Below are 111,923 nucleotides of genomic sequence, written 5' to 3' on the forward strand. Positions count from 1 at the left end.
GCGCAGCCATGTCGGTGGCGGAGGGCGCCTCGGTCTCGAAGGTGCCCGTGCCGTGCAGCACATGGTGGGCGTAGATGGCAGTGATGGCAGCGACGTCGTCGTCGCGGCTGGGGCGGATGGAGAGGGTCATGGGTGAAAAAGAGACGGCGCGGGGCCGAAAATTCGGAGAAAACGCGTAGCGGGCTATAATCGCAGGCTTTTCAGCGTGTCGCTGGCCGGGTGGCCATGTCGCGTGTCTCGACGCTGGAAGAACATTGTGAGCGGGCCTCTTTCTCATCCAACTGGCTCGCTGACCACCCAAGGATAAATCATGGTCGTCATTCGACTCTCCCGCGGCGGCTCCAAAGGCCGTCCGTTCTTCAACATCGTCGTGTCGGACAAGCGCGTTCGCCGCGATGGCCGTTTCATCGAGCGCCTGGGTTTCTACAACCCGACCGCCAAGGAAAACGAAGAAAGCATCCGCATTGCCCAGGATCGCCTGACCTACTGGAAGAGCGTTGGCGCCCAAGCCTCGCCCACGGTCCTGCGCCTGATCAAGCAAGCTGCAGCCGCAGCCCCCAAGGCGGCAGCCTAAGCCGTCACGCACGGCGATGTTGCCCGCACTCGAAGCCGCCGAATTGCCGGCGGACGCGATCGAGGTAGGACGCATCGCCGATGCCTGGGGCATCAAGGGCTGGTTCAAGGTCCTGCCCCACAGCGCCCAGCCCGAGGCGCTTTTTTCTTCCAAGCGCTGGTTCCTGCAGGCTCCCGGAGCCTCGGCGAACGCCGCTTTCCGGCTCGCGATCCGCGAAGCCAAAGAACATTCCGACTGCATCGTCGCCTCGTCCGAAGAGGTGCCTGACCGCAATGCGGCCGAGGCCCTGCGCGGCGCGCGCGTGTTCGTGCCGCGCTCGAGTTTCCCGACGGCCGGCGACGACGAGTACTACTGGGTCGATCTGATCGGCTTGTCGGTCGTCAACCGCGAAGGCGTGACGCTCGGCACTGTGCGCGAGCTGCTCGCCACCGGCCCGCAGACCACGCTGGTGCTCACCGCCGAAGAAGACGGCAAGAACGTCGAGCGCATGGTGCCCTTCGTTTCTGTTTTCGTCGACAAGGTCGATCTGGCCGGCCGTCTCATCACGGTCGACTGGCAACCCGAGTTCTGATCCCGGGGCTTGCGCGCATGCGCTTCGACGTCCTCACGCTCTTTCCCGAACTGTTCGCGCCTTTCATGGCCAGCGGCGTGACGCGTCGCGCCTACGAATCGAAGCAGGTCGAGGTCGTGCTCTGGAATCCGCGCGATTTCGCTCAGGGCAACTACAAGCGCGTGGACGACCGCCCCTTCGGCGGCGGTCCCGGCATGGTGATGATGGCCGAGCCGCTGGCGGCCTGCCTCGATGCGGCGCTGGCTGCGCGCGGAGCGGAAGCGCCGGTCGTGCTGTTCTCGCCCATCGGTGAGGCGCTGCGCCACGGGGCGGTCGAAAAATGGTCGGCCAGCGAGGGCGCAGTGCTGGTCTGCGGCCGCTACGAAGGCATCGACCAGCGTTTCATCGATACGCGCGTCACCCACCAGATCAGCCTCGGCGACTTCGTCCTCTCCGGCGGCGAGATCGCGGCCATGGCGCTGCTCGATGCTGTGGCGCGGCTGCAGCCGGGGGTGTTGGGCGACGAGGCCAGCCATGTGCAGGACAGCTTCAACCCCGCGCTCGATGGCTTGCTCGACTGCCCGCACTACACGCGGCCGGAGCAGTGGAACGGGCAGGGTGTTCCCGCGCCGTTGCTCTCGGGCCACCACGCGCAGATCGAGCGCTGGCGCCGCGACCAGCGACTGGCCATGACGGCTGCCAAGCGCCCTGATCTGATCGACGCCGCCCGCGCCGCCGACCGCCTGGACAAAGCCGATGAGACGGCTCTGAAAAAAAAGCTATAATCTCAGGCTCCCCGATCCTCTGCCCGGCCGCGCCTGGCCTTCTGCCCACCCCCGGGTGACAGATACCAACGGCGCCTTTTGTGTAGCCCGACACGATCGAATATCAGGAAATCATGAACCTCATCGAAACCCTCGAGCAGGAAGAAATCGCCCGCCTCGGCAAGAAGATCCCCGATTTCATGCCCGGTGACACGGTCATCGTCAGTGTGAGCGTCGTCGAAGGCACCCGCAAGCGCGTGCAGGCCTACGAAGGCGTCGTGATCGCCAAGCGCAATCGCGGCCTCAACAGCGGCTTCACCGTGCGCAAGATCTCCAGCGGCGAAGGCGTGGAACGTACTTTCCAGACCTACAGCCCGCTGATCGCCGGCATCGAAGTCAAGCGTCGTGGCGATGTGCGCCGCGCCAAGCTGTACTACCTGCGCGAGCGCAGCGGCCGTTCGGCACGTATCAAGGAAAAGCTGCCGGGCAAGTCGCAAGCAGCAGCGGCCGCCAAGTAAGCCGTTTTCCTGCAGTGCAAAAAGCCGCCGTTCTGGCGGCTTTTTGCGTTGTTGCTCCGCTCGAAGACAACTTTCCGTTTTTCCGCTCTACTTCTTCCTTCCGGCTCCGGCACTTTTCATCTCTTGACCACCTCATCCACATCCCCGCAGGACGCCTCCCTCGAACCGGTCAACGCCGTGGCTCCGTCCACGCTGCCGCCGTTCGATCCGCGCAAGGCGCCCTTCACGGTGAGGAACGATGGATTGCCGGCGGTGCCGCCCGCGCAGTTGACGGCGCAGGCCCTGCGGGCGCGTTTCGAAACGCCGCCGGTCTGGACGCCGGAACTGCGCCGCGAGCCGCGAATGACCGAGCGCGTACCCGCCCAGGCTGCCGTGCTCGTGCCGATCGTGCAGCGCCCGCAAGGCGCGACCGTGCTGCTAACCGAGCGCACTGCGCACCTCTCCACCCATTCGGGTCAGGTCGCGTTTCCCGGCGGCCGCGTCGATCCCGAAGATGCGAACGTTGCAGCCGCCGCGTTGCGCGAGGCTTGGGAAGAGGTCGGCCTCTCCGCGCAATACATCGAGGTGCTCGGCAACCTGCCGACCTATACGACGGTCACGTCCTTCATCGTGACGCCAGTGGTCGCGCTGGTGCAGCCCGGCTTCGAACTCGCCATCAATCCCTACGAAGTCGCCGATGCCTTCGAGGTGCCGCTCGCGTGGCTGATGGACCCGGCCAACCATCGCCACCACACCGTGCCCGCACCCGACGGCACGAAGCGCCAGTGGTATTCGATGCCCTATCAGGACGGCGCCGACGAGCGCTTCGTCTGGGGCGCGACTGCCGGCATGCTGCGCAATCTTTACCGTTTCCTCGCCGCCTGAATCCCGGCTGAATCCGCGGGCTCTCTCGCTATCATCGACGGATGAGCTTCTTTGCCATCCTGTGCGCGTTGCTGATCGAGCAAGTGAGGCCGCTGGGCCCTCACAACCCTGTGTACGGCACCCTCCTTGCGTGGACCCGCTGGACCAGCCGCAACTTCGATGCGGGCAAGCCCCATCACGGATGGATCGCCTGGGGGCTCGCCGTCTTCGTGCCCACGCTCGTGGCTCTCGGTGTGCATTGGCTGCTGGTGCTCACGCTGGGCCTGCCGTTCGCTGTGCTCTGGAGCATCGCGGTGCTCTACGTCACGCTGGGCTTTCGGCAATTCAGCCACCACTTCACTGACATCCGCGATGCGCTCGACGAGGGCGACGAGCCGCTCGCTCGCTCGCTGCTCGCGCACTGGCAGGGCGTCGATGCGGCCGAGCTCAAGCGCAGCGAGATCGTGCGCCATGTGATCGAGCATTCGGTCATTGCGGCGCACCGCCATGTGTTCGGCGTGCTGGCGTGGTTCTCGGTGCTCGCCGCGATCGGCCTCGGACCAGCCGGCGCGGTGTTCTATCGGATGAGCGAATTCGTCGCGCGCTACTGGGCCCACAAGAACGGCGCGGCGGTGCAACCGTCGAGCGTCTCCGTGCAGCAGGCGGCCGAGAGCGCCTGGCACGGCATCGACTGGCTGCCCGCGCGCATCACGGCGCTGGGCTTCGCGGTGGTCGGCAGCTTCGAGGAAGCCATCGACTGCTGGCGCAACGACGCCCGGCGCTTTCCGAACGAGAACGACGGCGTGATCCTCGCGGCCACGTCGGGCGCGGTCAATGTGCGACTGGGCGGCGGTTCGCTGAGCCCCATTCCGGTCACCGACCCACTGCCGCGCGCTCAGGCCGGTGAATCGGTGATCGACGGTCGCAGGCCCGATAGCGGCAGCACGCCGGGGCGCGAGCCCGAGCCGGGGCACCTGCGCAGCGTGGTCGGTCTCGTCTGGCGCTCGGTCGTGATGTGGATGGTGCTGCTGGCGTTGTTGACGCTGGCCCGTCTGCTGGGCTGAGTGGCGTGACATGACCACCGCAGTGCCGGCCTTCTGGAGCCCGCGCATCGCCGCGCTCGAGCCCTACGTGCCGGGCGAGCAGCCGCGCATCGCGAACCTCGTCAAGCTCAACACCAACGAGAACCCGTATCCGCCGTCGCCGCTTGCTGTCGACGCGATTCAGCAAGCTGCTGCAGACGGGTTGGAGCGCTACCCCGATCCCACTTCGCTCGCGTTGCGCGAAGCGGTAGCGAGGCGGCACGGCCTGACGGTCGACCAGATGTTCGCAGGCAACGGTTCGGACGAAGTGCTCGCGCACGCCTTCTTCGCCTTCTTCCAACAGGCCGAGCCATTGCTCATGCCCGATGTGAGCTACAGCTTCTATAAGGTCTATGCCCAGCTCTACGGCATTGCCTGCGAGCTGCAGCCGGTCGATGAGGGCCTGCGCATCGACGTCGAAGCCATTGCGGCGCGTGCGCGCAATGGATGCGCAGGCATCGTGATCGCCAATCCGAACGCCCCCACGGGCATCGGCTTGCCGCTGTCGCAGATCGAACGGCTGCTCGCAGCATGCCCCGACCGCGTGGTGCTGGTGGACGAGGCGTATGTCGATTTCGGCGGAGAAAGCGCCTTGCCGCTTATCGACAAATATCCGAACCTGCTCGTGGTGCAGACCCTTTCCAAGTCGCGTTCGTTGGCGGGATTGCGCGTCGGCTTCGCGTGCGGTCAGCAGCACCTGATCGACGCCTTGGTGCGCGTCAAGGACAGCTTCAACTCCTATCCGCTTGATCGGCTCGCCACGGCGGGCGCCGTCGCGGCGCTGGAAGATGAGGCCTGGTTCAACAGCACCCGCGACAAGATCGTCGACACCCGCGAAGGGCTGCACCTGCAGCTCGAAGACCTGGGCTTCGAAGTGCTGCCTTCGCAGACCAACTTCGTGTTCGCGCGCCATCCACAACGCGATGCGGCCGAGCTGGCCGCGTTGCTGCGCGAGCGTGCGGTGCTGGTGCGGCATTTCAGGCAACCGCGCATCGCGCAGTACCTGCGCATCAGCATCGGCACGCGAGAGCAGTGCAGCGCGCTGGTGCAGGCGCTGCAGGCCATCCTGGACGCTCAGTAGCGCGTCTGGCTCAATTCGGCGAACAGCTCGCCGTAGATCCTGTAGCGCGATGCGCTGATCGGGCCAGCATGCGTCGGTGTCTCGACATTCGAGATCACGCCGCAGCCCGGTTCGTGCAGGTGGGTGCAGTTGTAGAACTTGCAGTCCCCGGTGTGCTCGGCAATGTCGGGCATCAACCCGGCGAGCTGCATCGGCTCGATGTGGTTCAGGCCGAATTCCTGGAAGCCCGGCGAATCGATCAGGCCGGTGGTGCGCGCTTCGTCGATCCAGTACCAGGTGGTGCTCGTGGTCGTGTGCTTGCCGGAATTCAGCGCTTGCGAGATCTCCTGGGTCAGCACGGTCGCGCCGGGCACCAGCAGGTTGGTCAGCGTGCTCTTGCCCGAACCGGAAGGGCCGAGCACGAGGGTGGACTTGCCGGACAGCAGCTTCATCAGCGATGCATAGTCCGCCTCGCCCGACGCCTTGAGCGACAGCGGCAGCACGCCGTGATGCATGCGGCGATAAGGGGCCAGCTTGGTCCAGGCGCGCTCGAAGGGCTCCACCAGGTCGCTCTTGTTGAGCGCGATGATCGGCGTGATGCGCTCGGCTTCCGCCGCGATCAGCGCGCGCGCCAGTTGGTGCTCGGAGAACTCCGGCTCGGCGGCGATCAGGATCAGCACATGGTCGAGATTCGCTGCAAAGGATTTCGTGCGGATCTCGTCCTGCCGATAGAAGAGATTGCGCCGCGGCAGCACTTCCTCGATGGTGCCCTCGTCCTCGGTGGCCTGCCAGCGCACGCGGTCGCCGACCACGGCCTGGCTCTTCTTGCCGCGCGGGCGGCAGATCAACCGCTCGCCCGTGGGCGTTTCGACGAGGCAGTGACGCCCATGGCTGGCGACGACGAGGCCGTCGTGTTGCGCCTTCCCCGTGTTGTGCGCAGCAGGGGTGAAGGCGGCGCGGCCCGGCTTAGCCACAGGCGTGTTTCCTCACGCGGAGGGACTCGCAACCAGCGCGTCGGCCTGCCGTGCGCAATCGAAATCGGTGACCGACAGGCCCTTCACGTCATGCGTGTTGAAACGCACCACGCAGCGGTTGTAGTGCACCGACAGGTCGGGGTGGTGATCCTGCGTGTGCGCAACCATCGCCAGCGCGTTCACGAAGGCGATGGTCTCGAAGTAATTGGCGAAGGTGAAGGTCTTCTCGATGGCGACATCGGCACCGTCGCCGGTGAGCTTCCAGCCGTCGAGCTTGGAGAGGCCGGAAACGATCTCCGTGGCACTCAGTGCCTTGCGGGCCGGAAGGTTCTTCCAGTCCTTGGGTTTGAACATGCTGCTCATGAGGGGCTCTGCTGAAATTTGGGGTGGTTGATCACGCCGCAGTCATGCGCACAAGACGCTCGGACGCGGGGGGATGGGAGTAGTAGAACTTGACGAACACCGGATCGGGCGTGAGCGTCGATGCGTTGTCCTGGTAGAGCTTGAGCAGAGCAGCGGAGAGGTCAGCGCCGCTGGTCTGCGCGACGGCGTAGGCATCGGCCTCGAACTCGTGCTTGCGCGAGAGACGCGCCGGCAACGGTGCCACGAAGAAGCCGAACACCGGCACCGCGAGCATGAACAGCAGGAGGGCCAGCGCGCTGTTGGGCGCGGCGGGCGACATGTTCGGCTGTACGCCCAGGCCGCTGTAGAACCAGACCTGGGTCGAGACCCAGCCCAGCAGCGCGAAGCCGGCGAGGCTCAGCGCGAACATCGCGACGAGCCGCTTCACGATGTGGCGGTGCTTGAAGTGGCCGAGTTCGTGGGCGAGCACGGCTTCCACTTCGCCGGCATTCAACTGGCGCAGCAGCGTGTCGTAGAAGACAACGCGCTTGCTTGCGCCGAAGCCGGTGAAGTACGCGTTTGCGTGGGCGCTGCGGGTGCTGCCGTCCATCACGAACAGGCCCTTGGCTGCGAAGCCGCAGCGCTTCATCAACGCCGTGACGCGCGCTTTCAGCGTGGGATCGTCCAGCGGCTTGAACTTGTTGAAAAGCGGGGCGATGAAGGTCGGGTAGATCAGCATCAGGAGCAGGTTGAACCCCATCCAAGCGGCCCACGCCCAGAGCCACCAGAGCGTGCCGGCCGCACCCATGAGCCACAGGATCAACGCGGCGATCGGCAAGCCGATCAACGCGCCGAGCAGCGTCGACTTGACGGTGTCGGCGAGCCAGAGCTTGAATGTCATCTTGTTGAAGCCGAAGCGCTCTTCGAGCCGGAAGGTCTGCCACAGCGTGAAAGGCAGCTCGAGCAGCCCGCCGATGGCTGCGAACGCGCCCAGCAGCACCAGTTGCTGAACCATCCCGCCACCCAGCCACATGAGCAAGAGCTTGTTGAGCACGTCGAGCCCGCCAAGCAGCGTCCAGCCGAGCAGCAACGCCGCGCTCCAGGCCATCTCGACCAAGCCGAAGCGGGCCTTTGCGATCGTGTAATCGGCGGCCTTTTGATGCGCGGCGAGCGTGATGGTTTGCGCGAAAGCTTCCGGCACGGCGCGGCGGTGCTGCGCCACATGGCGCACCTGCCGCGAAGCGAGCCAGAACTTCACGAGCAGGCCTGCAACGAGCGCAGCCGCGAAGGCGATGGTGAAGATGAGCGAATAGGACATGGAGCGGCGAGTTTAGTCCCCGGTAAATCGGGGTGCAGGCCTTGGGCGACAATCCTGCGATGCCTGAAACCCTTGACCCGACGCCCCCCGCAACCGTGCCCACCCTGAAGAAAAGCGACCAGAACCTGGTCTGGCTGGACTGCGAGATGAGCGGCCTCGATCCCGAGAAAGAGTTCCTGCTCGAGATCGCCGTGGTCGTCACCGGCCCCGACCTCACGCCCCGCATCGACGGCCCGGTGCTCGTCATCCATCAGAGCGACGCCGTGCTCGACGCCATGGACGCTTGGAACAAAGGCACCCACGGCCGTAGCGGCCTGATCGACAAGGTGAAGGCTTCCACGTTGGACGAGGCCGCGGCCGAACAGCAACTGCTCGAATTCATCGCCAAATACATTCCCCGCAGCGGCTCGCCGATGTGCGGCAACACCATCGGGCAGGACCGGCGATTCCTGGTGAAGTTCATGCCCAAGCTGGAGGCTTACTTCCACTATCGCAACCTCGACGTCAGCACCCTCAAGGAACTGGCCAAGCGCTGGAAGCCCTCGGCTTACAGCGCCTTCAAGAAACAGCAGGCGCACACGGCGCTGGCGGACGTGCACGAGTCCATCGAGGAGCTCGCCCATTACAGGGAAACCTTCATTCGCCTGACCGATTGAGGTTCATCGACAAGAGATTAGGTAAAAACCCGAAGCCGTGCCATAATCGCAGGCTTCGCTGATTTGCATTTGTCACAGGACACAGATCAGCGTCTCTTGCATCTCCCTATCTTGCACACCGCGCCCGATCGCATTCGCTGATCAAAAGGGCCACAGCCTCAGGCGTTAGCCGGAAGCTGAATGTCGTTGGATGGTTGATGTTTTTAACCACCAACGGGGCGCCGCCTACGGCAGCGCTCGCGTTTGAGATTGATATCTACATGACCGACGCTTTTGAAGCGCAGGGCGAGTTCGCGCCTGTGCAATCCTCTACCAACAACGAATTCACCGCCGCTGTGGACACTGTGTCCGAAGCGCCGATCCTCGAGGCGCTCGATGCAGCCGCCCCCGAGGTCGCTGCGGTCGAACAAGAGCCCAGCCTGCCCAACGGCTTCATCCGCCTGGGCCTCGCACCCGAACTGATCGCCGCCGTGGCCGACCTGGGCTTCACCCAGCCGACCACTGTGCAAGACAAGGTGATCCCGCTCGCCATGGGCGGCGAAGCCGGTCAGGACGGCAAGGCCCGTTTCGTCGACCTGATGGTCTCTAGCCAGACCGGTTCGGGCAAGACCGCAGCCTTCCTGCTGCCCGTGCTGCACACCCTCCTGAAGCGCCAGGCCGAAGCCGAAGCGGAAGCCAAGGCCGAATTCCAGCGCCTGGCCGCCGAAGCCGCTGCCCGCGGTGAAGCCGCGCCGAAGAAGCCCAAGCGCAAGGACCCGACCAACACCCGTCACTTCAAGGCTGCCACCCCCGGCGCCCTGATCCTGTGCCCGACGCGCGAACTCGCGCAGCAGGTCGCACACGACGCGATCGAACTGGTTCGCCATTGCCGCGGCCTGCGCATCGCCAACGTGGTGGGCGGCATGCCTTACCAACTGCAGATCGCCAAGCTGCAGAACGCCGACCTCGTGGTCGCCACGCCCGGCCGTCTGCTCGACCTGCAACGCTCGCAGCAACTCAAGCTCGACCAGGTCAAGTTCCTGGTGGTCGACGAAGCCGACCGCATGCTCGACCTGGGCTTCTCCGACGACCTGGCCGAAGTCAACCAGCTCACCATCGAGCGCCAGCAAACGATGATGTTCAGCGCCACCTTCGCGCCGCGCATCCAGCAACTGGCCCAGCGCGTGATGCGCGAGCCGCAGCGCGTGACCATCGACAGCCCGCAGGAAAAGCACGCCAACATCAAGCAATCGCTGTACTGGGCCGACAACAGCCAGCACAAGCGCAAGCTGCTCGATCACTGGCTGCGCGATACCAGCATCAACCAGGCAATCGTGTTCGCCAGCACGCAAGTCGAGTGCGACGGCCTCGCCAACGACCTGCAACAAGAAGGCTTCAGCGCCGTGGCGCTGCATGGTGCCCTGAGCCAGGGCCTGCGCAATCGTCGCCTGATGGCGCTGCGCCAGGGCCAGGTGCAGATCCTGGTTGCCACCGACGTAGCCGCCCGCGGCATCGACGTGCCGACCATCACCCACGTCTTCAACTTCGGCCTGCCGATGAAGGCCGAGGACTACACCCACCGCATCGGCCGCACCGGCCGTGCAGGCCGCGATGGCCTGGCCATCACGTTTGCCGAGTTCCGCGATCGCCGCAAGATCATGGACATCGAGCAATACAGCCGCCAACAGTTCAAGGCTGAAGTGGTTGCCGGCCTCGAGCCGCAACAGCGCATGCCGCAATCGCGTCCGCCGATGGGCGAATACCGCGGTGGCCGTGGCGACAACCAATCGCGCGATCGCAAGTTCGGCAACGGCGGTGCAGGCGGCGGCGGTGGCTATCGCGGCAACAACGGCGGTGGCTATGCCGGCGCCAGCGGCTTCAACGACCGCAACGCACGCGGTCCGGCCCCGAGCCAAGGTCACCAAGGCCCGCGCGGCTTCCAGGGCGGCAACAACGCCGGCTTCGGCGGCGGTCGTGATGATGGCGGCAACAACGGTGGTGGCGCGGGCTACGGCCGCAAGCCGGGCTGGGGCGACAGCGCCCCGCGCGGCGGCCAAGGCCACCACGGTGGTGGTCGCGGCGACGGCGGCTTCGCGCCCCGTGAAGGCTTCGCACCCCGCGAAGGTTTCGCGCCGCGCGGCAATGGCGCAGGCCATGGCGGCCCGGGCAAGGTGTTCGTGCCCCGCGACGCACAGAAGCGTGCGTTCAAGCCCTCGCGCTGACCCATTCCAGAGACGGCCCAGCAGCCGTCTCGCCCCAAAAGAAAGCCCGCGCTTCGCAAGAAGCGCGGGCTTTTTCATTGCGGGTTTTCGAGGGGGCCACCGTCTTGGTATTTGATTGACATCTGAATCGATGAAAAGTAATGTAATGGCGCATTGCTCCCCGGTCCGCGCCGCGGCTGCCGGTTCATCGACATCTGCTTTTCAAATTCCGAACATGAAAATTGCAATTCTTGGCGGTGGTCACGGCGCTTACGCAGCCGCAGCGGACCTGTCCGAAGCCGGTCACGAGGTGCGCCTGTGGCGTCGTGATGCCGCAGCACTCGAGCCGGTTGTGCAGGCCGGCGCGATCACGCTGAAGGATGCCGGCGGCGTACGCGAGGTGCCGCTGTCGCTCGCGACCGCCGACATCGCCGCGGCGCTCAAAGGCGCCGAGCTGATCGTCGTCCCCACGCCCGCCATCGCCCAGCACGACATCGCGCTCGCCATGGCCCCGCACCTCGTCGACGGCCAAGTCGTCTTCTTGCCGCCAGGCACCTTCGGCAGCTACGTGATGGCACGAACGGTGAAGGAGGCCGGCAACCACGCCGACGTGGCTTGGGCCGAGACCGGCACCTTGCCTTACCTCGCACGCAAGCACGGGGAGCGCGAGGTGAACGTCACCATCCGCGCGATCCGCCTGCCGACCGGCGTCTACCCGGCGCGAAAGGAGGCCGAGGCGATCGAGGTGATCCGCAAGGCCTACCCGGCAGTGCACGGCTGCGGCGATGCGCTCTCGGGCGCGCTCATGAACGCCGGCCCCGTCATCCACCCGCCGCTGATGGTGATGAACGCCGCGCCGCTGCAGCACTTCGAGCGCTGGGACATACACAACGAAGGCACCCAGCGCGCGGTGCGGGATGTGACCGACCGCCTCGACCGCGAGCGCATGGCCGTGCGCGAAGCCTTCGGGCAGGGCGCGCCGCACTATCCGCTGGCCGACCATTACAACAACGACCAGTGGATGTACGGCGACGCTCACAAGCAGCTCGTCAAGTCCGGCGACTGGCGAGAGAACATCGACCTGCACACGCATCGCTACATCACCGAAGACACAGAGCTTGGGCTGGCCTTCCTCGCCTCGGCCGCCCGCCATGCAGGCGTGGATGCGCCCATCGCTCACGGCCTGCTGGCCATCGTCGGCGGCTTTCTCGGCCGCGACCTGCGCCACGGCCCACGCACTTTCGAAAGCCTGGGCCTCGCCGAGCTGAGCGCGGCGCAGCTCAAGCAGAGGCTGCACGATGGCGAATGAGCCCGCGCGAGCCCGCTTCGCAGCCGTCGGCGCCGGCCGCATGGGGCGCGGCATCGCGATCGCGTTCGCGTATGCCGGTCACCGCGTCTCGCTAATAGACCTGCGCCCGCGCAGCGACGAGGCCTGGCAGCGCCTTCGCGAAGAAGCAAAGACGGAAATCGAAGCCAGCCTCGCTGGCCTCGCGCAACTCGGTGTGATCGATGCGGCGCAGATCGAGTGCATCGCCGCGCGCGTGGACTTCGTGAATGCCACTGCCGCCCCGCAAGCACTCGCCGCCGCCGAGTTGGTATTCGAGGGCGTCCCCGAAACCATGGAGGCCAAGCGAGAAGCCTTCGAACACCTCAACCGCCATTGCCGCGACGACGCGATCCTCACCTCGACCACCAGCAGCATCCTTGTGACGCAACTCGCGGCGCTGGTGCGGCTGCCCGAGCGCTTTCTCAACATGCACTGGCTTAACCCGGCGTATGTGATCCCCGTGGTGGAACTTAGTTGCCACCCGGGCACTGACGCCGGAGTGCTCGCACGCACGAAGGCGCTGATGGAAGGGATAGGCAAGCTGCCCGTGGTGTGCGGCGCGTCGCCCGGCTACATCGTGCCGCGCCTGCAGGCGCTGGTGATGAACGAGGCGGCCCGCATGATCGAGGAGGGCGCCGCCACCGCCGAGGAAATCGACAAGGCCACGCGCTACGGCCTCGGCCTGCGCTTCGCCGCGCTCGGCGTTGTCGAGTTCATCGACTTCGGCGGCTGCGACATCCTGCATCATGCGAGCCGCGAGATGTCCGCCTCGATCGACAAGGGCCGCTACACCGCACCGGCCATCGTCGACCGCATGGTCGCCGAGGGGCGCCTCGGTCTCAAGAGCGGCAGCGGTTTCTACGACTACGAAGGCCGCGACGTCGCCGCATACCGGCGCGACGTGCTCTCGCGCACGCTCGGCGAACTGAAGCACGCGGGCCTCTGGCGCGCGCCTGCCGACGAGACGCTGTCATGACGATCCGCCGCGCTTTTGCCGATCTGTCGGTGGGGCAGGTGCACCACGCCGCATGCGGCGACACGGATGCACCGGCCGTGCTTCTGCTGCACCAGTCGCCGCGCAGTTGGGCCGAGTACCGCGAGGTGCTTCCGCTGATCGGCGCACGCTACCGCGCTATCGCGATGGACACCGCAGGCTTCGGTGATTCTTCGGACGGCGGCGTGCCCGCGAGCATTGAGCAATGGGCTCGCGTGGCGTGCGAGTTGCTCGATGCGCTGGGTATCCAACAAGCTGATGTTGTGGGCCACCACACGGGCGGCGTCATCGCCATCGAACTGGCTGCCGCGTTTCCGAATCGCGTGCGCGGTCTGGTGCTGTCGTCCGCGCCATACACCGACGAGCCCTTTCGCATCGCGCGTGCCCAGCGGCCGCCCATCGACGAGGTCGCGCCGAGCGAAGACGGCAGCCATCTCGCCGCGCTGTGGCAAAAGCGTCAGGGCTTCTATCCGGCGGGGCGACCCGACTTGCTCGAAGCCTTTGTGCTCGATGCGCTGAAGGTCGGTCATCGCGTGGAGGAGGGCCATCGCGCCGTTGCGTCCTACCGCATGGAAGATCGCATCGGCCGAGTGACGCAACCGACACTCATCATCCGCGCCACCGATGATCCGTTTGCTGCATCGCATGCGGCCGAGCTGCAGCACCATCTGCCGCACGCGCGCATCGTCGCCATCGAAGGCGGCATGGTGCCCTTGCCGGACCAGATGCCCGAAGCCTTCGCGCAGACTGTGCTCGAGTTTCTTTCTACGTTGCCATGAAAGCGATCCGCATCCACGGTTTCGACGCAGTTCCGGTGATGGAAGAGGTGGCCGACCCCGTCGCGCGCCCTGGCCGCACCCTCGTTCGCATGCAAGCCGCCACGGTTGGCCATATCGACCGCACTGTGTGGCGTGGCAGTTTCCTGCGGCACCCGCCGCTGCCCTACACGCCGGGCGTGGAAGCCGCGGGCATCGTCATCGCGAGCGGGCGCTACGAGGTGGGGCAACGCGTGTGGCTGCGCGGCAGCGGCCTGGGTACCCTGTTCGACGGCACTTGGTGCGAGCAGATCGATGCACCCGATGAAACGCTCGGCCTCCTGCCCGATGCGGTGCCGATGGAACTCGGCGCCGCGTTCTTCTCGCCCACCACATCGGCATGGGTAGCGTTGCATGAGGTCGCGAAGCTGCAAGCTGGGGAGCAGGTCCTGGTGACGGGTGCGAGCGGCGCGGTGGGTTCTCTCGTGATGCAACTTGCGCGCGATGCAGGGTGCACGGTAACGCCGGTCGATCCGAACATTGCACCCGCCGCTGCCAGCGCCGACCTGCTCATCGATGCCGTCGGCGGCAATGTGCTCGCAGCGTCATTGCCTGCGGTGCGCCCCGGCGGACGCGCCGTGCTGATCGGCTACACCGCCGGGCCCACGCTGGAACTGGACATCGCGCACTTCCTGCAGCGCGACGTGGCGCTGCTGCCGCTCAACATGTTCAGGCGCGAGGCCGAGGGCCGTGCCGCAGCGCCCGAGTTGCTCGCCCGGTTGGCCGATGGGCGCCTGCGCCTCGACGTGCAGAGCTTCGCGCTCGCCGATGCCGCTATCGCACTCGAATGGATTGCGCAGCGCGGACATCGCGGCCGCGCGGTGCTCGTGCCCTAGGCGGCCTCACTCTTCTTCCGGTTCCTCGAGCGGCACGTGCACGTGCAGTTCGATCATTCGCCGCAGCGTCTGCTTGAGCTCTTCGGCCCGCCGCAGGCCGAAGGGTTCGAGCACGCGCCGCTCGTGCTCGCGCGCCAGTTCCATCAGGTGCTCGACGGCCTTCAGTCCCTTGCGCGTGATGCGCACCAGCGTGATGCGGCGATCACTTTCGTGGGGCAGGCGCTCCACTTGTCCGCGCGATTCCATGCGGTCCAGCAGGCGCGTCACCGTCGGCTGCTTGGTCACGGTCACCTGCGCGAGTTGGCCGATGCTGATCGGCTCGCTGCCCGCGAGCGATGCCATCACGCGCCACTCCGACACCGAGAAGCCTTGCTGTCGCGCCACCTCGTGGAACTCCGAAGAGATCAACTGGCTGGCCTGCGCCAGCAGTGCCGGCAGGTAGTCGTCGACGAAGCGATGCGATTCGCTGGGTTGGTCTTGTTCAGCCACGAAGGCACCTCGCTGCCATGCACGTCAAGCCAGCCGTGGGCACGCTGCTTGCATGTCTAGGGTAATTCATGATTGTGGATACATTCATTTGTCAACATTATAGAAAGCGTGATGTGGCAACTGAAGCGCATCCTCCCACGAGAAAGAAGAAGGACCCACATGGCTGAGCGTTCGTTCGTCGAAGAAGTCAAGAAGCTGCGGCTTTCCGGCGGAGATGTGTTTCGTGGCGAAGGCATTCTGGCGGTCACCAAGGCCTTGCTCGAATCGGGGGTTTCCTATGTAGCCGGCTACCAGGGCGCACCCATCTCGCACCTGATGGACGTGCTGGCCGACGCGCAGGACATCCTCGCCGAGCAGGGCATCCGCTTCGAGAACAGCGCGAGCGAAGCCACCGCCGCCGCCACGCTCGCCGCCTCGGTCAACTATCCGCTGCGCGGCGCCGTCACCTTCAAGGCCACCGTAGGCACCAACGTCGCCTCCGACGCGCTGGCCAACCTCGCCTCGGGCGGCGTGACCGGCGGCGCGCTCATCATCGTGGGCGAGGACTACGGCGAGGGCTCCTCGATCATGCAGGAGCGCAGCCACGCGTTCGCGATGAAGTCGCAGATCTGGCTGCTCGATCCGCGTCCCAACCTGCCGAGCATCGTCGATGCGGTGAAGACGGGTTTCGATCTCTCAGAAGCCAGCAACACACCCGTGATGCTGCAGTTGCGCATCCGCGCCTGCCACGTGCACGGCCACTTCATCGCCGGTGACAACAAGCGCGCCAAATTCACGCTGCAGGAGGCGCTGGAGAACCCGCAGCGCGACGTCAGCCGCATCGTGCTGCCGCCCGCGAGCTTCGTACACGAACAAGAGAAGGTGAAGGACCGCTGGCCCGCCGCGGTGCGCTTCATCGAGGAGCGCCGGCTCAACGAGTTCTTCTCCGAGGACGCAGACGACATCGGCATCATCGTGCAGGGCGGCAGCTACAACACGCTGCTTCGCGCCTTGGAGCGGCTCGACCTCGCCGACGTGTACGGCAACACCAAGGTGCCGCTCTACGTGATGAACGTGGCGTACCCCGTCATCGAAAGCGAAGTCATCCGCTTCTGCGAAGGCAAGCGCGCGGTGCTGATCGTGGAAGAAGGCCAGCCGAATTTCGTCGAGCAGAACCTTGCGACCATCCTGCGCCAGGCGGGCTCGACAACCGCGCTGCACGGCAAGGACATGTTGCCCGTCGCCGGCGAGTACACGTCCTCCGAACTGCTCAAGGGCGCGCGGGCTTTCTGCGAGCGTTACGAGCGACTCGCGCCGCTGCCGGTGCCCGTCCCGGTGCGCAAGGTCATCCCGCTGAAGGAAGTGGCTGCCATCGGCGTCGATGCCGCGCTCGAACCGGCCATTCCATCGTCGGCACTCGGCGATGTCGTGCACGCCCGCCCGCCGGGCTTCTGCACCGGCTGCCCCGAACGCCCGATCTTCAGCGCGATGAAGCTGGTCGAGCGCGAACTCGGCGCGCATCACGTGAGCGCCGACATCGGCTGTCATCTCTTCTCCATCCTGCCGCCTTTCAACATCGGAAACACCACGATGGGCTACGGCCTCGGCGGTGCCGGTGCGGCGGCATTGAACGCCCCTGCCGGCAAGCGCGCGATCTCGATGATGGGCGACGGCGGCTTCTGGCACAACGGCCTCACCAGCGGCGTGGCGAACGCGGTCTTCAACAAGAGCGACAACCTCACCATCGTCGTCGACAACAACTACACCTCGGCCACGGGCGGGCAGGACATCCTCTCGTCGAACGCCGTCAACAAGACACGCAGCACCGGCCACGAGATCGAGCGCGCCGTGCGCGGCGTGGGCGTCGAATGGGTGAAGACGCTGCGCCGTACCTACGACGTGGCCGGCATGCGCGACGCGCTGAAAGAAGCGCTCACCACCACGAAGAAGGGCCCCAAGGTCCTCATCGCGCAATCGGAGTGCATGCTCAACAAGCAGCGCCGCGAGAAGCCGCTGGTGCGCAAGGCCATCGCCGATGGCAAGCGCATGGTGCGCGAGAAGTTCGGCGTCGATTCCGACACCTGCACCGGCGACCACTCGTGCATCCGCCTGTCGGGCTGCCCGTCGCTCTCCATCAAGCCCAACCCCGATCCGCTGCGCACCGACCCGGTCGCGGCCGTGCTCGACAGCTGCGTGGGCTGCGGCGTGTGCGGCGAGGTCTCGCATGCCGCGGTGCTGTGCCCCTCGTTCTACAAGGCGCAGATCGTGAGCAACCCCACCGGCTGGGACAAGCTGTGCGAGCGCGTGCGTTCCGCCGTCATCGGCTGGCTGCAGCGCGGCGAAGCGCGCCGTCGCGAAACCTATGCGTTCTGAAGCGATGACGAACACCAAGGCGCAACCGATCAAGATCGCGATCCTCGCCATGGGCGGGGAGGGCGGTGGCGTGCTGGCCGACTGGATCGTGGACATGGGCGAGGCGAACGGCTATGTCGCCCAGACCACCTCGGTGCCCGGCGTGGCGCAGCGCACTGGCGCGACCATCTACTACGTCGAGCTCTATCCGGTCGCGCAAGCCGAAGCGGATGGCGGCCGGCCCGTGCTGGCGCTGATGCCATTGCCGGGCGACGTCGATGTGGTGCTCGCATCCGAACTCATGGAAGCTGGCCGCGCGGTGCAGCGCGGGCTGGTCACCAACGACCGCACCACGCTCATCGCCTCCACGCACCGCGTGTTCTCCATTGCGGAGAAGAGCGCGCTGGGCGATGGCCGCGTCGACAGCACGCAGTTGCTCGCGCACACGGCCAAGGCCGCCAAGCGCTTCATCCGCTTCGACATGGCACAAGCCGCCGAAGCCTCGGGCAGCGTGATCAGCGCCGTGCTCTTCGGCGCGCTCGCGGGCTCGGGCGTGCTGCCGTTCAGCCGCGCGCAGTTCGAAGCGACCATCGAACGCGGCGGCGTCGGCGTGAAGCCCAGTCTTAAAGCCTTCGGTGGCGCGTTCGCTCGCGCTCAAGGCGGTGACGATGGTGAGACGCCGCCTGAAGCCGCGTTGGCCACGCCCACGCCGCAACCCCGTCACCCGGCCGTGCGCGCGTTGGTCGAACGCGTGCAGCACGACTTCCCGCCCGCTGCGCAAGACTTCCTCCTCGAAGGCGTGCGCCGCCTCATCGACTACCAGGACGTGGCTTATGCCGGCCTGTACCTGGACCGGATGGCCACCATCGCCGCCTTGCCGGGAACTGGCGATCACCGTCTGCTCCGCGAAACGGCGCGGCATCTCGCCCTCTGGATGTCCTACGAAGACACCGCCCGCGTGGCGGCCCTCAAGACCCGCGCCACCCGCTTCGAGCGCGTGCGCGGCGAAGCCCGCGTGCAAGCAGGCCAAGTGCTCGCCATCAACGAATACATGCACCCGCGCCTGCAGGAAATCTGCGAAACGCTGCCGGGCGGCATCGGCCGCTGGCTCATGAATTCCTCGACGCCCAAGAAGTTTGTCGAGCGCTTCACGCAGAAAGGCCGCGTGATCCAGACCAGTTCGCTGCGCGGCTACCTGATGCTGCGCACCGTGGCCGCCATGAAGCGCTGGCGCCGTTCGACGATGCGCTACGCCGAAGAAAACCGCCGCATCGAGGAATGGCTGCAACGCATCGCCGCCACCGCCCAGCGCAATCCCGAGCTGGCGGTGGAACTCGCGCAGTGCCAGCGCCTCGTCAAGGGCTACAGCGACACGCACGAGCGCGGCATCCGCAACTACGACACGGTGATGCGCGCGGTCGAGCGCGCCGGCGCGCAGCTCGCGCCCGCCACCCTGCGCGAACTGCGCGACGCGGCGCTCGCCGACGAACACGGCCACAAGCTGCAGGCTGCGCTGGCGCAGCACGCCTTGGCTTGAAGAGACAACGGACACACCATGACCGCTCCCACCGCCACGCTCCAGCTTCGCATCGCCGAAGCGCGCGAACTCAATCCGCTGATCCGCATGCTGCGCCTGCGCGCGGAAGACGGTCGCCCGCTTCCGGGCTTCGCGGCAGGCGCGCACATCCGCGTGCAGGTGTCGCTGCCCGATGGCAAGACCGACTGGCGCCACTACTCGCTGATCAACTTCGCGACCGCGCGCAACGCGACGAACGCACCGACCGACTACGTGATCGCCGTGCGCAAGGAGGCTGAAGGCCGCGGCGGTTCGCGCTTCATGCACGAACGTTTGAAGGAAGGCGACACGCTCGCCATCGAAGCGCCGAAGAACGACTTTCCGCTGCACACCGGCCCCGGCGGCTCTGTGCTGGTCGCAGGCGGCATCGGCGTCACGCCGCTCGCCACCATGGCCGCACGCCGCCGCGCCGAAGAGGCGCCCGTGCGCATGCACTACTCCGGCCGCAGCCGCGAGTTGATGGCCTTCCTGCCTGAGCTCCAGGCGCTGCTGGGCGACGACCTGCGCGTGCATGCGGACGCCGAAGCCGGCGCCCCGCTCAACATCGATGCGCTGCTCGACAGCGTGCCCGCCGGCGATCGCCTCTACGTCTGCGGCCCCAAGGTCATGCTCGATGCCGTGCTTGCCCGCACCCAGGCACGCGGCTGGGACCACGACCGCGTGCACTTCGAGCTCTTCACCGAACCGGTCGCCGAAGAAGGTGACCAGCCCTTCGAGGTCGAGCTCGCCCAGTCGGGCCAGCGCTTCACCGTTGCGGCCGACCAGAGCATCCTCGACTGCCTCATCGACAACGGCTGCGATCCGATGTTCGACTGCAAGCGCGGCGAATGCGGCGTGTGCGCCGTGCCCGTGCTCGAAGGCGAAATCGATCATCGCGACTACGTGCTCACTGCCCGCGAGAAGGCGGAAGGCAACGTCATGCAGATCTGCATCTCGCGCGCCAAGGGTGCGCGCCTGGTGCTCGATATCTGAAGCAAGGACCACGAGAACCATGCCTTCCTACAGAGACAACCCTGACGCCGTCCGCGCGCTCGTGCAGAACGACCGCGTGCATCGCGACCTCTACACCAGCCAGGAGGTCTTCGAGCTGGAGCAGGAGCACTTCTTCGCCAACACCTGGAACTACGTCGGCCACGAAAGCCAGCTGCCCAAGCCCGGCGACTGGATCAGCAACGAGATTGCCGGCCGCCCGCTGATCGTGGTGCGCCACACCGACGGCAGCGTGCGCGCGATGATGAACCGCTGCGCCCACAAAGGCTCGCGCCTGGTGAGCGCGCCTTGCGGCAACACCGGCAAGTTCTTCCGCTGCCCGTACCACGCCTGGACCTTCAAGACCGATGGCTCGCTGCTCGCGATTCCGCTGAAGACCGGCTACGAGAACACCGCGCTGCACGAATGCGAGTCGGCCAAGGGCCTGACGACGCTCAAGCATGTGCGCAGCCACCGCGGCTTCATCTTCGTGAAGATCAACGATGCGGGCCCCGACTTCGACGAATACTTCGGCGACTCGCTGAGCTCCATCGACAACATGGCCGACCGCTCGCCTGAAGGCGAACTCGAGATCGCCGGTGGCTGCCTTCGCTTCATGCACCAGTGCAACTGGAAGATGTTCGTGGAGAACCTCAACGACACCATGCATCCGATGGTGGCGCACGAGTCCTCGGCCGGCACCGCCAAGCGCATGTGGGCCGACAAGCCGGCTGACGAACCCAAGCCCATGGCGGTCGAGCAGTTCGTGCCCTTCATGTCCGACTACAAGTTCTTCGAGGACATGGGCATCCGCACCTACGACCACGGCCACAGCTTCACGGGCGTGCACTTCAGCATCCACAGCAAGTACAAGGCGATCCCCGAATACGACGATGCCATGAAGGCGCGCTACGGCGAAGAGAAGACCGCGCAGATCCTGGGCATGGCGCGGCACAACACCGTGTACTACCCGAACCTCACGATCAAGGGCGCGATCCAGGCGATCCGCGTGGTGAAGCCGATCTCGGCCGACAAGACGCTGATCGAGAGTTGGACCTTCCGCCTGAAGGGCGCGCCGCCCGAGCTGCTGCAGCGCACCACCATGTACAACCGGCTCATCAACTCGCCGTTCTCGGTGGTGGGGCACGACGACCTGCAGGCGTATCGCGGCATGCAGGCCGGGCTGCACGCGAGCGGCAACGAATGGGTGAGCCTGCACCGCGACTACGACCCCGCCGAACTGAAGGGCGGTGAGATCACGACCGGTGGCACAAACGAGCTGCCGATGCGCAACCAGTACCGCAGCTGGGTCGAACGCATGACAGAGACGATGTGATGGCCGGCACCGACACCCGAGTCACCCGCCAGGACCTCATCGACTTCGTCGTGAACGAAGCGCACCTGCTCGACACGCGCCGCTATGAAGAGTGGAACGCGCTCTTCACCGACGACGCTTTCTACTGGGTGCCGCTCGTGCCCGATCAGGAAGACGGCCTCAATCACACCTCGCACCTCTACGAAGACAAGCTGCTGCGCGACCTGCGCATCGAGCGCCTGAAGAGCCCGCGCGCGTTTTCGCAGCAGCCGCCGAGCCGCTGCCATCATCTGCTGCAGGTGCCGGTCGTCGAGACCTTCGACGCCGAGGGCAACCGCTTCGTGGTGCGCACCAGCTTCCACTACACCGAATCGCAAGGCGACGAGCTGCAGTTCTACGTCGGCACCTTTTTTCATCACCTCACGCTTCAGGACGGCGCGCTGCGCATGACGCTCAAGCGCGTGAACCTGCTCAACTGCGACGCGGCGCTTCCTGCCGTGCAGCTTTTTATCTAAGGACGCGATGCGACACGCCACCGTCCATCAAGTTTTTTCGGCGACCGCGGCGCGCACGCCGGAGGCCGAGTTCCTGTTCACCGAATCGGTGACGGCCGCGGCCTATGGCATCGCAGCCGGCGCCATTCGCTGGGGCGAAGCCGCTGCCGAGGTCGAGCGCCTGCGCGCGGCCTATGCAGAGGCCGGCTACGGGCACGGCCATCGTGTCGGCTTGCTGCTGGAGAACCGGCCCGCGTTCCTCTTCCACTGGTTCGCGCTCAATGCCCTCGGCGTGAGCGTGGTGCCGATCAACGCCGAGATGCGATCGGCCGAGCTGGTCTACCTGATCGGCCACAGCGAAATCGGCCTCGCCGTGACGCTGCCCGAACGCGCGAACGACTTGCGCGCAGCCGCGGCACAAGCTGGCGTGACCTTCGAGACGATGGGGCCGGGCGACGCAGTGCCGAGCGCAAGGACTACCGCGCCGCGTGCTAGCGAGCCCATCGGTGTCGACACCGAATGCGGCCTGCTCTACACCTCGGGCACGACCGGGCGCCCCAAGGGTTGCATCCTGAGCAACGCCTACTTCCTGCGCGCGGGCGAGTGGTATGCCGCGCTCGACGGCGTGTGCAGCATCCGCCCTGATACCGAACGCGTCATCACGCCGCTGCCGCTCAATCACATGAACGCGATGGCGTTCTCCACCATGGTGGTGCTGGTGGCGGGCGGCTGCCTGGTGCAGCTCGACCGCTTCCATCCGAAGACGTGGCTCGCCAGCGCGCGCGAAAGCGGCGCGACCATCGTTCATTACCTCGGCGTGATGCCGGCGATGCTGCTCTCTGCCTCGCCCTCCGCCGCCGACCGCGACCACGCGATCCGCTGGGGCTTCGGTGCCGGCGTGGACCGCAAGAACCATGCGTCCTTCGAGGAGCGATTCGGCTTCCCGCTGGTCGAGGCCTGGGCCATGACCGAGACCGGTGCGGCCGCCTGCATCATGGCCAACCGCGAGCCGCGCCTGGTGGGCACAAGCTGCTTCGGCCGGCAGGAAGACTTCGTGCAGATCCGCCTCGTGGGCGAAGACGGCAGCGATGTTGGCACCGATGCGCCGGGCGAGTTGCTCGTGCGCTCGGCCGGTGACGACCCGAAGCGCTGGTTCTTCTCCGGCTACCTCAAGGACGAGGAAGCCACGCGCGAAGCCTGGGCCGATGGCTGGTTCCACACCGGCGACCTCGTGCGCCGCGACGCCGAGGGCAATTTCTTCTTCGTCGACCGCAAGAAGAACGTGATCCGCCGCAGCGGCGAAAACATCTCGGCCGTCGAGGTCGAGAGCGTGCTCAACCAGCATCCCGCCGTGAAGACCTCGGCCGTGGCCGCCACGCCGGACGCGGTGCGCGGCGACGAGGTGCTGGCCTGCATCGTGATGCGCGAGGATGCCGATGCATCGCAGCGCGAGCAGGTCGCAGCCAGCATCGTGCAGCACGCGCTCGCGCAGCTGGCCTATTACAAGGCGCCGGGCTACGTCGCCTTCGTCGATGCGCTGCCGCTCACGCCCTCCCAGAAGATCCAGCGCGGGCAACTGCGCGAGATGGCGCATTCGCTGCCGGGGCAGGGCCATTGCATCGACACCCGGTCGATGAAGAAGAGGCAAGCATGAGTCGCAACCGGCTTTCCTACGAAGGCGTCGCGGTGGCCGTGCCCATCACGGTGCCCTACGTGCGCTACTCCACGCACACCGCGCATTGGTTCATCGGGCAGGCCGTGCAGGCGCTGGTCGAAGCCAGCGGCGTCGCCAAGGAAGAGATCGACGGCCTGTGCCTCAGCAGCTTCTCGCTCGCGCCCGACACGGCTGTGGGCGTGACGCAGCATCTTGGAATGTCGCCGCGCTGGCTCGACCATGTACCTACCGGCGGCGCCTCGGGCGTGATGTGCCTGCGCCGCGCCGCGCGCGCCGTGCAGGCGGGCGATGCCGACATCGTCGCCTGCGTGGGCGCCGACACCAACCACGTCGATTCCTTCCGCCAGACGCTCGGCAGCTTCAGCAACTTCGCACGCGATGCGAGCTACCCCTACGGCTCGGGCGGGCCGAACTCGATCTTCGCGTTCATCACCGCCAACTACATGCGTACCTACGGCGCGAAGCGCGAGGACTTCGGCCGCATCTGCGTGGACCAGCGCACCAACGCGCTCGGCAACCCCAATGCGATGTTCAAGAAGGGCCTCACGCTCGACGAGTACATGGCGGCGCGGCCCATCTCCGATCCGATCCATCTCTTCGATTGCGTGATGCCCTGCGCAGGCGCCGACGCCTTCCTCGTGATGAGCGAGGAGCGCGCCCGCGACCTGGGCCTGCCGCATGCGGTGATCCGCGGCGCCATCGAGCGCCACAACGCCTACGCCGAAGACCCGGTGATGGTGCAGGGCGGCTGGCGCAAGGACCGCGACGACCTCTATGCGCAGGCCGGCATGCAGCCCGCCGCGCTCGACTTCGTGCAGACCTACGACGACTACCCCGTCATTGTGATGATGCAGTTCGAGGACCTGGGCTTCTGCGAGAAGGGCGAGGGCTCGGCTTTCGTGCAGTCGCACACCATGACCTTCGACGGCAGCTTTCCCAACAACACGAGCGGCGGGCAACTCTCGGCGGGGCAGGCGGGGGCGGCGGGTGGTTTCCTCGGCATGGTCGAGGCGATCCGCCAGTTGACCGATCAAGCCGGACCGCGCGCGGTGCCCGACGCACAACTCGGCCTTGTTGCCGGCTTCGGGATGGTGACCTACGACCGCTGCCTGTGTACCGGCGCGGTCATCCTGGGGAGACCCGCATGACGATGCCCCTGATGCGCCCCCCGCGCAAGAACCCGGTGCTGCGCACCCGGCAGATGAACCTGCCGCCCGGCGCGCGCGGCCGCGTCGCGCTCGGCCTCACGGCCGCCGCCGCCGAAGGCCGCTTCGAACTGCAGACCTGCGAAGACTGCGGCACCGTGCAGTATCCGCCGCGCGAGGTCTGCCACAAGTGCCTGTCTGCTGCACTGCGCTGGCGCGCGCAGAGCGGCGAGGGCGAGCTGCTGGGCAGCACCACGCTGCACCACAGCAACGACCTGTTCTTCCGCGAGCGGCTGCCCTGGCGGCTGGGCCTGGTGCACCTGGATGCCGGCCCCACGCTCATGGTCCACCTGCACGGCGAGGTCGGTGATGCGCCCACGCGCGTGCGCGTAGGCGCCCGGCTCGACCGCGCGGGCCAGGCCGTTCTCATTGGTTTTCCGAATGAAGGGAGTGCCCATATGGCCGACGACAAGATGCTGCGTGAAATGACCAGCGACCCCAAGTTCCGCAAGGCGCTGGTGACCGACGGCAAGACCGAGACCGGCCAGGCCATCGTGTGCGCGCTGGTGAAGGCGGGCGCCGACATCGTCTGGGTCGGCCACGCCGAACCCTGGAAGAAGATGGGCGACGGGCTGGACGACATCTCGGCGCTGCCGCAGGTCACGCTGGTTCCTCTCGATCTCACCAACGGCCGGCAGGTGACCGAGCTTGCGGGCTCCATCGGCGGCAAGGTCGACATCGTCATCAACAACGCCGAGGTGCACCGCACCTTCGGCATCGGCGCGCGGCGCGGCACCGACGTGGCCAAGGCTGAGATGGACATCAACTACTTCGGCCTGCTGCGCCTCGCGCAGGAGTTCGGGCCTGCGCTCAAGGGCCGCTCGGCCGATGGCGCGACCGGCGCGACCGCATGGGTCAACCTGCTGTCGATCTACGCGCTCAGCAACTTTCCGCCGCACGGCACATTCAGTGCCTCGAAGGCGGCGGCGCATTCGCTCGCGCAATGCCTTCGCGCCGAGATGCGGCCGGCCGGCATCCGCGTGATCAACGTGTTCCCCGGCCCCATCGACGACGAATGGAACCAGCACACGCCGCCGCCCAAGCTGGCGCCCACCGCTCTGGCGAACGCCATCGTGAAGGCGCTGCGCGACGGCGTCGAAGACGTCTATCCCGGCGACGTCGCGCAGGAGTGGCTGGAGCGCTGGCGCGACAACCCGAAGGTGCTCGAACGCGAGCTGGCCGCAGGCGGCTGAAGAAGGAACCCACGATGACGACAACCACCGAACTGATGTCCGCCGCCGAAATCCTCGGCGGCCTCGTGACCGCCATGGCGAGCGGCCGCATCCGCGTGATCGACCTCACGCAGACGCTCACGCCCGAATTCCCGCAGATCGCACTGCCGCCCGAGATGGGCCAGTGCTGGCCCTTCCGCATCGAGGAAGTGTCGAAGTACGACGAGCGCGGTCCGGCCTGGTACTGGAACAACTTCTCCTGCGGCGAGCACACCGGCACGCACTTCGATGCACCGATCCACTGGATATCCGGACGCGACCTGCCGAACAATTCGGTCGACACCATCCCCGTGCAGAACTTCGTCGCGCCGGCCTGCGTGATCGACTGCTCGGCCGATGTGCAATCGAATGACGACTACCTGCTGAGCGTCGCCGACATCGAGCGCTACGAAGCCGCGCACGGCCGCATCCCGAAGGGTGCGTGGGTGCTGATGCGCACCGACTGGTCCAAGCGCAGCGACCCCGAGGCGTATCAGAACTTCGACGAGACGGGCCAGCACACCCCCGGCCCGAGCACCGAGGCCGTTCGCTTCCTGGTGGAGCAGCGCGACGTGCTGGGTTTCGGCTCGGAGGCCATCGGCACCGACGCGGGACAGGGCTATCACCTGCGGCCGCCGTACCCGTGCCACTACTACATGCACGGCGCGGGACGCTATGGCCTGCAGTGCCTGAGCAACCTCGACCTGCTGCCGCCCGCGGGTGCGGTGCTGATTTGCCCGCCGCTGAAGATCGAGAAGGGCAGCGGCAGTCCGCTGCGCGTGCTGGCACTCGTGGGAGCGCAGGCATGACCACGCAGCCCAAGGTCGCGGCCGTCACCGGCGGCAGCGCCGGCATCGGGAAGGCGATATGCGAAGACCTGCTCGCACAGGGCTACGAGGTGGTGTCGCTCGCGCGCCGCAAGGCAGAGATCGACCATCCGAAACTGCACAGCCTGGAGGTCGACCTGAGCGACCGCGCCGCCACGGGCGAGGCGGTGCGCGAACTGGTCGAGCGCTTTGCGCCGACCACCATCGTGCACAACGCCGGCGTCATCCGCGCAGCGTTGCTGCCGGAGGTGAAGCTCGACGACCTCGATGCGCTGGTCGACCTGCACCTGGGCTGCGCAATCCAGCTCGTGCAGGGCGCACTGCCCGCGATGCGCGCGCAGCGCTTCGGCCGCGTCGTGCTGCTGTCGTCGCGCGCGGCGCTGGGCCTCGCGACCCGCACCAGTTACTCCGCGACCAAGGCCGGCATGCTGGGCATGGCCCGCACCTGGGCACTCGAACTCGCGGCGGACGGCATCACGGTGAACGTCGTGGCGCCGGGCCCGATTCGCACCGACATGTTCTACGACGTCGTCGAAGCCGGCAGCGAGAAGGAACGCGCGCTCGCGGCCTCCGTGCCCGTCAAGCGCCTGGGCGAATCGGCCGATGTGGCACGCGCCGTGCGTTTCTTTGCCGACCCTGACAACAGCTTCGTCACCGGCCAGGTGCTCTACGTCTGCGGCGGCACCAGCGTCGGCAGCCTGGCCCTCTAGTTTTCAGTGTCAGTCCGTCCGTTTCATTCAAAAACATCACCTCCTGGAGCATCGCCATGAAAGTCCTGAACCGATTCCGTGCCCTCGCAAGCATTGCCGTGGGCCTCGGCGCCCTGAGTGCCGTGGCGGGCGCCTGGGCGGCCGATCTCAAGGTCGGGTTCATCACCTCGCTCTCGGGGCCGGTCTCGTCGCTCGGCATTCCCTATGAAAAGGGCATGAAGGCCGCGCTCGCCTACAAGGCGGACCTGGGCGGCCGCAAGATCCAGATGGTGCAGCTCGACGACGCGTCGGACCCGTCCACGGCCGCACGCAACGCCCGCAAGATGATCGACGAGGACAAGGTCGACGTCATCATCGGCACCGCGGGATCGCCCGGTGCGCTGGCCATCGCCGGCGTGGCGCGCGAGACGAAGACGCCGCTGATCTCCATCGCCAATGCCAACCTGCCGGGCGAAGAGGGCGCGTGGATGGTCACGCTGCCGCAGCCTGCGCCGCTGATGGTGAGCGCGGTGGTCGAGCGCATGAAGAAATCGGGCGTGAAGACGGTCGGCTACATCGGCTTTTCCGACGCCTGGGGCGACCTGGTGTACGACGCGCTGCAGAAGAGCGCGGAGCCGGCTGGCATCAAGATCGTGTCGAACGAGCGCTATGCGCGCGCCGATTCGTCGGTGACCGGGCAGGTGCTCAAGATCGTGGCGCTGCGCCCCGATGCAGTAATCACCGGCACCTCGGGCACGCCCGGCGCGCTGCCTTACCTGGCGCTCGCGGAGCGCGGCTACAAGGGCCAGATCTACGGCATGCATGCGCTCATCAACCCCGACTTCGTGCGCGTGGGCGGTGCTGCCGTCGAAGGCCTGCTCGCACCCACCGGCCCGGTGATCGTGGCCGAGCAGTTGCCCAACGACAACCCGATCCGCAAGGTGTCGATGGACTTCCGCGCCGCCTACCAGAAGGCCAACGGCGCACCGCCGACCGATGCCTTCTCGGCCTACACCTTCGACGCCTGGCTGCTGTACCTCGATGCGGCCCAGCGTGCGCTTGCCACCAAGGCCGAGCCGGGCACGCCGCAGTTCCGCCTTGCCCTGCGCGATGCCATCGTGAGTACCAAGGAGCTGGTGGGCACGCACAGCGTCTACAACTTCAAGCCGACCGATCGCTATGGGTCGGACGAACGCTCGCGTGTCGTCGTGAAGCTGGAAAAGGGTCAATGGAAGCTGGTTCCCTGATTCAACGCGCACCACACACCAACTCGCTGGAGCAACCTCGATGAAAAAGAAACTGGCCCGCATCGTCGGCCTCACTGCCGTCGCACTGGCCGCCGCACAAGCCATGGCGGCCGACCTGAAGATCGGCTTCATCAGCTCGTTGTCGGGCCCTGTCGCCGCACTCGGCGTGCCCTATGAAAAGGGCATTCGCGCAGCCATTGCCGAGCATCCGGAAATCGGCGGGCGCAAGGTGCAGCTCATCGTGCTCGACGACGCCTCCGACCCGACCACCGCAGGCCGCAACGCGCGCAAGCTGGTGACCGAAGACAAGGTCGACGTGCTCATCGGCACCTCGGGCGTGCCGGGCGCGATGGCCATCGCCTCGGTGGCGCGCGAACTCAACACGCCGCTGATCTCGCCCACGCCGGTGACCATCGCCGGCCCCGAAGGCGCATGGACGGTGACGGTGTCGCAACCGTTCCCGCTCATGGTCGCGGGCGTGGTCGAGCGCATGCAGAAGTCCGGCGTGAAGACGGTGGCCTTCATCGGTTTCTCCGATGCGCTGGGGGATCTCGCCTACGACTCGCTGGTCAAGAGCGCGGCCACGGCCGGCATCAAGGTGGTGGCGAACGAGCGCTATGCGCGCAGCGATTCGTCGGTGGCGGGGCAGATCCTGAAGATCGTCGCGGCGCGGCCCGATGCCGTATTCGCCGGCAACTCCGGCACGCCGGGCGCGCTGCCCTACATCGCACTCGCCGAGCGCGGCTACAAGGGCAAGATCTACGGCACGCACGGGCTCATCAACGCCGACTTCGTGCGCGTGGGCGGCGCCTCCATCGAAGGGCTGCAGGTGCCCAGCGGCCCGGTGCTCGTGGCCGACCAGCTGCCCGACAGCAACCCCATCAAGAAGGTGTCGATGGGCTTCCGCGCGGCCTACCAGAAGGTGAACGGCGCGGTGCCGACCGATGCCTTCTCCTCGTACACCTACGACGCCTACCTGCTGCTGGCCGACGCCGCCTCGCGCACCAAGGGCGAGCCGGGCACGCCGCAATACCGGACCGCGTTGCGCGATGCCATCGTGAGCACCAAGGAGCTGGTGGGCACGCACGGCATCTACACCTTCAAGCCCGACGACCGCTATGGCTCCGACCAGCGCGGCGTGGTGATCGTGCAGATGAGCAAGGGCCAGTGGAAGCTGGTCCCCTGACATAAAACCGAGCGCCCGCCGATGACCAGCTACCGCCATCATCCCGACCGCATCGCCGCCCTGGTGCAGGACGACCGCGTGCACCGCGACCTGTACCTGAGCGAGGAAATCTTCGCGCTCGAGCAGGAGCGCCTGTTTGCGGACACCTGGGTCTTCCTCGGCCACGCGAGCCAGGTGCCGGAGGCGGGCGACTTCGTGACGCAGGACGTCGCAGGCCGGCCGCTCCTGATGGTGCGGCAGCCCGATGGCGCGGTGCACGTCATATACAACCGCTGCGCCCACAAGGGCACGCAACTGGTGACGGACGAGAGCGGCAATACCGGTCGCTTCTTTCGCTGCCCGTACCACGCCTGGACCTACAAGCTCGACGGCGCGCCGCTCGGCCTGCCGCTCAAGAACGGCTACGAAGGCACGCAGCTCAAGGCCTGCGAATCGGGGCAGGGGCTGTCGGTGGTGAAGCATGTGAAGGTGTACCGCGACTTCGTTTTCGTGCGCCTGTCCGACACGGGCCCGTCGTTCGAGGACTACTTCGGCGAGGTGCTCGGCGCCATCGACAACATGGTCGACCGCTCGCCCGAGGGCAGGCTCACCGTGGGCGGCGGCGTGCTGCGCAACATCGTCCACTGCAACTGGAAGATGTACCTGGAGAACATCAACGACACGGTGCATCCGATGTCGACGCACGAATCGGCCACCAAGGCGGCCGAGGCGCTGTGGGAGGGGCACGCGCCTACCGATCCCAAGCCGATGGCGATGGAGCAGATCCTGCCCTTCGGCTCGGGCTACGAGTTCTTCGACAAGATGGGTGGGCGGGTGTTCGCCAACGGGCACAGCGTGCTCGGGGTGAACTTCAGCATCCACTCCAACTACGCGCAGTTGCCCGAGTACGAGGCCGCCATGCAGGCCGCGCACGGCGCCGAGCGCGCGGCCGACATCCTGCAGCGCTCGCCGCAGAACTCGGTGCTGTATCCGAGCCTGTCGGTGAAGGGGTCGCCCCAGGCGATCCGCGTGATCCGCCCGCTGGCTGCCGACCGCACCCTGATCGAGGCCTGGAGCTTCCGCGCAGCCGGTGCGCCCGCGCTGCTCTTCGAGCGCGCGATGAGCTACAACCGCCTCGTGTTCTCGCCGATGTCGGTGGTGGCGCACGACGACGTGCACCTCTTCGAGAGCATCCAGCAGGGCCTGCGCGCCGGCGGCAACGAATGGGTGAGCCTGCACCGCAACTTCGACGCGGCCGAGCTCGCGCAATCGACCATCACCACCAACGGCACGAACGAGCTGCTCATGCGCAACCAGTTCCGCGCCTGGGCGAAGGCGATGGCACCGGAGGCCGCGGCATGAACGATCCCCGTGATTTCATCGCCCACGAGGCCGCGCTGCTCGACGAGCGGCGCTTCGATGACTGGCTCGCGCTCTTCGCCGACGACGGCCATTACTGGGTGCCTCTGCTCGGTGCGGCGCAGGCCGATCCCCTCTCGCACAACTCGCTGGCCTATGAAGACCGGTTGCTGCTGCAACTGCGCGTGGACCGCCTGAAGAACCCGCGCGCGCATTCGCAGCACCCCGCGAGCCACAGCCAGCATGTGCTGCAGCCTTCGCGCATCGAGGAGGAGACGGACGGCGAAGTGCGCCTTCGCACGCCGTTCCTCTACGTCGAAGCACGCGGCGAATCGCAGATCCTGCTGAGTGGCACTGCCCGCCACCACCTCGTGCACACATCTTCGGGATGGTCGATTCGCCAGAAGCGCATCGACCTGCTCAATGCCGCACGCGCGTTGCCGGCCATCCAGTTGTTCATCTGAGTTACCTGTTCATTCCAACCATCCTCACCGGAGCTACGACATGAAGAGCCTGATGCTGACCCTCACGCGCGGTGCCCTCGCCGCGGCGCTCGCCGCCTGCGGCGTTGCGAGCGTTTTCGCGGCCGACCTCAAGGTCGGCCTGAGCGTGTCGCTCTCGGGGCCGAACTCCTCGCTGGGCGTGCCCTATGCGAAGGGCATGCAGGCCGCGCTGGCCTACAAGCCCGAGATCAACGGCCGCAAGGTGCAGCTCATCGTGCTGGACGACGGCTCCGATCCGACGACCGCCGGGCGCAATGCGCGCAAGCTCGTCGAAGAGGAAAAGGTCGATGTGCTGATGGGCACTTCGGGGGTGCCAGCAGCCATTGCAATGGCGCAAGTCGGCCGCGATGCGAAGACGCCGATGATCGGCCTCACGCCCATCCTGCTCGACCCCAATGAGAACCCGTGGGTCATGACGGTCGCCCAGCCTACGCAGTTGATGATCGACGCGGTGGTCGAGCGCATGAAGCGCAACAACGTCAAGACCGTGGGCTACATCGGCTTCACCGACGCTTGGGGCGACCTGGTGTACGACGCGCTCATGAAGGCCGCGCCCGGCGCTGGCATCAAGGTGGTGAGCAACGAACGCTATGCGCGCGCCGATGCTTCGGTGACCGGCCAGGTGCTCAAGATCGTGGCGTTGCGCCCCGACGCGGTGATGACCGGTGGCGCCGGCACGCCGGGCGCGCTGCCGTTCCTCGCGCTGCAGGAGCGCGGCTACAAGGGCGGTGTGTACGGGCAGCACGGGCTCATCAACCCCGACTTCGTGCGCGTGGTCGGCGCCGCGGGCCAGAACGCGCTGATGCCTACCGGCCCCGTGATCGTCGCCGAGCAACTGCCGGACGGATACCCGACCAAGAAGATCGCGACCGAGTTCCGTGCCGTGTTCCAGAAGGTCAACAACGCGCCGACCAGCGATGCGTTCTCGGCCTATTCCTTCGACGGCTGGCTGGTGTTCGCCGACGCCGCCTCGCGCGCGATGAAGAAGGCCGAGCCGGGAACCGCCGAGTTCCGCGTCGCGCTGCGCGATGCCATCTTCAGCACCAAGGAAGTGGTGGGCACGCACGGCGTCTACAGCTTCAAGCTAGGCAGCCTCTACGGCGTGGACGAGCGCGCCCGCGTGATCGTCAAGCTCGACAACGGCCAATGGAAGCTCGCTCCCTGAGCGGCCCGCTCTTTTTCGCAAACGCCAAGAACGACGAACAAGAAGATGAAAGCAATGCCTGAGGTTTTCCTATGACGTGGGACGTCGCGCTGATTCTCATCACCGACGGCCTCGCCAACGGTGCCGTCTATCTGCTGGCCGGCCTCGGGCTGGTGCTGATCTTTTCCGTGACGCGGGTGGTGTTCGTGCCGTTCGGCGACATCGCGGCCTTCGCGGCCCTGTCGCTCGCGGCATTCGAGACCGGCCGCGTGCCGGCGACCATCGGCATGGTGGCGGTGCTCGCGGTGCTCGCGCTGGCGACGGAAGTCGGCAGCCTGCTGCGGCGCGGCGAGAGCTCGCGCATACCGAAGGCGGTGCTCATGTGGGGCGTGCTGCCCGCGATTCCATGCGTGCTCGCGTGGCTTGCCGCGCGGCCCGGCGTGCCGGTGGCGGTGCACATCGCGGTGGCTGTGTTGCTGGTCGTGCCGATCGCGCCGCTGCTCGCACGGGTGGTGTTCCAGCCGATTGCCGATGCATCGGTGCTGGTGCTGCTGATCGTGTCGCTGGCGCTGCACTTCCTGCTGTCGGGCCTGGGCTTGTTGTTCTTCGGTCCTGAAGGTTCGCGCACCACGCCGCTCACGAGTGCGGTGTTCACGCTGGGAGATGGCTTCACGGTCAGCGGCCAGGTGGTGCTGATGGTGGGGGCGGCGATCGTGTTGAGCGGCCTCTTCTTCCTTGTGTTCGAGCGCACGGTGGCCGGTAAGGCGCTGCGCGCAACGGCCGTCAATCGAGTGGGCGCGCGGCTGGTCGGCATCCGGCCGGTGCGCACCGCGCTTCTGGCGTACGGCTGCGCGTCGCTGCTCGCCGGCCTCATCGGCGTGCTCATCGCACCGGTTACGACCATGTACTACGACTCCGGTTTCATCATCGGCCTGAAGGCCTTCGTGGCCGCCATCATCGGCGGGCTCGTGAGCTACCCGATGACGGCGGTGGGCGCGCTCGCGGTCGGCGTGGTGGAGAGCTTCGCCTCGTTCTGGAGCGGCGCGCTGAAAGACGTGATCGTGTTCAGCCTGCTCATCCCGGTGCTGATGCTGCGGTCGTTCATGGTGACCCATTCGGAAGAGGAAGAAGACGAGGTGGACCAATGAACGGCAACCGCAAACGCATGCTGTGGATCGCCGCGGTGATCGTCGTGCTGACGCTGGTGCCGGCGGTGGCGGGCAGCTTCACGGTATCGCTCCTCAACGACATCGGCATCGGTGCGCTGGTGGCGCTTGGGCTGGTGCTGCTCACCGGCGTGGGCGGTGCGACCTCGTTCGGCCAGGCGGCCTTCGTCGGCATCGCGGCCTATGCGACGGCATGGCTTACCACCACGCAAGGCATGTCGCCGTGGATCGGCCTCTTGTTCGCGTTGCTGCTCACGGGTATCTCGGCACTTGCCATCGGCATGCTCACGCTGCGGCTCGGCGGGCACTTTTTGCCGCTCAGCACCATCGCGTGGGGCCTGTCGATCGCGATGCTGTTCGGCAACGTCGATGCGCTCGGGCGGCACACGGGGCTGTCGAACATTCCGGCGCTGCAGGTCGGTGGCTGGTCGCTGGCCGATCCACGGTCGATGTACTACCTGATCTGGGTGGTGGTCGGGCTTGCCTGCCTGTTCAGCCACAACCTGCTGCAGTCGCGGCCCGGCCGTGCGATTCGCGGGCTGCGCGGCGGTGCGACGCTGCTGGCGAGCGTCGGCGCGGATGCGTACCGCGTGCGGCTCACGCTGTTCGTGACGGCAGCGCTCTTCGCGGGGCTGGCGGGCTGGCTCTATGCGCACATGAACCGCTTCGTGAGCCCGTCGCCCTTCGACGTGCGCGCGAGCATCGAGTACCTGCTGATGGCCGTGGCCGGCGGGCTCGGGCAACTGGCGGGCGCGCTGGTGGGCGCCGCCCTGGTGCTGGTGCTGAAGAACGGGCTGCAGGACGTGCTGCCGATGCTCACGCAGCGCGCGGGGCAACTGGAGGCCGTGGCTTTTGCCGCGCTCTTCATCCTGCTGCTGCACTTTGCGCGCGGCGGGTTGATGGGGCTGCTGCGGCGCTGGACGCGGCGGCGCGGCGGCACGCAAGGCGCCTCGCGCTATGCAGCGCCGCCGGTCGATCCGCTCGCGCATCGGCAACTGCCGGCGCGCGGTGCGCAGGTGCTGTCGGTGAACGGCGCGGTCAAGCGCTTCGGTGGTCTGGTGGCTGTGAACGACGTGAGCTTCGATGTGAAGGCCGGCGAGATCGTCGGGCTGATCGGCCCGAACGGCGCGGGCAAGTCGACCATGTTCAACCTGCTGACCTGCACGCTGCCGATGACATCGGGCCAGGTGCGCTTTCTCGACCATGACATTGCCGGCATGCCGCAGCGGCAGGTGGCGCGGCTGGGCCTGGCGCGCACCTTCCAGCACGTGAAGCTGCGGCCGCACATGAGCCTCCTGGACAACGTGGCGCTGGGCGCGCATTCGCGCACGCGCTCGGGCATCCTGAAAGCGGGCCTCCGGCTCGACCGCAAGGAGGAAACGCAGATCCTGCAGGAGGCGCAGCGACAGCTCGACCGCATCGGCCTGGGCGACCGCGCGCACGAGCTCGCGGGCAGCCTGCCGCTGGGCACGCAGCGCATCCTGGAAATCGCGCGCGCGCTGGCCGCCGACCCTGTGCTGCTGGTGCTCGACGAGCCCGCGGCCGGTTTGCGCCGCAAGGAAAAGATGGCGCTCGGCGATCTGCTGCGCAAGTTGCGCGAAGAGGGCGTGACCATCCTCATCGTCGAACACGACATGGACTTTGTGATGAAACTGGTGGACCGTTTGGTGGTGATGAACTTCGGCTCCAAGCTCGTGGAGGGCGTGCCATCGGCGGTGCGTGCCGACGAGCGCGTGCAGGCTGCGTACCTGGGGAGCGTTGTATGACCGCGATGCTGGAGATTGGCGACCTGCATGTGTCGTATGGGCAGGTGGAGGCGGTGCGCGGCGTGTCGCTCGACCTGCAGCCGGGGCAGATCATTTCGGTGATCGGGCCGAACGGTGCGGGCAAGACGACGCTGCTGGCTGCCGCGATGGGCCTCCTGCCTTGCAAGGGCACGCTGCGCTTCGAAGGCGAAGACCTGCAGGGACTCGACGTGGAGGCGCGCGTGGAGCGGGGCCTCTGCCTCGTGCCCGAGAAGCGCGAGTTGTTCGGCGAACTCACCGTGCTCGACAACCTGCAACTGGGCGCCTATGCCAAGCGGCTGCGCGGCGATGCGATGAAGAAGCGGCTGCAGTCGGTGTACGACCGCTTTCCGCGCTTGGCGGAGCGCCGTGCGCAGCGCGCCGACACGCTCTCGGGCGGCGAGCGCCAGATGCTGGCGGTGGGGCGCGCGCTGATGTCGGCGCCGCGCCTCTTGATGCTCGACGAGCCGAGCCTGGGCCTTGCGCCGCTGATCGTGCGGGACATCCTGACCATCGTGCGCAAGCTGCGCGAAGACGGCGTCTCGATCTTGCTTGTGGAGCAGAACGCGCGTGCCGCGCTGGAAAGTTCGGACCAGGGCTACGTGCTGGAGACGGGCGAGATCGCGCTCTCGGGCGCGTCGGCCGAGCTGGCGAACGACCCGCGCGTGCAAGCGACGTACCTCGGCGGAGGCACGCACGATGACGAGTGAGGTGCGCGCCGTGCCGCCCGCGCAGCGCACGCTGCCGGCGATGCTGCGGCGGCAAGCGGCGCTGTTCGGCGCGCGCCCGCTGTTGCGGATCGCAGGGCGGCAGTGGACGCACGGCGACGCGGCAGAGGCGGCAGCGGTGCGCGCCGGCGCGCTGGCGCAGGCCGGCGTGGCGCGCGGCGACCGCATCGCGGTGATGTGTGGCAACCGCATAGAGTTTCTCGAAATCTTTCTCGGTGCGGGATGGCTCGGTGCTTCGGTCGTGCCAGTGAACACGGCATCGATGGGACCGCAGATCGAGTACTTCCTGGCCAACAGCGCGGCGAAGCTGCTGGTGATCGAGGCCGGCTTTCTCGAGCGGTTGAAGACGGCCGATCTCGGGCGCACGGCATTGCGCGACGTGTGGGTGGTGGGCGAGGGTGCTGCATCGTGGGAGCCACCCGCTGGTGTGCGCGTCTCGAACTACCCGGAAGGCTCGGAGGCCATTGCGCCTGCGGCCGTCCAGCCGGGCGATCCGCTCGCCATCCTCTACACCTCTGGCACGACCGGCCCGGCCAAGGGCGTGATCTGCCCGCATGCGCAGTATTTCTGGTGGGGCGTGAACAGTGCCGAGGTGCTGGGCGTCGGCCGCGACGACGTGCTGTGCACCACGCTGCCGCTCTTTCACATCAACGCGCTCAACACCTTCGCGCAGGCCGCGTTGACCGGGGCCGAAGTGGTTTTCGAATCGCGCTTCTCGGCATCGGGTTTCTGGCCGTCGATGCGGGCGAATGGCGCGACCGTGGTCTACCTGCTTGGCGCGATGGTGCCGATCCTGCTTGCGCAACCCGAGGGCGAAGGCGAGCGCGATCACCGCGTGCGCATCGGGCTTGGGCCTGGCGTGCCATCGGCGGCGGGGCAGGCGTTCAAGGCGCGCACCGGCGTGTCGCTGCTGGAAGGCTACGGCTCGACGGAAACCAACTTCGCGATCGCCACGGCGCCCGATTCGCCGCGCGGCGGCGTAATGGGTTGGCTGCGTCCGGGCTTCCAGGCCTGCGTGGCCGATGAGGACGATGTGGCGCTGCCGCCCGGAGAGGCCGGCGAACTGCTGCTGCGCGCGGACGAGCCGTATGCCTTCGCGAGTGGCTACTTCAACATGCCGGAGAAGACGGTCGAGGCCTGGCGCAACCTGTGGTTCCACACGGGCGACCGCGTGGTGCGCGATGCGGACGGCGCGTTTCGATTTGTCGACCGCATCAAGGATGCGATCCGCCGGCGCGGCGAGAACATCTCCTCGTTCGAGGTCGAGCAGGTGCTTCTGAGCCATCCCGGCGTGGCGTCGTGCGCGGTGTATCCCGTGCGCTCCGAGCTGGCCGAGGACGAGGTGATGGCCGCGCTGGTCACACGCGAGGGCGAACGCATCGACCCCGTGGAGCTGTCGCGCTTCTGCGAGGGCCGCCTGCCGTACTTCGCCGTGCCGCGCTACATCGACGTGCTGCTCGACCTGCCGCGCACTGAGAACGGCAAGGTGCAGAAGTTCAAGCTGCGCGAGCGCGGCGTGGGGCCGCAGACCTGGGACGGCCGGCCCGCGAGGTCGTAGGCCCGTGCGCACCTTGCCGCTGGACCTGGATGAATAGCGGGCGTTTCACGCGGTGACAGCTTCAACAGCGCGTCGCCCTTAAAATGATTCAGGACTAAACAATTCAGGTATGCAATCAAATCTACTCATTGGCCGTCATGCGCTCGTGACCGGCGCTGCACGCGGCATCGGTGCGGAGATCGCGCGAACCCTCGCGGCCGAGGGTGCGGTGCTCACGCTGCTCGGGCGCGACCGTGAAGCATTGCAGCGCGCGGCCGACACGCTCGCCGGCAGCGGGCATGGCGTGGCCACCGCCGACGTGGCAGATCCGGAGGGCGTGCAAACCGCCTTCGCGCAGGCGCGCGAGGCGCGAGGTCCGATCGCAATCCTCGTCAACAACGCGGGTGCCGCCGAGAGCGCGCCGTTCCTGAAGACCTCTGTCGAGCTCTGGCAGCGGATGCTGTCGGTAAACCTCACGGGCAGCTTCCTGTGCGCGCAGGCCGCGCTGCCCGACATGCTGGAAGCCGGCTGGGGCCGCATCGTCAACATCGCGAGCACGGCGGGGCAGAAGGGCTACGCCTACGTCTCGGCCTACACCGCAGCCAAGCACGGCGTGATCGGCCTCACGCGCTCGCTCGCGCTCGAAGTGGCGCGCAAGGGCATCACGGTGAATGCCGTGTGCCCGGGCTACACCGACACCGACATCCTGCGCAACAGCGTCGCCAACGTCGTCGGCAAGACAGGCCGCAGCGAGGCCGATGCACTCGCTGAGTTCTCCAGCGTGAATCCGCAGAAGCGCATCGTGCAGCCGTCCGAGGTGGCCGATACGGTGCGCTGGCTGTGTGGCGAAGGCGCGGCGTCGGTCACAGGCCAGTCGATTTCGGTTTCGGGAGGAGAAGTGACATGACACGCAACGATGCCTCGCACGCCGCGCTCAGCGACGCCGAAGAACTCGGTCACGAAGCACGCGCCGGTCACGAAGACCACGCGATGCTCAAGCTGTGGCTGCGCATGCTCGCGAGCACCACGCAAATCGAGGCCGAGATCCGCCGCCGTCTGCGCGAGCGCTTCGGCATCTCGCTCGCGCGCTTCGACTACATGGCGCAGCTGTACCGCTACAAGGATGGGCTCAAGATGCGCGTGCTGTCGCGCTACCTCATGGTGACCGGCGGCAATGTGACGGGCCTGACCGACGAGCTCGAGCGCGAAGGCATGGTGGCGCGCGCGCCCAGCCCCGACGACCGCCGCGCATGGATCGTGAGCCTCACGCCCACGGGGCGGCGCACCTTCGAGACGATGGCGAGCGAGCACGAGCAGTGGATCCTCGAGATGTTCTCGGGTCTCGACATGAAGACGGTCAAGCAGATGCACAGCCAGCTCGGGCTGCTGCGCGTGCATGTGATGCGCGGCGAGGCAGCCGGCGAGGAGGCGTGAGCGTGAGTGATGCCACGCATGTCGACCTGGCGGCGCCGAGCGCGGAGTTCCGGCGGCCGCGGCTGATCCGGTTTTCGGACTGCGATCCGGCGGGCATCGTGTTCTATCCGCAGTACTTCGTGATGCTCAACGGGCTGGTCGAAGACTGGGTGAACGAAGGGCTGGGCCTGAGTTACCACGGGCTCGTGGCGGAGCGCCGCATCGGGCTGCCGACCGTGAAGCTCGATGTGGACTTTCGTGCAGTGAGCCGCATGGGCGATCAGGTGATGCTGGGTCTTGCCGTGGAGCGACTGGGCTCACGCTCGATGACGCTGGCGGTGCGCTGCTTCGGCGCCGAGAGCGGCGAAGTACGGATGCAGATGACGCAGGTGATCGTGACGACGTCGCTTGAGACGCATCGCGCAGTTGCCATTCCCGACGACATGCGCGTGGCGATTCTGCGCGGCGCAACGGCGTTGGCGAGTTGAACTTCAGGGCGCCGGGTCGGCGTCCTGCGCGTGCTTCTTCAGCCAGCCGCTGAGTTCTCTCTTGCCCTTGGCATTGGCGGTGCGCCACGCCTCGCGCGCCGCCGCAATGAAGCGCTCTTCCGCCGCATCGGGCACCTCGGAGGGACGGTCTTCCTTGTCGAGCCAACCTGGCTCCACCTCGCAGTGCCGCTCGATCTGCCGCGCGAGGTTGTCGCCGATGGGGCGGGCGCTCTTGATCTGGCTCCACATGCTCGGGGAGATTTCGATCTTCTTCGCGAAGGACTGGTCCAGCCCCTTGGCTGGCAGGCCGGCGGCAATGGCGCCCTCGAGAAAGCGGCGATGCAGCGCAAGGACATTGCGACGGCGCGCGACGGTGGTATTGGGCACTGTTCAAAAACAACAACAAGACAAGAAAAGATTGTCCCGGTTGTTGACGTCGCCGTAAACACTATTTACAGTTGCCCTCACTCGCGGCTCAAGCCGTCCCCTTTTTCCAACCCTTAACAGCCGACAGCGGCAATTTTTGATCCAGGAACCATCGTGAACACCGCATTGACCCTCACCAACATTCGACCCGCATCGGGCCGGGCGTTCGTGCGCGTGTGGTCGTGTGGCGGTGGGTTCGGCATGCCGTCGTCGAAATCGAATCTGCGCCAGAGCTACGTGCATGCCACGCAAACCGCAGCCCGCCTGCGCGTTGGCAAGTTCGAGGATCAGGTGCTACCGGGTGGAGGTTGCGCATAAGCGCATACCTTCCAAGCTCTCTCCAGCAGAGGCCCGGACACCGAAAGGTTTCCGGGCCTTTTTGTTTGTTTTTTGCTTTCGTTTTTCGTGCTTTGCCATTTCGGGTGTGCCTTCACCACACCGCCAGAACCCACCGCGTAGACGGTCTGGCGGGATGTGCAGGAACTGATCCCTCCTGTGCAGCGACGTCGTACGGGACAGCGCCCAGCGCGCTGTCCGTCGCGTGAGGACACAACCGAAATGGAAAAGCGGTCATTCGCTTTTTCGCATCGAACCCGAGCGGAACCGGGCCATTGCAGATGGTCCTTCCGCGGAAACCGGCCGCAAAGATTGGGCGGCGCCGGAACTCGTAACCGGACACTTTTTGGTTTTCGCTTTTTCATCCCGCGTTAGCTCAATGGATCAGAGCACTTGCCTACGAAGCAAGGGGTTGCACGTTCGAGTCGTGCACGTGGGGCCATTTTTGTTTGCTGTCATCACTACAACCAAGGAGCCACCATGCGCAAGCGCAACACCCCGATCCGGATGATCACCGTGCGCCCGGCCCAGCCGCGCAGGCACATGGTGCTGGCACTGGCACAACGCTTCGGCATCGGCAGGCGCGCGACCGATGGCCTGTCCGCCTCGACTGGCCGCGAGCGTTTGCTCGAAGTGCTCGACCTCGACCAGCGCGTGCGTGAAGTAGGCGAGTGGTAGCCGGCCGATCGGTTTTCTTTTCACGGTGCGCGTAGCTCAACGGCAGAGCCGCGGGTTGTGATCCCGCTGACGACGGTTCGATTCCGTTCGTGCACCCCATCCATCTTTTTCTTTCAACCGCTTCGACCATCGCCGCAAAGGAGGCGAGCCAACATGCACCCTCACGTCCTGCAACTTGATATTCAGGGCACGCCGCAAGCCTGGATTTCGCTGGAGCAGGCGGTGCTGCACTACGCCACCGGATCGGTCGCGTGGGAAGACGGCGACCTGCCGCTGGCCACGCTGCGCGGCGGTTTCAACGTCGCGCGTGGCGTGCAGTCGCGCATCGAAGTGGCGCCCATCATCGCGCTGCGTGGCGCATCGAAGATCAACCTGTTCGACGTGGTGCCCGGTGTCACCAAGGGCAAGCTGGTGCGTCGCGACCGCCACACCTGCGCGTACTGCGCGGGCGTGTTCCACGAGCGCGATCTGCAATGCGAGCACGTGATGCCCGAATCGCGCGGCGGTCCGTGGGCTTGGACCAACCTGGTGAGCGCGTGCGCCGTCTGCAACAACAGGAAGGCCGCACGCACGCCGGAGGAAGCCGGCATGCCGCTGGTCTATCTTCCCTACGTGCCGAGCCGCTTCGAGAGCTTCCTGCTCGAAGGCCGCAACATCCGCGCAGACGTGCACGAGTGGCTGGCGAGGCGGCTGCCCAAGGGCTCGCGGCTTCAGTGAGAGGGGGTTTTGCTGTGCTTTGGCTCGTCCCTCAAGAAAAAAGCCCGCTGCCTTTGGACAGCGGGCTTTCTATTGTGCGGATGTGGTGTTCAGCGTCCGACGCCGAAGAATCGATAGGCGATCACCCCTGCAGCCGCGATGCCGCCAACGATGATGCAGAGCACTTTGGTGACCCGACCATTGCCGCGTCTGGAGCGGCCCCAGTGCTCCGGCCCGATCAGGTCGATGGGGACGGTGGGTTTGCCTATGTCGGAAGCCTTTTCCATGGAAGAAATATAGCGCAGGCCGGAAATCACTTTGCCCGGTCGGTGGATTGTGTTGTCGTCGGACATTGCCGATTGCACTGGATCGAGGAGGGCAAAAAATAACCCGCCGAAGCGGGTTCAACGAGCTTTTTTGCTTCGATGTGATGTCCCTGAAGTCCTGGTTGTTGTGCTGTGTGACAGCGGGTACAAGATGCCATGTCACGCACCGCACTTCATGGATACGGGGCGCCGTCGGCCGAAGCCGCCATTTGTAAATGTGAAATAGTGCATATATGAACCACGAAATCATCCTTGAGAGCCTGACCCGCGCACTTGAAAGCTGGATTCGCCATGCCTCGGCGGACCAGCTCTGGCAGGTGCATCAGGCCGGCGGGCTTGGTGCCTCCATTCACATGGACGGCGACATCGTCCGGGCGCGCGTCGCGCTCGGCGAGCCGCGCAATGCGCTGTCGGACATCGGCAAGACGGATGGGCGACTGCCTGTCACCGAGGCATTTCTCGGCAAGAGCATCGCGGCCTGGGGCACGCCACCGCCGCAAGGCAGCCCTGAGCGGGAGCAATGGTTCCTGTCGAACGAACTGGCACAGACGCATGCACGGCAGTACCTGATGGCGGAAGTCGGCGAGAAGCGCGATGTGCTCGCGCGCTTTGTCGAAGACTGGATTGAGCGCCAAGGCTGAGCGAGAGCGCCGTGATCGTGATGTCGGCGGGCAAATAAAAAAGCCTGCTACCGGTGAGGTAGCAGGCTTTTTCAGCGTTTCCGCCATGTTGGTGGTGGGCCCTGAGTGACTCGAACACTCGACCTACGGATTAAGAGTCCGCTGCTCTACCAACTGAGCTAAGAGCCCCTGCGCTGTAAGCGACTAGCGTTTTCAGGCAAGACCACGAGTATATCCCAGAATTTTCCGGTGTCCAAAAAAATTGTGAACCGCGGCGTTAGGATGCGCCACCGACGGGGCCATGCCCCTCCTCAATCAGGAGCATTTTCTTATGAGCGATGCAAACACCACGCCCCATGTTGTGATCACCGGCGCTGCGGGCGCGCTGGGTCGTGCCGTGGCGCAGCACTTCCTTGAGCAAGGCGCACGCCTTGCATTGGTCGATCACCATGTCGGTCGATTGGCCGAGGTCTTTCCGGGCCTCGACAACTCGCAGCATCTGCTGCTCGCGGGCGACGTGACCTCGGCGCCCGACATGGCCGAGTTGCTGACCGGCCAGGTGCTCAAGGCCTTCGGCCGTGTCGACGCGCTCGTGCACATCGCTGGCGGCTTCGAGATGGGCGAGGCGACGCATGCGCTGTCGCGCGCAAGCTGGGATCGCATGATGAATCTCAATGCGTGGTCGTTCGTCGCAGTGACGCAAGCCGTGCTGCCCTCGATGATCGAACGCAAGAGCGGCCGCATCGTCGCGGTGACGGCAAAAGTGGCGGCGCGCGGCGTGCCGGCAATGGCGGCGTACATCGCATCGAAGAGCGCATTGCAGCGCCTGGTGGAAGCGATGGCGGCCGAAGCCGCACCGCACGGCGTCAGCGTGAACAGCGTCGCGCCGAGCGTGCTGGACACACCAGCGAATCGCCAGGCGATGCCCGATGCCAATCCGGCCGAGTGGGTGTCGACGTCGGTCGCGGCGCAGACCATCGGCTTCCTCGCATCGCCCGCCGCCGCGGCGTTACATGGCCAACACCTGACGCTTGATACCTGAGCGCCAAAAAGAAAAGGCCTTGGCGATTGCCAAGGCCCTTTCAAATCGGTTGGTGGAGAGGATGAGGATCGAACTCACGACCTCCGCATTGCGAACGCGGCGCTCTCCCAGCTGAGCTACCCCCCCAACACGGCGTAAATTCTAACCAGACTCCCGTCTCGCCGCACGTGGTGTCGTGCCAAGATTCGCGCCCCGCAAACCAAGAACACAAGAGCAGCAACCGCATGGCCTCGTACGACCCCGCCTGGCTGGAAGGCATGTACAACAACCTCGCGCGGGTGAAAAACCACCCCGTGTATTTCGAGCGCTGGACGCGCGAATCGGCGGCGGTGCGCGACGCCTTGCCCGGCCGGATCGATCTTCGCTACGGCGACGGTTCGAACGAAACACTCGACATTTTTCCGGCGCCGATCCCCGACGCGCCGGTCCTGGTCTTCATCCACGGCGGTTACTGGCGTGCGATGGACAAGAGCCAGCACTCCTTCATCGCGCCGTCGTTCAACGACCGCGGCATCTGTGTCGTCGTGCCCAACTACGCGCTGTGTCCCGGACCGGTCGAGGCGCCCGTCACCGTGCCGGGCATCCTCATGCAGGTGGTGCGTGCGCTCGAGTGGACCTGGCGCCACGTAGCGGCCTATGGCGGCGATCCTTCGCGCATCACCGTCGCGGGTCATTCGGCCGGCGGCCACATGGCGGCGGCGCTGCTGGCGTGCGACTGGAAAGCGGTCGCGCCCGATCTGCCCATGCAGTTGGTGCGCAACGCGCTCTCGATCTCGGGCCTCTACGACCTGCGGCCACTGCAACACACACCGTTCCTGGAGCACACGCTGAAGCTGACCGATGCCGACGCCCGTCGTGCGAGCCCTGCGCTCTGGCCAGCACCGCCGCGCGGCCAACTCTATGCAGTCGCCGGGGGAGAAGAGAGCCCGGAATTCATCCGCCACAACACGATGATCCGCAACGCCTGGGGCCGCAACGCCGTGCCGGTGTGCGAGGTGCTCCCGGGCCTTGATCACTTCAGCGTGGTCGACGCATTCGCCGACCCGGCCCACGCGCTGCACCGCCACGCGGTGCAACTGCTCGAGGCCTGACCGAGACGGCCCGGGGCAGGGCGCTTACATCAGCAGGTGTTCGCCCTCGTTGGCGCCGCCCAGCGTGACGTAGTTGACCTTGCGGATGTCCATCAGCGTGCGGCCGCCCGCGTAGCTGATCGAGCTCTGCACGTCCTGCTCCATCTCGACCAGCGTGTCGGCCAGCTTGCCCTTGATGGGCTCGAGGATGCGCTTGCCCTCGACGTGCTTGTACTCGCCCTTGTTGAAGTCGCTGGCCGAGCCGTAGTACTCCTTGAAGAGCGTGCCGTCCACGTCCACCGTCTTGCCCGGCGACTCTTCGTGGCCCGCGAACAGCGAGCCGATCATCACCATCGAGGCGCCAAAACGCACGCTCTTCGCGATGTCGCCGTGGTCACGGATGCCGCCGTCCGCAATGATCGGCTTGGTCGCCACGCGCGCGCACCACTTGAGCGCCGACAGCTGCCAGCCACCCGTGCCGAAGCCGGTTTTGAGCTTGGTGATGCAGACCTTGCCCGGGCCGATGCCCACCTTGGTTGCGTCCGCCCCCCAGTTCTCCAGGTCGATCACTGCTTCGGGTGTGCCGACGTTGCCGGCGATCACGAAGGCCTTCGGCAGCTTCTCCTTGAGGTAGCCGATCATGTTCTTCACGCTGTCGGCATGGCCGTGCGCGATGTCGATCGTGATGTATTCGGGAACGAGGCCCTGTTCCACCAGTTGGTCGACGGTCTCGTAGTCGGGCTTCTTCACGCCGAGCGAGATCGAGGCGAACACGCCCTTGCCCTGCATCTCCTTGACGAACTTCACGTTGTCCAGGTCGAAGCGATGCATCACGTAGAAGTAGCCGTTCTGCGCGAGCCACAGGCAGATCGACTCGTCGACCACCGTCTTCATGTTGGCCGGCACCACCGGCAGGCGGAACGTGCGTTCGCCCAGCGTGACGCTGGCGTCGCATTCCGAGCGGCTCTCCACGCGGCACTTGCGGGGGAGCAAAAGGATGTTGTCGTAATCGAAAATCTGCATGACCAGGCTCCTGAAAGGAATCGTTGAAAGAAACGAATGAGCGCTTGGTCCGGCCGGTCTTCGCGGTGCGTCTCGAAAAGAAAACGCCCACAAAAAACCGGGCGCAAGAATCTTGGGCCCGGTGATTGATTTTACGCGGGGTCCCGAAGGCAGGTCTTCCAGTTCTTCGTATAACCCGCATACGCGGTGGTTTCTACAATCGGAGGATGTTGTTTAACGATCCTGCGGCTGATGCCAACCCCTCGGAACTGCCACTGCTGCAGAACCTGAACCCGGAGCAGCGCGCTGCGGTCACCCTGCCCCAGGGCAATGCGCTCATCCTCGCGGGCGCCGGTTCCGGCAAGACACGAGTGCTCACCACCCGCATCGCCTGGCTGCTCCAGACCGGCCAGGTCTCCGCCGGCGGCATCCTCGCCGTGACTTTCACCAACAAGGCCGCCAAGGAAATGATGACGCGGCTGACGGCGATCCTGCCGGTTAACGTGCGCGGCATGTGGATCGGCACCTTCCACGGCCTGTGCAACCGCCTCCTGCGCGCGCACTGGAAGCTCGCCAACCTGCCTTCGACCTTCCAGATCCTCGACACGCAAGACCAGCTCTCGGCCATCAAGCGACTGATGAAGCAGTTCAACGTCGACGACGAGCGCTTTCCCGCCAAGCAGACCCAGTGGTTCATCGCCGGCGCCAAGGAAGACGGCCTGCGTCCGAAGGACGTGGAGATCCGCAGCGACGACGACCGCAAGAAGGTCGAGCTCTACCAGCTCTACGAAGAGCAGTGCCAGCGCGAAGGCGTGGTCGATTTCGGCGAGCTCATGCTGCGCAGCTACGAACTGCTGCGCGACAACGACCCGGTGCGCGAGCACTACCAGCGGCGCTTTCGCCACATCCTGATCGACGAGTTCCAGGACACCAACCGCCTGCAGTACGCGTGGATCAAGATGCTCTCGGGCAACACGGTCGGCGGGCAGTTCACCCCGAACCCGAACAACAGCGTGATCGCGGTGGGCGACGACGACCAGAGCATCTACGCCTTTCGCGGCGCGCGCGTGGGCAACATGGCCGACTTCGTGCGCGAGTTCGACGTGCAGCACCAGATCAAGCTGGAGCAGAACTACCGCAGCTACAGCAACATCCTCGACTCGGCCAACGAGCTCATCAGCCACAACAAGAAGCGCCTGGGCAAGAACCTGCGCACCGACCAGGGCCCGGGCGAGCCGGTGCGCGTGTACGAGTCGCCCACCGACCTCGCCGAGGCGCAGTGGATGGTCGAGGAAATGCGCCAGCTCGTGCGCGACGGCTTCGACAGGAAAGAGATTGCGGTGCTCTACCGCAGCAACGCGCAGAGCCGGGTGATCGAAACCGCGCTCTTCAATGCCTCGGTGCCGTACCGCGTGTATGGCGGCCTGCGCTTCTTCGAGCGCGCCGAAATCAAGCACGCGCTGGCCTACCTGCGCCTCCTGGAGAACAAGGACGACGACACCAGTTTCCTGCGCGTCGTCAACTTCCCGCCCCGAGGCATCGGCGCGCGCACGCTCGAAACCCTGCAGGACGCGGCGCGCGCGGCGGGGCGTTCGCTGCACGATGCGGTCAGCGTCGTCGGCGGCAAGGCGGGCGCGAACCTCACCGGCTTCGTCGCCAAGATCGACGTGCTGCGGGAGCAGACCCAGGGCGTGAGCCTGCGCGAGATCATCGAGTTGGTGCTCGACCACAGCGGCCTCGTCGAGCACTACAAGGCCGATCGCGAAGGCGCCGACCGCCTCGAGAACTTGGACGAACTGGTGAACGCGGCCGAGAGCTTCGTCACGCAGGAAGGCTTCGGCCGCGATGCGGTGGCGCTGCCGGTCGACGAATTGCGCCAGTCGCCCGCGAGCCAGGGCATCGATCCGACCCGCCCGGTGCTCGACGAGCCGCTCGCACCCGACGCCGAGACCGGTGAAACGCTGAGCCCGCTGGCCGCGTTCCTCACGCACGCCGCGCTCGAATCGGGCGACAACCAGGCGCAGGCCGGCCAGGACGCGGTGCAGCTCATGACGGTGCACGCCGCCAAGGGCCTGGAGTTCGACTGCGTATTCATCACCGGCATGGAAGAGGGCCTGTTCCCGCACGAGAACTCGATGAGCGACTTCGAGAGCCTCGAGGAAGAGCGCCGCCTGATGTACGTGGCGATCACGCGCGCCCGCAAGCGTCTCTACCTGAGCCATTCGCAGACGCGCATGCTGCACGGGCAGACCCGCTACAACGTCAAGAGCCGCTTCTTCGATGAGCTGCCCGAAGGGGCGCTCAAGTGGCTCACGCCCAAGAACCAGGGCTTCACGCCATCGGCCTTCGGCTACGGCGGCGGCTACGGGAGCACGCGCGGCGGCAGCGGCGGCTACAGCGGTGGAAGCAGCGGATATGGAGGCGGTGGCTATGGCGGCAGCAAGGACACCTTCGCCAGCCCGCCGGTGCCACCGCAGAAGACTGCACCGTCGCATGGCCTGCGCTCGGGCATGCAGGTGTTCCACAACAAGTTCGGCGAGGGCACGGTGCTGGCCCTCGAAGGCACGGGCGACGACGCGCGCGCGCAGGTCAAGTTCACGCGGCACGGCGTGAAGTGGCTGGCGCTGTCGGTGGCCAAGCTCACGCCAGTCTGAGGCTGCTACTAAACCTATAGCTGACAGCATAGGCCGGGCGGGCGTCAGCCCGGTTTTTCCGGGATCAGCCGTACACTCCGGACTCGCCAAAACAAGGGGAGTCGGGGATGTGGTTCATAGGCATGATGGCCGGCCTGTTCATTGGGGCGCTGTTCGAATCGGTGCCTGTGGCGCTGGTTCTCGCGCTCGTTGGCGCGTTTGCGTTCGCCAAGCTGTTCGGCAAGAAGAAAAAGGGCGAACCGCAGCGCACCGAAGCTGAGGGCGGCTTGCCGAATGGCCGCGTCGCCGTTACGCCGGCCGCGACAGCACCCGCAGGCGGCGTGCTGAAGCTGCAGCAGCGAGTGACAGAACTCGAGGAGCGCGTCAGCCAACTCGAACGCCGGCTCGCGCAGGGCGCTAGCGATGTAGCCGTCGTCCCGACGGCAGCCGCGCCAATCGGCGACCTCGCCACCTCCATGGCCAGCACGCCGGTTGCGGAGTCGCCTTCGCTGCCGCTGGCTCAACCTGCGGCGGCACAAGCTGCCGAGATGACGCGGCCCCGCATCGCCACCATGCAGGTCCCGCGCCCCGTCGTCGTTGCCGAGAAGCCGGTTGCAGAAGCGCCGGTCCCGCCCGCAGCAACCGTCGCTCCCGCCGCAGAAAAACCCGTCGCGCCACGCGCACCTGAGCCCGTTGTCACACCCACGCCGCAGGTCGCGGTGCCGCCGCTGGTTCGCCGTCCACCCCCGCCGCCTCCGCCACCACCGGTCCCGCTGCGCGACCGCCTGCCCGCACCGATCGCCAACCTGATCTTCGGCGGCAACATGCTGGTGAAGCTCGGCGTGCTGATCCTGTTTCTCGGCCTCGCCTTCCTGCTGCGCTACACGGCTGAACGCGTCACCGTGCCGATCGAGCTGCGCTACGCCGCAGTCGCCCTGGTGGGTGCGGGCCTGCTGGTGCTGGGCTGGCTGCTGCGCCACAAGCGCGCGGGCTATGCGCTGATATTGCAGGGCGCCGGCATCGGCGTCTTCTATCTCACGACGCTCGCGGCGATGAAGCTCAGCGGCCTGCTGCCGGCCAGCGTGGGCTTCGCGTTTTTGTTCGGCGTGGCGGTGCTCAGCGCTGCGCTCGCGGTGCTGCAGAACGCGCCCTTGCTCGCCATCGTCGCCGCGCTCGAAGGCTTCGCGGCGCCGGTGCTGGCATCGACCGGCTCCAATCAGCCGGTCGGCCTCTTCACCTACCTGCTGGTGCTCGACGTGGGCATCGTGCTGATCGCGTGGTTCAAGGCCTGGCGCGTACTCAACCTGATCGGCTTCGTGGGCACCTTCACGCTGGCGGCCGGCTGGGCGCACAAGTACTACACCGACGACCAGTACGGCATCGTGCAGCCGTTCCTCATCGTGTTCTTCCTGCTGTTCACCGCCATCGGCTTGTTCTTCGCGCGCCGCACGCTGTTCGATGCGCCAGTGCAGCCTGCGCAGCCGCTGGCCACGCGCGCACTCGACACGCTGCGCCGCGCAGGCCGTGTCGACAGCTCTCTGGTGTTCGGCACGCCGATGGTCGCCTTCGGCATGCAGTACCTGTTGATGCATCCGTGGACATACGGCGCCGCCTTCTCGGCGATGGCGCTCTCGGCCTTCTACCTCGTGATGGGCCGGCTGGTGTTCGCCACGCAGCCCAAGGGACTGGCGCTGCTGGCGGAGGCCTACGCCATCGCCGGCGTGATCTTCGGCACGCTCGCGATTCCGCTCGGCCTCGAAGGGCAGTGGACCGGCGCGGCGTGGGCGGTCGAGGCGGCCGGCATGTACTGGCTGGGTGCGCGGCAGGGGCGTGTCTATGCGCGGGCCTTCTCGTTCCTGGTGTTCGCCGGCGCCGTGTGGAAGCTGCTCGAAGCCACGCAGGTCGATGGGGCCGCCGGGCATCCGCTGCTGCAGGGCTCGGTGATCGGCCCGCTGCTGGTGGCGGCGAGTGCCTTCGCGATGTGGGCCATGCACCGCCGCGCCAAGCTCGATGAAGGCGACAGCCTCGAAGCCATCGTCGGCAGCGCCTTGCCGTGGCTCGGCATGGCCGCGCTCACGCTGCTCTTGTGGCAGTGGTTCACACCGGCGTGGGCTGCGGCGGCGACGGCCGTGCTCGCATCGGTCACCTTCGCGGTTGCCGTGCGTTTCGCGCTGCTGCCGCTCACCTACGTGAGCTTCGGCATGCAGGCGCTGGCGGTGGCGGGCTTCGTCGCCACGCTGCACCGCACGGGCGATGGACTCGACGCCGGGCAGGCGCTCCAAAGCGGCTGGCAGGGCGCCGCGGCCGCCTGCCTCATCGCGCTCAGCGTGCTCGGCAGCGCGGCCTGGTCGATGCTGCAGGCGCACCGCGCGGCACTCGCGCGCGGCGTGCAGCCGGTGTGGTCTGTCGGCAATGTGGTGGGCGTGATCGCGGGCGTGGGCCTGCTGCACTTGGCGATGCTGTTCCAGATCAGCCTCGCCCAAGCCGCGCTGCTGTGGCCGCTGACTGCCACTGTCGTGCTGTGGGTGGCGCTGCGCATGGCGCACCTGCCGCTCGCGGCGTTCGCGGGCGTGCTGCATGCGGTCTCGGCGATTCTCTTCGTCATGCTGGCGGAGATGGGCGGCGACATGCGCATGCTGCGTCCCGCCTTCGGGCATCTTGGCTTCTGGACGCCGCTGGTGATGGGTCTCACGGCACTGCTGGCCGGCGACTGGCTGCGCGACGAAGCGCGGCCACGCGCGGGCGAGCCTGGCGGTGTGGCGCGCAAGCGCTGGGTCAACGCATGGTGTGCCCTTCCCGCGGTGCTGTGGACGCCGGTGGTCTGGGGCCTGTTCTGGTGGCTCTTCGGCGCGCTGGACGAAAGCGTCCGGGTGCTGAACCTCCACGCGCTGGCGAGCCGCGTGCCCGCGGTCGCGATGGCGGTGGTGCTCGTGACTTCCGTGCTGTCGGCGCTCGTGGCACACCGGCGCGACTGGTCGCAACTCGGCCGGGCGACGCTCGCCACGCTGCCCGGCTTCGGCCTGATCGCCGCCTACGGCATCGCGGGTGGGCTGACGCTGTTCTACGTGCCGTCGAGCGCGCTCGGCTGGATCGCCTGGCCGCTGGCGCTCGCGTGGCACCTGCGCTTGCTGCGCGCGCAGAAGCGCTGGCTCGATGCCGCAGCGCTGACGCCGTTCCACGTCGCGGGCTTCTGGCTCTTCCTGCTGCTCGCGGCGCGCGAATGCCAATGGCAGCTCGGCCGCGTCGGTGCCGAGTGGTCGAGCTGGCAACTGCTGGGCTGGGCCCTCGTGCCTGCGCTGATGCTGTGGGCGCTGCGCTCGCGCGTGTTGCTGCAGCGCTGGCCGCTCAGCGAATACCGCAGCGCGTACCTGGAACTCGCCGCAACGCCGGTGGCGGTGTACCTTTTCGCATGGGTCTGGGTCACCAACGCGGTGAGCCCCGGCGATGCAGTGCCGCTGCCGTATGTGCCGTTACTCAACCCGCTCGAACTCGCGCAATGGCTCGTGCTGTTCGCGATGGTGCTCTGGTGGCGCGCGCTGCCGCCCGGCTCGTTCGCGCGCGTGCAGCCGATGGTCGCCAAGGGCGCGGTCGGCTTCACCGGCCTCGCGCTGCTGACCGGCATGGTGCTGCGCACCTGCCATCACTACGCGGGCGTCGAATGGCGCTTCGACGCGCTCTACGCCTCGTGGCTCACGCAGGCGGCGCTGTCGATCACCTGGGCGATCTGCGGCGTGGTCGCGATGGTGCTCGGCCACGGGCGCCGGGTGCGCACGCTGTGGATCGCGGGTGCCGTGCTGCTCGGCGTGGTGGTGCTCAAGCTCTTCTTCGTCGAACTGGCGGACCGCGGCGGGCTGTTCCGCATCGTGTCGTTCATCGCCGTCGGGGCCTTGCTGTTGCTGGTGGGGTACTTCGCGCCGGTGCCGCCGAAGAAGGAAGAGCCAGAGCCGAAAACGGCACCGGCCGAAGGAGGTGCTGTATGAGCGATCGTTCGATTCGTCTCGTCTTCGTCGCGCTGATGGCCGCGGCCGCGGCAGGCGCTGCACAGGCGCAGCCGGTCACTTCCGCCCCCATCGCGTTGCACGGCACCGGGCCGTACCACCGGCTCACGCTGCCGCTCGCCATCTACGGCCGTGCCGCCTATGGCGACCTCGGCGACCTGCGGGTCCACAACGCCGCCGGGCACGCGGTGCCCTATGCCTGGTTGCGCAATGAAGCGTCAGCGCCGCGAACGGCCTCGCAGGCGGTGCCGATCTTCGCGTTGCCCGGCAATGCCGCACCGGGCGACACCGCACTTGCGTTCACCGTGCGACCCGACGGCTCGCTGGCGCTGGACAACAAAGCCACCCCCAAGCCGAACGACGCGACGCAGTGGCTCATCGACGTGAGTCAGGTCAAGGGCAGTCTGTTGCAGGCGCGCTTCGAAGTCGCGCCCGATGCGCGTGGCCTATTCGCCTTCCGGCTGGAGGCCAGCGACGACCTGCGGCAATGGCGTCCGGTGGGCGGCGAGGAGCAACTGGTGCGCTTGGCTCACGGCGGCCAGACCATCGAGCGGATGGCGGTCGAGCTGGGCAACCTGCGCACGCGCTTCCTGCGCCTGCGCTGGAGCGATCCGCAACAAGGCGCACCACTCGCCAAGGTGGAGATCGACAGCGTGCAAGAGGTCGAGCCGGCGGCGCCGATCGAATGGTCCGGCCCGCTGAAACCCGAGCGCTGCGCCGAGGACTACTGCGACTACCTGCTGCCGCGCGGCCTGCCGGTGCAGAGCCTGCGCATCGACCTGGCCGACATCAACACGCTGGCGCAGGTCGGCGTGTCGGGCCTGGTCGATGCCGCACCGGCTTCGGCGATGCCACAGCCGCAGTTCGTGCCGCGCAACCCGCTCTACGCATTGCGGCACCAGCAGCGTCGAACGACCCCGTTGCCCACCGGCCCGGGCGAGGCACCGCTGCTCGATACGGTCGTGTACCGGCTCGCGCAGGCCGGCGGTGAAGCGCGGTCGCCGGTGCTGGCGCTCGACGGCGCGGTGTATTCGCGCCTCAGGTTGCGCACTTCAGGTCCGGTGAGCGTGCTCGGTGCGACGCCGCCGACGATTGCGGTGGGTGCCACGCCGCGCACGCTGGTGTTTCTTGCACAGGGCGGCGCGCCGTTCTCGCTGGCCTGGAGCGCGGCGCCCGACAAGGGCGCGGTTCAAGGTGCGTTGCCGGGGGCGCCACTCGCGTTGTCGACGCTGATCCCTGGTTACGCCGCGGACAAACCGGTTGTGGCGGACGATGCGTCCGTCACGTTGCCCGTGGCGGCGGTGGAAGCGGCAGTCGCCGCTGCAGCGCTCGCGCCCGTTCCCGAGACGGCGCCGAACGATCCGTCGCGCAAGTGGTGGCTATGGGGTGCCCTGGGTGTCGGCCTGCTTTTGCTCGCAGGCATGGCGTGGTCGCTGTTCGCGAGCCTGCGCAAGGACAGGGCTGCGAACGACTGACCGGTGACGGTCAGTTCGGATCGAAGCTGTCGCGGAAGGTGAACCAGGTCGAGCTCAGCGACATGGCCGCCAGCACCAGCGCCGTGCCGATCATCAGGATGTTGCCGACCGCCACGGCCGCGCCGCCCGCGCCCAGTGCGCCGACGCCCACCAGCACGGTGGCCACCAAGCCCATCGCGATGCCGGCCAGGAGGAACACGCCGAACCATGAGAGCACGAAGAGCGCATAGGCGCCGAAGTTGCGGAACAGCGCAACGATGCTGAAGAAGATGCTCTTGACCGGCTCCACGCGGTGCCAGTGCACCAGCGCCGGCGCGTGCCACATGGCCAGCGACAGCGGCAGGTTCAGGCACATCAGGAGCACGCGGGCCAGCTGGAAATCGCTGCTGGCCATCACCTCGGTCGAGATCGCGTCGTCCAGCAGGTAGGCGCGCATGAGCTGTCCGCCGTCGACCAGCGCGGTGACCATCACCGCGAACACGAAGTACACCGCCGAGATCACGCCCAGCACCACCAGCGAGCGCCATTCGGCGCGCATGGCGCCGAACACCTCGACGAACATCGCGGAGCCCGTGGGGCGCTGCAGATCGCCGGGGCGGGTCGCACGGATGAGTGCGTCGGGGTTGCTGTTCTCGTGCGCCACCGAGGTCGCCACCATCAGGCCCAGCGTCATGAAGGGCAACAGTACCGGCGCGATCACGCTGCCGATGATGGGCAGCACCGACACCATCGAGATCGCCGCCATGAACAGGAAGAACAGCGAGATGAAGGCGAGCGGCTGCTGCCAGAAGGTCTTGAGTCCGGAGCGGACCCAGGCGGCGCCGGTTCGCGCCGGCACGAGGTTGAGTTTCATGGGGTCCGGATCATGCGGCCATGAGCGGCTCGAGGGCCTGTGCCATGGCATGCGGGTGGTTGGCGCGCCAGCGCAGCACGCGCTCGAAGTGCGTGGGGTCGTGGGGCTTGAGCATGCTGGCCTCGCGCGGCAGATGAAAGTCCCACAGGCGCGAGATCCAGAAGCGCAGCGCCGCGGCGCGCAGCATCGCGGGCAGCAGGGCGCGCTCGGAGGCGTTCAGCGGGCGCACGGTTTCATATGCGGAGAGCAGGGCGTCGGCACGTGCGGCGTCGTGCACGCCGGTGGCGAGGTCGATGGCCCAGTCGTTCAGGCACACCGAGAGGTCGAAGAGCCAGGTGTCGGTGCCTGCGAAGTAGAAGTCGAACACGCCGGTCAGGCGAGGGGCCGAACCGGGCTCGCCGTCGGTCGCGAACATCACGTTGTCACGGAACATGTCGGCATGCACCGGCCCGCGTGGCAGCGCCGCGTAGGCCGACGATTCGGCGATGTGGTTCTGGTAGGCGAGCTCGGCGCGGAGGAGCGCGGCCTGCGATTCGTCGATATAGGGCAGCACCACCGGAACGGTCTCGTTCCACCACGCGAGGCCGCGCAGGTTCGGCTGGATGCGCGGAAAGTCGCGCGCGGCGATGTGCATGCGCGCCAGCATTTCGCCCAACTCGGCGCAGTGCGCGGCCGTCGGTGCGAGCTCGCTGTGGCCCGACAGGCGCTGCACCAGCGCCGCCGGCTTGCCCGCCACGGTGTGCATCAGCTCGCAGGGCGCATTGGCGGGAACCGTCAGCACATGGCCCTTGGGAGCTTCCACGGCCGGATCGGCCACGGGCTCCGGCACCGGCAGGCCGCCGGCCGCCAGGTGCTTCATGAGGCAAAGGTAATAGGGCAATTGCTCGGCGCTGAGGCGCTCGAACAGCGTGAGCACGAACTCGCCGGACTCGGTGGTCGCGAAGTAGTTGGTGTTCTCGATGCCGCCCTCGATGCCGCGCAGGTCGCGCAGCGCGCCCATGCCCAGGCGCTGGACGAGCGCGTCTGCCTCGCCGAACTCGACTTCGGTAAAAACTGCCATGGGGGTGCTCAGCGACGAGCCGGGAATGCGGGGGACTGGAACGACGAGGGCACGGTCAGAACTTCATCACGTTCCAGACGCGGGCGCCGCTGCTGCCGGAATTCGCGTCGCTCGAACCCCGGGCGGTGCCGCCGTCGTTGGGCAGCACTTCGTAGCCCGGCATGTTCGACTTCGGCTTGACGTTGATGCTCTGCGTGCGGCCGCCGTAGCGAACCTCGTCGACCGAGGCGCCGCTGTCTTCCGTGTGGATGTGCTCGATCTTCTGGTTGCGGCGGCCGTCGGCCTGCTCCTGATTTTGTAGCGGCTCCGCCGGGGCCGGGGTGGCAGCGGGCGCGGACTGCGCCTGCGCGGCGGCGAAGGGGGCTGCAAAGGCCAGCGCCAGCAGGATGCGGCGGGCAATCAGGAGTGTGGAGCTAGGCATGCCTTCATTGTAGGCGCGCACCTGCGCCAAGGGTGTCGGTGCCGTGTGCATGGCGCCGTGGTTCTGTACGCCGGTCCGGGCACGGCAAAATGGCCCGATGACCGACAAGAAAACGCTGCTGCTCGTCGATGGCTCGAGCTATCTCTACCGAGCCTTCCACGCCATGCCCGACCTGCGCGCCGTGCCCGGCGACCCGAAGAGCCCGGCCACCGGCGCCATCCGGGGAATGATCAACATGATGACCGCGCTGCGCCGCGAGGTGCGCGCCGACTACGCCGCCTGCATCTTCGATGCACCCGGCAAGACCTTCCGCGACGACTGGTATCCCGAATACAAGGCCAACCGCTCGCCGATGCCCGACGACCTGCGCAGCCAGATCGACCCCATCCATGAAGTGGTGAAGCTCCTGGGCTGGCCGGTGCTCACGGTGCCCGACGTGGAGGCCGACGACGTGATCGGCACGCTCGCCAAGATCGCCGCCGCGCAGGGCGTCGAGGTGATCGTCTCCAGCGGCGACAAGGACCTGAGCCAGCTGGTCGACGAGCACATCACCATCATCGACACGATGAACGGCAAGAAGCGCGACGTGGCGGGTGTGACGGCCGAGTTCGGCGTGCCGCCGAACCTCATGGTCGACTACCAGACGCTTGTGGGCGACTCGGTCGACAACGTGCCCGGTGTCGAGAAGGTCGGCCCGAAGACGGCAGCCAAATGGCTGCTCGAATACGGCTCGCTCGATGCGCTGGTCGAACGCGCTGCCGAAGTGAAAGGCGCCGCCGGTGAAAACCTGCGCAAGGCGCTGGACAAGCTGCCGCTGAGCCGCAAGCTCGTCACGATCCGCACCGACTGCGACCTCGAAGGCCACGTCACCGGCCTGCCGTCGCTCGAAGGCCTGCCGGTCGGCGCGCCTCAGACCAGCGAGCTCAAGCCCTTCTACGAGAAGTTCGGCTTCAAGAGCCTCGTGAAGACGCTCGAAGCGCAGGAAGTTCCGCCCGAGCTGATCGAGGAAAACATCAAGAAGAAGGCCGCCAAGGCCAACACCGACCAGGGTGGCCTGTTCGACGAGCCTTCGGACCTGAGCGCGCTCGACGCCGCCGCGCCAGCGAGCAACCTCAAGTACGACACCATCACCACCTGGGAGCAGTTCGACGGCTGGCTCGCGAAGCTCGAAGCTGCCGAGCTCGCAGCCATCGACACCGAGACCACATCGCTCGACGAAATGGTCGCGCAGATCGTCGGCGTGAGCTTCAGCGTCGAGCCGGGCGAGGCGGCCTACATTCCGCTCACGCACAACTATCCCGACGCGCCCGCGCAACTGCCCATCGACGAGGTGCTCGCGAAGCTCAAGCCCTGGCTCGAGAACCCCGAGAAGAAAAAACTCGGCCAGCACATCAAGTACGACCGCCATGTGTTCGCCAACCACGGCATCGAGGTCGAGGGCTATGCGCACGACACCATGCTGCAGAGCTACGTGCTCGAAGTGCACAAGCCGCACGGCCTCGCGTCCCTGGCCGAGCGCCACCTGGGTCGCAGCGGCATCTCCTACGAAGACCTGTGCGGCAAGGGCGCGCACCAGATTTCCTTCAGCCAGGTCGACATCGCCAAGGCGGCCGAATACTCGTGCGAAGACAGCGACCAGACCCTGGACGTGCACCGCACGCTGTGGCCGCAGCTCGAAGCCAACGAGAAGCTGCGCTTCGTCTACCAGCTCGAAATGGATTCGAGCGAGGCGCTCTACCGCGTCGAGCGCAACGGCGTGATGATCGACAGCGCCACGCTCGCCGCGCAGAGCCACGAACTCGGCACGCGCATCATGGCGCTGGAGCAGGAGGCCTACGAGATCGCGGGCCAGCCCTTCAACCTTGGTTCGCCCAAGCAGATCGGCGAAATCTTCTTCACCAAGCTGGGCCTGCCGGTGGTCAAGAAAACACCGAGCGGCGCACCCAGCACCGATGAAGAAGTGCTGGAGAAACTGGCCGAGGACTACCCGCTCCCCGCCAAGATCCTCGAGCACCGCGGCCTGTCGAAACTCAAGGGCACCTACACCGACAAGCTCGGCCAGCTCGCGAACCCGCGCACCGGGCGCGTGCACACGCACTACGCGCAAGCTGTGGCGGTCACGGGGCGCCTGAGCAGCAACGACCCGAACCTGCAGAACATCCCGATCCGCACGCCCGAAGGCCGTCGTGTGCGCGAGGCTTTCGTTGCGCCCGCAGGCAGCGTGATCGCCAGCGCCGACTACTCGCAGATCGAGCTGCGCATCATGGCCCACATCAGCGGCGACGAGTCGCTTCTGCGTGCCTTCACCGAAGGCATCGACGTTCACCGCGCAACCGCCGCCGAAGTGTTCGGCTCCACGCCCGACCAGGTGTCGAGCGAGCAGCGCCGCTATGCGAAGGTCATCAACTTCGGGCTCATCTACGGCATGAGCAGCTTCGGCCTCGCGAAGAACCTGGGCATCGAGACCAAGGCCGCAGCCTCCTACATCGAGCGCTACTTCGCGCGCTACCCGGGCGTGAAGGCGTACATGGACGAGACCAAGGCGCTCGCCAAGGAGCAGGGTTACGTCGAGACCGTGTTCGGCCGGCGCTTGTACTTGCCCGAGATCAATTCGCCCAACGGCCCGCGCCGCGGCGGTGCCGAGCGCGCGGCCATCAACGCGCCGATGCAGGGCACGGCGGCCGACCTCATCAAGCTGAGCATGGTCAAGGTACAGAACGTGCTTGACGAAGAAAAGCGCGCCACCAAGATGATCATGCAGGTGCACGACGAACTGGTATTCGAAGTGCCCGAGGCCGAAGTCGAATGGGTGCGCGCCGAAATCCCACGCCTGATGGCCGGCGTGGCGGCGCTCAAGGTGCCGCTGCTCGCCGAGATCGGCATCGGTCCCAACTGGGACAAGGCCCACTGACGCGACACAAGAGCGAAACAAGACACGAGACAAACCAAAGAAGAACCGCACCCATGAAAATCCAGCCCCGCAAATTCCTGCTCGCCGCCGTTTGCGCCGCCTTCCTCGGCACCGCCTTCGCCGCCCCCGATGCCCGCATCGCCTCGCTCGCCGCGAAAGAAAAGCCCGCGCTGCTCGACACGCTCAAGGAGCTGGTCTCCATCGAGTCGGGCAGCCGCGACCTCGACGGCCTGGAAAAAATCTCCGACCTCATCGCCGCGAAGTTCAAGGCGCTGGGCGGAGAGGTCGAGCTGATCGATCCGAGCGCCGAGGCCTACCGCATGGAAGACACGCCCGAGAAAATCGGCCGCGTCGTGCGCGCCACCTTCAAGGGCACGGGCACGAAGAAGATCATGCTCATCGCGCACATGGACACGGTCTACACCGTGGGCATGCTCAACAAGCAGCAGTTCCGCATCGACGGCGACAAGGCCTATGGCCTGGGCATTTCCGACGACAAGCAAGGCGTGGCCGTCATCACGCACACGGTGGCCATGCTGCAGGCGCTGAAGTTCAAGGAGTACGGCACGCTCACCGTGCTGATCAACGGCGACGAGGAAATCAGCTCGCCCGGCTCGCGCGCGCTTCTCACGCGGCTGGGCGGCGAGCACGATGCGGTGATGTCGTTCGAAGGCGCCTCCATCAAGGATGACAAGCTATCGCTGGCCACCGCGGGCATCGCCTCGGTCACGCTGAACGTTACCGGCAAGGCTTCGCATGCGGGCTCCGCGCCCGAGCTGGGCGTGAACGCGCTCTACGAGCTCTCGCACCAGATCCTGCAGATGCGCGACCTCTCCGACCCGGCCACGGGCCTGAAGATGAACTGGACCATCTCCAAGTCAGGCAGCAACCGCAACGTGATTCCGGCATCGGCAACCGCAGGCGCCGACGTGCGCGTGCTCAAGGTGGCCGACTACGACCGCATCGAGCAGCAGGTGAACGAGCGTGTGAAGAAGCAGCTGATTCCCGAGGCCAAGGTCGAGCTGAAGTTCGAGCGCCGCCGTCCGCCGCTCGAAGCCACCGCCGCCTCGATCGCGTTCGCCAAGCATGCGCAGGCGATCTACAAGGACGAGCTCGGCCGCCCGCTGGGTGCGGACGACAAGGCTGCTGGCGGCGGCACCGATGCCGCCTTCGCCTCGCTCAAGACCAAGGCGCCGGTTGTCGAGCGCTTCGGCCTGCAGGGCTTCGGCGCGCACTCGGCCGATGCCGAATACGTGCTGATCGATTCCATCGAGCCACGCCTGTATCTCGCCACGCGCATGGTGATGGACATCGCCCGCGGCAAGACCGGCAACTGATCCGTCTGGGCCCTTTATGCGGCTGCGTCACATCGAGGTCTTCAACGCGATCATGCTCACGGGCAGCGTGAGCGCGGCGGCGCGGCTCATCAACATCACGCAGCCGGCGGTGAGCCGCACCCTGCAGCACGCGGAGCTGCAGCTGGGTTTTCCGCTGTTCCAGCGCGCCAAGGGGCGGCTCTCGCCGACCACCGAGGCGCTCACGCTGTACCCGCACATCGAGCGCCTGTTCGCGCAGCTCGACGAAGTGCAGCGGCTGGCCTCCAACCTCAAGGCCGGCAGCGACACGGGCGAGCTGCGCATCCTGAGCGTGCTGGCGCTGAGCTACGAGATATTGCCGCGCGCGCTCAAGGCATTCCGCGAAAAGCATCCGGGCTACGCGATCACCGTCGAGTCATTGCATTCGCCGCAGATCATGTCCGCGCTGCTGCTGCAGGAGGCCGACGTGGGCTTCGCCTTCAGCCCCGTGGTGCACCCCTCGCTTACGCAAGAGACGCTGGCCGACAGCCGCATGGTCTGCATCGCGCCCAAGGGGACGCTCCCGCGCGCGCTGGTGCGCAACGGCTCGGTGGCGCTGCACGACCTGGTCGATCGCCCGGTGATCGGCCTCGACAGCCGAGACCCCGTCGGCACCAGCCTGAGTCAAGCTTGCCGGCAGGCCGGCGTCGGCTTCCAGCAGGCGGTGGTGACGGTGCAGACCTACCACGCGGCACTGGCCATGGCGCACCACGGCCTCGGCGTGGCGCTGGTCGACGGCTGCACCGCGCATTCGGCGGACCGCGAGAAGGTCGATGTGCTCACGCTCGAGCCGCACATCCCGGTGCCGGTGCGCGCGCTGCGTTTCACCGGCCGGCCCGATTCGGTGGCGGTGCGCGGCATCACGCGCTGCATGCAGCAGGCGATTCAGGAAACGCTCTAGACGCGCAGCGGGAAATACGCCTGCAGAGCGTCGTCGGCGCCCGTCCTCGATTTCTCAAGAATCTGTGGCCCCAGGCCCGTTCCCTGCACCGAGAAGAAGTGCAGGTCCTTCAAACCGATCTGGGCCAGGATGACCGTCAGGTACGGCGTCAAAAAATCCGGCTGCCGTGCGTACTCTCCGGAAAAACTGCCCCCTGAAGCGATGGCGATGAATACCGGCCGGTCGCGAAGCGTGCCGACCTTGCCGCCCGGTCCCGTGTCGAAGGTGCGGCGTGCCCGCACGACGTGATCGATCCACGCCTTCAGCGCCGAGGGAACGCCCAGGTTGTGCATCGGCGTTCCGATGACCACGGCATCCGAATCTTCCAGTTCCCGGATCAGTTCGTCGGACTGGGCCATGGAACCGCCGTGCGCGATCTCCGCCGTGGCCGAGTGCTGGCCAAGCGCGTAGTTCGCGTCGATGTGGGGCAGGGCGTTGCCACCGATCACCCGGTTCGTCACCGTGGCAGCCGGCTCGCGACCCATGAGGCGCGCGACGATCTTTCGGGAGAGCCGGTAGCTCTCGGAGGCTTCACCGCGGGGGCTGCAGACGATGTGCAGGATCTTCATAGTGACCACTTCAGATTCTTGTGAAAGGAGGCAGTCTAGGAAGCACATGGCCTATGTCATAGAGCCATGAATGAAGATTGGGGCTGATCCATAATTTGGCATGAAGACCGCCGGAAAGCCCACCTCCATCTCGCCCCTGGACCCCACGGCGGTCGAGCCTTACTACCGCCAGATCTACGAGCGATTGCGCAGCGCCATCGCCAGCGGCTTGCTCAAGCCGGGCGACCGCATTCCCTCGGCGCGCGCACTGACCAAGGAGCTGGGCCTGGCCCGGGGCACCATCGACACGGCCTATTCCCTGCTGACCGCCGAGGGCTACATCCAGGCCCGCGGCCAGGCGGGCACCATCGTCACGCCGGGCCTCAAGCCGCGCACGCCCGTGGCCATGCCGTCGCCCGTGATCGACACCGGGACTTCCTCGATCGGCTTTCGTCCTTATTCGATCCTTCCGTTCCAGATGGGCTTGCCCGCGCTGGACGAATTTCCCCGAAAGATATGGGCGCGCCTCGGTGCGCGGTGCGCGCGGGCCATGCAGCCGTCGGACATGACGCATCCCTCCGTCTACGGCCAGCCCGCATTGCGCGCGGAAATCGCCGCCTACCTCCAGGTATCGCGCGGCATCCATTGCGCGGCGTCGCAGGTGTTCGTGACTTCGGGATATCGCCACTCCATCGAGCTGATCGGCCTTGCGTTGCTGAAGGCGGGCGACCGCGTCTGGCTCGAAGACCCGGGCTATCCGCCCACGCGCGAACTGCTCGCGCAGATGCACATCGCGACCGTTCCGGTGCCGGTCGACGCGGACGGCATGGTCGTTGCCGAAGGCGTCCGGGCGGCGCCGCGTGCGCGCATGGCCGTGGTCACGCCGGCGCACCAGAGCCCGCTGGGCGTGTCCCTTTCCCTGCAGCGGCGCCTCGCACTGCTGGACTGGGCGGGGCGGAACAACGCGTGGATCGTCGAGGACGACTACGACGGCGAGTACCGCTATGTGAGCCGCCCGCTGCCTGCGCTCAAGAGCCTGGACCGCGACGGGCGCGTGCTCTATGCGGGCACCTTCAGCAAGGTGCTTTTTCCGAGCCTCCGGCTGGCGTATCTCGTGGTGCCGCAAGCGCAGGTCGAGCGCTTCGAGCAGATCATCCAGACCTTCGCCGGGGGCAGCCCCGAACTCACGCAGTCCATCGTCACGGCCTTCATCAAGGAAGGCCACTTCGCGCGCCACATCCAGCGCATGCGCAAGCTCTACGCCGAGCGCCGCGAAGCCACCAAGGCGGGACTGGAGAAGGTGCTGGGAAAGCACGTGAAGATCGACGCGCTGCCCGGCGGCATGCACCTGATCCTGCGGCTTGCGGGCCGCCAGTCGGATCGCAAGCTCATGCTTCGGATGCGGGCAGACGGCCTCTTCGCGGAGGCGCTGTCGGAATGGCAGCAGATCGGCAAGGGCCCGTCGGCATTGCTCGTCAACTTCACGAACATCGATTCCCGGGCCACGGCCGAGAAACTGGGCAAGCGCATCCTGGCCTTGATGTGATGCGGGGAATCATGGTCTAGAACCGAATGCCATTCTTGGCTCTTCTGAACTGGACCAAGATCTCCGACCATAGAGTCCTTCTCAATCAGCAAACACACAAGGACTCCTCATGAGCAATCGCATCGACTACGCCAAGGTTTCGCCCGACGTCTACAAGGCCTTCGGCGGGGTGTATGTCGCCGTCCAGAAAAGCGGCCTGCCCAAGCAACTGGTCGATCTCGTCTACCTGCGGGTGTCGCAGATCAATGGCTGCGCCTACTGCATCGACATGCATTCGCGCGACCTGCTCAAGTCCGGCCTCGCGGTCGACAAGCTGGTGCTGGTGCCGGTGTGGCACGACGCGGGCGCGGTGTTCAGTGCACGCGAACGCGCGGCACTCGCGTTGGCCGAAACCGTGACGCGCGTCGCCGAGACGGGCGTGCCCGATACCGACTACGAAGCCGCCACCGCCGAATTCGGCGACAAGGAGCTGGCCGATCTCACCTATGCGATCAGCCTGATGAACGCCTTCAACCGCTTCGGTGTCACCTTCCGCTCGACGCCCGCCGCCACGGTTGCCGCGGCGGCTGCGGCCTGAAGCGCCATGGCCTGGACACTGCTCGGCATCGCCGGGCTTCTGGAAATCGTCTTCGCCTTCGCGATGAAGTCGTCCGAAGGCTTCACGCGGCTGGTGCCCGCGCTGTTCACGGTGGGTGCCGGCCTGTCGAGCGTGGTGCTCCTGGCGCTCTCGATGCGCACGCTGCCGATGGGAACGGGCTATGCGGTATGGACCGGCATCGGCGCGGCCGGCACAGCAATCGTGGGCATGGCGGTGCTGGGCGATTCGGCCGCGCCGCTGCGGCTGCTGTGCATCGCGCTCATCCTGGCCGGCGTGATCGGGCTCAAGCTGGTCACCATCGACTGACGAAGGGAATGAAGGGGTCGGGCGGGCATCGGCCCGCGCCATAATCCGGCCCCATGCACGTCCTTCGAACCCTCTGCTTCCTGCGCCGCCTGGCGCTGGCATGGTTCACGGCCTCGCTGCTGGTCGCGGGGGCTTCGCCCCTCGTGAATCCGCAGGCGATGGAGCTGGTGTGCTCCGCCACCGGCAGCGTCAAGCTCATCGTGCAGGGCGACGACGGCCCCGCCGAGATGGGCATGGCGGCGATGGACTGCCCGCTGTGCATGGTCTCCGCGCCGCCGCCTGCCGCCACGCAGGTGAAGCTGCCCACGCCGCTGCCGCTGGGCCGCGCGCTGCAATCGATTCCCGCGGCCCGCATCGCGGCCGCCACGGCCTCGCCGCTGCCGGCGCGCGGGCCGCCCGCGCTCTCCTGAACTCCCGTATTTCTTCCACCTGACGCTGCCTCCGGGCGCGCGGTGGGTCTTCGGTCGTTCCGCGGCCGGCGCAACGTGGTCGCCCTTGTCGGGCTTGCGCGCGCCGCCGCCGCCAGAGAGATTCCATGTCCCGTATTCCTTCCGCCCCCACGCTGGGGCTCGCGGCCCTGTTCGGCGTCGCCTCCGCACCCGGCTTCGCGATCGCGCAAGAGGCTGGCACCGCCGGCGCTGCCGCACGGTCGCTGCCGCAGGTCGAAGTGACCGACGATGCGCCCAGTCCCAACGGCCGGCTCGACTTCGATACCCCCTCCGACACCGCGAGCCGCCTGGGCCTCACGCCGCGCGAGACGCCGGCTTCGGTCACCGTGGTGAACCGCTCGGTCATCGATGCGCGCGGCGCGCAGAACACGCAGGAGATCCTGCGCGCCATTCCCGGCGTGACCGCGCACGACGCGCCGGGCAACATCGGCGTGAGCTACCGGGGCTTCGGCGCCGGCTCGATCGGCCAGCTCTTCAACGGCATCAACGTGCAGTATTCGATCGCCGCGCGGCCGGTGGACAGCTGGATCTACGACCGCGTCGAAGCCATCGGCGGGCCGTCGAGCTTCCTGTTCGGCTCGGGCGCGCTGGGCGGCTCGATCAACTACATCACCAAGACGCCGGAGCGCAGCGACTTTGCCGAAGCGCGATTGCGCCTGGGCACGCAGCACCTGCAGGAAGCCTCCTTCGGGCTGAACCGCCGGGTGGCCGGCGATGGCGGCGCGGGCAGCCATTACGCGCGCATCGACGTGAACCACCGCGATGCCAACGGATGGACCGACGGCACGGGCAGCCGCTCCACGCAGCTCGCGGCCTCGCAGCTCTCGGACCTGGGCGGAGGCCTCAAGCACACGCTGGCCTACGAGTTTCAGGACGAGAACGTCGACCGGCCCTACTGGGGCACGCCCGTGCTCAACCCGGTGGCCGGCACGATGCGCATCGATCCCGGCATCCGCTTCAGGAACTTCAACAGCAGCGACGGCCTCTACGCGCAGCGCGTGCAGTGGCTGCGCTCGGTCACCGAATGGCAGGCCACCGACGCGTTTCAGCTGAAGAACACCTTCTATGCCTACGACGCACTGCGCGACTACCGCAATGTCGAGAGCTACCGCTACAACCCGGGCAACACCGCGGTGATCCGCTCGGGCGCGTTGCTCCAGCGGCACGACCAGGACGTGTGGGGCAACCGCGTCGAGGGTCTCTACAAGGGCCGGCTCGGCAGCCTGAAAAGCGACTGGTCCTTCGGGCTGGACTTCAGCGTGAACCGCCAGACGCGCTTTCCCAACAGCCTGACCGGCACCGTGAGCACCGTGAATCCGTATGCCTTCACTGTCGAGCGCTTCTTCGAGGTGAAGGGCATGGTGCCGGGCTTTCGCCCCGACCGCGACAACAAGGTGCGGACCACCGCGCTCTACCTGGAGAACCGCACCGCGCTGCTGCCTTCGCTGCACCTCATTGCCGCGCTGCGCCACGAGCGCATCGACCTCGACCTGGTGAACCGGCGCACCGTGGATGCGGCGAACCCCGCCACCTTCCAACGCGGCTACAAGCCCACGACCGGGCGCATCGGCCTGGTGTGGGATCTGGCGCCGGGCGCGAGCCTGTATGCGCAATACGCCACCGCGGCCGACCCGCCTTCGGGCGTGCTCTCCACCGCGTCTTTCGCCGACGTGCGCAACAACAGCGAGCTCACCACCGGCCGGCAGGTGGAGATCGGCACCAAGCTCGATTTCTGGCAAGGCAAGGGCACGGCCACGCTTGCGGCCTACGGCATTCGCCGCAAGAACATCGCGACGCAGGACCCGAACAACAGCACGCTCACCGTGCTGGTGGGCGAGCAGTCGTCCAAGGGCGTGGAGCTGGCGCTCGGCCTGCAGCCGACGCGGCAATGGTCGCTGCAGGGCAACCTCACCTACGTCGATGCGCGCTACGAGCGCTTCACGCAGGGCGGCGTGTCGCTCGCGGGCCGCACGCCGACCAACACGCCGGCCATGGTCGCGAACCTCTGGGTGTCGTATGCGTTCACGCCCCGCCTGGAAGCCAGCGTGGGCGTGCGGCATGTGAGCAAGGTGTACGCCGATGCGGCAAACACCGCGAACTGGCCGGGCTACACGCTGCTGGACCTCGGGCTGAGCTGGAAGGTCAGCAACACCGTCGCCGTGGTCGGTCGCATCCGCAACGCGACGGACCGCATCCACGCGCTGAACGTCGGCAGCACCTTCGCCTACCTCGGCGCACCGCGCACGGCGGACGTCTCGCTGCGCGTGGCGTTCTGACCCAGGGAGAGATGCCATGCATGCCAAACGCTGGTTGTTCCTCGTCCACCGCTGGCTGGGCGTGGTCGTCTGCGCCTTCTTCGCGATGTGGTTCGTCTCGGGCGTGGTGATGATGTATGTGGGCTATCCCAAGCTCACCGAGGCCGAGCGGCTGCAGCACCTGCCGCCGCTCGACGCATCGGTACCGCTGCTGGGGCCTCGGCGCGCGCTCGATGCAGCCGGCATCGCGGGGCCTCTGCGCGAGCTGCGGCTGACGGCGGCCAGCGGCGGACGCGCGGTGTATCTGGCGGTGCCTGCCCGCGAAGCCGACGCCGGCCGGCGCCGCGTGCCGCCCGGCAGCGGAACGGTGGTGATCGATGCAGAGACCGGCGCCGTGCCGAGTGACGTGGACCGCGCCCGCGTGCTCGCGAGCGCCCAGGCGTATGCGGGTGCCGGTGTGGCGCTCGACTACCGCGGCGCCATCGGCGAGGACGCCTTCACCCATTCGCGCGGGCTCGATGCCCATCGCCCGCTGCACCTCGTCGACCTCGGCGATGCAGAAGCCACGCGGCTCTACATCTCGGGCAAGACCGGCGAAGTGGTGCGCGATGCGCCGCGCGCCGAGCGGCTCTGGAACTACGCGGGCGCGTGGATCCACTGGCTGTACCCGCTGCGCGGCACCGCGCTGGACCTCTACTGGGCGGACATCGTCAACTGGCTCTCCATCGTCGGCATCGCGGTCACGCTGACCGGCACCGTGATGGGCGTGATGCGCTGGCGCTTCCGGCGGACCTACAAGAGCGGTTCGCACTCGCCGTACCAGGGTTTCATGATGCGCTGGCATCACATCACCGGGCTGCTGTTCGCGCTGGTGACGCTGACGTGGATCTTCAGCGGGCTGATGTCGATGAATCCGTGGCGCGTGTTCGACAGCGGCGCGCCAGCGCTGCGTACCGAGGCGATGAACGGCGGGCCGCTCGTTGTCGCCGCCGGGGACGCGACACCCGCCGCGCTGCTGGCCGCCACAGGCAATGGCGTGCGCGAATTGCGCTGGGTGCGCGTGGCAGGGCAGACGCTGGTGCTCGCGAGCACGGGCAACGGCCGGCCGATGGTGCGAGATGCGCAGAGCGCCCGGCCGCACACGCCCGGCCCCGAGGTGCTGCGCGCCGCGGTCGCCCGCCTGCTGCCCGATGCGATCGAGCGCATCGACGTGCTCACCGCCTACGACAGCCACTACTACACCCGCGAGCCGCACACCATGACGGGCGGCACGGACAAGCCCTTGCCCGTCTGGCGCGTGGTGTTCGCCGACGCGCACGCCACCTGGTTGCATGTCGATCCGCACACCGGCGCGGTGATCGGCCGCTCCGATGAGATGCGGCGCCTGAGCCGCTGGCTGTTCGCGATGCTGCACAGCTGGGACTGGCTGCCGCTGCTCGACCATCGCCCGGTGTGGGACGTGCTGCTCGTGGCGCTGAGCCTCGGCGGCGCGCTGCTGAGCCTGACCGGCGTGGTGATCGGCTGGCGGCGCCTGGGCCGCAAGCTCAGGGCGTCGGTGCGGAAGACGCCACCAGCGCCTCCGCGATCCGCAGCGCGGAGCCGAAGGCCAGCGTGAACCCGAGCGCGCCGTGTCCGGTGTTGAAGAGCATGTTCGACGGTGCGCTTTCCAGCCGCCCGATGATCGGCAGCCCCTTCGGCGTTGCGGGCCGCATGCCGGTCCAAGGGTGCAGTTCCTCGAGCCGGCTCGCATGCGGGAAGACGGCACGCGTGGCGGCTGCCAACGTCTCGATGCGCGTTGCCGGAATGCTCGCGTCGTGTCCCACCAGCTCGGCCATGCCTGCCACGCGCAGGCGCGAGCCGATGCGCGCGAACACCACCTTGCGGGCGCTGTCGGTCACGTTCACGGTCGGTGCCGCGCCGGGCGAAGGATCGACCTCCACCGTGATGCTGTAGCCCTTGAGCGGATACACCGGCAGGTAGGCGCCGAGTGCCCGGCCGAGCTTGTGAGAGGCCGACCCCAATGCCATGACGAAGGCGTCGGCCTCGATGTCGCCCTGGCTGGTGTTCACTGCCGCGATCCGATGGCCGTTGCGCGCGAAGCCATGCACATCGGTGCCGAGCAGGAAGCGCACGCCGCGCGCACTGAGCACGGGCATCAGTTCGGCGCACACCTTCAGGCAATCGGCCGCGCACTCGCTCGGCGTGTGGACCGCGCCGGCCATCTGGCTGCGGTAGCTCGCGAGCGCGGGCTCGATCGCGATGCACTCGTCGGGCGTGACGATGCGCTGCTCACTTCCCATGGTGCGCTGCAGCTCGAGCTGCGCACGCGCGCCTTCGAGCGAGTCCGAGCTCGCGTACAGCACCAGCTTGCCTGTGGCCGAGAAGTCGCAGTCGGGTGCGACGTCGGCCTGCATGGCCTCGAACTCGGTGCGGCTCGACGCGGCCAGCGCCAGCAGCTTCGCCGTGGTGTCGCGCGAGGTCGCTGCATTGCAGGCCGCGAGAAATTCCATGCCCCAGCGCCATTGCAGCGGGTCGAGCTGCGGCCGAAGCTTGAGCGGGGAGGTGGGCGAGAGCAGCAGCTTGGGCAGCTGCCTCCAGATCGACGGATCGGCCAGCGGCTGCACGTACGAGTAGCTCAGCTGTGCGCCGTTGCCGCCGCTTGCGCCCGCGCCGGGCGCCGCGCGGTCGATCACCGTGACTTGGTGGCCCCGGCGTTCGAGCTGCCAGGCGGTGGCCAGGCCCACGATGCCGGCACCGAGCACACACACATGCATGAAGGCAACTTTCGGGAGTGAAGACAAAGAAGAGATTGCCTGCGACTGTAGGGGTGCCCCGCGCCGCCCGGAAATGCCAAAAGAACCCCCGCCCATAACCTTTGGGCATGACCCCGGGGTTATTTGGAATTGTCCCGATGTGTCACTCCTTCTTACACTGCGCTTCTGTTCAATCCAACCGAATGAAGGCTCGAATGAAACTCTCCGTCTTGATGGCATCCATGGCTGCCGCGGTGCTCTTCACCGCCACCGGCGCGCAAGCCGCCGACACGCTCGCCAAGATCGCCGAGTCCGGCAAGATCACGCTCGCCTACCGCGAATCGTCGGTGCCCTTCAGCTACCTGGACGGCCCCAACAAGCCGATCGGGTTCTCGGTGGAGCTCTCCAACGCCGTGGTCGAAGCGGTGAAGAAAAAGCTGAACAAGCCCAACCTGCAGGTCTCGCTGATGGCGGTCACTTCGCAGAACCGCATTCCGCTCATCACCAACGGCACGGTCGACCTGGAGTGCGGCTCGACCACCAACAACACCGCGCGCGGCAAGGACGTGGCCTTCGCGGTCAATCACTTCTACACGGGCACGCGCCTCCTGACGAAGAAGTCCTCCAAGATCAAGGACTACGCCGACCTCGCCAAGAAGACCGTGGCCAGCACCACCGGCACCACCAACGCGCTGGTCATGCGCAAGTACAACACCGAGAAGAACCTCGGCATGGACATCGTGCTCGGCAAGGACCACGCCGATGCGTTCCTTCTGGTCGAGAGCGACCGCGCCGTCGCCTTCGCGATGGACGACATCCTGCTGTTCGGCCTGATCGCCAACTCCAAGAACCCGGCCGACTACGAAGTGGTGGGCGAGTCGCTGCAGGTCGAGCCCTACGCCTGCATGCTGCCCAAGGACGACCCGGCCTTCAAGAAGCTGGTGGACGACACCTTCATCGGCATGATGAAGAGCGGCGAATTCGAGAAGCTCTACACCAAGTGGTTCATGCAGCCGATTCCGCCGAAGAACGTGCCGCTGAACCTGCCGATGAGCGATCAGCTGAAGGAAAACCTGAAAGCCTTCAGCGACAAACCCGCGACCTGATTCGGGCCGCCTGAAGAGAAAAGACATGGTCGCAGCAACGCAGGTCGTCGGCATCCTCGGGGGCATGGGCCCCGCGGCGGGCGCTGACTTCGTCCGGCTCTTCGTGCAGGCCTGCGCGCAGCAGATGCGCGCACGCGGCGAGCCGGTGCGCGACCAGTCCTTTCCCGAACACTGGCTCGCGCAGGTGCCGGTGCCCGACCGCACCGGCGCGCTGGCCTCGGCAGACATCGGCGCGCACCAGCCGCTCGAGCCGATGCTGCAGGCGCTGGGCCGGCTGGCCGCGCTCGGCAGCCGGGCCGTGGCCATCGCCTGCAACACCGCGCATGCCTGGCATGCCAACCTGCAGGAGCGATTTCCGCAGGTCGAGCTGCTGCACATGGCGCGCGAGACCGCGCAGCAACTGGCCGCACAGGGCGCGACCGAGGTGGCGTTGATGGCCACCGAGGGCACCTACCGCGTGCGTCTTTACGAACAGGCACTGGCGGAAGCCGGCCTGGGCTGCCATGTGCCGCTGGCCGATGAGCGCCAGACCATCATGCGCGGCATCTTCGACGGCGTGAAAGCCGGCAACATGCCGCTGGCCGAGCAGTGCTTCTCCGAAGTCGCGCTGCGGCTGGCCGAGCGGCACGGGCCCGTCAGCATCATCATGGGCTGCACCGAGGTGCCGTTGGGCCTGCAGGGCTCGGCCGCCGTGGCCGGGCTGAGCCTGGTCGATCCGGCGGAGGTGCTGGCCGCCGCGCTGGCCCGTCGGGCCTACGGACTGCAGGGCCAACCCCACTGAATTCCCGGGCATAGAGGCGCCCGGTCGATTTCGCCTACATTGCGGCGTGCGTTTTTTCGCGCAACGCCCCTTGTCCGACGATCAACTGGAGCCCGTCCAATGTCCCAACTCGACGACAGCCGTTCCGACTTCGATTCGCTTCGCCCCGGCGACAGCACCGAGCAGGGCGCCACGCGCCGCACCGCACTGAAGGCCGCCATCGGTGTCGGCTATGCAGCCGCCGTGATGCCGGTGATTGCGCAGACCGCCATCAGCACCTCGACCGAAGGCCTCACGGCCGGCCCGATCAAGTACACCGTCAACGGCTTCGAGGTGCCGGCCTATGCCGCCGCACCGGCCGGCAAGACCGGCCTGCCGGTCGTCCTGGTGATCCAGGAAATCTTCGGCGTGCACGAATACATCGCCGACACCTGCCGCCGCTTCGCCAAGCTGGGTTATCTGGCCATCGCGCCCGAGCTCTATGCGCGCCAGGGCGATCCGCGCGGCTACACCGACATCCCGAAGCTGCAGGCCGACATCGTCAGCAAGGTGCCCGATGCGCAGGTCATCGCCGACCTGGACGGCGCGCTCGCCTATGCCAAGGCCAACGGCGGCGACACCAGCAAGGCCGGCATCACCGGCTTCTGCTGGGGCGGGCGCATCGTGTGGCTGTATGCGGCCACGGGCAAGGTCAAGGCGGGCGTGGCGTGGTACGGCCGGCTGGTCGGCCAGGCGAGCGATTTGACGCCCAAGCACCCCATCGACATCGCCGCCAACTTGCAGGCGCCGGTGCTCGGCCTCTACGGCGGAAAAGACCAGGGCATCCCCCTTGACACGGTTGATAAGATGAAAGCTGCTTTGGCCACTGGAACTGCGGCGGCCAAGGCATCCAGCTTCGTCGTGTATCCCGAAGCAGGCCACGCGTTCCATGCCGACTACCGCCCCAGCTATGTAAAGAGCGCAGCGGACGACGGCTGGCAACGCGCCACAGCCTGGTTCAAAGCCAATGGCGTCGCCTGAAGACGGCGCCTTGTAGCCACTCTCCGCCGAAGGCCGTCCTGTGTGACGGCCTTTTCCTTTTTATGAACGGTATGCGGTCCTTCCGACCGCTCCTCTTGCGCAAGCAGCTATGAATTTGATAGTCATCATCGCCGCGACCCTGGTCGCCGGCATCGGAAGCGTCTGGTTGGCGGCGTTGCTGTTGCGCGTGGGCGTACGCAACGGCTCGGGTGGCGTGAACCCGCAGCATCTCTTGAGCCTGGCGGCCGGCGCGCTGCTCGCCACCGCCTTCATGCACCTGTTGCCCGAAGCCTTCGAAAGCCGCATCGAACCGGCGCTGCTCTTCGCGGTGCTCCTGTTCGGCCTCGTGTTCTTCTTCCTGCTCGACAAGGCCGAGCTGTGGCACCACGGGCATGAGCATCACCATGGTGAAACGCCGGACGCGCACAAGGGCCATGACCACGGTCACGATCACGCACACGACCACCACGGTCACGCACATGCCCACGCGCCCAAGGGCAGCGGCAGCTGGGCCGTGCTCACCGGCGACAGCGTGCACTGCTTCGGCGACGGCATCCTGATCGCCTCGGCCTTCATCGCCGACATGCGCCTCGGTCTCGTGGCCGCCATCGCCGTGCTCGCGCACGAGGTGCCGCACCACATCGGCGACCTCGTCGTGCTGCGCCAGAGCTCGGCCAACCAGCGCGCGGCGCTCGTCAAGGTTTCGCTCGCCGGCACCATGACCATGCTCGGCGGCATCGCCGGCTGGTGGCTGGTCGACCAGTTGCACGGCTGGCTGCCGTACTTCCTGGTGCTGGCCGGCAGCAGCTTCGTTTATGTAGCGCTGGCCGACCTGATTCCGCAACTGCAAAAACGTTTGCCCGCCCGCCAGACCGCGGCGCAGGTGCTGTGGCTGGTCGCGGGCATCGTGCTGGTCACGCTGGTGAGCCGGCTCGCGCACGGCGAGCACGGACATGACCATGGCCACGACGACCCGGGACACGGGGAGCACGGGCACGTTCACAAGGACTGACGGCGCGGCTTGCAGGGGCAGTGGGAGCAGGGCGGGAAACTTTCCGACACCGACGCTGCCGCCCGAATGAACCGCAACGGCCCAAACAGGCGCACCATAGGGGGCCGTACAGCATTCATCTGCCGAGGAGCCGATCATGAATCACGTCGACGCCACCGCGCGTTCCGCCTCGCCATCCGAAGACGATGACGACAACACGCCAGCCGACGATTTCGAGGAAACCGACAGCGACATCACGGATGACCTCTCGGAAGAAACCGGCATCGATCTGACCGATGCCAGCGAACTCGATGCCGACAACGTGCCGGCGGACGAAGAGTTCGACCGGGTGATGAACGCGCCGGACTGATCCTCGTCAGGCCGCCTCGCGCCGCACGATCACCTGCCCGTTGCGCGCACCGCTGTGCACGCCGTGCTGCCAGGTCACAGCTCCATTCACGATCACCGCATCGATGCCTTCGGCCGGCTGCGTCGGTGTTTCGTAGTTCGCGGTGTCGCGCACCGTGGCCGCGTTGAAGATCACCACGTCGGCATGGTGACCCGGCTTGAGCGTTCCGCGCTCATGCAGGCCGAAGTTGCGCGCGGTGAGCCCGGTCATCTTCCACACCGCAGTCTCCAGCGGGAACAGCCCGACATCGCGGCTGTAGTGCCCGAGCACGCGCGGAAAGGTGCCCCACAGGCGCGGATGCGGCTTCTCGCCGAGCGGGATGCCGTCCGAGCCGATCATGGTGTCGTCGAAGGCGAGGATGCGCTGCACGTCGTCTTCGTCCATCATGAAATAGATCGCGCTGCCCGGCTGCAAGCGCTGGGCCGCCTCTTCGCCAGACACGCCCCATTCGGCAGCGATGTCCTTCAGGTCGCGCCCCGCGCACTCGGGGTGAGGCACGCTCGAGGCAATGAGCACGCGGCCGTCCATCATTCCGCGGTCGGTGCGGATCATGGTGGAGCCCGCGGTGTACGGGTAGCAATCGAGACCGATGCACTGGTGCTGCATTGCTTCCTTGATGAAGGGCAGCGTCACCTTCGTCTTGCCGAAGTTCTGCGCGTTCTGCACCTTGTGGTGCGACACCACCACCGGAATGTCGAGCGCGCGGCCGATGTGGAAGGTTTCTTCCAACGATTCCATCACGCGGTCGCTCTCGTCGCGCATGTGCGTCACGTAGAGCGCCTTGCGCGAGGTGAGCGGACGGCCGACTTCGATGATTTCCTCGGTGGTCGCCTTCACGGCTGGCGGGTAGAAGGTGCCGGTCGAGAGCCCGATGGCGCCGGCCTGCATCGCCTCTTCGACCAGCGCTTGCATCGCGGCGATTTCAGCTTCGTTCGCGGGGCGGTCGAGGTCAGACATGACCACCGCGCGCAGCGTCGAGTGGCCCACCATCGCGGCCACGTTCACCGATGACGGCGTGGCGCGCAGCGCATCGAGGTACGCGGCGAAGGTGGTGAAGCGCCCCTCGGCCGGCGTGTCGAGCAGGCTCAGCGGCATCGGCAGGTCCATGTCCACGCGCAGCGGCGCGGCGCTGATGCCGCAGTTGCCCGCCACCACCGTCGTCACGCCCTGCGACACCTTGAACGGCATCTGCGCCTGCGAGAGCACGGCCTGGTCGTCGTGCGTGTGCGAGTCGATGAAGCCCGGCGCGACGATGCGGCCCGTGGCGTCGAGCGTCCGGTCGGCCGTGTGGCCCGCAAGCTTGCCGATGGCGGCGATGCGGCCGCCGGAGATGCCGATGTCAGCGTCGAAGCGCGGCGCCTTGGTGCCGTCGATGACGGTGCCGCCGCGGATCAGCAAGTCGTAGTGGGGTGTCTTGTCGGTCATCGGTGAGGCTCTTTCTTCAGCGGAAGTGGCAGGCGACCAGGTGCGCGCTGGTGCCACCGTTGGAAGACGAAGGCCGCTCGCTCAGCTCGGGAACCTTCTCCTTGCACACGGCCTGCGCCATCGGGCAGCGTGTGTGAAAGCGGCAGCCCGAAGGCGGATTCGCGGGGCTCGGCGGATCGCCTTGCAGCAACATGCGCCGCGCGGGCGTTCGCGGATTCGGCACAGGAACGGCCGACAGCAGGATCTCGGTGTACGGATGCAGCGGCGCGGAAAACAGCGTGTCGCGGTCCGCGATTTCCACGATGTGCCCGAGGTACATCACCGCCACGCGATGGCTGATGTGCCGCACCACCGCGAGGTCGTGCGCGACGAAGAGATACGCGATGCCGAATTCCGCCTGAAGGTCCATCAGCAGATTGACCACCTGCGCCTGCACCGACACGTCGAGCGCGGAGACCGGCTCGTCGCAGACGATGAGCTTCGGGTTCAGCGCCAGTGCGCGCGCGATGCCCAGCCGCTGCCGCTGCCCGCCCGAGAACTCGTGCGGAAATTTCTTCGAGGCTTCAGGCCGCAAGCCCACGCGCGAGAACAGCCACTGCACGCGCTCGCGCCGCTCCGCCGCCGCGCCCATGCCGAAGTTGCGCAGCGGCTCGGCCACGATGTCGCCGGCCGTCAGGCGCGGGTTCAGCGAGGCATACGGGTCCTGAAAAATGATCTGCAGTTGTCGGCGGCGCAGCCGCATCTCGTTGGGCGAGAGCGTGAGCAGTTCCTCGCCATCGAGCGACACCGAGCCAGAGGTCGGCTCGACCAGCCGCATCACCGACTTGGCGGTCGTCGTCTTGCCGCAGCCCGACTCGCCGACCAGCGACAGCGTTTCGCCGCGCGCAACGGAGAACGAAACCCCATCGACCGCCTGGATCGCCGGCTTGTCGGCCCGCAGCCACCGCTTGGGCGAGATGTAGTGCTTGCGCAGGTTGCGCACCTGGAGCAGCGGGGCTGCGGTCGTCGTCATGCGGTCACCTCGGCATCGGCCCATTGTTCTTCGACGGCAAAGCAGGCCACCACATGGTCGCCGCCTTGCTGCGTGAGCTGCGGCGTCTCGACGCGGCAGCGTTCGCGCGCATGGCTGCAGCGCGCGGCAAACGCGCAGCCGCGCCCCAGTTCATGCGCGGCCGGCACCAGGCCCGGAATCTCCGTGAGCCGCGCGCTCGCCGTGTTCATCGCGGGCATCGAGGCCATCAGCGCGCGCGTGTAAGGGTGCAGCGGCCGGTCGAAGAGATCGATCACATCGGCTTCCTCGACCTTCTTGCCGGCATACATCACGACCACGCGGTCGCAGCTCTCGGCCACCACGCCCAGGTCGTGCGTGATCATCACCACGCCCATGCCCAGTTCCTTCTGCAGCCGCTTGATGAGGTCGAGGATCTGCGCCTGGATCGTCACGTCCAGGGCCGTGGTCGGCTCGTCCGCGATCAGCACCTCGGGGTTGCAGGCCAGCGCCAGCGCGATCATCACGCGCTGCCGCATGCCGCCCGAGAGCTGGTGCGGGTACTCGTTCACGCGCCGCTCGGGCTCGGGGATCTGCACCACGCGGAGCATCTCGACCGCGCGCTGCAGCGCCTCGGCGCGACTGGCCTTCTGGTGCAGTTGCACCGTCTCGGCGATCTGCCGTCCGACGGTGAGCACCGGGTTCAGCGAGGTCATCGGCTCCTGGAAGATCATCGAGATGCGGTTGCCGCGGATCTGCCGCATCTCGCGCTCGCTCAGTTGCATGAGGTCGGTGCCGCGCAGCCGCACAGAACCCATATGGCGGCCGGGCGGCGTGGGCACGAGCCGCAGGATCGACAGCGCGGTCACGCTCTTGCCGCAGCCCGATTCGCCGACCACGCCGAGCGTGCGGCCCGCGCGCACCGTGTACGACACACCATCGACCGAGCGCACCACGCCGTTCAGCGTGTGGAAGTGCGTGCGCAGGTTGTCGACTTCGAGCAGGGGTTCGCCGGGGGCGAGTGCCACGTGGGACATGGGAGTCTTCATGGCGTGCTCACAGTTGCCGCGCAAGACGCGGATCGAGCGCATCGCGCAAGCCGTCGCCCAGCAGGTTGATCGCCAGCACCGTCGCCGCCAGCAGCAGCCCCGGGTACAGGATGATGTGGAACGCCACCGCCACGAAGTTGCGGCCCTCGGCCATCATGTTGCCCCAGCTCGGCGTCTGCGCGGGCACGCCCACGCCGAGGAAGGAGAGGGCGGCTTCGGTCAGCACCGCGGCGGCCGCGACGAAGGTTGATTGCACGATCAACGGCGCCACCATGTTGGGCAGCACATGGCGAAACAGGATCACCGGCAGCCGCGTGCCCACGGCATGCGCGGCCTCCACATACAACTGCTCGCGCAAGGTGAGCGCCAGCGAGCGCACCAGCCGCACCACGCGCGGAATCTCGGGCACAGTGATGGCGACGATCACCGTCGTGAGGCTCGCCCGCGTCACCGCCATGAGCGCGATCGCGAGCAGGATGCCGGGGATGGCCATGAGCCCGTCCATCACCCGCATCACCGGCCCGTCGGCCCAGCGCACGAAGCCCGCGAACAGGCCGATCAGTACGCCGAACACCGTCGCCAACACCGCGACCGAGGCGCCGACGATCATCGACACCTGCCCGCCCCACACCGCGCGGCTGAACACGTCGCGGCCCAGCGCGTCGGTGCCGAACCAGTGCTCGCCCGAGGGCGGCTGCATGCGCGCGAGCGGGTCGATGTCCTGCGGGTCGTGCGTGGCGATCCACGGCGCGGCGATGGAGAGCGCGGCCACGGCGATCAGCAGCAGCGCGCCGATGATCAGCGTCGGATGCTTGCGCACCCAGCGCCAGCGCGCGGGGACGAAGGGGGCTTCGTCGGCCGGAGCGAGAGCCGTTCGGGCTGAGCTTGTCGAAGCCTTGCGCGGCGCTTCGACAAGCTCAGCGTGAACGGCTTTATCAGCTTGACCGGGTTCGTGCTTCATCAAGGGAGAGGCGATGGACATGGTCGGGGCTCAGTACTGGATGCGCGGATCGAACAAGCGGTAGCTCAGGTCGATCAGCAGGTTGATCAGCACGTACACACCCGCCGACAGCAGCAGCACGCTCTGGATCACCGGGTAGTCGTGACGCTGAACCGAATCGATGACGAGGCGCCCCACGCCCGGAATGGCGAACACCGTCTCGGTGACCACCACGCCGCCGATCAGCAACGCGATGCCCACGCCGATGGTCGTGGCGATGGGAATGGCCGCATTGCGCAGCGCATGCCCGAGCACCGGCAGCACGCCCAGGCCCTTGGCGCGCGCGGTGCGGATGTAGTCTTCATGCAGAACTTCGAGCACGGTGGCGCGCGTCATGCGGGTCACGAGCGCGATGTACACCAGCGCCAGGTTCACGCACGGCAGCACCAGCGAGCGCAGCCACTCGCCCGGCCCTTCGGCAAAACGCACATAGCCCTGCACCGGAAACCACGGCAGCTGAATCGCGAACGCGTAGATCAGCAGATAGCCCACGAGGAACACCGGCACCGAGAACGCGAGCACCGCGAACACCATCACCAGCCGGTCGACCCAGCTTCCCGCGCGGTAGGCCGCGAGCGTGCCCAGCGGCACCGCCACCACCAGCGTGATGAGCATGGTGAGCGCAGCGATCGACACCGTGGGCTCCAGCCGCTGGCCGAGCAGTTGCGACACCGGCACCTGCGTGAAGATCGAGGTGCCCAGGTCGCCGGTGAAGAGCTTGCCGAGCCACACCGCGAACTGCTGCCACAGCGGCAGGTTCAGCCCGAGCGCGGCGCGCAGCTTCTCGATGTCTTCCACGCTCGCGAGATCGCCCGCGATGAGCGCCGCCGGATCGCCCGGCGACAGGTGGATCAGGAGGAACACCACCACGGCCACCACCGCCATGACGGGAAGCGTCGAAAGAAAGCGTCGAACGATGTAGCCCATGGCGCTGCGCGTCGTGCGTGCCCGTCAGCGGTCGAGCGCCCAGAACATCGGCATGCCGGCCCAGAGCTTGTCCAGCCCCTTGAGGTTGGCGCGCGCGGCGAAGGCGGCCGAGTACTGGCCCGCGTTGATGTACGGCACGGCCTCGTAGGCACGGGCCTGGAAGGCGTCGAGCAGTTCCTTGCGCTTGGCGGGCACGGTCTCTTTCAGCCAGGCGGTGCGCAGCTCGTCCAGCTGTTTGTCGCAGGGCCATCCCGGCAGCGTGTTGCCGCAGGCCGCGCCCAGGTAAGCGTTGCTGATCGGTGAGTTGGCATCGAACTCGCCGGCCACCGTCACGTACATGTTCCAGCCGCCGGCCTCGGGCGCATCGCGCTTGGCGCGGCGCGCGCCGATGGAGGCCCAGTCCAGGTTCTGCGCGTCAACGTTGATGCCGATGCTCTTCATGGTCTGCGCGGCCATCAGCGCCTCGGCGTTGAGGTAGGGCACGTCGCTCGGCACCAGCAGCACGACCTTCTCGCCCTTGTAGCCCGCATCGGCCAGCATCTTCTTGGCCTTGGCCGCGTCGGCCTTGCGGTAGGGCTCGGCGCCGGCCGAGGTTTCGTTCGGGCTGCCGCAGATGAAGAAGGTGGGGCAGTAAGCCATGCGCATGTCGAGCGGATAGCCCATGGCCGCGACGAAGCGCTCCTGGTTCACCGCCTGCAGCAAGGCCTGACGCACCTTCGGATTGTTGAAGGGCGGATGCAGCTGGTTCATCACCAGAAAGCCCTGGTAGGCGCCGCCCGAGCCGATCTTCACGCTCGAGTCGGTGCGCAGTGGTGCGATGTAGTCGGGCTGCAGTTGCTCGACGATGTCGACTTCGCCGCGCTTCAGGGCCGCGATCGCGCTGTTCGAATCAGGCAGGTACAGCCATTCGACACGCTCGAAGTTGCTCTTCTTGCTGCCTGCGAGGCCGTTCGGCGGTTCGCTGCGCGCCACGTAGTTGGGGTTGCGCACGAACACCGCCTTGTTGCCCGGCACCCATTCGTCGCGCTTGAAGATGAAGGGGCCCGAGCCCAGCACCTCGGTGAGCGGCGCGGTGGCCGGCAGCTTGGCCAGGCGCTCGGGCAGCACCACCGGCGGAAAGCCCGAGGGCTTGGCCAGCGCATCGAGCACCATGCCGAAGGGCTCGGTGAGGGTGAGCGTGAAGTTGCGCGCATCGACCTGCTTCCACTCCGCGCCGCTCGCGGTCATCGCGCGGCCCAGGCTGTCGCGCGCGGCCCAGCGTTGCAACGAGGCGACCACATCGGCCGAGGTGACGGCGCTGCCGTCGGAGAACTTCAGGCCCGGGCGCAGCGTGAAGCTCCACTGCTTGCCGTCTTTCGAGGCCGTGTACTTCTCGACCATCTGCGGCTGCGGCTTGCCCGTCGAGTCCTGCGCGAACAGGGTGTCGTAGACCATGTAGCCGAAGTTGCGCGAGATGTAGGCGGTTGTGAAGGTCGGGTCGAGGATCTTCAGGTCCGCATGCGCCACCACCTTGAGCGTCTTGGGCGCGGGTGTCTGGGCGAGCGCCGGGAGGCACGCGGCGGAAAGCGCCAGGGCAACAAAGGCGGCAGAGGCGGCAAGCGTTCGTCGTTTCATCGTCGGTACTCCGGTGGGGCGAAAGAAGGAAGAGAAAAGGAGATCAGGCCGCGACGCCAATAGGCCACTTGGGCAGGCGCGCTTTCTTGTAGGGCAGGGTGTTGAGATCCAACGTCACGGCGCCTGGTGCGCCCGCGTAGATCACATGCTTCGCGACCTTCGAGTACGACGCGTAGAAGTGCTGCGACGACTTCACGACGACGATCTTCTTGGCCGCGAGGTCGCAGCCCAGTTGCGTGAACAGGTCAGTGCCCATCGCCTGGTTGCGCAGGGTGATCAGCACGATCTCGATGCCGTTGGCTTCGATGAGCGCGCTGTCGCCCATCAGCGTGGGCGTGCCGGCAAGGCCCGTCATCACCAGTTCGTGCTTGAGCGCCTTCACGGTGCATTCGAGGTCGAGCGGATCGCCCGAGAGCGGGCTGATCTTGCCGCCGATGCGCATTGCGAGCTTCGCGCCCACGCCCGCATCGAAGGCGATGCGCACCGCGATCGGGTCCCACATCGGGCCGAGCGCCGCGTTGGTGATGCCGCGCTCGACCATGCGGCGCAGGATGAAGGTGGAGTCGCTGGCCGCGCCGCCGCCGGGGTTGTCGGCGCCATCGGACAGCACCACGGGGCCGCCGTCGAAGGCCAATGCCTCGTCGAGCGAGGCATCGATGCTCGGGTAATTCACGGTGAGACCGTCGCGCATCGCGATCACTTCATCCGCAAGCTGGCGCGCGAGCGCGTCGGCCTTGGCCTGGTCGCCATCGGTGTAGACCAGTACCTTGGTGCCCATCTCCGGCACGTCGCCCCACGAGAAGCCGTGCGTGAGCGAGATCGAGAGCACCCCGTCCTTGCCTTCGAGCGACTGCATGCGCTTGACGAAACCAAGTGCAGGTTCCCGCGAGGTGTGGACCGTGACGATCATGTCGCAGTCGACCACCGCGGCCACCGGCTTCACCTTGCCTTCGACCATCGCGGCGCAGATGTCCACCAGCTCGAGCCCGCGTTCCAGCACGTCGGTGTGCGGGTACTCCTTGAAGGAGATCATCAGGTCCGCGTTGGCGATCATCTCGGGCGTCAGGTGGTTGTGCGGATCGAGTTCGGCACCGATCACCACCTTGGGCCCGACGATCTGCCGCACGCGCGCCAGCAGGTCGCCTTCGCAGTCGTCGTAGCCGTCGGCCACCATCGCGCCGTGCAGGCCGAGCAGCACCATGTCCACGGGCAGCACCGCGCGCAGGTCGTCGAGCAGCTCGTCACGCAGCGTTTCATACGCGTGGCGCGTGGTCGTGCCGCTGGGTTGCGCGCCGGCCACCATGCCTTCGAAGAGCTGCCAGCCCTTGTCCGCGCCGCGCATGCGGGCGGCCCACAGCGGGCCCGAGAACAGCGTCATCGCATCCGGGTGCTTGCCGGCGGGGAAGTGGCCGCGGTCCTTGAACGAGGCGAGGCCGGTCGGCATCGGGCCGAAGGTGTTGGTTTCGGTGGCGAGCGAGGCGCTGAAGACACGCATGGGGATGGTCTCTGTGGTTGTTGTGGGTGTTCTTTTTCAGGCAGCCGCGGCAATGCGCAGCCGCTGCGGCCCGAGCATCTCGGCCGTGAGCCCGAAGTTCGCGATGCGCTCGGGCAGCGGCAGCCCGCGGGCCAGCGCGGCGCAGGCTTCGCCCATCGCCGCCGAGGTCTGGATGCCGTAGCCGCCTTGCGCCGCGACCCAGAAGAAGCCGGGCGCATCGGGGTCGAAGCCGCCGACGAGGTCGCCATCGGCCACGAAGGAGCGAAGGCCCGCCCAGGTGCGCGTGGGGCGGCGGATGGCGAGCGTGGTCGCCTCTTCGATGCGGTGGATGGCGATGGCGATGTCGAGCTCTTCGGGCTGCACGTCCTGCGGATCGACCGGGTCGGCGTTGGCCGGCGAGCCGAGCAGCATGCCGGCGTCGGGCTTGATGTACCAGCCCTCGTCGGCATTGAAGACCATGGGCCAGTGCGCGACGCTCTCGCCCTCGGGTGGCGCGAAGATGAAGGCCGAGCGCCGCCGCGGCTCGATGCCGATGGGCCGCACGCCCGCGAGCCTGGCGATGGTGTCGACCCATGCGCCCGCGGCATTGAGCACCACCGGGGCTTCGTAGACGTTGCCGCCGGCCGTCACGCGCCACATCTCGCCGATGCGCTCCACGGCCGTCACGTCCGCATCGCACACGAGCTTGCCGCCGGCCTTGCGCATGCCACGCAGGTAGCCCTGGTGGATGGCGTGCACGTCCATGTCGGCCGCATCGGGTTCGTACACGGCGCCGGCCACCTGGTCCGGCCGGAGGGCGGGCACCATCGCGAGGGCTTCTTCGCTGCTCAGGCGACTGGCGCCGGTATCCATCGCGCGCAGTACATCCCAGTGGGCATCGAGCTCCGCGAGCTGTGCCGTGCCGCCGACCATCAGCGCGCCGCGCGGCGTGAGCAGCGGGTGCTCGGAGAAGCCTTCGGGGGGATGCTGAAGAAACGCGCGGCTCGCCATGGTGAGGGCGCGCACCTGCGGCGTGCCGTAGCTTTCCATGAAGAGTGCGGCCGAGCGGCCGGTGGAGTGATAGCCCGGCTGGGCTTCGCGTTCGAGCAGGATCACGCGGGCATGCGGAGCGAGCCAATTGGCCACCGAAGCCCCGGCAATCCCGCCGCCGATCACGAGGTAGTCGGCCACCATGGGCGCTGTTGTTGTTGAGGTCATCGCCGAAAAGTGTAGAAAGAAATTTGCGGATACGCAAATTATTTGCGGCGCACCAAGGGGAAACCATGGTGCACCTCATCGGTGAAATTTGCGTCAATGCAATTTGCGTATACGCAACTTCCGCGCCCGAGTCATCCGGGTTGGCATGGATGGCGTGCGGGCCCGCTGGCAGAATCGCCATGCACTACAAAGAGAAAGCCAAGCGTGAATCCACACACAGGGACCAAGCCGGGGACGAAGCCAAAGGACGAGGCGCCCACGCTGGACCGCACCACTTTCGGCCACCGCCTGCGCACCGCGCGCAAGCGTTTCGGCTGGACGCTGGCGCAATTGGCCGAGCGTTCGGGCGTGTCGATCACCACCATCTCGCGCGCCGAGCGCGGCCAGCTCGCGCTGGGCTATGAAAACTTCGCCGCGCTGGGCCGAGCGCTGGAGATGGACATGAACGCGATGTTCGCGGGCGCCGGCGTCAAGCCCGCGCAGTTCGATGGACCGGTGGTCACGCGCGCGGGCAAGGGCGTGGTCTACCGCGGACTCTCGTTCGCCTACGAGTTCCTTGGCACCACGGCGGCCGGCAAGCAGATGAGCCCGGTCGTCGGCACGGTGCATGCGCGCCGCATCAACGGCCCGGAAGACTTCGCGCGGCATCCGGGCGAAGAGTTCGCGTATGTGTTGTCGGGCGAGATCGAGGTGCACTTCGACACGGGTGAAGTCGTGCACCTCGCGCGCGGCGATTCGCTGTACTACGACAGCAGCATCGGCCATGCGTACGTGAGCGTGAGCCGGCAGCTCGCGAAGATCGTCGGCGTGACCTCCGGGGAGAGCGGACACATGAAGTCGGCGCGCGAGGCGCCTGTGCTGAAGCCGGCACGCAAGGCGGTGGCGAAGAAGGCAGGGCGCGGCGGCAAGAGCTGACGCGGCGCACAGATCGCGGAAGCAAGCTGAAGAAATCCTCGAATATCCAATGGCACTGACCCCTGAAAACTGGCCCAGCCGGGCCGTCGTCCAAGCCTCGCTGGCGGCCCAGTTCGCTCTGCCGCCCTTGCCTCCACCGATGCAGGACTGGTTCGCCTGGTGCCGCAGCATGGGGACCCAGTCACTCGTGCTGGACGAGGCGGATTGGCGCGAGGGTTGGCGTGGCGAGCTCACCGGCGCGGGCGCCATCGATGTGCCCGGCCTCCTGGCGGAGATGGAGGGCTACCGTTTCATCCTGGATCAAGAGGCGAGCACGCCGGAGCATCTGGTGTGGCGCGACGCCGTGCAGACCGGCGAATGGCAGCCGCACTGGGTGGTTCTGCAAAACGCGAATGGCGATCCGTTGATCGGCGATATCAGCCAGCCCGAAGTGCCGGTGCTCTGGGACTGGCACGGGAGCGGCAGCTGGTCGCCGCAGCCGCTGTTTCCGAATCTTCGAATGCTGATGGAGCGCATCGAAATCGATGCGCCGGTTCCGTCGGACGATGTTCCGTCGAAGATCCTTTTCTACACGGTGCATCTCGCGGACCTGGGCCCTCAGCCTCTGCAGGTGCTGACCGCGCTCAAGACCCATTCGGACTACAGGCACCTGGCCGGCGCAAGCCTGCTGAAGCTCAAGCATCAACTGCCTTTGCCGCTGCTGGTCGACAACGTCAGCGATGCGGCGAAGGACTACCTGGTTCATCGCTTCGAAGCGCTTGGGGCGCGAGTGGAAGTCGTCGAGCGGGGACTGGGGACATCTGCAAACCGCACCTCACCATGAGCACAGAGCACGGCATCCTCAGCGCGAAGACCGTGGCGCTGCCGGACTTCTCGCAAGCCTCTACAGGGAGATCATGGGCAGAAAGCCCCCGGCGATGAGGCGAGAGCCATCGAACACGGGAACCTGCCCCTCGAACTGCATCCGCGGATCGCTTGTCATCTTGGCCATCCCTATGTCCCTCGCGGCCTTGTCGGGCCACTCGACCCAGGACATCACGACAGCCTCGCCTTCCTTGGCGCCGGCAGCCTCGATGAAGCTCGTGTATTGGTCTGCGTCGCGGCGCGCACTTTCACCGTGGTAGGTCGATGCGTCGGGGCCGGATTCATCGAGCCAGCATTCCGTCACACGCAGCGCGCCGTGCGCCCGGGTCACCTCGGCGGAGGCAGCGGCCATCTTCTCGTAGACGGCCTTGTTGGCGCGGGGCACGGGTGCCAGGTAGCAGTCGATATAGGTCATGCGCTGTCTCCGTTCGAGGGGTGCTGTTGCGCTTCACTGTAGCTCGGCAGATGGCCTGCAGCACTGCTTCCGCCTGCCACCTTGCGCTATCGATCAAGCAGCCGAAGCGTGCTTCCCAGGCTGCAATGCCTCCAGCACGAAACGCGTCGGCCCGCTCGCACCACGGTCGCTGACCGCGAGGCCCAGCTGCCGCCACAGCGCCGGGCTGAGCGGACGAATGGCGATGCGAGGGTCATGCGCGGGCTCTTTGTCGTCGGCGTGCGATTCCTCAGGCAGCAAGGCCGCTCCATAACCGGCCGCGACCAGCGTCCTGATCGCATCGTTGTAGTTGAGCTCGATGCGCGGCCGGCAATGCACGCCAGCCGCGGAGAACCATTCCGCGGTCAGTCGATAGAGACGCGTGGAGGCGTCGTTCATGATCAGCGGCCGTTCGGCCAGCCATTGCGGCGTGAGCCGCCTGGGTGCCTTCCAGTCCGCCGGCAGAAAGGCGACGACGGCCTCGCGCCGCAGCGGCGTGACATGAACGCCGCGCACAGGCGGCTGCGGCAGCGCCACGACCGCGAGGTCCAGGCTGCCCGCGGCGAGCCGGGCCATGCTGTCGTTGGAGGTCAGCACCTGCACGTTCACGTCGATGCCGGGATGGTGCTGGGCAAGACGCTTGAGCGCGGGCGGCAGCAGGTGCGCAATGGTGCCCGTCGAGGCACCCACGCGCACGCGGCCCGTCTGGCCGGCGAGCTGGCGTCGAACGTCTTCCACTGCGTCGTCCGCGTCCGCGAGCAGCCTGCGGGCACGCGCGATGAATCGCTCGCCCAGGGCGGTCGCTTGCGCGGGCCCTCTCCCGCGAACGAGCAACTGGCCACCCAGGCGCGACTCCAGTTCCGCGATCTGAACGGTGACGGTGGGGGCCGCCAGGTGAAGGGCGCGCGCAGCATTCGCCAGGGAGCCGAGATCGGCGATGGCGACGAGGGTGCGCAGATGGTCAAGGCTGAGTTCTCGCATCGCGCTAATTTAACTTTTCTTAATCCTGCATTGAAGATATTTAGCTGGAGCCATCGAGACCGCGTCCCTACGATTGCGCTCCATGGACCTCAACATCTTTATCGACGGCGATCAGGGCACCACTGGCCTCGACCTGCAGAACCGCCTGCGCGGCGGGGAATTTCGCATCCGCACATTGCCGGCCAACCTGCGCAAGGACGCGGCTGCGCGCCGGGCCGCCCTCAACGAGAGCGACATCGCCATCCTGTGCCTGCCCGATGCCGCGGCGCGCGATGCGGTGGCGATGATCGAGAACCCTTCGGTGCGCGTCATCGACGCCAGCTCGGCGCACCGCACCAGCCCCGGCTGGGTCTACGGCCTGCCGGAGCTCGATGCGCAACAGGGCGAGCGCATCGCGTCTGCACTGCGGGTCACGAATCCGGGCTGCTACCCCACGGCCGCGGTTGCCCTGCTGCGACCGCTGACGGATGCGGGGCTGCTGCCTGCCGACTATCCGCTGGTCATTCACGCCGTCTCGGGCTATTCGGGCCAGGGCAGGGCGGGAGTGGAAGCGTATGAGGCCGGGGTGGGCGCGGGCGCGCATTCACTGAAGGTCTACGGCCTTGCACTCGAGCACAAGCACGTGCCGGAAATCGAGACCTATGCCGGCTTGACGGAGCGTCCCATCTTCGTGCCGGCATACGGCAGTTATCGGCAGGGCATCGTGCTCACCATCGGACTGCACGCGCGGATGCTTCCCGTCGGTGTGTCTGGCGCGCGCATCCATGAGTGCCTCATGGAGCGGTACCGCGATGCGGCACATGTGCGCGTGATGCCGATGTCTTCTGCCGCGCCGATGACGGAGCTCGATCCGCAAGTGCACAACGGATCGAACGACATGAGCTTGGGTGTCGCGTGGAATGAACGCACGGGGCAGATCGTCTTGGGGGCGGTTCTGGACAACCTGGGCAAAGGGGCCGCGGGGGCGGCGGTGCAGAACCTGCGGTTGATGGCGGGGGCATTGTTGCCTGTGGCGTGAGTTCGATGTGTTGACGCAAGGGGGCTTCGGGAGTCAAAGTTCGGTCTCGGTATCGCGGAGCTTCTGCCGGCCAGAAGAGAGCTGCCTCGGAACGAATGTCTAATCGCTTCGGACCCATTCACGATGAAGGTGCGGCCGGCTCCAGCCGGTCGGGAGCGGAAGTACGATTCGAGGTCGAACGCCTGGCCCGTCATTCTTCGATGCCATTGTTCGCTTGCCCCACCAGCCCACTCACCAACGGGATGTCAATGACAGAAACGACCAAAGTCAAAGGCCCTGCCTCGTACTTTCCTTCGATTGAAAAAACCTACGAGAAGCCAATCGCCCACTGGATGAATGTTCTTCAGGATGCAGGCCCTCTCAAACACATGGAGCTCGTGAACCGGCTCAAGACGGAGCATCAAATCGGCCACGGACACGCAAACGCGCTGGTGGCGGCATTCCTGACGAAGAAGTAGTAAAAGGTCAGGACTCGAACGTTCACGTGCGGCCAGGCCCGAGTTCGGCCGCATGCCAATCTGGAAGACTTCGAGAATGCCTCCATCGACTGAAGCCCTGCAGCGACTGAGCGACTTCGTCTCCGGCAAAACTCCGGCGCCTGAGTTCGAGCAACAGCTCTACAACGATCCGGATATTGAAGCGTTGCTCTCGGCAGAGAGCGCTCCTCGCTATTGCCAAACGGGGACAACGCTATTCCACTACCTCATCGGACTCGACCTCAGCGACCCAGGCCACGTGCTCAGCGCACAGGACGTATTGGTCTCGTTGCTCCAGAAGCACGGAGTGAAGACAGTGCCGTCCGGGGCCGCAGCGGCGGAATATGCGCTGCTGCTCGAGGCCCAACCGCGCTGGCTCGACGCGGACGCCAAGTTCCTTGCCTCGTTGCTCGATGTGGCGCCGTGCCTGCCTGCCAAACAGAGAAAGGCATGGCTGCGTCAGCGAATCTTGGAACTGTTCAAGTACGCCAAGCAGCCCCCGCGCTGGTTGCAGTCCCCGGCGTGGCCCATCGGAGATGCTGGCCCCTTGGTCTTCTTGGGCCAGTTTCCTGTCGCCGGCTACTTTCATGATGAGGCGGCGGTGTATGTTTTCCATGATCCGGCGAAGAACGCGTTCACAACATTCGTTCAGGTCTGCTGAGCTCGCGGGCATGAGGACAATCACCAGGATGCTTCCTCGCGGCCCCAGAGGTGGTCCTGCCTCGATGGGCCGATTTGCCTGATATCTATTGAGGCGATCGGCCGGCTTTAAAGATCCCGCTCTTGGCGCGGATCTTCACAAGCAGCTACACCTGCAGAATTTTTTCCATCGCCTTTCCTTTGGCAAGCTCGTCGATCAGCTTGTCCAGGTAGCGGATCTTCTGCATGAGTGGATCGTCGACGTCTTCCACGCGAACGCCGCAGACCACGCCCTTGATGAGCGAGCTGTTCGGGTGAAGGGCCGGCGCCTCGGCAAAGAAAGTCTGGAAGTCGTTCTGCCGTTCGATCTGCCGACGCAGTCCTGCTTCGTCATAGCCCGTCAGCCAGCAAATGATCTGGTCGACTTCTTCTTTCGTTCGACCCTTGCGTTCCGCTTTTTGGACGTACATCGGATAGACCTTCGCGAAGGCCATCGTGAAAATTGAATGCTTGGGCATCGTCGCTCTTCCTTCCTGTGTATCAGCGCTCGAAACGCATGCTGCCTCGGTGTGCCGACGTGAAGAGAGCGCTGTCGCGGGGCGCTCGTTCCTCGCCGGATTCTGGCGCACTGCAAGGATCAAGCAATACCGGCGGCAGTTTCGAAATCCTCGCTGAAAGGAGCGAGGAACAACGCCCTGGGCTAGGGCGTCAGCGCCTCGCACTCGCCTTCGATGCGGGCGTGAAGCAGCCCGAGCGATACGGCAAGAAGCCGGTGCAGTGCGTCGCGCTGACATGCATCGAAGAGCGGTGCGGAGTCGGCGGATGCCTCGGATGAAGCGGCATCGCGCCGGTCTTCATCCCAGTTGAGCAATTGGGCCAGCGTCTGCGCGCCTTGCACCACGTCGCGCGCGTCGTTCAGGAATGCGGCGTGGCGTTGTTGGGAAGGATCGAGTCGCTCGATCTGCACCCACTCGAAGGGTTTGAACTGGGCGGTGGGAACAGAAGAAGACGCGCAAGAGCAGACGGCGCCGGTGCTCGCGTTTGAATTTTTGGCCATGGGCCTCCAAGGGTGTCGATTGCAATAACCGACGCACTCGCTGCTAAACGAAGGCGGCGGCCCGAACGGGTTAGCAGACCGGGACACCCTTGCGGACACCGGCAGGGCGCGAGCCCTCCCATTCGAGCCGCCTAAAAAGGAAGCGCGAACGAAAAAGCCGCAGACCATGTGCGGTAACTGCGGCTTTCGTCGCAGGGTGTCGACGGGCTGCTAAACCCGACTTCGCTCATCACGAAGCGAAGGCAATGTAAGCGCTCCCGACGACGCCCGTCAAGTCATCGCCCTGTCGCCGACTTGCGCCGCGTTCCCACGCCGGGTCGCTATGCTGGCGCCCGCCATTCACTTCGAGAAAAGAGAACCATCATGTCCATGCGCTCTTCGTCCTTCTTCGCCCTGCGTTCCATCGCGCTGGCCTCCGGTCTCGCCCTGGCCGCCATCGCCGTGCAGGCCGCGCCCGATGCCAAGCTGCTCGCCGCCGCGGAGAAGGCGCAGCCCGCCGTCATCGACAACCTCAAGGAGATGGTGCAGATCGAATCGGGGAGCCTCAACGTCGATGGCCTGCTCAAGATGGCCGATGTGATCGAGGGCCGCCTGAAGGCTGCGGGCTTCAAGACCGAGCGCCGCAAGACAGAGGCCGGCGCGGGCGCCGACATCGTCATCGGCACGCTCAAGGGCACGGGCAAGCGCAAGATCATGCTGCAGGGCCACATGGACACGGTGTATGCGGCGGGCATCCTCGGCAGCCAGCCCTACAAGGTAGACGGCAACCGCATCTACGGCCCGGGCATCGCCGACGACAAGGGCGGCATCGCGGTGATGCTGGCCTCGCTGAAGATCCTGGCCGACGCGGGCTGGCGCGACTACGACACGCTCACCGTGCTGGTGAACCCCGATGAAGAAGTGGGCTCGGTGGGCTCGGGCGAACTCATCGCCACCACGGCGGACCTGCACGACACGGTGCTGTCGTTCGAGCCGACGGCCGCCAAGTCGGTGGCCAAGGGCGAGTCGCTGCTGCTCGGCGCGGCCGGCATCGCGCAGGCGACGATGGAAGTGAAGGGCCGCGCGGCGCACGCGGGCGCCGCGCCCGAGCTGGGCCGCAATGCGCTGTACGAGCTGTCGTACCAGATGCTGCAGACCAAGGACCTCGCGAAAGACATCCCGGGCGTGACGCTCAACTGGACCGTGGCGCGCGCCACCGGCCCGATCAACCAGATCACCGAGAAGGCGCAGGCACTGGGCGACATCCGCATCACGCAGCCGGGTGCGGAGAAGAAGCTCAACGAAGTGCTGCAGGCGAAGATCGCGAGCGGCAAGCTGATTCCCGATACCGAGACGACGGTGAAGGTCGAGGTAGGCCGCCCGGCGTTCGTGGCGGGCGCGAAGGGCCGCGCATTGGCCGAGAAGGCGCAGGCGATCTACAAGGAAATCGACCGCGACCTCGCGCTCACGCCGATGACCGGTGGCGGCACCGACGCTGGTTTCGCCGGCCGATCGGGCAAGGCGACGGTGGTCGAGAGCTTCGGCCTCGCGGGCTTCGGCTATCACGCACGCGACGAGTACATCGAAGTCGATTCGATCGTGCCGCGCATCTACCTCGTCACGCGGCTGCTGACCGAGATCGGCAAGCAGTAAGCGGCGCAGGGGCAGCCGGCCTCAGGGCTGCTGACGAGGTGGCTCGCCGGGGCGGGCCGGCGGCTTGTGGGCAGCGGCTGCGGCGACCGCCGCCGCAGCGTGCTGTTGAGCCTGTTGCTGCTGCTGTTGGCGCGCTTGGGCCGCCTGTTGCTGCTGCTGTCGCATCTGGGCCTGTTGCGCCTGCTGCTGTTGCTGCATCTGCTGCTGGCGTTGCTGCTGCTGTTGTTGCATCGCCTGTTGCTGCTGTGCGCGTGCAGCCTGGGCTTGTTGTTGCTGCTGTTGCTGTTGCTGGCGGCGCATCTGGTCCTGCTGCTGACGGGCCTCGTTCTGGGCCTGCTGCTGGCGTTGCTGTTGCTGCGCCTGCTGCCGCTGTATCTGCTGCTGTTGAGCCTGTTGCTGCTGCGCGGCGCGGGTTTGAGCCTGCGCTTGCTGCTGCGCCTGCATCTGTTGGCGCCGTGACTGATCCTGCTGCGCCTGTTGGGATTGCTGTTGTTGTTGCTGCTGGCGCTGCCGGTCCTGCAACGCGCGCTGCTGCTGTTGCTGGGCCTGCTGGCTCGCGGTGCGTGCCTGCTGTTGTTGCTCCATTTGCTGGCGCCGCAACTGCTCCTGCTGTTGTTGCTGTTGGAGCCGGGCCTGTTGCTGTTGCTGCGGTTGCTGCTGGTTGGCGGCGCGTGCCTGCTGCTGTGCCTGTTGTTGGGCCTGCTGCGCTTGCTGACGGCGCGCTTGTTCCTGCTGTTGCTGTTGCGCGCGTTGCTGAAGTTGGGCCTGCCGCGCCTGTTGTTGCTGTTGAGCTTGCTGGACTTGCAACTGCTGCGCTTGTTGCTGTTGAGCCTGCTGCTGTGCGCGTTGCTGTGCTTGCTGTTGTTGCACCTGCTGCTGTTGCGCCGCGGCCTGCTGCTGGCGTGCCTGTTGTTGTTGCATCTGCGCGAACTGCGCTTGTTGCTGCTGCTGCGCAAAGTTGGGCGGCGGCGCGCCGGGCGGCATGCCGCGTGGTCCGCCGTTGCGGTCGCTGCGATCGTTGTTGTTGTAGACGTTGCGCACGTTGTTGACCACCGTGGTCGAACGCGAGATGTAGGTGCTGTTGTTGTAGACCACCGCAGGCCGTGCAAAGGCCGGCTGCGCCACGCGGTCACGGTCGCGATCGCGGTCATATCTGCGATCGCGCGGTGCGCCCCAGTTCACGTTCCATGAGTTCCAGCCCCAGCCGTGGCGTTCCAGTGCGGCGCCCACGATCACGCCGGTGCCGAACGCCAGCGCGCCGGCCGCGGCAACCTGGCCGCGGCTGTAGCCCGGCGCGACCTCCACGGGCGGCGGCGGTGCGTACGCATAGCCGGGGTACACAGGCAAGGGCTCGCCGTAGATCACCTGCGGGTCGTAGCGCGGCACGTACACCACGTCGGGCTGCACGGGCTCGATGGTGATCAGTTGCTGCGGCGCCTCGATCACGGCGGGTCCGCCGTACGCGGCCTGCATGTCCGGTGCCGGCACGTAGTCGCGCGGCGCCTGGGCGCTGGCCACCCGCAGCTTGTCGTTGTTCTTCAGGCGGCCCGCTTTCGATGCGCGCTGCCGCATGACCTGGATCGCGTTCATCACGTCGGCCGGGTCGTTGTAATAAGCCTTGCCGAGCGATTCGGTCCACGTGATGTTGCCGGCGAGCTGGTCGAGCACGGGCCTGAAGGCGGTGAGCGATTTCACGCTCGGGTCCCAAGGCTGCTGGTTAGCCGCATCGGCGAGCGGGCCGGCCTTGAGCGACTGGTTCTGCCCGAGCCAGTCGTGTGCGGCGGTGATCTGCTCGGGGTAGGTGGCGCCCGCGAGAATCTGCGCGACGAGCTTGTCGGGATAGAGCGCGATGGGGGCGACCAGCTGGTAGAGCTGCTCGGCCGAGGGCGGTGTGTAGGCCGCCGGCACCGGCGCTGCGGGCGCCTGCGGCACCGTGGGCGGAGGCATCGAGATCGGTTGCTGCTCCGCTGCAGGTTCTGTCGCGGGCGGCGCGGCGTTCGGCGGTGCAGCCTTGTCGCAACCCGCGAGAACGAGTGCGCCGATGCACAGCGAGATCGCGAGCACGCGGGGGAGGGATTGAGGGGCGGGACGTTGGATGTTCATCTGGAGTTCCATCAAGGCGCCGACGTCACGCCTGACTCTCTCAACGGTCCCTGACGGTCTGCGATGACCGACTGTGCGCCGGTGATGCAACCGTCTGTGTCGTCCGCGCGCTGCTGCCTCTGTGGGGCATCGCCCACAGGGGGCGACTTCAGCGGCGCGCGGGCGTTTGTCTTACTTGGCGCCGCCCGAGTACTTCGTGACGCTGCTCGCGCTCACGTGGTAGCCGCTCACGCCCATCATCGAATCGTTGCGCTGGGTCTGCAGCTTGCCGGTGACCCACACGGTGTCCATGGCGCGGAACTTGGCGCCCTTCTGCGGAATGACGTGCAGGATCTGGTTGGCCGGCGGCGGCGGCGTGTGGATGCAGGCGCCGAAGTAGGGCACGAGCAGGAACTCGGTGACCTCGCCCTTGGCCTCTTCGAGCGGCACGATGAAGCCGGGGATCTTGATCTCGGCGCCGTTCATCGCAGGGTTGGTCGGTGCGTTGTTCGACACCTCCTGCATCTTCATGAGCATCTCGTTGGCGCGCGGGTCGCCGTCGTCCAGCGCGCTCAGGTCCATGCCCTTGAAGTCCTTGGCCGGGTCCCAGTCCTTGGGCACCAGTTCTTCCCAGGTGATTTGGCGCGGCTGGCCCGGCGTGCCCTTGGCAACGGCGGGTGCGGCAGCCTTGCCGCCGAGCGGGTTCGATGCGGTGGTGTCCTTGGGGGCTGGTTCGGCGGCCCATGCCATCGCTGCGAGGCCGGCGCCGGCCAGCAGCAATGAAAGCCGATTGAAAGCCGTGATCGTGGAAATCTTCTTTGCGATGCGCATGGTTCAAATCCTCGGTGAGAGGCCGTCCGCCAGTGAGAGTCGGTAGGCGCGAATGCCAGGGAGCAAGCTTGCCAGCCAGCCTGCGACCAGCAGGCTCGCCATCAGCAGCCACTCGTTGAGTGTAGGTTCCGAGAGGCTCAGTGTCAGCCCGAACTGCGACTGCAGCCACGGCGAGAGCAGGGCGATGCCGAGCACCGCCATCACCACGCCGAAGGCCACGCCGAGCACGGTGACCATCGCGCCTTCGAGCGCGAGCAGCGCCAGCACATGGCGCAGGCCCGCGCCCACGGCGCGCAGCACAGCCAACTCGCGCCGCCGTTCATTCAGGCCCGCCATCACCACGGAGACCAGGCCCGCGAGGCTCACCAGCGCGACCAACGCCGACATCAGCAAGAGCGCGTTCTCGCCGATGCCGATCACGCTCCACAACTCGTCGAGCGCCACGCCGGGGAGGATGGCCATCAGCGGTTCGCCGTTGTAGGTGGAAATCCAGCGCTGCACGCCGAACACCGCGGCGCGGTTCTTCAGGCCCACGAGCGCGGCCGTCACGTTCTTGGGCGTGAGGTCGAACTTGCGCACCTGCTCGGCGGGAATCTTCACGCCCGGCATCGGCGCGCCGCCCACCCATTCGAGGTGGATGGCCTCCATCGCTTCGAGGCCGATGTGCACCGTGCGGTCCACCGGCGTGCCGGTGCGTGCGAGCACGCCGACCACGGTGAAGGGCTTGTCGGCATGCTCGGCCACGTTGAGTTCGCCGCTGCCGTGCGCGAGCGTGATCTTCTGGCCCACGTGGTAGCCGAGCTTGTCGGCCACTTCGGCACCGACCACCGCATCGAAGAGTTCGCTGAAGGGCTTGCCCTCGCGCAGCTTCAGGAGTTGCTTGTCGCCGTAGCGAAAGCGCGCGAAGTACTCGGGCGATGTCGCCAGCACCGCGAAGCCGCGGTGCGAATCGCCCAGCGACAGCGGCACGACCCAGTCGACGCCCTGGTGCGCGGCCAGCGCCTGCACGCTCTTCCAGGAGATGTTGTTGGTGGCCGCGCCGATGCGGAACACCGAGTACAGCAGGAGCTGCGTGGAGCCGGTGCGCGCGCCGACGATGAGGTCGGTGCCCGAAACGGACGAGGCGAAGTTCTCGCGCAGCTCGGTGCGGATGCGCTCGACGCCAAGCAGCAGGAAGGTCGAGAGCGCGATCGAGAACACAGTGAGTGCGAGCGTGAACCGGCGGTTCCAGGCGCTGCGCCACGCGATGGAAAAGAGGGCGTTCATGCGTCCACCGCCATCGCCGTCGAAGCCGCGCGATTGATCTCGGGCAGCAGCACATGCCGCGCGAAGCGCTGCGCAATGCGCTGGTCATGGCTCACGAAGACGAGGGCGCTGTGGTTCTCGACGCAGGCGGTCAACAGCACGTCGAGAAAGGCCTCGCGCCGGTCTTCGTCGAGCGCGGAGGTCGGCTCGTCGGCAATCACCACTTCGGGCTGGCCGATGAGCGCACGCGCCGCGGCCACGCGCTGCTGCTGGCCCACCGAGAGCTGCAGCGCCTGGCGCTTCCAGAGGTTGCGGTCCAGGCCCATCTGGTCGAGCAGGTGCTCTGCTTCTTCGCGTGAACCGTGCGAACTGCCGCGGCGCGCGGCCTGCGCTTCGCGCCGCGCCGAAAAGCGGCAGGGCAGCAGCACGTTGTCGAGCACGCTCAGGTAAGGCAGCAGGTTGAACTGCTGGAAGATGTAGCCGACATGCGCCACGCGGCAGCGGTCGCGCGCGGCGCTGGAGAGCTGTGACCAGTCGTGGCCCAGCAAACTCACGCGGCCTTCGTCGGCCACCAGCACGCCGGCCAGCAGCGACAGCAGCGTGCTCTTGCCGCAGCCGCTCGGGCCGTGCAGAAACACCGATTCGCCGGCGGTGATGCGGAAGGCCTCGATGTCGATGCAGGGCGCCTTCACGCCGGGCCATGTAAAGCGCAGCGATTCGGCCGCGAGCACGACGCGCAGGGGCGTCGAGTCGGCCTGCGAAGCGGTGCTCACAGTGCTACTTGCCCCAGCTCAAGCGAGCGGGCTGGGCCGCTTGCGCACCGGTGGGACGCTTGAGCTGGCGCTTGAACTGGCCTTGCGACGAAGCGATCTGCGAATCGATCTGGCGCAGGCCCTTGAAGACGCTGAACAGGTTCAGGTCGATGAACTTCGCGGCGGCCGCGTTGGTGCAGTTGAAGGAGAAGGTCGCGTCCAGGTCGGCATGGCCCGGAGGCTCGTTCGGGTCGGGGTTGCCGAGGCCGAGCGCGCCGGAGCGCAGGTCGACCGGGCCGAGCTTGCAGTTGGCGGCGGGGTCGATGGTGAAGAGCTTGTCGGCCGCGCGTAATTGGGCGACGGCGGCTTCGACGGTGGCTTTATCGGCATCGGTCTTCGGGGCGCGTTCGAAGCCGACGATGTTGTCCAGCGGCGATTCCATGTCGATCACCACGGTGGGGCCGTCGATGGCCACGTCCAGCTTCATCTGGCCGTGCACATGGGCGTGTTGCTGCTGGGCTTGCGCGGAAACGAACGGGGCTGCAGCGAACAAGGCTGCGGAGATTGCGAGACCGGAGATGCGTCGGAGTCGGATGGGTTTCATGGTTCTGCGCCTTGCCGGGTCGGCAGCCCCGGCGTGTTGCTCCATTCGCTCCAGCTGCCGGCATAGAGCGCGGTCGTCCCGAGCCCGGCGATCTGCATCGCAAGCAGGTTGGGCACCGCGCTCACGCCGCTGCCGCATTGGTGGACGACTGTCGCCGCATCGCGTCCCGCGAGCAGCGCTTCGAACTCGGCACGCAATTGCGATGCTGGCTTGAACTTGCCGTCGGGGCCGAGGTTGTCGGCGAAGGGCCGGTTCAGGGCCCCGGGGATGTGACCGGCAATCGGGTCCAGAGGTTCCACCTCGCCGCGATATCGTGCACCGGCCCGTGCGTCGATCAGCTGCTGGTCAGCTTGGCCGAGCCGACGCAACACGGTGTCGGTAGTCACGAGCTTCGCCAACGGCTCGCCCTGTACGAAATTCGACTGGAAGCGCGCGGGCTCCTCGCGGTCGGTCACTTCGCCGCCCACGGCCTGCCAGGCCTGCAGGCCGCCGTCGAGCACGGCCACCGCGTCGTGGCCCATCCACTTGAGCATCCACCACAGGCGCCCGCAGTAGTTGGCGCCGTTGCGGTCGTACACCACGGCCTGCATGTCGTTGGAGAATCCGACGCTGGAAAGCCACGCCGCGAACTTCTCGCGGCTGGGCAGCGGATGGCGGCCGCCCGAGGCGGGCACGCCGTCTTCCTGCGCGACGACCACGTCGCCGTGCGCGCCGGGCAGGCCGTGCCTGGCGCTCAGGTCGGTGTCGAGGTTGGCGTATTGCGCGCCCGGAATGTGGGCCGCGGCGTAGAGCTGCGGGCCGGCTTCGGGCTTCATGAGGTCGAAGCTGCAGTCGAACACCATGAGCGGTGCATCGCTGGCTTGCAGTTGCTGGAGTTGTTCGACGCTGACGAGGGTGGTGTACATGGTCGTGATCTCCTTCGGAGAGGTTGTCTTCAGTGTTCTTCGGCCGGCGCCTTGGGCACCGCCCGCTGGCGCAGCACGGTGGCCGCGATGCCGCTCGCGATGATGAGCGCCATGCCGCCCCAGCCGGCGGCATCGATGCGGTCATCGAACACCACCACGCTGTAGAACGCCGCAAAGATGATGCCCGAGTACTGCAGGTTGGCCACCACGAGGGTGCCGGCTTCTGTCTTGGCCGTGGCGTAGGCACGGGTCATGCAGAGCTGCCCGAGGGCGGCGAGCAGGCCGATGGGCAGCAGCCACAGCGCATGCTGCCACGTCCACGAACTGCCGCCCGAAAACCCGGTGGCCGCCGTGGCGAAGGCACCGGCGACGGCCGAGCCGACCGCGAAATAGAAAACCGTGCGCAGCTCTGGCTCGCCGATGCGAGAGAGCGCCACGACCTGCATGTAGGCGAAGGCGGCCGTGAGGCCCGACAGCAGCCCCAGCATGCCCGCGAAGCCTTCGTTGCCGCTCACCGTGGGCTTGAGCATCAGCACCACGCCGATGAAGCCTGCGAGCACCGTCATGGCGAGCGCGCCCTGCAGCGGCGGGCGCGCCACGCGGCCGTCGCGTCCGGGCACCGGCACCCATGCGAGCAGCGCGCCGCCAATCAGGAAGGCAGCGACCCACACGCTGCTCATGTAGTTGAGCGTGACGGCGGTGGCGAGCGGCATGTGCGCGATGGCGTAGAACCATGCTCCCAGCGAGATCACGCCGATGGTGCTGCGCCACGCGTGCATGCCGGGGTATTTGGTGGCGAGCGAGACGCGCATCTTGCGAGCCAGGAGCCAGAGGAAAACGATGCCGATGAGGCCGCGGCCCAGCACCATCTCGCCGCTGTTGAACCACTGCGAGGCGACCTTCACGACCACGCTCATCGTCGCGAACAAAAAGGCGCCGAGCACCATCCAGAGCGCTTGCACTATTGACTCTCCCCCAGGCTTCGCACACTTCGTGTCGCTTCTCCAACCCCCTCACCGGGGGCAACACCAGCGGCCCGGCAAAGCCGGTTCCGCGGTGTTCCCAGAACACCCGTCGATGCGGCAGTCATCGACTCAGGTGCTCTGCATCGCGGCCTTGTACCACTCGTGGAACTGCTGCATGCCGTCTTCCATCGGGCTCTGGTACGGGCCGGTCTCGTTGTCGCCGCGCAGCATCAGCGCGCGGCGGCCGGCGTCCATGCGCTCGGCGATCTCGTCGTCTTCCACGCAGGTCTCCATGTAGGCGGCCTGCTGGGCCTCGACGAACTCGCGCTCGAAGGCGACGATTTCCTCGGGGTAGAAGAACTCCACCATGTTGAGCGTCTTGGTCGGGCTCACCGGGTGCAGCGTCGAGACGGTGAGCACATGCGGATACCACTCGACCATCACGTGCGGGTAGTAGGTGAGCCAGATCGCGCCGTACTTCGGCGGCTTGCCGTCGCGGTACTTGAGCAACTGCTCCTGCCACTTCTGGTAGACCGGGCTGCCCGCTCGGCCGAGGCGGTTGGCCACTCCGACCGTCTGCACCGAATAGTTCTGGTTGAACTCCCAGCGCAGGTCGTCGCAGGTGACGAAGCTCCCGAGGCCGGGGTGGAACGGGCCGACGTGGTAGTCCTCCAGATAGACCTCGATGAAGGTCTTCCAGTTGTAGTTGCACTCGTGCAGCTCGACGCGGTCGAGCGCGTAGCCCGAGAAGTCGAGGTCGGCCTGCGGGCCCAGGCCGCGCATGTCGGCGGCCACGTCGCGGCCGGTGCCGTCCGAATTCTTCTCGAACAGGAGGCCGTTCCACTCGGTGAGCGGGTAGTTGTGCAGGTTCAGGCACGGGTCCTGATCGAAATGCGGGGCGCCGATCAGCGTGCCGGTGGTGCGCGCATCGCTCGCGGCGTAGGTCCAGCGGTGCAGCGGGCAGACGATGTTGCCGCCGGCCTGGTTGTCCAGCTGGCCGCGGCCCTGCAGGATCAGCGCCTGGCGGTGGCGGCACACGTTGGAGATCAGCTCCACGCCCTTGGGCGTGTGGACCAGCGCGCGGCCTTGGTGCTCCTGCGGCAGGGTGTGGAAATTGCCCATTTCGGGCACGGCGAGGCGATGGCCGACATAGCGGGGCCCTCGCGCAAAAAGGTTCTGCATTTCGCGGGCGTACAGGGCCTCGTCGAAATACGCGGAAACTGGAAGTTGGCTCGCGGCCTGCTGCAGTTGAAGACTTAAATCAGACATGGAGGACCTGACCAAGCTCCCCACAGGGAGAAAAAGAGGAAATAACGGAAGGCGCCGTCTGAGAGTGCGACGGCCCGAAGAATGTGTCGGTTTTGCCAACAAGAAGAATTCGCATTGTACCCGGGGGCCCCCATTTGTCCCCCCGTCCTAAAATGCCCCGTTTCACCCACGTTCCGTTGCATGCCCAAGGTGCCTTCCCCTTCCTCTTCCAGCCCGGCGGCCACGCCCGATACGGGGCCGTTGCCCGTCAGTTACGAAGCCGGGCTTCAGGAACTGGAACAACTGGTTGCAGAACTCGAATCGGGCCAGTTGCCCCTCGATCAGCTCCTGGGCAGCTACCAGCGCGGCGCCGCATTGCTCGCCTTCTGCCGCGACAAGCTGCAGGCGGTCGAAGACCAGATCAAGGTGCTCGACGCGGGCAGCCTCAAGGTCTGGACGGCCGAATGAGCGCGGCCACCATGACCGACTGGACCCCCGCCCGGCTCGCCGGCTGGAGCGAACCGCACCTGATGCGTGTCGAAGCGGCGCTGTCGCGCTGGGTCGGCGTCGAGGCGCCGGTACTGCTGGGCGATGCGATGCGCTACGCGGTGCTCGACGGCGGCAAGCGCCTGCGGCCGCTCCTGGTGCTCGCGGCCAGCGAGGCGGTCGGCGGCAATGAAGCCGCTGCGCTGCGCGCGGCCTGCGCCGCCGAACTGATCCACGCCTATTCGCTGGTGCACGACGACCTGCCCTGCATGGACAACGACGTGCTGCGCCGTGGCAAGCCCACGGTGCATGTGAAGTTCGGCGAAGCCGATGCGCTGCTCGCGGGCGACGCGCTGCAGGCCCTGGCCTTCGAGCTGCTGGCGCCCGAGGGCGACGAGATTCCCGCGGCCACGCAGGCCACGCTGTGCCGCCTGCTCGCGCGCGCCGCCGGCAGCCAGGGCATGGCGGGCGGCCAGGCGATCGACCTGGCCAGCGTCGGCATTGCACTCAACGAAACCCAGCTGCGCGAAATGCACCGGCTGAAGACCGGCGCGCTGCTGCAGGGCAGCGTCGAGATGGGCGCTGCGTGCGGCAATGTGAGCGCCGCTGCGCTGGCGGCGCTGCGCGACTACGGCGCGGCAATCGGCCTCGCATTCCAGGTGGTGGACGACATCCTCGACGTCACCGCCGATTCGCAAACCCTGGGCAAGACGGCCGGCAAGGACGCCGCCGCCGACAAGCCCACCTATGTGTCGCTGCTCGGCCTCGACGGTGCACGCACGCAGGCCCGCCAACTGCTGGCCGATGCGCTCGCCGCCCTGACCAAGAGCGGCCTGGCCGACACCGCCGCGCTGCGTGCATTGGCCCACATGGTGGTCGACCGCGACCGCTGAAAAAAGAACAAATCCCACATGGCTCCGTTGCTTCCCACTCTCCACGACCCCTCGCCGATCCGCCAGTACGACCGCGCACAGCTGCGGCAGCTGTCCGACGAGGTGCGCGCCTGCGTGCTCGACAACGTCTCGCGCACCGGCGGCCACCTGAGTTCCAACCTCGGCACGGTCGAGCTCACCGTCGCGCTGCACCACGTGTTCAACACGCCGCACGATCGGCTCGTGTGGGACGTTGGCCACCAGACCTATCCGCACAAGATCCTCACCGGCCGCCGCGAGCGCATGCCCACGCTCAGGCAGATCGGCGGCATCTCGGGCTTTCCGCAGAGGAGCGAAAGCGAGTACGACACCTTCGGCACCGCGCACTCGTCCACCAGCATCTCGGCCGCGCTCGGCATGGCAATGGCGGCCAAGCAGAAGGGCGAAGACCGCTACACCGTGGCGATCATTGGCGACGGCGCATTGACGGCCGGCATGGCCTTCGAAGCGCTCAACAACGCGGGCGTGTGCGACTGCAAGCTCCTGGTGATCCTGAACGACAACGACATGTCGATCAGCCCGCCGGTGGGCGCACTCAACCGCTACCTCGCGCAGCTGATGAGCGGCAATTTCTACGCCGCCGCCAAGAACGTCGGCAAGAGCGTTCTGCGCGCCGCGCCGCCGCTGTTCGAACTCGCCAAGCGCTTCGAGCAGCATGCCAAGGGCATGGTGGTGCCGGCCACGCTGTTCGAGCAGTTCGGCTTCAACTATGTCGGCCCGATCGACGGGCACGACCTCGATTCGCTGGTGCCCACGCTGGAGAACCTCAAGCATCTGAGCGGCCCGCAGTTCCTGCACGTGGTCACGAAGAAGGGGCAGGGCTACAAGCTGGCCGAGGCCGATCCGGTGGCCTACCACGGGCCGGGCAAGTTCGATCCGCAAGTCGGCCTCGTCAAGTCGACCACGGTAGCCAAGCAGACCTTCACGCAGGTGTTCGGCCAGTGGCTGTGCGATACCGCCGCGCACGACGGCCGGCTCGTGGGCATCACGCCCGCGATGCGCGAAGGCTCGGGGCTCGTCGAGTTCGAGCAGCGCTTTCCCGATCGTTACTACGACGTCGGCATCGCCGAACAGCACGCGGTCACCTTCGCGGCCGGTCTGGCATGCGAGGGCCTGAAGCCGGTGGTCGCGATCTACTCGACCTTCCTGCAGCGCGCGTACGACCAGCTGATCCACGACGTGGCGATCCAGAACCTGCCGGTGGTGTTCGCGCTCGACCGCGCCGGCCTCGTCGGCGCCGATGGCGCGACGCACGCGGGCGCCTACGACATTCCGTTCCTGCGCTGCATTCCCAACATGAGCATCGCCTGCCCCGCGGACGAACGCGAGTTGCGCCAGTTGCTCACGAGCGCCTACGAGCAGAACCACCCGGTGGCGGTGCGCTATCCGCGCGGCGCGGGTGCCGGCGTTGCGCCGCACCTCACGCTGGACGCACTGCCGCTCGGCAAGGGCGAGGTGCGCCGCGAAGGCAAGCGCATCGCGATCCTCGCGTTCGGCTCGCTGCTGTACCCGGCGCTCACCGCGGCCGAATCGCTCGATGCCACGGTGGTCAACATGCGCTGGGCCAAGCCGCTCGACGTCGAACTGCTGCTGCAGGTGGCGGGCACGCACGATGCCATCGTCACGCTCGAAGAGGGCGCCACGATGGGCGGCGCGGGCAGTGCGGTGCTCGAGGCATTGCAGGCTGCGAATGTGCAGAAGCCGGTGCTGCAACTGGGCCTGCCCGACCGCTTCATCGAACATGGCGATCCGGCCAAGCTGCTTGCATCGATCGGACTCGATGCTACGGGCATTGCGGCATCGATCACGCAACGCTTCGGCGCCGTCGCAGGGTAAACCCCCGCCGGACGCCTGTAAGGCGGTTTTTACAATCAAGAAGACTTATACAAAAGTCCCCAACGCGGTCACAAGCCGCGTTTCGTTTTTCCCAAGAACTCGGAGTGCATTCAATGGATCGTCGTTCCCTCATCAAAAACGCGGGCATCGCCGGCGTTTTGGCCGCCGGCATTGCGCCGGCCGTTCACGCGCAATCTGCGATTCGCTGGCGTCTCGCGTCCAGCTTTCCCCGTTCGCTCGACACCATTTTCGGCAGTGCCGAAATGCTCTCGAAAACAGTCAAGGCACTGTCGGGCGGCAAGTTCGAAATCTCGGTCCATCCGGCCGGTGAGCTGATGCCCGCATTCGGCGTCGTCGATGCGCTGCAGGGCGACACGCTCGAAATGGCGCAAACCGCCGCCTACTACTTCACCGGCAAGGACCCGATCTTCGCGTTCAGCTGCGCCGTGCCCTTCGGCCTCACCGCACGCCAGACCGATTCGTGGAAAGAGTACGGCAACGGCCGCAAGCTGCTGGATGCCTTCTTCGCGCAGTACAACTTCCGCACCGCCAGCGCCGGCAACACCGGCACGCAGATGGGCGGCTGGTACCGCAAGGAAATCAAGACGGTCGCAGACCTGAAGGGCCTGAAGATGCGCATGGGCGGCGGCGTGTTCGGCGAGGCCATGGCCAAGCTGGGCGTGGTGTCGCAGAACATGCCCGCCGGCGACGTGTACCAAGCGCTCGAGAAGGGCACGCTGGACGCCGCCGAGTTCGTCGGCCCGTACGACGACGAGAAGCTGGGCTTCAACAAGGTCGCCCCGTACTACTACTACCCCGGCTGGTGGGAAGGCGGCGCCGACCTGGAGTTCTTCATCAACAACAAGGCCTACGCCAAGCTGTCGGACGAGAACAAGGCCATCCTCGATGCGGCCACCAAGGTTGCCGCGCGCGACATGATCGCCAAGTACGACGCCTTCAACCCGCTCGCGATCAAGCGCCTCGTGGCCGCCAAGACGCAGCTCAAGCCGTTCCCGAAGGCCGTGATGGACGCGGGCTTCAAGGCCTCGATGGAAGTGTTCGCCGAGCACGAAGCCAAGTCGGCCGACTTCAAGAAGATTCACCAGGACATGCGCGCCTTCCAGCGCGACCAGATCCTGTGGAACCGCTTCTCGGAGTACCCGTTCAACCAGTACATGAACTCGGTCAAGATCTGATGCGATGCACCGCCGCCGGCTTGCCGGCGGCGTGCAGCAAAAAGGCCGGTCCGCTTGCGCGGGCCGGCCTTTTTTCATGGGCCGCCTCCTGGGGAAGGAGGCGGTGTTTACTCAGGGCTTCGGGTTCTGCGCCTTGAGCGCGTCTTCCATCGCCTTCATCGGATCGCTCTCGGTGCTTTCCACCGAGGGCTCCGGCGCCCCAGGTGCGGCTGCACCCGGCGCGCCCGGCTCGGCGCCCGGTGCGGCTTCCTCGGGGCCGCCGTAGGGATCGGTCGGCGTTGCGCCCTCGTCGGACTTCAGGCTGTCACGCATCTGCGCGCCGATGTCGTCGAGGTTGACCTTCACTTCCTTGTCGAGGCTGCCCGTCACGATCTGCGGGAACGCGATCAGCACGCCCACCATGGTGAGCTGAATCAGCACGAACGGGACCGCGCCCTTGTAGATCTGCATCGTCGTGACCGGCTCCATGACCTTCTGCGTCACGCGGTCCACGTACTGCTTCTCGGGTGCGACCGAGCGCAGGAAGAAGAGCGCGAACCCGAAGGGCGGGTGCATGAACGAGGTCTGCATGTTCACCGCCAGCAGCACGCCGAACCAGATGAGGTCGATGCCCATCTTGTGCGCCACCGGTGCCAGGAGCGGCACCACGATGAACGACAGCTCGAAGTAATCGAGGAAGAACGCCAGGAAGAACACCAGCACGTTCACCGCGATCAAAAAGCCCACCGGTCCGCCGGGCAGCGACGTCAGCAGGTGCTCAACCCAGATCGGGCCGTCCGCCGCCTGGAACACCAGGCTGAACACCGTGGCGCCGATCAGGATGAACATCACGAAGCTGGAGAGCCGCGTGGTCGAGCCCAGCGCCTGCTTGAGCAGCGAGAAGCTCATGCGACGGCGGACCCAGGCCATGATGAGCGCGCCCATGGCACCCATTGCGCCGCCTTCGGTCGGCGTGGCCACGCCCAGGAAGATGGTGCCGAGCACCAGGAAGATCAGCAGCAGCGGCGGAATCAGCACGAAGGTGACCCGCTCGGCCAGGCGCGACAAGAGGTTGAGCTTCAGGCCCTTGTTGATCAGCGCGATCACCAGCGCCACGAACACGCCGCCGCACATGGCGACGACGACCTTTTCGTCGGTCGCCACGGAGGTCACTTCACGGCCCTGGAACCAGGTGTGCACCAATTCCATGTTGCGCGCCAGCACCACGGCCACCACTGCTGACAGGGCGGTGATGCCCACCAGCGAGGCGTAGCCGCCGCTGCCGTTGGGTTCGCGGAAGGTGCGTGCCTCGGGCGGCAGCGCGGGCACGTGCGTGGGCTTGAAGATCGCGAGGAACACCACGTACAGCACGTACAGGCCCATCAGCATGAAGCCGGGCAGGAAGGCGCCCTTGTACATGTCGCCGACGCTCTTGCCGAGCTGGTCGGCCATGATGATCAGCACCAGCGAGGGCGGGATGATCTGCGCGAGCGTGCCCGAGGCGGCGATGACGCCGCTGGACAGGCGCCGGTCGTAGCCGTAGCGCAGCATGATCGGCAGCGAGATCAGGCCCATCGAGATGACCGAGGCAGCCACCACGCCGGTGGTCGCCGCCAGCAGCGCGCCGACGAAGATCACCGCCAGCGCGAGGCCGCCGCGCATCGGACCGAAGACCTGGCCGACCGTGTCGAGCAAGTCCTCGGCCATGCCGCTTCGCTCGAGTATGAGTCCCATGAGCGTGAAGAAGGGCACGGCCAGCAGCGTGTCGTTGGCCATGATGCCGATCAGCCGCTGCGGCAGCCACGCCATCACCGACGACTGGAACACGCCGAGCTCGACGCCCACGAAACCGAAGAAGAGGCCGCAGGCCCCGAGGCTGAAGGCCACCGGGAAACCCAGCAGCAGGAAACAGATGAGCCCCGCGAACATGATCGGGGCGAAGTTGGCAACGATGAATTCCATGGTGTTTGTCTGGCGCCTGGTCGTTCAGTGTTGCGGCTTGGGGGCTGCGCCCGTGCCTGCTGTTGCTGCGGCAGCCTTGGCGGCGTCCGCCTCGGCCTGCAGGCGCAGCGCCTCGATGAGTTCGGCCTCGGCCGTCTTGTCGGTCAGCCGGCCCATCGGGTCGGGACCTTGTCCGCGCAGGAAGGCAATGCGCTTGATCAGCTCCGACCAGCCCTGCAAGAGCAGCAGCGTGAAGCCCACCGGCAGGGCCGCCCACACCGGCCAGCGAATGAGGCCACCCGAGTTGCCCGACATCTCGCCCGACTGGTACATCTGGATCACCACGGGCATCGACAGGTAGAGCACCGTGATGCACAGCGGCGTGAGGAAGCAGGCGAAGCCGATGACGTCGATCCACACCTGTTTCTTCTTGGACAAGCGGCTGTTGACCACGTCGATGCGCACATGCTCCCGATGCAGCAGCGTGTAGCCGGCGGCGATCAGGAACGACCACGCAAAGAGGTACCACTGCACTTCGAGGAAGGCGTTGGAACTGGTGTTGAAGACCTTGCGGACGATCGCGTTGAGTGCGCTGATCACCGTGGCGGCCAGGATGAGCCAGATGGCGTATTTGCCCACCTGGGCATTGAGCCAGTCGATGGCCCGGGACAGCTTGAGCAAGCCTTGCATTACATCTCCATTTTTGTATTGGGAGCCTCCAGATACGACGGCACCCGACGCGCTGGCCTTGTGTGCCAGCGGGTCGGGTGGGTGAGGCGGTGCGGATTCTATCGGTGTAGCCGGAAAGTTCCTTGAGGGCGTACCCAGGGTCGTCGGCTGTTCATAATGTCACCATGGCCCAGACACCGCGACACACACCGTCTGCCGCCGGGGCGGCATCGTGGTCGATCGACGCTCCCGAGATTCGCAGCGCTGGCCGCGACCTGCTCTCGCTGGCCCTGATCGACGCGCGCAACCACACGCTCCACCTGCTCTCCCTGTACGAAGAGGCGCTGGGCTCCGAAGCCCTCGCCGTGCCGCCCGTGCCCGAAGAAGAGGGCGTGGTGCCTCCGGTGTGGCTGGCCGGGCACATCGGCTGGTTCGCCGAGTGGTGGATCGGCCGCAACACGCAGCGCGCCTTCGGCATCGACTGCCCGGTGCGTCCCACGCGCCTCGCGGCCATCGAACCGAGTGCCGACGACTGGTGGAATCCGGCGCACAGTTCGCCCGGCCGCCGCTGGTCGGCCGACCTGCCTTACCTCGGCCAGACCAAGGCCTACCTGCTCGAGACGCTGGAGAGCACGCTCGAGCTGCTCGAGCACGCGGCCGAGACCGACGCGGGCCTCTACTTCTACCGCCTCGCGCTGTTCCACGAAGACCTGCGCGGCGAGCAGTTCGTGGTGATGGCGCAAACGCTCGGGCTGCCGCTTGGCATCGAGCAGGCGCCCATCGCCGTCACGCGCGAGCCGCTCCTGGTGCCCGCCACGCGCTGGGAACTGGGCCTGCCCGAGAGCGGCTTCGCCTTTGCGCAGGAGCGCGCCGTGCACCGCATCGACGTGCCCGAGTTCGAGATCGATGCACAGCCCGTCACCTGGAACCAGTACATCGAATTCGTCGACGACGGCGGCTACGACCGCGACGAGCTGTGGCATCCCGAAGGCTGGCGCTGGCTGGCCGCGCAGGTCGAGGGGCGGCGCGGGCCGCGCCATGTCGAGCAGATCGGCGTGGCGCGCAACGGAACCGGAGGCTCGGTGCTGCAGCACCGCTTCGGCGTCACCGTGCGCGCGGCGGGGCACCACAGCGCGGTGCACCTGAGCTGGTGGGAGGCCGACGCCTGGGCGCGCTGGGCGGGGCGCCGCATCGCGACCGAGGTCGAGTGGGAAATCGCGGCGCACACGGCCGCGCGGCGAGGCTTCCGCTGGGCCGATGTGCACGAGTGGACGGCGGGCACGCTGCAGCCATGGCCCGGGTTCCGGGCCGACCCCTGGAGCGCGGGCGGCGAGTTCGATCCGGTGGCTGCCTTCGGCCGGGCGCGCGTGCTGCGCGGTGCATCGTTCGCCACGCGTGCGCGGCTTCGTTCGCCGCGCCGCCGGAGCTTTGCGCTGCCGGAACGAGACGACGGCTTCTTCGGCTTCAGGACCTGCGCGCTGTAGCGCCGCTCAGCGTTCGCCGCCTGCTTCCGACGACAGCGGCGGCGCCACTTCCTCCAGCGGCTTGCGCTCCGCATCTGCCGCATAGCGCAGCGCGAGCAGTCCCGCGACGATGACCAGCGCCGCGCCGATCAGGTAGCCCGCCATCACCGCGCCGCGGCTGCCGGTCTCGATCAGTTCGCCGAACAGTACCGGTGCCACGAAGCCGCCCGCGCCCATGCCGATGGCATAGAAGATCGCGATGGCCATGGCGCGCATCTCGAGCGGGAACACTTCGCTGACCGTCAGGTAGGCCGAACTCGCCGCGGCAGAGGCGAGGAAGAACACCGCCGACCAGCACAGCGCCTGGCTGCGCGCATCGAGCCAGCCGTTCATGAAGGCCCAGCCGGTGAGCGCGAGGCCGACACCGGCGAACACATAGGTGAGCGCAATCATCCGGCGCCGGCCCACGCTGTCGAACAACGGCCCCAGCAGCAGCGGCCCGAGCACGTTGCCGAGCGCAAATGGAAAGATGTAGAGCGCCACGCGGCCCTCGGGCACGCCGTAGAAACGGGTGAGCACCAGCGCGTAGGTGAAGAAGATCGCGTTGTAGAAGAAGGCCTGCGAGATCATCAGCGCCGCAGCCACCACGCTGCGCGCCGTGTAGCGCCGCAGCAGCACGCGCGCCACTTCGCGCATCGAGGGGCTGTTCGCCCGCGCGGCCGTGTAGTTCACGTGGCCTCGCGGCGCCGGCAGCGGTCCGTGCTGCGCCTGGACTTCGTGCTCGATGCCCGCCACGATGCGTTCGGCCTCGTCGACACGCCCGTGCGCGATGAGCCAGCGCGGGCTTTCGGGCACATGGCGCCGCACCAGCAGGATCGCCACCGCCAGCACCGCGCCCAAGGCGAAGCCCGCGCGCCAGCCCCACACCGGGCCGATCACGCGCGCGTCGAGCAGCACGAGGCTGAGCGCCGCGCCCAGTGCCGCGCCGATCCAGAAGCTGCCGTTGATCGCGAGGTTGACGCGCCCGCGCACCCGCGCCGGAATGAGTTCGTCGATGGCCGAATTGATGGCCGCGTACTCGCCGCCGATGCCCAGGCCCGTGACGAAGCGGCACAGCGCGAAGAACGCGAAGTCGGGTGAGAAGGCCGTGGCCAGCGTGCCCACCGTGTAGACCGCCAGCGTGATGAGGAACAGCTTCTTGCGCCCGAGCCGGTCGGTGAGCCGTCCGAAGACGAGCGCGCCGACGACGGCACCCGCAATGTAGATGGACCCCGACCAGCCGATCTCACCCGCCGTGAGGCCCAGCGTGTCGGGCCGCTCGAGCACCGCGCCGATGGAGCCCACCAGCGTGACCTCCAGGCCGTCCAGGATCCATGCCACGCCCAGCGCGATGACCACGCGCCAGTGCCAGCGCGACCAGGGCAGGCGGTCCAGCCGGGCGGGAATGTCGCTGCTGAGCGCCGTCATGCGGGCGATTATGCGAAGCGCGGCGTCCCCTCCGGTGTAGGACCCGTACTGCAATATGCCGGCCTGCCGGCCTCGCGCGGCCGGACGCCGTGCGATCAGGCCGGGACGGGCGCCGCCGATACCTGCCGGATGCCCATGGCCTTGAGCGTGTCCGCAATCGCCGCGACCGCACCCGGAATGCCGGCCTCGCCGAAGTGCCCCATGCAGCCCACGCGGAAGGTTTCCACCTGCGTCAGCTTGCCCGGGTAGAGGATGTAGCCGCGCTTCTTGACCTCTTGATAGAAGGTCTTGAAGTCGTAGTTGCCATCGTCGGGCGCGTGGAAGGTGATGATGATCGGCGCCTGGATCGCAGGGTCGAGAAAGCTCCTGAAGCCCAGCGCGGCCAGCCCGTCGATGAGGCCCTTGCAGTTGCGCGCATAGCGGGCGCCGCGCGCGGCGAGGCCGCCTTCCTCGATGTACTGCGCAATGGCGGTGTCGAGCGCCGCCACCACGTGCGTGGGCGGCGTGAAGCGCCACTGCGTGGTCTTCTCCATGTACACCCACTGGTCGTACAGGTCCATGCTCAGCGAGTGGCAGTTGCCTTCGCACTTCTCGAGCGTGCTGCGCTTGATGACGACGAAGCCCATGCCCGGCACGCCTTCGAGGCACTTGCCCGAGGCGGCGACGACCGCATCGAAGGGCGTCTTGCGTGCATCGATCTCCAGCGCACCGAAGGAACTCATCGCATCGATGATCAGACCCCGGCCGTGCTTGGCAACCACCAGCGCGATCTCGTGCAGCGGATTGAGCACGCCGGCGCCCGTTTCGCAATGGACCACGGCCACGTGGGTGATGCTGGGGTCGGCTGCGAGCGCGCGATCGACGTCGGCCGGCGAGACCTG

General features: G+C 66.8%; 106 protein-coding genes and 4 tRNA genes (2 of these 110 only partly in view). 71 read left to right on the top strand and 39 right to left on the bottom strand.

Annotated features, from left to right (window positions below):
* Positions 1-130, bottom strand: partial view of a GNAT family N-acetyltransferase gene (locus VARPA_RS08155; RefSeq protein WP_013540077.1) — the start only. It extends 395 nt beyond the left edge of the window; the window shows 130 of its 525 coding nt (coding positions 1-130); its start codon is at positions 128-130; its stop codon lies beyond the left edge, outside the window.
* Between the two features lie 180 nt (positions 131-310).
* Here VARPA_RS08155 and rpsP point away from each other — a divergent pair, with 180 nt between their 5' ends.
* The 7 genes from rpsP (at position 311) to hisC (ending at position 5,412) form a co-directional block, all read left to right on the top strand.
* The gene (gene rpsP, locus VARPA_RS08160) at positions 311-574 is read left to right on the top strand and encodes a 30S ribosomal protein S16 (protein WP_013540078.1); all 264 of its coding nucleotides are present in this window, start codon (positions 311-313) and stop codon (positions 572-574) included.
* A 16-nt stretch (positions 575-590) separates the two neighbouring features.
* A complete protein-coding gene (rimM, locus tag VARPA_RS08165; RefSeq protein ID WP_013540079.1) occupies positions 591-1,145 on the top strand; it encodes a ribosome maturation factor RimM in 555 nt (184 codons plus the stop codon).
* Between the two features lie 17 nt (positions 1,146-1,162).
* Entirely contained in the window at positions 1,163-1,909 is a 747-nt protein-coding gene (trmD, locus tag VARPA_RS08170) for a tRNA (guanosine(37)-N1)-methyltransferase TrmD (protein ID WP_013540080.1), read from the top strand.
* A 113-nt stretch (positions 1,910-2,022) separates the two neighbouring features.
* A complete protein-coding gene (gene rplS / locus VARPA_RS08175) occupies positions 2,023-2,406 on the top strand; it encodes a 50S ribosomal protein L19 (RefSeq protein ID WP_013540081.1) in 384 nt (127 codons plus the stop codon).
* Positions 2,407-2,529: 123 nt separating this feature from the next.
* Positions 2,530-3,270, top strand: a complete 741-nt coding sequence (locus VARPA_RS08180) for a CoA pyrophosphatase (protein ID WP_013540082.1) — start codon at positions 2,530-2,532, stop codon at positions 3,268-3,270.
* Positions 3,271-3,311: 41 nt separating this feature from the next.
* Entirely contained in the window at positions 3,312-4,313 is a 1,002-nt protein-coding gene (locus tag VARPA_RS08185; RefSeq protein ID WP_013540083.1) for a CobD/CbiB family protein, read from the top strand.
* A gap of 10 nt (positions 4,314-4,323) precedes the next feature.
* Positions 4,324-5,412 carry a histidinol-phosphate transaminase gene (hisC, locus tag VARPA_RS08190; RefSeq protein ID WP_013540084.1) on the top strand — a complete coding sequence of 363 codons (1,089 nt, stop codon included), beginning with the start codon at positions 4,324-4,326 and terminating at the stop codon, positions 5,410-5,412.
* On the opposite strand, the gene rsgA is transcribed toward hisC, so the two are convergent.
* Genes rsgA through VARPA_RS08205 form a run of 3 tightly spaced genes read right to left on the bottom strand, consistent with a single transcriptional unit; the run spans position 5,406 to position 8,025 of the window.
* Positions 5,406-6,365, bottom strand: coding sequence for a ribosome small subunit-dependent GTPase A (gene rsgA, locus VARPA_RS08195; protein WP_013540085.1), 960 nt, complete (start codon positions 6,363-6,365; stop codon positions 5,406-5,408). The two genes, hisC and rsgA, sit on opposite strands and share 7 nt — an antisense overlap.
* Before the next feature lie 12 nt (positions 6,366-6,377).
* On the bottom strand, positions 6,378-6,728 hold the full coding sequence (locus VARPA_RS08200; RefSeq protein WP_013540086.1) for a 4a-hydroxytetrahydrobiopterin dehydratase: 351 nt from the start codon (positions 6,726-6,728) through the stop codon (positions 6,378-6,380).
* Between the two features lie 31 nt (positions 6,729-6,759).
* Positions 6,760-8,025 carry a M48 family metallopeptidase gene (locus VARPA_RS08205; protein ID WP_013540087.1) on the bottom strand — a complete coding sequence of 422 codons (1,266 nt, stop codon included), beginning with the start codon at positions 8,023-8,025 and terminating at the stop codon, positions 6,760-6,762.
* A gap of 59 nt (positions 8,026-8,084) precedes the next feature.
* Between VARPA_RS08205 and orn the strand changes: the two genes are divergently transcribed.
* The 6 genes from orn (at position 8,085) to VARPA_RS08235 (ending at position 14,833) form a co-directional block, all read left to right on the top strand.
* Entirely contained in the window at positions 8,085-8,681 is a 597-nt protein-coding gene (gene orn / locus VARPA_RS08210; RefSeq protein WP_013540088.1) for an oligoribonuclease, read from the top strand.
* 260 nt (positions 8,682-8,941) lie between these two features.
* On the top strand, positions 8,942-10,882 hold the full coding sequence (locus VARPA_RS08215; RefSeq protein ID WP_041942822.1) for a DEAD/DEAH box helicase: 1,941 nt from the start codon (positions 8,942-8,944) through the stop codon (positions 10,880-10,882).
* A 214-nt stretch (positions 10,883-11,096) separates the two neighbouring features.
* Positions 11,097-12,170: an NAD/NADP-dependent octopine/nopaline dehydrogenase family protein gene (locus VARPA_RS08220; RefSeq protein ID WP_013540090.1), complete on the top strand. Its 1,074-nt coding sequence runs from the start codon at positions 11,097-11,099 to the stop codon at positions 12,168-12,170.
* On the top strand, positions 12,160-13,164 hold the full coding sequence (locus VARPA_RS08225) for a 3-hydroxybutyryl-CoA dehydrogenase (protein ID WP_013540091.1): 1,005 nt from the start codon (positions 12,160-12,162) through the stop codon (positions 13,162-13,164). Before VARPA_RS08220 ends, VARPA_RS08225 begins: the two co-directional genes overlap by 11 nt.
* Entirely contained in the window at positions 13,161-13,961 is an 801-nt protein-coding gene (locus VARPA_RS08230; protein ID WP_013540092.1) for an alpha/beta fold hydrolase, read from the top strand. The genes VARPA_RS08225 and VARPA_RS08230 overlap by 4 nt, the downstream gene beginning before the upstream one ends.
* A complete protein-coding gene (locus VARPA_RS08235) occupies positions 13,958-14,833 on the top strand; it encodes a quinone oxidoreductase family protein (RefSeq protein WP_013540093.1) in 876 nt (291 codons plus the stop codon). The genes VARPA_RS08230 and VARPA_RS08235 overlap by 4 nt, the downstream gene beginning before the upstream one ends.
* Before the next feature lie 6 nt (positions 14,834-14,839).
* On the opposite strand, the gene VARPA_RS08240 is transcribed toward VARPA_RS08235, so the two are convergent.
* The gene (locus VARPA_RS08240) at positions 14,840-15,322 is read right to left on the bottom strand and encodes a MarR family winged helix-turn-helix transcriptional regulator (protein ID WP_013540094.1); all 483 of its coding nucleotides are present in this window, start codon (positions 15,320-15,322) and stop codon (positions 14,840-14,842) included.
* A gap of 159 nt (positions 15,323-15,481) precedes the next feature.
* Between VARPA_RS08240 and VARPA_RS08245 the strand changes: the two genes are divergently transcribed.
* From VARPA_RS08245 to VARPA_RS08350, 22 genes are all read left to right on the top strand, one after another.
* Positions 15,482-17,674, top strand: a complete 2,193-nt coding sequence (locus tag VARPA_RS08245; RefSeq protein ID WP_013540095.1) for an indolepyruvate ferredoxin oxidoreductase subunit alpha — start codon at positions 15,482-15,484, stop codon at positions 17,672-17,674.
* 4 nt (positions 17,675-17,678) lie between these two features.
* Positions 17,679-19,190 carry an indolepyruvate oxidoreductase subunit beta family protein gene (locus tag VARPA_RS08250; protein ID WP_013540096.1) on the top strand — a complete coding sequence of 504 codons (1,512 nt, stop codon included), beginning with the start codon at positions 17,679-17,681 and terminating at the stop codon, positions 19,188-19,190.
* A gap of 18 nt (positions 19,191-19,208) precedes the next feature.
* Positions 19,209-20,201: a PDR/VanB family oxidoreductase gene (locus VARPA_RS08255; RefSeq protein WP_013540097.1), complete on the top strand. Its 993-nt coding sequence runs from the start codon at positions 19,209-19,211 to the stop codon at positions 20,199-20,201.
* A 19-nt stretch (positions 20,202-20,220) separates the two neighbouring features.
* Positions 20,221-21,534 (top strand): aromatic ring-hydroxylating dioxygenase subunit alpha, encoded by a 1,314-nt coding sequence (locus VARPA_RS08260; protein ID WP_013540098.1) that lies wholly within the window; start codon positions 20,221-20,223, stop codon positions 21,532-21,534.
* Complete coding sequence (locus VARPA_RS08265) at positions 21,534-22,028, top strand: aromatic-ring-hydroxylating dioxygenase subunit beta (RefSeq protein WP_013540099.1); 495 nt, start codon at positions 21,534-21,536, stop codon at positions 22,026-22,028. Before VARPA_RS08260 ends, VARPA_RS08265 begins: the two co-directional genes overlap by 1 nt.
* A 7-nt stretch (positions 22,029-22,035) precedes the next feature.
* A complete protein-coding gene (locus tag VARPA_RS08270) occupies positions 22,036-23,661 on the top strand; it encodes an AMP-binding protein (protein WP_013540100.1) in 1,626 nt (541 codons plus the stop codon).
* A complete protein-coding gene (locus tag VARPA_RS08275) occupies positions 23,658-24,830 on the top strand; it encodes a thiolase family protein (RefSeq protein WP_013540101.1) in 1,173 nt (390 codons plus the stop codon). Before VARPA_RS08270 ends, VARPA_RS08275 begins: the two co-directional genes overlap by 4 nt.
* Entirely contained in the window at positions 24,827-26,080 is a 1,254-nt protein-coding gene (locus VARPA_RS08280; RefSeq protein ID WP_013540102.1) for an SDR family NAD(P)-dependent oxidoreductase, read from the top strand. The genes VARPA_RS08275 and VARPA_RS08280 overlap by 4 nt, the downstream gene beginning before the upstream one ends.
* A gap of 14 nt (positions 26,081-26,094) precedes the next feature.
* Entirely contained in the window at positions 26,095-26,907 is an 813-nt protein-coding gene (locus tag VARPA_RS08285) for a cyclase family protein (RefSeq protein ID WP_013540103.1), read from the top strand.
* On the top strand, positions 26,904-27,635 hold the full coding sequence (locus tag VARPA_RS08290; RefSeq protein ID WP_013540104.1) for an SDR family oxidoreductase: 732 nt from the start codon (positions 26,904-26,906) through the stop codon (positions 27,633-27,635). The genes VARPA_RS08285 and VARPA_RS08290 overlap by 4 nt, the downstream gene beginning before the upstream one ends.
* Before the next feature lie 56 nt (positions 27,636-27,691).
* The gene (locus VARPA_RS08295; RefSeq protein WP_013540105.1) at positions 27,692-28,861 is read left to right on the top strand and encodes an ABC transporter substrate-binding protein; all 1,170 of its coding nucleotides are present in this window, start codon (positions 27,692-27,694) and stop codon (positions 28,859-28,861) included.
* 40 nt (positions 28,862-28,901) lie between these two features.
* Positions 28,902-30,047, top strand: coding sequence for an ABC transporter substrate-binding protein (locus VARPA_RS08300; protein WP_013540106.1), 1,146 nt, complete (start codon positions 28,902-28,904; stop codon positions 30,045-30,047).
* Positions 30,048-30,068: 21 nt separating this feature from the next.
* Positions 30,069-31,388 carry an aromatic ring-hydroxylating dioxygenase subunit alpha gene (locus VARPA_RS08305; RefSeq protein WP_013540107.1) on the top strand — a complete coding sequence of 440 codons (1,320 nt, stop codon included), beginning with the start codon at positions 30,069-30,071 and terminating at the stop codon, positions 31,386-31,388.
* Positions 31,385-31,849 (top strand): aromatic-ring-hydroxylating dioxygenase subunit beta, encoded by a 465-nt coding sequence (locus tag VARPA_RS08310; RefSeq protein ID WP_013540108.1) that lies wholly within the window; start codon positions 31,385-31,387, stop codon positions 31,847-31,849. Before VARPA_RS08305 ends, VARPA_RS08310 begins: the two co-directional genes overlap by 4 nt.
* 40 nt (positions 31,850-31,889) lie before the next feature.
* Entirely contained in the window at positions 31,890-33,053 is a 1,164-nt protein-coding gene (locus tag VARPA_RS08315; protein ID WP_013540109.1) for an ABC transporter substrate-binding protein, read from the top strand.
* A 71-nt stretch (positions 33,054-33,124) separates the two neighbouring features.
* Complete coding sequence (locus tag VARPA_RS08320) at positions 33,125-34,180, top strand: branched-chain amino acid ABC transporter permease (RefSeq protein ID WP_013540110.1); 1,056 nt, start codon at positions 33,125-33,127, stop codon at positions 34,178-34,180.
* On the top strand, positions 34,177-35,964 hold the full coding sequence (locus VARPA_RS08325; protein ID WP_013540111.1) for an ABC transporter permease subunit: 1,788 nt from the start codon (positions 34,177-34,179) through the stop codon (positions 35,962-35,964). The genes VARPA_RS08320 and VARPA_RS08325 overlap by 4 nt, the downstream gene beginning before the upstream one ends.
* Positions 35,961-36,692 carry an ABC transporter ATP-binding protein gene (locus VARPA_RS08330; RefSeq protein ID WP_013540112.1) on the top strand — a complete coding sequence of 244 codons (732 nt, stop codon included), beginning with the start codon at positions 35,961-35,963 and terminating at the stop codon, positions 36,690-36,692. Before VARPA_RS08325 ends, VARPA_RS08330 begins: the two co-directional genes overlap by 4 nt.
* A complete protein-coding gene (locus VARPA_RS08335) occupies positions 36,682-38,268 on the top strand; it encodes an ATP-dependent acyl-CoA ligase (protein ID WP_013540113.1) in 1,587 nt (528 codons plus the stop codon). The genes VARPA_RS08330 and VARPA_RS08335 overlap by 11 nt, the downstream gene beginning before the upstream one ends.
* A gap of 109 nt (positions 38,269-38,377) precedes the next feature.
* On the top strand, positions 38,378-39,154 hold the full coding sequence (locus VARPA_RS08340) for an SDR family NAD(P)-dependent oxidoreductase (RefSeq protein WP_013540114.1): 777 nt from the start codon (positions 38,378-38,380) through the stop codon (positions 39,152-39,154).
* Positions 39,151-39,681 carry a MarR family winged helix-turn-helix transcriptional regulator gene (locus VARPA_RS08345; protein WP_013540115.1) on the top strand — a complete coding sequence of 177 codons (531 nt, stop codon included), beginning with the start codon at positions 39,151-39,153 and terminating at the stop codon, positions 39,679-39,681. Before VARPA_RS08340 ends, VARPA_RS08345 begins: the two co-directional genes overlap by 4 nt.
* 2 nt (positions 39,682-39,683) lie before the next feature.
* A complete protein-coding gene (locus VARPA_RS08350; protein ID WP_013540116.1) occupies positions 39,684-40,148 on the top strand; it encodes an acyl-CoA thioesterase in 465 nt (154 codons plus the stop codon).
* A gap of 3 nt (positions 40,149-40,151) precedes the next feature.
* On the opposite strand, the gene VARPA_RS08355 is transcribed toward VARPA_RS08350, so the two are convergent.
* Complete coding sequence (locus tag VARPA_RS08355; RefSeq protein ID WP_013540117.1) at positions 40,152-40,535, bottom strand: hypothetical protein; 384 nt, start codon at positions 40,533-40,535, stop codon at positions 40,152-40,154.
* A gap of 153 nt (positions 40,536-40,688) precedes the next feature.
* On the opposite strand from VARPA_RS08355, the gene VARPA_RS30995 reads away from it, so the two are divergent.
* The 5 genes from VARPA_RS30995 to VARPA_RS08375 all read left to right on the top strand — a co-directional run bounded on the left by VARPA_RS30995 (position 40,689) and on the right by VARPA_RS08375 (position 42,305).
* The gene (locus VARPA_RS30995; protein ID WP_144298954.1) at positions 40,689-40,892 is read left to right on the top strand and encodes a hypothetical protein; all 204 of its coding nucleotides are present in this window, start codon (positions 40,689-40,691) and stop codon (positions 40,890-40,892) included.
* Between the two features lie 383 nt (positions 40,893-41,275).
* A tRNA-Arg gene (locus VARPA_RS08360) sits at positions 41,276-41,352 on the top strand.
* A gap of 38 nt (positions 41,353-41,390) precedes the next feature.
* Positions 41,391-41,588: a hypothetical protein gene (locus VARPA_RS08365; RefSeq protein ID WP_013540118.1), complete on the top strand. Its 198-nt coding sequence runs from the start codon at positions 41,391-41,393 to the stop codon at positions 41,586-41,588.
* A gap of 25 nt (positions 41,589-41,613) precedes the next feature.
* A tRNA-His gene (locus VARPA_RS08370) sits at positions 41,614-41,687 on the top strand.
* Between the two features lie 54 nt (positions 41,688-41,741).
* Positions 41,742-42,305 carry an HNH endonuclease gene (locus VARPA_RS08375; protein WP_013540119.1) on the top strand — a complete coding sequence of 188 codons (564 nt, stop codon included), beginning with the start codon at positions 41,742-41,744 and terminating at the stop codon, positions 42,303-42,305.
* An 89-nt stretch (positions 42,306-42,394) separates the two neighbouring features.
* Here the strand turns inward: VARPA_RS08375 and VARPA_RS08380 are convergent, their stop codons facing one another.
* Positions 42,395-42,637, bottom strand: coding sequence for a hypothetical protein (locus tag VARPA_RS08380; RefSeq protein ID WP_013540120.1), 243 nt, complete (start codon positions 42,635-42,637; stop codon positions 42,395-42,397).
* A 206-nt stretch (positions 42,638-42,843) separates the two neighbouring features.
* On the opposite strand from VARPA_RS08380, the gene VARPA_RS08385 reads away from it, so the two are divergent.
* On the top strand, positions 42,844-43,251 hold the full coding sequence (locus VARPA_RS08385; protein WP_013540121.1) for a hypothetical protein: 408 nt from the start codon (positions 42,844-42,846) through the stop codon (positions 43,249-43,251).
* 92 nt (positions 43,252-43,343) lie between these two features.
* Here the strand turns inward: VARPA_RS08385 and VARPA_RS08390 are convergent.
* Positions 43,344-43,419: transfer RNA gene (locus tag VARPA_RS08390), tRNA-Lys, on the bottom strand.
* Between the two features lie 142 nt (positions 43,420-43,561).
* On the opposite strand from VARPA_RS08390, the gene VARPA_RS08395 reads away from it, so the two are divergent.
* Positions 43,562-44,272, top strand: a complete 711-nt coding sequence (locus VARPA_RS08395; protein ID WP_013540122.1) for an SDR family NAD(P)-dependent oxidoreductase — start codon at positions 43,562-43,564, stop codon at positions 44,270-44,272.
* A gap of 50 nt (positions 44,273-44,322) precedes the next feature.
* Here VARPA_RS08395 and VARPA_RS08400 read toward each other — a convergent pair.
* A tRNA-Ala gene (locus VARPA_RS08400) sits at positions 44,323-44,398 on the bottom strand.
* A gap of 98 nt (positions 44,399-44,496) precedes the next feature.
* Here VARPA_RS08400 and VARPA_RS08405 point away from each other — a divergent pair.
* Entirely contained in the window at positions 44,497-45,363 is an 867-nt protein-coding gene (locus VARPA_RS08405) for an alpha/beta hydrolase (protein ID WP_013540123.1), read from the top strand.
* A gap of 24 nt (positions 45,364-45,387) precedes the next feature.
* Here the strand turns inward: VARPA_RS08405 and VARPA_RS08410 are convergent, their stop codons facing one another.
* Positions 45,388-46,365, bottom strand: a complete 978-nt coding sequence (locus VARPA_RS08410; protein ID WP_013540124.1) for a GMP reductase — start codon at positions 46,363-46,365, stop codon at positions 45,388-45,390.
* 206 nt (positions 46,366-46,571) lie between these two features.
* On the opposite strand from VARPA_RS08410, the gene VARPA_RS08415 reads away from it, so the two are divergent.
* The 3 genes from VARPA_RS08415 (at position 46,572) to VARPA_RS08425 (ending at position 54,450) form a co-directional block, all read left to right on the top strand.
* Complete coding sequence (locus VARPA_RS08415; RefSeq protein ID WP_013540125.1) at positions 46,572-48,998, top strand: UvrD-helicase domain-containing protein; 2,427 nt, start codon at positions 46,572-46,574, stop codon at positions 48,996-48,998.
* Between the two features lie 107 nt (positions 48,999-49,105).
* A complete protein-coding gene (locus tag VARPA_RS08420) occupies positions 49,106-52,957 on the top strand; it encodes a DUF2339 domain-containing protein (protein ID WP_013540126.1) in 3,852 nt (1,283 codons plus the stop codon).
* Positions 52,954-54,450 (top strand): DUF3999 domain-containing protein, encoded by a 1,497-nt coding sequence (locus tag VARPA_RS08425; RefSeq protein ID WP_013540127.1) that lies wholly within the window; start codon positions 52,954-52,956, stop codon positions 54,448-54,450. Before VARPA_RS08420 ends, VARPA_RS08425 begins: the two co-directional genes overlap by 4 nt.
* Positions 54,451-54,460: 10 nt before the next feature.
* Here the strand turns inward: VARPA_RS08425 and VARPA_RS08430 are convergent, their stop codons facing one another.
* The 3 genes from VARPA_RS08430 to VARPA_RS08440 are packed head-to-tail and all read right to left on the bottom strand — an operon-like array spanning position 54,461 to position 56,784.
* Positions 54,461-55,303: a BPSS1780 family membrane protein gene (locus VARPA_RS08430; RefSeq protein ID WP_013540128.1), complete on the bottom strand. Its 843-nt coding sequence runs from the start codon at positions 55,301-55,303 to the stop codon at positions 54,461-54,463.
* A gap of 10 nt (positions 55,304-55,313) precedes the next feature.
* Positions 55,314-56,363 carry a homoserine kinase gene (locus tag VARPA_RS08435; protein WP_013540129.1) on the bottom strand — a complete coding sequence of 350 codons (1,050 nt, stop codon included), beginning with the start codon at positions 56,361-56,363 and terminating at the stop codon, positions 55,314-55,316.
* Positions 56,364-56,418: 55 nt separating this feature from the next.
* A complete protein-coding gene (locus VARPA_RS08440) occupies positions 56,419-56,784 on the bottom strand; it encodes a hypothetical protein (protein ID WP_041943432.1) in 366 nt (121 codons plus the stop codon).
* Positions 56,785-56,881: 97 nt separating this feature from the next.
* Here VARPA_RS08440 and polA point away from each other — a divergent pair, with 97 nt between their 5' ends.
* The 3 genes from polA to VARPA_RS08455 are packed head-to-tail and all read left to right on the top strand — an operon-like array spanning position 56,882 to position 61,951.
* Complete coding sequence (gene polA, locus VARPA_RS08445) at positions 56,882-59,695, top strand: DNA polymerase I (RefSeq protein ID WP_013540131.1); 2,814 nt, start codon at positions 56,882-56,884, stop codon at positions 59,693-59,695.
* Between the two features lie 53 nt (positions 59,696-59,748).
* Entirely contained in the window at positions 59,749-61,032 is a 1,284-nt protein-coding gene (locus tag VARPA_RS08450; RefSeq protein WP_013540132.1) for a M20/M25/M40 family metallo-hydrolase, read from the top strand.
* Positions 61,033-61,048: 16 nt separating this feature from the next.
* Positions 61,049-61,951: a LysR family transcriptional regulator gene (locus VARPA_RS08455; protein ID WP_013540133.1), complete on the top strand. Its 903-nt coding sequence runs from the start codon at positions 61,049-61,051 to the stop codon at positions 61,949-61,951.
* Here the strand turns inward: VARPA_RS08455 and VARPA_RS08460 are convergent.
* Positions 61,948-62,559 (bottom strand): FMN-dependent NADH-azoreductase, encoded by a 612-nt coding sequence (locus VARPA_RS08460; protein ID WP_041942823.1) that lies wholly within the window; start codon positions 62,557-62,559, stop codon positions 61,948-61,950. The genes VARPA_RS08455 and VARPA_RS08460 overlap by 4 nt on opposite strands.
* A 100-nt stretch (positions 62,560-62,659) precedes the next feature.
* Between VARPA_RS08460 and VARPA_RS08465 the strand changes: the two genes are divergently transcribed.
* The 6 genes from VARPA_RS08465 (at position 62,660) to VARPA_RS08490 (ending at position 69,307) form a co-directional block, all read left to right on the top strand.
* Complete coding sequence (locus VARPA_RS08465; RefSeq protein ID WP_013540135.1) at positions 62,660-64,084, top strand: PLP-dependent aminotransferase family protein; 1,425 nt, start codon at positions 62,660-62,662, stop codon at positions 64,082-64,084.
* A 109-nt stretch (positions 64,085-64,193) separates the two neighbouring features.
* Positions 64,194-64,661: a carboxymuconolactone decarboxylase family protein gene (locus VARPA_RS08470; protein WP_013540136.1), complete on the top strand. Its 468-nt coding sequence runs from the start codon at positions 64,194-64,196 to the stop codon at positions 64,659-64,661.
* A gap of 6 nt (positions 64,662-64,667) precedes the next feature.
* On the top strand, positions 64,668-64,988 hold the full coding sequence (locus VARPA_RS08475; protein WP_013540137.1) for a DMT family transporter: 321 nt from the start codon (positions 64,668-64,670) through the stop codon (positions 64,986-64,988).
* A 53-nt stretch (positions 64,989-65,041) separates the two neighbouring features.
* Entirely contained in the window at positions 65,042-65,398 is a 357-nt protein-coding gene (locus tag VARPA_RS08480) for a DUF2946 family protein (RefSeq protein WP_013540138.1), read from the top strand.
* A 125-nt stretch (positions 65,399-65,523) separates the two neighbouring features.
* The gene (locus tag VARPA_RS08485; RefSeq protein WP_013540139.1) at positions 65,524-67,713 is read left to right on the top strand and encodes a TonB-dependent receptor; all 2,190 of its coding nucleotides are present in this window, start codon (positions 65,524-65,526) and stop codon (positions 67,711-67,713) included.
* Positions 67,714-67,729: 16 nt separating this feature from the next.
* On the top strand, positions 67,730-69,307 hold the full coding sequence (locus VARPA_RS08490) for a PepSY domain-containing protein (RefSeq protein WP_013540140.1): 1,578 nt from the start codon (positions 67,730-67,732) through the stop codon (positions 69,305-69,307).
* Here VARPA_RS08490 and VARPA_RS08495 read toward each other — a convergent pair.
* Positions 69,237-70,466 (bottom strand): D-amino acid dehydrogenase, encoded by a 1,230-nt coding sequence (locus tag VARPA_RS08495; protein WP_013540141.1) that lies wholly within the window; start codon positions 70,464-70,466, stop codon positions 69,237-69,239. The two genes, VARPA_RS08490 and VARPA_RS08495, sit on opposite strands and share 71 nt — an antisense overlap.
* Before the next feature lie 194 nt (positions 70,467-70,660).
* Between VARPA_RS08495 and VARPA_RS08500 the strand changes: the two genes are divergently transcribed.
* The 5 genes from VARPA_RS08500 (at position 70,661) to VARPA_RS08520 (ending at position 74,692) form a co-directional block, all read left to right on the top strand.
* The gene (locus VARPA_RS08500; RefSeq protein ID WP_013540142.1) at positions 70,661-71,551 is read left to right on the top strand and encodes a transporter substrate-binding domain-containing protein; all 891 of its coding nucleotides are present in this window, start codon (positions 70,661-70,663) and stop codon (positions 71,549-71,551) included.
* A 25-nt stretch (positions 71,552-71,576) separates the two neighbouring features.
* Positions 71,577-72,332, top strand: coding sequence for an aspartate/glutamate racemase family protein (locus VARPA_RS08505; RefSeq protein ID WP_013540143.1), 756 nt, complete (start codon positions 71,577-71,579; stop codon positions 72,330-72,332).
* Between the two features lie 99 nt (positions 72,333-72,431).
* On the top strand, positions 72,432-73,331 hold the full coding sequence (locus tag VARPA_RS08510; protein ID WP_013540144.1) for a dienelactone hydrolase family protein: 900 nt from the start codon (positions 72,432-72,434) through the stop codon (positions 73,329-73,331).
* Positions 73,332-73,440: 109 nt separating this feature from the next.
* Positions 73,441-74,343, top strand: coding sequence for a ZIP family metal transporter (locus VARPA_RS08515; RefSeq protein ID WP_013540145.1), 903 nt, complete (start codon positions 73,441-73,443; stop codon positions 74,341-74,343).
* Positions 74,344-74,479: 136 nt separating this feature from the next.
* Positions 74,480-74,692: a hypothetical protein gene (locus VARPA_RS08520; RefSeq protein ID WP_013540146.1), complete on the top strand. Its 213-nt coding sequence runs from the start codon at positions 74,480-74,482 to the stop codon at positions 74,690-74,692.
* Positions 74,693-74,698: 6 nt separating this feature from the next.
* Here VARPA_RS08520 and VARPA_RS08525 read toward each other — a convergent pair whose 3' ends face one another.
* The 8 genes from VARPA_RS08525 to VARPA_RS08560 are packed head-to-tail and all read right to left on the bottom strand — an operon-like array spanning position 74,699 to position 84,426.
* Complete coding sequence (locus VARPA_RS08525; protein WP_013540147.1) at positions 74,699-76,156, bottom strand: N-acyl-D-amino-acid deacylase family protein; 1,458 nt, start codon at positions 76,154-76,156, stop codon at positions 74,699-74,701.
* 16 nt (positions 76,157-76,172) lie between these two features.
* The gene (locus VARPA_RS08530) at positions 76,173-77,168 is read right to left on the bottom strand and encodes an ABC transporter ATP-binding protein (protein WP_013540148.1); all 996 of its coding nucleotides are present in this window, start codon (positions 77,166-77,168) and stop codon (positions 76,173-76,175) included.
* A complete protein-coding gene (locus VARPA_RS08535) occupies positions 77,165-78,193 on the bottom strand; it encodes an ABC transporter ATP-binding protein (RefSeq protein ID WP_013540149.1) in 1,029 nt (342 codons plus the stop codon). The genes VARPA_RS08530 and VARPA_RS08535 overlap by 4 nt, the downstream gene beginning before the upstream one ends.
* A gap of 7 nt (positions 78,194-78,200) precedes the next feature.
* Entirely contained in the window at positions 78,201-79,175 is a 975-nt protein-coding gene (locus VARPA_RS08540; protein ID WP_013540150.1) for an ABC transporter permease, read from the bottom strand.
* 9 nt (positions 79,176-79,184) lie between these two features.
* Positions 79,185-80,120, bottom strand: a complete 936-nt coding sequence (locus VARPA_RS08545) for an ABC transporter permease (protein WP_013540151.1) — start codon at positions 80,118-80,120, stop codon at positions 79,185-79,187.
* 24 nt (positions 80,121-80,144) lie between these two features.
* Positions 80,145-81,734 carry an ABC transporter substrate-binding protein gene (locus tag VARPA_RS08550; RefSeq protein ID WP_013540152.1) on the bottom strand — a complete coding sequence of 530 codons (1,590 nt, stop codon included), beginning with the start codon at positions 81,732-81,734 and terminating at the stop codon, positions 80,145-80,147.
* 43 nt (positions 81,735-81,777) lie between these two features.
* Positions 81,778-83,229, bottom strand: coding sequence for a M81 family metallopeptidase (locus VARPA_RS08555; protein ID WP_013540153.1), 1,452 nt, complete (start codon positions 83,227-83,229; stop codon positions 81,778-81,780).
* Between the two features lie 36 nt (positions 83,230-83,265).
* Complete coding sequence (locus tag VARPA_RS08560; protein WP_041942824.1) at positions 83,266-84,426, bottom strand: NAD(P)/FAD-dependent oxidoreductase; 1,161 nt, start codon at positions 84,424-84,426, stop codon at positions 83,266-83,268.
* 204 nt (positions 84,427-84,630) lie between these two features.
* Between VARPA_RS08560 and VARPA_RS08565 the strand changes: the two genes are divergently transcribed.
* Together VARPA_RS08565 and VARPA_RS08570 are read left to right on the top strand one after the other, a co-directional pair.
* Positions 84,631-85,341, top strand: a complete 711-nt coding sequence (locus VARPA_RS08565) for a helix-turn-helix domain-containing protein (protein WP_013540155.1) — start codon at positions 84,631-84,633, stop codon at positions 85,339-85,341.
* A gap of 49 nt (positions 85,342-85,390) precedes the next feature.
* Positions 85,391-86,164 (top strand): hypothetical protein, encoded by a 774-nt coding sequence (locus VARPA_RS08570; protein WP_013540156.1) that lies wholly within the window; start codon positions 85,391-85,393, stop codon positions 86,162-86,164.
* Positions 86,165-86,224: 60 nt separating this feature from the next.
* Here the strand turns inward: VARPA_RS08570 and VARPA_RS08575 are convergent, their stop codons facing one another.
* Both VARPA_RS08575 and VARPA_RS08580 read right to left on the bottom strand, forming a co-directional pair.
* Positions 86,225-86,620, bottom strand: coding sequence for a DUF1428 domain-containing protein (locus tag VARPA_RS08575; protein WP_013540157.1), 396 nt, complete (start codon positions 86,618-86,620; stop codon positions 86,225-86,227).
* Between the two features lie 93 nt (positions 86,621-86,713).
* Positions 86,714-87,619, bottom strand: a complete 906-nt coding sequence (locus VARPA_RS08580) for a LysR family transcriptional regulator (RefSeq protein WP_013540158.1) — start codon at positions 87,617-87,619, stop codon at positions 86,714-86,716.
* A gap of 82 nt (positions 87,620-87,701) precedes the next feature.
* On the opposite strand from VARPA_RS08580, the gene argC reads away from it, so the two are divergent.
* The 3 genes from argC to VARPA_RS08595 all read left to right on the top strand — a co-directional run bounded on the left by argC (position 87,702) and on the right by VARPA_RS08595 (position 89,774).
* Positions 87,702-88,637 (top strand): N-acetyl-gamma-glutamyl-phosphate reductase, encoded by a 936-nt coding sequence (gene argC, locus VARPA_RS08585; protein ID WP_013540159.1) that lies wholly within the window; start codon positions 87,702-87,704, stop codon positions 88,635-88,637.
* A 248-nt stretch (positions 88,638-88,885) separates the two neighbouring features.
* Positions 88,886-89,095, top strand: coding sequence for a DUF4287 domain-containing protein (locus VARPA_RS08590; RefSeq protein ID WP_013540160.1), 210 nt, complete (start codon positions 88,886-88,888; stop codon positions 89,093-89,095).
* 76 nt (positions 89,096-89,171) lie between these two features.
* Positions 89,172-89,774 carry a hypothetical protein gene (locus tag VARPA_RS08595; protein WP_013540161.1) on the top strand — a complete coding sequence of 201 codons (603 nt, stop codon included), beginning with the start codon at positions 89,172-89,174 and terminating at the stop codon, positions 89,772-89,774.
* A 145-nt stretch (positions 89,775-89,919) separates the two neighbouring features.
* On the opposite strand, the gene VARPA_RS08600 is transcribed toward VARPA_RS08595, so the two are convergent.
* Complete coding sequence (locus tag VARPA_RS08600) at positions 89,920-90,270, bottom strand: DUF2200 domain-containing protein (protein WP_013540162.1); 351 nt, start codon at positions 90,268-90,270, stop codon at positions 89,920-89,922.
* Between the two features lie 182 nt (positions 90,271-90,452).
* Positions 90,453-90,809, bottom strand: coding sequence for a hypothetical protein (locus VARPA_RS08605; RefSeq protein ID WP_013540163.1), 357 nt, complete (start codon positions 90,807-90,809; stop codon positions 90,453-90,455).
* A 363-nt stretch (positions 90,810-91,172) separates the two neighbouring features.
* Between VARPA_RS08605 and VARPA_RS08610 the strand changes: the two genes are divergently transcribed.
* Complete coding sequence (locus VARPA_RS08610) at positions 91,173-92,441, top strand: glutamate carboxypeptidase (protein ID WP_013540164.1); 1,269 nt, start codon at positions 91,173-91,175, stop codon at positions 92,439-92,441.
* 21 nt (positions 92,442-92,462) lie between these two features.
* Here VARPA_RS08610 and VARPA_RS08615 read toward each other — a convergent pair whose 3' ends face one another.
* From VARPA_RS08615 to VARPA_RS08650, 8 genes are all read right to left on the bottom strand, one after another.
* Positions 92,463-94,544 carry a DUF3300 domain-containing protein gene (locus tag VARPA_RS08615; protein WP_013540165.1) on the bottom strand — a complete coding sequence of 694 codons (2,082 nt, stop codon included), beginning with the start codon at positions 94,542-94,544 and terminating at the stop codon, positions 92,463-92,465.
* Between the two features lie 171 nt (positions 94,545-94,715).
* Positions 94,716-95,354 (bottom strand): DUF3299 domain-containing protein, encoded by a 639-nt coding sequence (locus VARPA_RS08620; protein ID WP_013540166.1) that lies wholly within the window; start codon positions 95,352-95,354, stop codon positions 94,716-94,718.
* Between the two features lie 3 nt (positions 95,355-95,357).
* A complete protein-coding gene (locus tag VARPA_RS08625) occupies positions 95,358-96,620 on the bottom strand; it encodes an ABC transporter permease (protein WP_013540167.1) in 1,263 nt (420 codons plus the stop codon).
* Positions 96,617-97,372, bottom strand: coding sequence for an ABC transporter ATP-binding protein (locus VARPA_RS08630; protein WP_013540168.1), 756 nt, complete (start codon positions 97,370-97,372; stop codon positions 96,617-96,619). Before VARPA_RS08630 ends, VARPA_RS08625 begins: the two co-directional genes overlap by 4 nt.
* Before the next feature lie 4 nt (positions 97,373-97,376).
* Positions 97,377-97,955, bottom strand: a complete 579-nt coding sequence (locus tag VARPA_RS08635) for a DUF2796 domain-containing protein (protein ID WP_013540169.1) — start codon at positions 97,953-97,955, stop codon at positions 97,377-97,379.
* The gene (locus VARPA_RS08640; RefSeq protein WP_013540170.1) at positions 97,952-98,860 is read right to left on the bottom strand and encodes a sulfurtransferase; all 909 of its coding nucleotides are present in this window, start codon (positions 98,858-98,860) and stop codon (positions 97,952-97,954) included. The genes VARPA_RS08635 and VARPA_RS08640 overlap by 4 nt, the downstream gene beginning before the upstream one ends.
* A 29-nt stretch (positions 98,861-98,889) precedes the next feature.
* Positions 98,890-99,807: a DMT family transporter gene (locus VARPA_RS08645; protein WP_013540171.1), complete on the bottom strand. Its 918-nt coding sequence runs from the start codon at positions 99,805-99,807 to the stop codon at positions 98,890-98,892.
* A 147-nt stretch (positions 99,808-99,954) separates the two neighbouring features.
* Positions 99,955-101,094: an aromatic ring-hydroxylating oxygenase subunit alpha gene (locus VARPA_RS08650; RefSeq protein WP_013540172.1), complete on the bottom strand. Its 1,140-nt coding sequence runs from the start codon at positions 101,092-101,094 to the stop codon at positions 99,955-99,957.
* Positions 101,095-101,274: 180 nt separating this feature from the next.
* Between VARPA_RS08650 and xseB the strand changes: the two genes are divergently transcribed.
* The 4 genes from xseB to VARPA_RS08670 all read left to right on the top strand — a co-directional run bounded on the left by xseB (position 101,275) and on the right by VARPA_RS08670 (position 105,523).
* Positions 101,275-101,541, top strand: coding sequence for an exodeoxyribonuclease VII small subunit (gene xseB, locus VARPA_RS08655; protein WP_013540173.1), 267 nt, complete (start codon positions 101,275-101,277; stop codon positions 101,539-101,541).
* Complete coding sequence (locus VARPA_RS08660; RefSeq protein WP_013540174.1) at positions 101,538-102,452, top strand: polyprenyl synthetase family protein; 915 nt, start codon at positions 101,538-101,540, stop codon at positions 102,450-102,452. The genes xseB and VARPA_RS08660 overlap by 4 nt, the downstream gene beginning before the upstream one ends.
* Positions 102,453-102,470: 18 nt before the next feature.
* On the top strand, positions 102,471-104,327 hold the full coding sequence (gene dxs, locus VARPA_RS08665; RefSeq protein ID WP_013540175.1) for a 1-deoxy-D-xylulose-5-phosphate synthase: 1,857 nt from the start codon (positions 102,471-102,473) through the stop codon (positions 104,325-104,327).
* Positions 104,328-104,440: 113 nt separating this feature from the next.
* Positions 104,441-105,523, top strand: coding sequence for a TRAP transporter substrate-binding protein (locus VARPA_RS08670; protein WP_013540176.1), 1,083 nt, complete (start codon positions 104,441-104,443; stop codon positions 105,521-105,523).
* 111 nt (positions 105,524-105,634) lie between these two features.
* On the opposite strand, the gene VARPA_RS08675 is transcribed toward VARPA_RS08670, so the two are convergent.
* Both VARPA_RS08675 and VARPA_RS08680 read right to left on the bottom strand, forming a co-directional pair.
* A complete protein-coding gene (locus VARPA_RS08675; protein ID WP_013540177.1) occupies positions 105,635-107,464 on the bottom strand; it encodes a TRAP transporter large permease in 1,830 nt (609 codons plus the stop codon).
* Positions 107,465-107,488: 24 nt separating this feature from the next.
* Complete coding sequence (locus tag VARPA_RS08680) at positions 107,489-108,133, bottom strand: TRAP transporter small permease subunit (protein ID WP_013540178.1); 645 nt, start codon at positions 108,131-108,133, stop codon at positions 107,489-107,491.
* A 164-nt stretch (positions 108,134-108,297) separates the two neighbouring features.
* On the opposite strand from VARPA_RS08680, the gene VARPA_RS08685 reads away from it, so the two are divergent.
* Positions 108,298-109,596, top strand: coding sequence for an SUMF1/EgtB/PvdO family nonheme iron enzyme (locus VARPA_RS08685; protein ID WP_013540179.1), 1,299 nt, complete (start codon positions 108,298-108,300; stop codon positions 109,594-109,596).
* A gap of 6 nt (positions 109,597-109,602) precedes the next feature.
* Here VARPA_RS08685 and VARPA_RS08690 read toward each other — a convergent pair whose 3' ends face one another.
* Together VARPA_RS08690 and VARPA_RS08695 are read right to left on the bottom strand one after the other, a co-directional pair.
* Complete coding sequence (locus VARPA_RS08690; RefSeq protein WP_013540180.1) at positions 109,603-111,042, bottom strand: MFS transporter; 1,440 nt, start codon at positions 111,040-111,042, stop codon at positions 109,603-109,605.
* Positions 111,043-111,137: 95 nt separating this feature from the next.
* Positions 111,138-111,923, bottom strand: partial view of a 2-aminoethylphosphonate--pyruvate transaminase gene (locus VARPA_RS08695; protein ID WP_013540181.1) — the 3' portion only. The gene runs 348 nt beyond the window's last position; only the last 786 of its 1,134 coding nucleotides appear in the window; the start codon falls outside the window, past its right edge; the stop codon is at positions 111,138-111,140.

Source organism: Variovorax paradoxus EPS, assembly GCF_000184745.1.
Classification (GTDB): Bacteria; Pseudomonadota; Gammaproteobacteria; order Burkholderiales; family Burkholderiaceae_C; genus Variovorax; species Variovorax paradoxus_C.

Coding starts and splice junctions, on each gene's coding strand:
- VARPA_RS08420 (WP_013540126.1), top strand. CDS start 49,106: ATGTGGTTCATAGGCATGATGGCCGGCCTGTTCATTGGGGCGCTGTTC.
- VARPA_RS08330 (WP_013540112.1), top strand. CDS start 35,961: ATGACCGCGATGCTGGAGATTGGCGACCTGCATGTGTCGTATGGGCAG.
- VARPA_RS08465 (WP_013540135.1), top strand. CDS start 62,660: ATGAAGACCGCCGGAAAGCCCACCTCCATCTCGCCCCTGGACCCCACG.
- VARPA_RS08510 (WP_013540144.1), top strand. CDS start 72,432: ATGTCCCAACTCGACGACAGCCGTTCCGACTTCGATTCGCTTCGCCCC.
- VARPA_RS08540 (WP_013540150.1), bottom strand. CDS start 79,175: ATGTCCATCGCCTCTCCCTTGATGAAGCACGAACCCGGTCAAGCTGAT.
- VARPA_RS08570 (WP_013540156.1), top strand. CDS start 85,391: ATGGCACTGACCCCTGAAAACTGGCCCAGCCGGGCCGTCGTCCAAGCC.
- rplS (WP_013540081.1), top strand. CDS start 2,023: ATGAACCTCATCGAAACCCTCGAGCAGGAAGAAATCGCCCGCCTCGGC.
- VARPA_RS08620 (WP_013540166.1), bottom strand. CDS start 95,354: ATGCGCATCGCAAAGAAGATTTCCACGATCACGGCTTTCAATCGGCTT.
- VARPA_RS08645 (WP_013540171.1), bottom strand. CDS start 99,807: ATGGTGCTCGGCGCCTTTTTGTTCGCGACGATGAGCGTGGTCGTGAAG.
- VARPA_RS08315 (WP_013540109.1), top strand. CDS start 31,890: ATGAAGAGCCTGATGCTGACCCTCACGCGCGGTGCCCTCGCCGCGGCG.
- VARPA_RS08345 (WP_013540115.1), top strand. CDS start 39,151: ATGACACGCAACGATGCCTCGCACGCCGCGCTCAGCGACGCCGAAGAA.
- VARPA_RS08475 (WP_013540137.1), top strand. CDS start 64,668: ATGGCCTGGACACTGCTCGGCATCGCCGGGCTTCTGGAAATCGTCTTC.
- VARPA_RS08650 (WP_013540172.1), bottom strand. CDS start 101,094: ATGTCTGATTTAAGTCTTCAACTGCAGCAGGCCGCGAGCCAACTTCCA.
- VARPA_RS08220 (WP_013540090.1), top strand. CDS start 11,097: ATGAAAATTGCAATTCTTGGCGGTGGTCACGGCGCTTACGCAGCCGCA.
- VARPA_RS08640 (WP_013540170.1), bottom strand. CDS start 98,860: ATGTACACCACCCTCGTCAGCGTCGAACAACTCCAGCAACTGCAAGCC.
- VARPA_RS08480 (WP_013540138.1), top strand. CDS start 65,042: ATGCACGTCCTTCGAACCCTCTGCTTCCTGCGCCGCCTGGCGCTGGCA.
- VARPA_RS08560 (WP_041942824.1), bottom strand. CDS start 84,426: ATGACCTCAACAACAACAGCGCCCATGGTGGCCGACTACCTCGTGATC.
- VARPA_RS08520 (WP_013540146.1), top strand. CDS start 74,480: ATGAATCACGTCGACGCCACCGCGCGTTCCGCCTCGCCATCCGAAGAC.
- VARPA_RS08260 (WP_013540098.1), top strand. CDS start 20,221: ATGCCTTCCTACAGAGACAACCCTGACGCCGTCCGCGCGCTCGTGCAG.
- VARPA_RS08595 (WP_013540161.1), top strand. CDS start 89,172: ATGCCTCCATCGACTGAAGCCCTGCAGCGACTGAGCGACTTCGTCTCC.
- VARPA_RS08575 (WP_013540157.1), bottom strand. CDS start 86,620: ATGACCTATATCGACTGCTACCTGGCACCCGTGCCCCGCGCCAACAAG.
- VARPA_RS08680 (WP_013540178.1), bottom strand. CDS start 108,133: ATGCAAGGCTTGCTCAAGCTGTCCCGGGCCATCGACTGGCTCAATGCC.
- VARPA_RS08295 (WP_013540105.1), top strand. CDS start 27,692: ATGAAAGTCCTGAACCGATTCCGTGCCCTCGCAAGCATTGCCGTGGGC.
- VARPA_RS08600 (WP_013540162.1), bottom strand. CDS start 90,270: ATGCCCAAGCATTCAATTTTCACGATGGCCTTCGCGAAGGTCTATCCG.
- VARPA_RS08535 (WP_013540149.1), bottom strand. CDS start 78,193: ATGAAGACTCCCATGTCCCACGTGGCACTCGCCCCCGGCGAACCCCTG.
- VARPA_RS08265 (WP_013540099.1), top strand. CDS start 21,534: ATGGCCGGCACCGACACCCGAGTCACCCGCCAGGACCTCATCGACTTC.
- VARPA_RS08660 (WP_013540174.1), top strand. CDS start 101,538: ATGAGCGCGGCCACCATGACCGACTGGACCCCCGCCCGGCTCGCCGGC.
- VARPA_RS08580 (WP_013540158.1), bottom strand. CDS start 87,619: ATGCGAGAACTCAGCCTTGACCATCTGCGCACCCTCGTCGCCATCGCC.
- VARPA_RS08325 (WP_013540111.1), top strand. CDS start 34,177: ATGAACGGCAACCGCAAACGCATGCTGTGGATCGCCGCGGTGATCGTC.
- VARPA_RS08290 (WP_013540104.1), top strand. CDS start 26,904: ATGACCACGCAGCCCAAGGTCGCGGCCGTCACCGGCGGCAGCGCCGGC.
- VARPA_RS08320 (WP_013540110.1), top strand. CDS start 33,125: ATGACGTGGGACGTCGCGCTGATTCTCATCACCGACGGCCTCGCCAAC.
- VARPA_RS08225 (WP_013540091.1), top strand. CDS start 12,160: ATGGCGAATGAGCCCGCGCGAGCCCGCTTCGCAGCCGTCGGCGCCGGC.
- VARPA_RS08685 (WP_013540179.1), top strand. CDS start 108,298: ATGGCCCAGACACCGCGACACACACCGTCTGCCGCCGGGGCGGCATCG.
- VARPA_RS08545 (WP_013540151.1), bottom strand. CDS start 80,120: ATGGGCTACATCGTTCGACGCTTTCTTTCGACGCTTCCCGTCATGGCG.
- VARPA_RS08435 (WP_013540129.1), bottom strand. CDS start 56,363: ATGGCAGTTTTTACCGAAGTCGAGTTCGGCGAGGCAGACGCGCTCGTC.
- VARPA_RS08525 (WP_013540147.1), bottom strand. CDS start 76,156: ATGACCGACAAGACACCCCACTACGACTTGCTGATCCGCGGCGGCACC.
- VARPA_RS08340 (WP_013540114.1), top strand. CDS start 38,378: ATGCAATCAAATCTACTCATTGGCCGTCATGCGCTCGTGACCGGCGCT.
- VARPA_RS08485 (WP_013540139.1), top strand. CDS start 65,524: ATGTCCCGTATTCCTTCCGCCCCCACGCTGGGGCTCGCGGCCCTGTTC.
- VARPA_RS08530 (WP_013540148.1), bottom strand. CDS start 77,168: ATGACGACGACCGCAGCCCCGCTGCTCCAGGTGCGCAACCTGCGCAAG.
- VARPA_RS08610 (WP_013540164.1), top strand. CDS start 91,173: ATGTCCATGCGCTCTTCGTCCTTCTTCGCCCTGCGTTCCATCGCGCTG.
- VARPA_RS08550 (WP_013540152.1), bottom strand. CDS start 81,734: ATGAAACGACGAACGCTTGCCGCCTCTGCCGCCTTTGTTGCCCTGGCG.
- VARPA_RS08275 (WP_013540101.1), top strand. CDS start 23,658: ATGAGTCGCAACCGGCTTTCCTACGAAGGCGTCGCGGTGGCCGTGCCC.
- VARPA_RS08675 (WP_013540177.1), bottom strand. CDS start 107,464: ATGGAATTCATCGTTGCCAACTTCGCCCCGATCATGTTCGCGGGGCTC.
- polA (WP_013540131.1), top strand. CDS start 56,882: ATGACCGACAAGAAAACGCTGCTGCTCGTCGATGGCTCGAGCTATCTC.
- VARPA_RS08215 (WP_041942822.1), top strand. CDS start 8,942: ATGACCGACGCTTTTGAAGCGCAGGGCGAGTTCGCGCCTGTGCAATCC.
- VARPA_RS08470 (WP_013540136.1), top strand. CDS start 64,194: ATGAGCAATCGCATCGACTACGCCAAGGTTTCGCCCGACGTCTACAAG.
- VARPA_RS08670 (WP_013540176.1), top strand. CDS start 104,441: ATGGATCGTCGTTCCCTCATCAAAAACGCGGGCATCGCCGGCGTTTTG.
- VARPA_RS08625 (WP_013540167.1), bottom strand. CDS start 96,620: ATGAACGCCCTCTTTTCCATCGCGTGGCGCAGCGCCTGGAACCGCCGG.
- VARPA_RS08200 (WP_013540086.1), bottom strand. CDS start 6,728: ATGAGCAGCATGTTCAAACCCAAGGACTGGAAGAACCTTCCGGCCCGC.
- VARPA_RS08305 (WP_013540107.1), top strand. CDS start 30,069: ATGACCAGCTACCGCCATCATCCCGACCGCATCGCCGCCCTGGTGCAG.
- VARPA_RS08280 (WP_013540102.1), top strand. CDS start 24,827: ATGACGATGCCCCTGATGCGCCCCCCGCGCAAGAACCCGGTGCTGCGC.
- argC (WP_013540159.1), top strand. CDS start 87,702: ATGGACCTCAACATCTTTATCGACGGCGATCAGGGCACCACTGGCCTC.
- VARPA_RS08505 (WP_013540143.1), top strand. CDS start 71,577: ATGGTCGCAGCAACGCAGGTCGTCGGCATCCTCGGGGGCATGGGCCCC.
- VARPA_RS08495 (WP_013540141.1), bottom strand. CDS start 70,466: ATGCATGTGTGTGTGCTCGGTGCCGGCATCGTGGGCCTGGCCACCGCC.
- dxs (WP_013540175.1), top strand. CDS start 102,471: ATGGCTCCGTTGCTTCCCACTCTCCACGACCCCTCGCCGATCCGCCAG.
- xseB (WP_013540173.1), top strand. CDS start 101,275: ATGCCCAAGGTGCCTTCCCCTTCCTCTTCCAGCCCGGCGGCCACGCCC.
- VARPA_RS08310 (WP_013540108.1), top strand. CDS start 31,385: ATGAACGATCCCCGTGATTTCATCGCCCACGAGGCCGCGCTGCTCGAC.
- VARPA_RS08250 (WP_013540096.1), top strand. CDS start 17,679: ATGACGAACACCAAGGCGCAACCGATCAAGATCGCGATCCTCGCCATG.
- hisC (WP_013540084.1), top strand. CDS start 4,324: ATGACCACCGCAGTGCCGGCCTTCTGGAGCCCGCGCATCGCCGCGCTC.
- VARPA_RS08440 (WP_041943432.1), bottom strand. CDS start 56,784: ATGCCTAGCTCCACACTCCTGATTGCCCGCCGCATCCTGCTGGCGCTG.
- VARPA_RS08385 (WP_013540121.1), top strand. CDS start 42,844: ATGAACCACGAAATCATCCTTGAGAGCCTGACCCGCGCACTTGAAAGC.
- VARPA_RS08380 (WP_013540120.1), bottom strand. CDS start 42,637: ATGTCCGACGACAACACAATCCACCGACCGGGCAAAGTGATTTCCGGC.
- trmD (WP_013540080.1), top strand. CDS start 1,163: ATGCGCTTCGACGTCCTCACGCTCTTTCCCGAACTGTTCGCGCCTTTC.
- VARPA_RS08490 (WP_013540140.1), top strand. CDS start 67,730: ATGCATGCCAAACGCTGGTTGTTCCTCGTCCACCGCTGGCTGGGCGTG.
- VARPA_RS08285 (WP_013540103.1), top strand. CDS start 26,095: ATGACGACAACCACCGAACTGATGTCCGCCGCCGAAATCCTCGGCGGC.
- VARPA_RS08635 (WP_013540169.1), bottom strand. CDS start 97,955: ATGAAACCCATCCGACTCCGACGCATCTCCGGTCTCGCAATCTCCGCA.
- VARPA_RS08430 (WP_013540128.1), bottom strand. CDS start 55,303: ATGAAACTCAACCTCGTGCCGGCGCGAACCGGCGCCGCCTGGGTCCGC.
- rpsP (WP_013540078.1), top strand. CDS start 311: ATGGTCGTCATTCGACTCTCCCGCGGCGGCTCCAAAGGCCGTCCGTTC.
- VARPA_RS08205 (WP_013540087.1), bottom strand. CDS start 8,025: ATGTCCTATTCGCTCATCTTCACCATCGCCTTCGCGGCTGCGCTCGTT.
- VARPA_RS08300 (WP_013540106.1), top strand. CDS start 28,902: ATGAAAAAGAAACTGGCCCGCATCGTCGGCCTCACTGCCGTCGCACTG.
- rimM (WP_013540079.1), top strand. CDS start 591: ATGTTGCCCGCACTCGAAGCCGCCGAATTGCCGGCGGACGCGATCGAG.
- VARPA_RS08690 (WP_013540180.1), bottom strand. CDS start 111,042: ATGACGGCGCTCAGCAGCGACATTCCCGCCCGGCTGGACCGCCTGCCC.
- VARPA_RS08365 (WP_013540118.1), top strand. CDS start 41,391: ATGCGCAAGCGCAACACCCCGATCCGGATGATCACCGTGCGCCCGGCC.
- VARPA_RS08450 (WP_013540132.1), top strand. CDS start 59,749: ATGAAAATCCAGCCCCGCAAATTCCTGCTCGCCGCCGTTTGCGCCGCC.
- VARPA_RS08460 (WP_041942823.1), bottom strand. CDS start 62,559: ATGAAGATCCTGCACATCGTCTGCAGCCCCCGCGGTGAAGCCTCCGAG.
- VARPA_RS08605 (WP_013540163.1), bottom strand. CDS start 90,809: ATGGCCAAAAATTCAAACGCGAGCACCGGCGCCGTCTGCTCTTGCGCG.
- VARPA_RS08270 (WP_013540100.1), top strand. CDS start 22,036: ATGCGACACGCCACCGTCCATCAAGTTTTTTCGGCGACCGCGGCGCGC.
- VARPA_RS08185 (WP_013540083.1), top strand. CDS start 3,312: ATGAGCTTCTTTGCCATCCTGTGCGCGTTGCTGATCGAGCAAGTGAGG.
- VARPA_RS08555 (WP_013540153.1), bottom strand. CDS start 83,229: ATGCGTGTCTTCAGCGCCTCGCTCGCCACCGAAACCAACACCTTCGGC.
- VARPA_RS08515 (WP_013540145.1), top strand. CDS start 73,441: ATGAATTTGATAGTCATCATCGCCGCGACCCTGGTCGCCGGCATCGGA.
- VARPA_RS08500 (WP_013540142.1), top strand. CDS start 70,661: ATGAAACTCTCCGTCTTGATGGCATCCATGGCTGCCGCGGTGCTCTTC.
- orn (WP_013540088.1), top strand. CDS start 8,085: ATGCCTGAAACCCTTGACCCGACGCCCCCCGCAACCGTGCCCACCCTG.
- VARPA_RS08375 (WP_013540119.1), top strand. CDS start 41,742: ATGCACCCTCACGTCCTGCAACTTGATATTCAGGGCACGCCGCAAGCC.
- VARPA_RS08425 (WP_013540127.1), top strand. CDS start 52,954: ATGAGCGATCGTTCGATTCGTCTCGTCTTCGTCGCGCTGATGGCCGCG.
- VARPA_RS08455 (WP_013540133.1), top strand. CDS start 61,049: ATGCGGCTGCGTCACATCGAGGTCTTCAACGCGATCATGCTCACGGGC.
- VARPA_RS08395 (WP_013540122.1), top strand. CDS start 43,562: ATGAGCGATGCAAACACCACGCCCCATGTTGTGATCACCGGCGCTGCG.
- VARPA_RS08590 (WP_013540160.1), top strand. CDS start 88,886: ATGACAGAAACGACCAAAGTCAAAGGCCCTGCCTCGTACTTTCCTTCG.
- VARPA_RS08615 (WP_013540165.1), bottom strand. CDS start 94,544: ATGAACATCCAACGTCCCGCCCCTCAATCCCTCCCCCGCGTGCTCGCG.
- VARPA_RS08415 (WP_013540125.1), top strand. CDS start 46,572: ATGTTGTTTAACGATCCTGCGGCTGATGCCAACCCCTCGGAACTGCCA.
- VARPA_RS08410 (WP_013540124.1), bottom strand. CDS start 46,365: ATGCAGATTTTCGATTACGACAACATCCTTTTGCTCCCCCGCAAGTGC.
- VARPA_RS08235 (WP_013540093.1), top strand. CDS start 13,958: ATGAAAGCGATCCGCATCCACGGTTTCGACGCAGTTCCGGTGATGGAA.
- VARPA_RS08255 (WP_013540097.1), top strand. CDS start 19,209: ATGACCGCTCCCACCGCCACGCTCCAGCTTCGCATCGCCGAAGCGCGC.
- VARPA_RS08230 (WP_013540092.1), top strand. CDS start 13,161: ATGACGATCCGCCGCGCTTTTGCCGATCTGTCGGTGGGGCAGGTGCAC.
- VARPA_RS08405 (WP_013540123.1), top strand. CDS start 44,497: ATGGCCTCGTACGACCCCGCCTGGCTGGAAGGCATGTACAACAACCTC.
- VARPA_RS08245 (WP_013540095.1), top strand. CDS start 15,482: ATGGCTGAGCGTTCGTTCGTCGAAGAAGTCAAGAAGCTGCGGCTTTCC.
- VARPA_RS08335 (WP_013540113.1), top strand. CDS start 36,682: ATGACGAGTGAGGTGCGCGCCGTGCCGCCCGCGCAGCGCACGCTGCCG.